At 40.7% G+C, this 82589-nt stretch carries 73 protein-coding genes, 1 tRNA gene and 3 pseudogenes; 23 read left to right on the forward strand and 54 right to left on the reverse strand.

Translation table 11 applies throughout. The annotated features are described in order from the left end of the window. Positions 1 to 101: 101 nt before the first annotated feature. From RE317_RS14575 to RE317_RS14590, 4 genes are all read right to left on the reverse strand, one after another. Positions 102 to 175: transfer RNA gene (locus RE317_RS14575), tRNA-Arg, on the reverse strand. Positions 176 to 263: 88 nt separating this feature from the next. Further along, entirely contained in the window at positions 264 to 2573 is a 2310-nt protein-coding gene (locus RE317_RS14580; protein ID WP_008781541.1) for a patatin-like phospholipase family protein, read from the reverse strand. A gap of 129 nt (positions 2574 to 2702) precedes the next feature. Continuing rightward, entirely contained in the window at positions 2703 to 4748 is a 2046-nt protein-coding gene (htpG, locus tag RE317_RS14585; protein WP_008668996.1) for a molecular chaperone HtpG, read from the reverse strand. A 134-nt stretch (positions 4749 to 4882) separates the two neighbouring features. Then, complete coding sequence (locus RE317_RS14590; RefSeq protein WP_008668998.1) at positions 4883 to 7399, reverse strand: ATP-dependent Clp protease ATP-binding subunit; 2517 nt, start codon at positions 7397 to 7399, stop codon at positions 4883 to 4885. 364 nt (positions 7400 to 7763) lie between these two features. Between RE317_RS14590 and gyrA the strand changes: the two genes are divergently transcribed. Beyond that, positions 7764 to 10331, forward strand: coding sequence for a DNA gyrase subunit A (gene gyrA / locus RE317_RS14595; RefSeq protein WP_005844612.1), 2568 nt, complete (start codon positions 7764 to 7766; stop codon positions 10329 to 10331). A 30-nt stretch (positions 10332 to 10361) separates the two neighbouring features. Further along, positions 10362 to 11579: a hypothetical protein gene (locus RE317_RS14600; RefSeq protein ID WP_005852494.1), complete on the forward strand. Its 1218-nt coding sequence runs from the start codon at positions 10362 to 10364 to the stop codon at positions 11577 to 11579. 197 nt (positions 11580 to 11776) lie between these two features. On the opposite strand, the gene RE317_RS14605 is transcribed toward RE317_RS14600, so the two are convergent. The 21 genes from RE317_RS14605 to map all read right to left on the reverse strand — a co-directional run bounded on the left by RE317_RS14605 (position 11777) and on the right by map (position 30476). Then, positions 11777 to 12904 (reverse strand): universal stress protein, encoded by a 1128-nt coding sequence (locus RE317_RS14605; RefSeq protein WP_005841333.1) that lies wholly within the window; start codon positions 12902 to 12904, stop codon positions 11777 to 11779. A 75-nt stretch (positions 12905 to 12979) separates the two neighbouring features. After that, complete coding sequence (locus RE317_RS14610) at positions 12980 to 13249, reverse strand: hypothetical protein (protein WP_005852491.1); 270 nt, start codon at positions 13247 to 13249, stop codon at positions 12980 to 12982. 129 nt (positions 13250 to 13378) lie between these two features. Next, positions 13379 to 14086 carry a phosphatase PAP2 family protein gene (locus tag RE317_RS14615; RefSeq protein ID WP_005841329.1) on the reverse strand — a complete coding sequence of 236 codons (708 nt, stop codon included), beginning with the start codon at positions 14084 to 14086 and terminating at the stop codon, positions 13379 to 13381. Positions 14087 to 14096: 10 nt separating this feature from the next. Continuing rightward, positions 14097 to 14915 carry a tetratricopeptide repeat protein gene (locus RE317_RS14620; protein WP_005841327.1) on the reverse strand — a complete coding sequence of 273 codons (819 nt, stop codon included), beginning with the start codon at positions 14913 to 14915 and terminating at the stop codon, positions 14097 to 14099. A 19-nt stretch (positions 14916 to 14934) separates the two neighbouring features. Beyond that, on the reverse strand, positions 14935 to 16770 hold the full coding sequence (locus RE317_RS14625; RefSeq protein WP_005852490.1) for a BatD family protein: 1836 nt from the start codon (positions 16768 to 16770) through the stop codon (positions 14935 to 14937). 39 nt (positions 16771 to 16809) lie between these two features. Then, positions 16810 to 17517 (reverse strand): tetratricopeptide repeat protein, encoded by a 708-nt coding sequence (locus RE317_RS14630; protein ID WP_005841323.1) that lies wholly within the window; start codon positions 17515 to 17517, stop codon positions 16810 to 16812. A gap of 9 nt (positions 17518 to 17526) precedes the next feature. Further along, the gene (locus RE317_RS14635) at positions 17527 to 18549 is read right to left on the reverse strand and encodes a VWA domain-containing protein (protein WP_005841321.1); all 1023 of its coding nucleotides are present in this window, start codon (positions 18547 to 18549) and stop codon (positions 17527 to 17529) included. 12 nt (positions 18550 to 18561) lie between these two features. Continuing rightward, entirely contained in the window at positions 18562 to 19560 is a 999-nt protein-coding gene (locus RE317_RS14640) for a VWA domain-containing protein (protein ID WP_012055626.1), read from the reverse strand. Positions 19561 to 19579: 19 nt separating this feature from the next. Beyond that, positions 19580 to 20677: a BatD family protein gene (locus RE317_RS14645; protein ID WP_005841307.1), complete on the reverse strand. Its 1098-nt coding sequence runs from the start codon at positions 20675 to 20677 to the stop codon at positions 19580 to 19582. A gap of 5 nt (positions 20678 to 20682) precedes the next feature. Further along, the gene (locus RE317_RS14650; RefSeq protein ID WP_012055625.1) at positions 20683 to 21552 is read right to left on the reverse strand and encodes a DUF58 domain-containing protein; all 870 of its coding nucleotides are present in this window, start codon (positions 21550 to 21552) and stop codon (positions 20683 to 20685) included. Positions 21553 to 21801: 249 nt separating this feature from the next. Further along, positions 21802 to 22797: a MoxR family ATPase gene (locus RE317_RS14655; protein WP_005841303.1), complete on the reverse strand. Its 996-nt coding sequence runs from the start codon at positions 22795 to 22797 to the stop codon at positions 21802 to 21804. Between the two features lie 283 nt (positions 22798 to 23080). Next, positions 23081 to 24511: an HU family DNA-binding protein gene (locus RE317_RS14660; protein WP_005852487.1), complete on the reverse strand. Its 1431-nt coding sequence runs from the start codon at positions 24509 to 24511 to the stop codon at positions 23081 to 23083. Between the two features lie 25 nt (positions 24512 to 24536). After that, on the reverse strand, positions 24537 to 24809 hold the full coding sequence (locus RE317_RS14665) for an HU family DNA-binding protein (protein WP_005841299.1): 273 nt from the start codon (positions 24807 to 24809) through the stop codon (positions 24537 to 24539). Positions 24810 to 24882: 73 nt separating this feature from the next. After that, positions 24883 to 26181 carry a 30S ribosomal protein S12 methylthiotransferase RimO gene (gene rimO / locus RE317_RS14670; RefSeq protein ID WP_005852485.1) on the reverse strand — a complete coding sequence of 433 codons (1299 nt, stop codon included), beginning with the start codon at positions 26179 to 26181 and terminating at the stop codon, positions 24883 to 24885. Between the two features lie 3 nt (positions 26182 to 26184). Continuing rightward, positions 26185 to 27144, reverse strand: a complete 960-nt coding sequence (ftsY, locus tag RE317_RS14675; protein ID WP_005852483.1) for a signal recognition particle-docking protein FtsY — start codon at positions 27142 to 27144, stop codon at positions 26185 to 26187. Positions 27145 to 27317: 173 nt separating this feature from the next. Next, positions 27318 to 27473, reverse strand: a complete 156-nt coding sequence (locus tag RE317_RS14680) for a DUF4295 domain-containing protein (protein ID WP_005841293.1) — start codon at positions 27471 to 27473, stop codon at positions 27318 to 27320. 9 nt (positions 27474 to 27482) lie between these two features. Then, complete coding sequence (gene rpmG, locus RE317_RS14685; RefSeq protein WP_005841291.1) at positions 27483 to 27671, reverse strand: 50S ribosomal protein L33; 189 nt, start codon at positions 27669 to 27671, stop codon at positions 27483 to 27485. 20 nt (positions 27672 to 27691) lie between these two features. Then, on the reverse strand, positions 27692 to 27952 hold the full coding sequence (gene rpmB, locus RE317_RS14690; protein WP_005841284.1) for a 50S ribosomal protein L28: 261 nt from the start codon (positions 27950 to 27952) through the stop codon (positions 27692 to 27694). Between the two features lie 104 nt (positions 27953 to 28056). Beyond that, complete coding sequence (locus RE317_RS14695) at positions 28057 to 28557, reverse strand: CinA family protein (protein ID WP_005841281.1); 501 nt, start codon at positions 28555 to 28557, stop codon at positions 28057 to 28059. 21 nt (positions 28558 to 28578) lie between these two features. Continuing rightward, positions 28579 to 29598, reverse strand: coding sequence for a tRNA (adenosine(37)-N6)-threonylcarbamoyltransferase complex transferase subunit TsaD (gene tsaD / locus RE317_RS14700; RefSeq protein ID WP_008669016.1), 1020 nt, complete (start codon positions 29596 to 29598; stop codon positions 28579 to 28581). Between the two features lie 23 nt (positions 29599 to 29621). Further along, positions 29622 to 30476, reverse strand: coding sequence for a type I methionyl aminopeptidase (gene map / locus RE317_RS14705; RefSeq protein ID WP_005841266.1), 855 nt, complete (start codon positions 30474 to 30476; stop codon positions 29622 to 29624). Positions 30477 to 30712: 236 nt separating this feature from the next. On the opposite strand from map, the gene RE317_RS14710 reads away from it, so the two are divergent. After that, positions 30713 to 30931, forward strand: a complete 219-nt coding sequence (locus RE317_RS14710; RefSeq protein WP_005841264.1) for a winged helix-turn-helix domain-containing protein — start codon at positions 30713 to 30715, stop codon at positions 30929 to 30931. A gap of 59 nt (positions 30932 to 30990) precedes the next feature. On the opposite strand, the gene RE317_RS14715 is transcribed toward RE317_RS14710, so the two are convergent. The 5 genes from RE317_RS14715 to RE317_RS14735 all read right to left on the reverse strand — a co-directional run bounded on the left by RE317_RS14715 (position 30991) and on the right by RE317_RS14735 (position 35500). Beyond that, a complete protein-coding gene (locus tag RE317_RS14715) occupies positions 30991 to 31542 on the reverse strand; it encodes a sugar O-acetyltransferase (protein ID WP_005841261.1) in 552 nt (183 codons plus the stop codon). 12 nt (positions 31543 to 31554) lie between these two features. Beyond that, positions 31555 to 32463: a DMT family transporter gene (locus RE317_RS14720; protein ID WP_008669018.1), complete on the reverse strand. Its 909-nt coding sequence runs from the start codon at positions 32461 to 32463 to the stop codon at positions 31555 to 31557. Positions 32464 to 32607: 144 nt separating this feature from the next. Further along, positions 32608 to 33450 carry a glycine betaine ABC transporter substrate-binding protein gene (locus RE317_RS14725; RefSeq protein WP_008669020.1) on the reverse strand — a complete coding sequence of 281 codons (843 nt, stop codon included), beginning with the start codon at positions 33448 to 33450 and terminating at the stop codon, positions 32608 to 32610. Between the two features lie 2 nt (positions 33451 to 33452). Next, positions 33453 to 34277: a proline/glycine betaine ABC transporter permease gene (locus tag RE317_RS14730; RefSeq protein ID WP_008669022.1), complete on the reverse strand. Its 825-nt coding sequence runs from the start codon at positions 34275 to 34277 to the stop codon at positions 33453 to 33455. Beyond that, positions 34274 to 35500: a glycine betaine/L-proline ABC transporter ATP-binding protein gene (locus tag RE317_RS14735; protein WP_005841252.1), complete on the reverse strand. Its 1227-nt coding sequence runs from the start codon at positions 35498 to 35500 to the stop codon at positions 34274 to 34276. Before RE317_RS14735 ends, RE317_RS14730 begins: the two co-directional genes overlap by 4 nt. A gap of 301 nt (positions 35501 to 35801) precedes the next feature. Here RE317_RS14735 and RE317_RS14740 point away from each other — a divergent pair, with 301 nt between their 5' ends. After that, positions 35802 to 37139, forward strand: a complete 1338-nt coding sequence (locus RE317_RS14740; protein ID WP_008669024.1) for a sigma-54 dependent transcriptional regulator — start codon at positions 35802 to 35804, stop codon at positions 37137 to 37139. A gap of 389 nt (positions 37140 to 37528) precedes the next feature. Here the strand turns inward: RE317_RS14740 and RE317_RS14745 are convergent, their stop codons facing one another. Continuing rightward, positions 37529 to 38155, reverse strand: a complete 627-nt coding sequence (locus RE317_RS14745; RefSeq protein ID WP_008669026.1) for an O-acetyl-ADP-ribose deacetylase — start codon at positions 38153 to 38155, stop codon at positions 37529 to 37531. A gap of 267 nt (positions 38156 to 38422) precedes the next feature. On the opposite strand from RE317_RS14745, the gene RE317_RS14750 reads away from it, so the two are divergent. The 5 genes from RE317_RS14750 to RE317_RS14770 all read left to right on the forward strand — a co-directional run bounded on the left by RE317_RS14750 (position 38423) and on the right by RE317_RS14770 (position 43861). Then, complete coding sequence (locus RE317_RS14750; protein ID WP_074783379.1) at positions 38423 to 38503, forward strand: potassium-transporting ATPase subunit F; 81 nt, start codon at positions 38423 to 38425, stop codon at positions 38501 to 38503. A 26-nt stretch (positions 38504 to 38529) separates the two neighbouring features. Continuing rightward, complete coding sequence (gene kdpA / locus RE317_RS14755; RefSeq protein WP_005841245.1) at positions 38530 to 40236, forward strand: potassium-transporting ATPase subunit KdpA; 1707 nt, start codon at positions 38530 to 38532, stop codon at positions 40234 to 40236. A 33-nt stretch (positions 40237 to 40269) separates the two neighbouring features. Continuing rightward, complete coding sequence (gene kdpB, locus RE317_RS14760; RefSeq protein ID WP_008669029.1) at positions 40270 to 42303, forward strand: potassium-transporting ATPase subunit KdpB; 2034 nt, start codon at positions 40270 to 40272, stop codon at positions 42301 to 42303. Between the two features lie 13 nt (positions 42304 to 42316). Beyond that, positions 42317 to 42886 (forward strand): K(+)-transporting ATPase subunit C, encoded by a 570-nt coding sequence (locus RE317_RS14765; RefSeq protein ID WP_005841242.1) that lies wholly within the window; start codon positions 42317 to 42319, stop codon positions 42884 to 42886. A 273-nt stretch (positions 42887 to 43159) separates the two neighbouring features. Then, positions 43160 to 43861: a hypothetical protein gene (locus RE317_RS14770; protein WP_008669032.1), complete on the forward strand. Its 702-nt coding sequence runs from the start codon at positions 43160 to 43162 to the stop codon at positions 43859 to 43861. A gap of 258 nt (positions 43862 to 44119) precedes the next feature. On the opposite strand, the gene RE317_RS14775 is transcribed toward RE317_RS14770, so the two are convergent. From RE317_RS14775 to RE317_RS14785, 3 genes are all read right to left on the reverse strand, one after another. Further along, the gene (locus RE317_RS14775) at positions 44120 to 44809 is read right to left on the reverse strand and encodes an HAD family hydrolase (RefSeq protein WP_008669033.1); all 690 of its coding nucleotides are present in this window, start codon (positions 44807 to 44809) and stop codon (positions 44120 to 44122) included. A 36-nt stretch (positions 44810 to 44845) separates the two neighbouring features. Next, positions 44846 to 45481, reverse strand: a complete 636-nt coding sequence (locus RE317_RS14780; RefSeq protein ID WP_005938547.1) for a chloramphenicol acetyltransferase — start codon at positions 45479 to 45481, stop codon at positions 44846 to 44848. A gap of 409 nt (positions 45482 to 45890) precedes the next feature. Further along, entirely contained in the window at positions 45891 to 47237 is a 1347-nt protein-coding gene (locus RE317_RS14785) for an aspartate kinase (RefSeq protein ID WP_008669036.1), read from the reverse strand. A gap of 360 nt (positions 47238 to 47597) precedes the next feature. Between RE317_RS14785 and RE317_RS14790 the strand changes: the two genes are divergently transcribed. The 5 genes from RE317_RS14790 to RE317_RS14810 all read left to right on the forward strand — a co-directional run bounded on the left by RE317_RS14790 (position 47598) and on the right by RE317_RS14810 (position 54245). Further along, on the forward strand, positions 47598 to 49850 hold the full coding sequence (locus tag RE317_RS14790) for a bifunctional alpha,alpha-trehalose-phosphate synthase (UDP-forming)/trehalose-phosphatase (RefSeq protein ID WP_008669037.1): 2253 nt from the start codon (positions 47598 to 47600) through the stop codon (positions 49848 to 49850). 19 nt (positions 49851 to 49869) lie between these two features. Beyond that, positions 49870 to 51657 (forward strand): glycoside hydrolase family 15 protein, encoded by a 1788-nt coding sequence (locus tag RE317_RS14795; protein ID WP_008669039.1) that lies wholly within the window; start codon positions 49870 to 49872, stop codon positions 51655 to 51657. Positions 51658 to 51715: 58 nt separating this feature from the next. Then, positions 51716 to 52675: a class A beta-lactamase, subclass A2 gene (gene bla / locus RE317_RS14800; RefSeq protein ID WP_005852454.1), complete on the forward strand. Its 960-nt coding sequence runs from the start codon at positions 51716 to 51718 to the stop codon at positions 52673 to 52675. A 54-nt stretch (positions 52676 to 52729) separates the two neighbouring features. Further along, complete coding sequence (locus RE317_RS14805; RefSeq protein ID WP_008669040.1) at positions 52730 to 53185, forward strand: GNAT family N-acetyltransferase; 456 nt, start codon at positions 52730 to 52732, stop codon at positions 53183 to 53185. Positions 53186 to 53456: 271 nt separating this feature from the next. After that, positions 53457 to 54245 carry a class I SAM-dependent methyltransferase gene (locus tag RE317_RS14810; protein WP_008669041.1) on the forward strand — a complete coding sequence of 263 codons (789 nt, stop codon included), beginning with the start codon at positions 53457 to 53459 and terminating at the stop codon, positions 54243 to 54245. A 105-nt stretch (positions 54246 to 54350) separates the two neighbouring features. On the opposite strand, the pseudogene RE317_RS14815 reads toward RE317_RS14810, so the two are convergent. After that, positions 54351 to 54419: pseudogene (locus RE317_RS14815) on the reverse strand (methyltransferase); the annotation flags it as partial. A 215-nt stretch (positions 54420 to 54634) separates the two neighbouring features. Between RE317_RS14815 and RE317_RS14820 the strand changes: the two are divergent. Continuing rightward, positions 54635 to 55525, forward strand: a complete 891-nt coding sequence (locus RE317_RS14820; RefSeq protein ID WP_032939432.1) for an AraC family transcriptional regulator — start codon at positions 54635 to 54637, stop codon at positions 55523 to 55525. Positions 55526 to 55616: 91 nt separating this feature from the next. Continuing rightward, a complete protein-coding gene (locus RE317_RS14825; protein WP_005852446.1) occupies positions 55617 to 56036 on the forward strand; it encodes a pyridoxamine 5'-phosphate oxidase family protein in 420 nt (139 codons plus the stop codon). A gap of 387 nt (positions 56037 to 56423) precedes the next feature. Here the strand turns inward: RE317_RS14825 and RE317_RS14830 are convergent, their stop codons facing one another. Then, positions 56424 to 56978 (reverse strand): NUDIX hydrolase, encoded by a 555-nt coding sequence (locus tag RE317_RS14830; protein ID WP_008669043.1) that lies wholly within the window; start codon positions 56976 to 56978, stop codon positions 56424 to 56426. A 205-nt stretch (positions 56979 to 57183) separates the two neighbouring features. Here RE317_RS14830 and RE317_RS14835 point away from each other — a divergent pair, with 205 nt between their 5' ends. From RE317_RS14835 to RE317_RS14845, 3 genes are all read left to right on the forward strand, one after another. Next, positions 57184 to 57951: a DUF5131 family protein gene (locus RE317_RS14835; protein ID WP_016277489.1), complete on the forward strand. Its 768-nt coding sequence runs from the start codon at positions 57184 to 57186 to the stop codon at positions 57949 to 57951. Positions 57952 to 58130: 179 nt separating this feature from the next. After that, the gene (locus RE317_RS14840; RefSeq protein ID WP_008669044.1) at positions 58131 to 59258 is read left to right on the forward strand and encodes a histidine kinase; all 1128 of its coding nucleotides are present in this window, start codon (positions 58131 to 58133) and stop codon (positions 59256 to 59258) included. Positions 59259 to 59270: 12 nt separating this feature from the next. Continuing rightward, complete coding sequence (locus tag RE317_RS14845; RefSeq protein WP_005843553.1) at positions 59271 to 60740, forward strand: sensor histidine kinase; 1470 nt, start codon at positions 59271 to 59273, stop codon at positions 60738 to 60740. A 70-nt stretch (positions 60741 to 60810) separates the two neighbouring features. Here the strand turns inward: RE317_RS14845 and RE317_RS14850 are convergent, their stop codons facing one another. Both RE317_RS14850 and RE317_RS14855 read right to left on the reverse strand, forming a co-directional pair. Then, positions 60811 to 61479, reverse strand: a complete 669-nt coding sequence (locus RE317_RS14850; RefSeq protein ID WP_007835476.1) for an MgtC/SapB family protein — start codon at positions 61477 to 61479, stop codon at positions 60811 to 60813. A 17-nt stretch (positions 61480 to 61496) separates the two neighbouring features. Beyond that, positions 61497 to 62732 carry a DNA recombination protein RmuC gene (locus RE317_RS14855; protein ID WP_005843549.1) on the reverse strand — a complete coding sequence of 412 codons (1236 nt, stop codon included), beginning with the start codon at positions 62730 to 62732 and terminating at the stop codon, positions 61497 to 61499. Between the two features lie 95 nt (positions 62733 to 62827). Between RE317_RS14855 and RE317_RS14860 the strand changes: the two genes are divergently transcribed. After that, complete coding sequence (locus RE317_RS14860; protein WP_303266253.1) at positions 62828 to 63634, forward strand: Cof-type HAD-IIB family hydrolase; 807 nt, start codon at positions 62828 to 62830, stop codon at positions 63632 to 63634. Here RE317_RS14860 and RE317_RS14865 read toward each other — a convergent pair. Next, positions 63624 to 64154, reverse strand: a complete 531-nt coding sequence (locus RE317_RS14865) for a ferredoxin domain-containing protein (protein WP_005843545.1) — start codon at positions 64152 to 64154, stop codon at positions 63624 to 63626. The two genes, RE317_RS14860 and RE317_RS14865, sit on opposite strands and share 11 nt — an antisense overlap. Before the next feature lie 293 nt (positions 64155 to 64447). Between RE317_RS14865 and RE317_RS14870 the strand changes: the two genes are divergently transcribed. Beyond that, a complete protein-coding gene (locus tag RE317_RS14870) occupies positions 64448 to 64693 on the forward strand; it encodes an RNA-binding protein (RefSeq protein ID WP_005843543.1) in 246 nt (81 codons plus the stop codon). A 183-nt stretch (positions 64694 to 64876) separates the two neighbouring features. Here RE317_RS14870 and RE317_RS14875 read toward each other — a convergent pair whose 3' ends face one another. The 13 genes and pseudogenes from RE317_RS14875 to RE317_RS14935 all read right to left on the reverse strand — a co-directional run. Then, positions 64877 to 67198 carry a glycoside hydrolase family 20 protein gene (locus RE317_RS14875; protein ID WP_008781537.1) on the reverse strand — a complete coding sequence of 774 codons (2322 nt, stop codon included), beginning with the start codon at positions 67196 to 67198 and terminating at the stop codon, positions 64877 to 64879. Positions 67199 to 67243: 45 nt separating this feature from the next. Further along, complete coding sequence (locus RE317_RS14880; RefSeq protein WP_005843539.1) at positions 67244 to 68158, reverse strand: DMT family transporter; 915 nt, start codon at positions 68156 to 68158, stop codon at positions 67244 to 67246. A gap of 236 nt (positions 68159 to 68394) precedes the next feature. Further along, positions 68395 to 69642, reverse strand: a complete 1248-nt coding sequence (locus RE317_RS14885) for a DUF1015 domain-containing protein (protein WP_005843534.1) — start codon at positions 69640 to 69642, stop codon at positions 68395 to 68397. 108 nt (positions 69643 to 69750) lie between these two features. Next, the gene (locus RE317_RS14890; RefSeq protein WP_005843532.1) at positions 69751 to 70671 is read right to left on the reverse strand and encodes an NAD(P)-dependent oxidoreductase; all 921 of its coding nucleotides are present in this window, start codon (positions 70669 to 70671) and stop codon (positions 69751 to 69753) included. Between the two features lie 107 nt (positions 70672 to 70778). Continuing rightward, positions 70779 to 71849: a 3-phosphoserine/phosphohydroxythreonine transaminase gene (gene serC / locus RE317_RS14895; RefSeq protein ID WP_005843530.1), complete on the reverse strand. Its 1071-nt coding sequence runs from the start codon at positions 71847 to 71849 to the stop codon at positions 70779 to 70781. A gap of 254 nt (positions 71850 to 72103) precedes the next feature. Beyond that, positions 72104 to 73417 carry a DEAD/DEAH box helicase gene (locus RE317_RS14900; protein WP_016271242.1) on the reverse strand — a complete coding sequence of 438 codons (1314 nt, stop codon included), beginning with the start codon at positions 73415 to 73417 and terminating at the stop codon, positions 72104 to 72106. A 96-nt stretch (positions 73418 to 73513) separates the two neighbouring features. Then, positions 73514 to 74788 (reverse strand): NADH:ubiquinone reductase (Na(+)-transporting) subunit F, encoded by a 1275-nt coding sequence (gene nqrF / locus RE317_RS14905; RefSeq protein WP_005843526.1) that lies wholly within the window; start codon positions 74786 to 74788, stop codon positions 73514 to 73516. 18 nt (positions 74789 to 74806) lie between these two features. Further along, positions 74807 to 75403, reverse strand: a complete 597-nt coding sequence (nqrE, locus tag RE317_RS14910) for an NADH:ubiquinone reductase (Na(+)-transporting) subunit E (protein ID WP_005843524.1) — start codon at positions 75401 to 75403, stop codon at positions 74807 to 74809. Between the two features lie 24 nt (positions 75404 to 75427). Next, entirely contained in the window at positions 75428 to 76066 is a 639-nt protein-coding gene (locus RE317_RS14915) for an NADH:ubiquinone reductase (Na(+)-transporting) subunit D (protein ID WP_005843523.1), read from the reverse strand. Between the two features lie 18 nt (positions 76067 to 76084). After that, a complete protein-coding gene (locus tag RE317_RS14920; protein WP_005843521.1) occupies positions 76085 to 76759 on the reverse strand; it encodes a Na(+)-translocating NADH-quinone reductase subunit C in 675 nt (224 codons plus the stop codon). Positions 76760 to 76772: 13 nt separating this feature from the next. Beyond that, positions 76773 to 77981 carry an NADH:ubiquinone reductase (Na(+)-transporting) subunit B gene (locus RE317_RS14925; protein WP_005843519.1) on the reverse strand — a complete coding sequence of 403 codons (1209 nt, stop codon included), beginning with the start codon at positions 77979 to 77981 and terminating at the stop codon, positions 76773 to 76775. A 28-nt stretch (positions 77982 to 78009) separates the two neighbouring features. Further along, a complete protein-coding gene (locus RE317_RS14930) occupies positions 78010 to 79359 on the reverse strand; it encodes a Na(+)-translocating NADH-quinone reductase subunit A (RefSeq protein WP_005843517.1) in 1350 nt (449 codons plus the stop codon). Positions 79360 to 79603: 244 nt separating this feature from the next. Beyond that, positions 79604 to 80350 (reverse strand): annotated as a pseudogene (locus RE317_RS14935) (hypothetical protein); the annotation flags it as partial. Positions 80351 to 80371: 21 nt separating this feature from the next. On the opposite strand from RE317_RS14935, the gene RE317_RS14940 reads away from it, so the two are divergent. Together RE317_RS14940 and RE317_RS14945 are read left to right on the forward strand one after the other, a co-directional pair. Next, positions 80372 to 80494 (forward strand): hypothetical protein, encoded by a 123-nt coding sequence (locus tag RE317_RS14940; protein ID WP_257220080.1) that lies wholly within the window; start codon positions 80372 to 80374, stop codon positions 80492 to 80494. A 49-nt stretch (positions 80495 to 80543) separates the two neighbouring features. Continuing rightward, the gene (locus RE317_RS14945; RefSeq protein ID WP_008669054.1) at positions 80544 to 80720 is read left to right on the forward strand and encodes a hypothetical protein; all 177 of its coding nucleotides are present in this window, start codon (positions 80544 to 80546) and stop codon (positions 80718 to 80720) included. A 431-nt stretch (positions 80721 to 81151) separates the two neighbouring features. On the opposite strand, the gene RE317_RS14950 is transcribed toward RE317_RS14945, so the two are convergent. Next, positions 81152 to 82228 carry an AAA family ATPase gene (locus RE317_RS14950; protein ID WP_234250538.1) on the reverse strand — a complete coding sequence of 359 codons (1077 nt, stop codon included), beginning with the start codon at positions 82226 to 82228 and terminating at the stop codon, positions 81152 to 81154. Positions 82229 to 82401: 173 nt separating this feature from the next. Next, positions 82402 to 82589, reverse strand: a pseudogene (locus RE317_RS14955) (hypothetical protein); the annotation flags it as partial.

Consider the following 82589-nt stretch of genomic DNA (forward strand, 5'->3'; position numbering starts at 1 on the left):
ACCGCGACAGGATTCAAACCTGTAACCGGCTGATCCGTAGTCAGCTACTCTATTCAGTTGAGCTACGCGGCCATTGTAAAACTAATCGAACTTTTTGGTAGTGACCGCGACAGGATTCAAACCTGTAACCGGCTGATCCGTAGTCAGCTACTCTATTCAGTTGAGCTACGCGGCCATTGTTTATTGTTCTTTCGTTTTAACGGGTGCAAAGATACGGACTTTTTTTGAAAATGCAAGCGTTTTACTAAACTTTTTTCTAAAAATTATTCGACGAAACGGGAATTAAACAGCTGCCAGCCTAGTGTTAAACCTACATTCCAATCGTTAGACGGTGAGCTATAGTGATTTACATAGGCACTGATAGAACCGAACGATAATTGAAAGACTAATGAAATTTCTCCAAGATATTCGAATTTTGTGAAAGCTTTCCCGTAATATGCTTGTCCATATTCATCTTTCTTGATAGGAAAGATGGGTATAAATCCATAAAATTCTCCGCGTAATTGAAAAGACTCGCTTAACTGGTAGATGGGCATGGTGCCGACTCCGGCATATTGATTAGCACGGAAAGCCTCATTATAGGTTACTTTGCTATGGGCTGTCGGAGTGAATTCTCCTGCCTGCATTAATGTAGCCGTATAATTGTTGGAGAAATTTCGGGATGAGTAATATGCCTCCAGATACGCTCCCAAAGTAAACTTAGGGCTTACCTTATGGTATGTTTCGTTCTGATATGAAACTTGAAGCCAGGATTGTACTTTTTTATAAGGCTCCGGTGTGCCTTTAGTCACTTTGGATACACCGGATCTGAAATGTTCTGTGCCGGTGAAAATTTGTGCAGCCATTTTTTCACGACTTCCTTGTGTGGCAAATTGGCGGGCATTCAAGGTACTTCCTTCCAATACGATAGAGCCTCCGAAGATAGAATAAGTGCTTTCATCATGTTTTGTCTCGCTGAAGTCGATGATATTGGTTTGGAAGTACCTGTCCTCCATACGGGCTATACCCACACCGAATTCAGCTTTTTTACGGCTTAGAAACGGTAATGACACCTTCAATTTTACAAACTCTTCCCTTTTCTTGTTGAAAGCCGGATTGTCTTTGTTGGAAAAGAATTTGGCTTCTTTGAAATAATCGAAGGTAGAGATCGAGGCTATGAATTTATAAGATGTAGGCAGTTTGGTTGGAAAATCGATTCGTGCTGCAAGTTGTACATTATTGTAGACCCGGCCTAACTGTCCGTCAAAATTAAATTCTTTTGAATAATAGTTCAAGTTTTGATAAGAAGCACCAAAATAGACTTGATTGGAGCCACTGGAAGACACGTTTCCACCGACACGAACGGAGAGATTGGCCTCCATTTTGACCTGAAGATTCAAGTCGTAGGTTTGGTCTTTCTCATTATAAACGGCATGAGGAATGATTTCGGATATAATATTATCGGACAACAAACGGAAATATGCTCGTTTGACATCCTCCATAGTGAAAACATCGGAGTCGTTTTCATGAAACTCTTTTTGTATATATTGCTTTTGCTGTTCATTGGCACCGGTTATATTAACTCTTTTGAAACGGAAATCCGGTAAATTGCTCTTATAGGCCAGTCGTTTAACTTTCACTTGTTCGGGGGTGATTCTTCGATGAATTCGGCTTTTTATGGAGTCCATCATTTCTATGGCACGTTTATAACCAATGTCATGCAACTCGTCAAAGCGCTGGAAGTCCATTAAATTGACATCATCATATTTAAAAGTCATGAGGATGCCGAGGGAATCGGGTAAAGAGTAATCTGTCTTTTGCATAATCATATTTTCTAGTTGCCCCATAATGTCACCTTCCTTGGGTTTGCCCGGATTGGCGGATACGGCACTTCCTATAATGATATCTGGATGGAAGGTATCACGCATTACATTCACTGGAAAATTATTGTAAATGCCACCGTCGTATGCCAGTATCGAGTCTATTTCGATAGGCTTGAACATGGCAGGAAAACTCATGGAGGCACGTACGGCATCTCCCAGATCTCCTTTTTTCAATATCAGTGGTCTTTTGTTGTACACATCCGAAGCTATACAGCGGAAGGGAATATACAGGCTGTCAAAATTGGCCTTGCTTGCAGCTGTTGCCTGACCGAATAATTGCAGAAATACAATATTCATCTGAATGGGATCTACAATGCTGGTAGGCAAAAACTGAGGTTTGACATTCTTCAGCGAGTCTTTTAAGGAGATACGGATGTTGATAAATTCGGGTGTTGGAGGATTTTTCTTGAAATAATAGATGTATTTCTCTTCCACATTACCTGAATACCAGCGTTTGAAGTCATCGGATTTGAGTAAAGCCTCCATTTCATCGGGAGAATAGCCCATGGCATAAAGTGAACCGACAATGGCTCCCATGGATGTGCCTGCAATATAATCTATGGGGATACCGTTTTCTTCTAATGCGCGGATAATGCCGATATGGGTTAGGCCTTTGGCACCTCCTCCGCTCAGTACCAGTCCCACTTTCTGTGCATGGATGGGAGAAAGTAGTAAAAAGAGAAGAAAAAGTATATATAGATAATGTTTCATGGATGTCGAATCTTTGTATGTGTCGTTCCAAATATAGAAAGAAATCTTCGTTTCCAATCGTTTTTTAGAATAAAAAAGCGCCGGAAATGAACTTCCCGACGCTTTTGATAGCAAAATGTGATAGATTTGTTAAATCAGTTCGATACTGCGTTTTACAAAGTTTGTCAAAGCTTCACCTTTCAACATGTTGTTTTGTAACAGAGCAAGGTCAATCAATTGGCGGATTACTTTGTTACCACCTGCGTATTCACCTAAAACAGCTTCTTTCTTGGTCTTTTCATCGGCCAATTTTTTCTCAACATCACTTAATTCATCTTTTTCTGCTTGAGGTATTTCATCAGCTTTTTTACCTTCCTGTGCTTTGTGAAGTTCGTCGTGACGTTTATTCAGACTGGTCATTTCAGCTTCAATAGGTTCAAGAGCAGCTTTGCAAGAGTTGTCCGCATCATTCAAAACTTGTTTCACCAGTTTGTGGTCGACATTCAGAACCAAGTTAAACATATCCGGCATTTCTCCATAGAAACTCATACCTGCCTGGATATTGGCCATTTCTTTCATACGGCGCATATATTCACTTTGGGTAATCATGATAGGAGTTCCTGTCTCGCCTAAAGATTGTGTTTCCACATTGAATTCCACTTTCTTCATCTGTGGTAACTGACTGCGGAATACGGAAGATAGAATATCGCGTTGGCCAACTTCCAAACTGGCATCTTTGCGCTCTTCTTTAGCAATCAGGTGGTCAATTACATCACTGTCCACACGGGTGAAGCGGCTCTTTTCAAATTTCTGCTCGAGCATACTTACCATGGCTACATCCAGCTGACCATCCATTAACAATACGTTGTAGCCTTTGTTTTTGGCCGCATCAATGTAGCTGTATTGTTCGTCTGCATGGGTAGCATACAGATAAATCAAGTTGCCGTCCTTATCTGTTTGGTTATCTTTGATCAAGCTTTGGTATTCTTCGTAAGTATAATATTTGTCATCTGTGTCTTTCAGCAGAGCAAATTTATTAGCCTTTTCGTAGAAATCTTCTTGAGTCAACATGCCGTAGTTGATGAAAATCTTCAAATCATCCCATTTCTCCTCGAATTCTTTGCAGTCATTCTTAAAAATGGCTTGCAGGCGGTCTGATACTTTCTTAGAAATATAAGTGGAGATTTTCTTCACGTTGGAATCGCTCTGCAAGTAAGAACGGGATACGTTCAACGGGATATCCGGTGAGTCAATCACTCCGTGTAACAGGGTCAGGAAGTCTGGAACAATACCTTCTACCGAGTCGGTGACATAGACCTGGTTGCAGTAAAGTTGGATTTTGTTTTTTTGTAATTCAATGTTGCTCTTCACTTTCGGGAAGTACAGAATACCTGTCAGATTGAACGGATAATCCACATTCAGGTGGATCCAGAACAGAGGTTCGTCTGCCATAGGATATAACTCCCGATAGAATTTCTTATAATCTTCGTCTTTCAGCTCTACCGGTTTGCGTGTCCATAAAGGATAGGTTTCGTTGATTACGTTGTCTTCGTTTGTTTCAACCTGCTTTCCATCTTTCCATTCTTTCTTTTTGCCGAATGCAATGGGGATAGGAAGGAAGCGGCAATATTTAGTCAGCAATGAAGAAATACGTGCTTCTTCCAGAAATTCCTTGCAGTCATCATCTATATAAAGGATAATATCCGATCCGCGGCTTTCTTTTTCAACGTTTTCGATAGTGAACTCAGGGCTTCCGTCGCAAGTCCATTTCACAGCTTGTGCTCCTTCTTGGTGGGATTTTGTGATGATTTCCACTTTTTTGGCTACCATGAAGGCAGAATAGAATCCCAGACCAAAGTGTCCGATGATGGCATTGGCATCATCTTTATATTTTTCAAGGAAGTCGTTAGCACCTGAAAAAGCTATCTGATTGATATATTTGTCGATCTCTTCGGCTGTAAGTCCGATACCCCGGTCGGAAATGGTGATGGTATCTTTTCCTAAGCTTACTTTAATGGTAAGATCTCCCATCTCTCCTTTGAATTCACCTTTAGATGCAAGGGTTTTCAGCTTCTGTGTGGCATCTACTGCATTAGAAACTAATTCACGGAGGAATATTTCATGATCACTGTATAAGAACTTTTTAATGATGGGGAAAATGTTCTCAGTGGTTACCCCAATATTTCCTTTTTGCATACTATTTATGGTTTTAAGTTATTATGTTATATATACGTTTGAATCGTCTTTTTGTTGGATGATGGGCAAAAAAAATGCCAGATACAGTGATATCTGACATTTTGTCTGTTATTTTTTGAATAACTTTGGACTCTTTACTTTTCCACAGTCATGACAATGAGGTCTTTTTCTTTGTCATAGCTTACCTTGATCGTGTCACCAGCTGCCATTTCTGATCCAAGTATCAGCTCGGAGATGCCATCCTCCAAGTTGTTTTGGATGGCACGTTTCAATGGGCGTGCTCCAAACTGTACATCGTAACCTTTGGTGGCTACAAACTTTTTGGCATCTTCGTCAATAACAAGCTTGTAACCAATGTTTTCCACACGACTGTAAAGGCCCTTAAGTTCAATATCAATAATCCGGGTCAGTGCATCCAGATCGAGTTGGTCGAAAGTTATTATTTCGTCCAAACGATTGATGAATTCGGGCGCAAAAGACTTATTCAAAGCTTTTGTAATCACGCTGCGCGAGTATTCTTTGTCATCAGTACGGACCTGGGCGGCAAATCCGATTCCTTTTCCGAATTCTTTCAGTTGGCGGGTTCCAATATTAGATGTCATGATGACTATGGTATTTTTAAAGTCTACAGTTCTGCCATAACTGTCAGTCAACCGACCTTCATCCATCACTTGCAACAATATGTTGAATACATCGGGATGCGCTTTTTCAATTTCATCCAATAAAACGATAGAGTAGGGTTTACGCCTTACTTTCTCCGTCAGCTGCCCACCTTCTTCATAACCTACGTATCCGGGAGGTGCTCCTACCAGACGGGATACGGTGAATTTTTCCATATATTCACTCATGTCAATGCGGATAAGTGCATCTGCTGAACCGAACATTAGTTTCGCTAACTCCTTGGCCAAATGAGTCTTGCCGACACCTGTCGGACCTAGAAACATGAATGTACCAATCGGCTTATTAGGATCTTTCAGGCCTACACGGCTTCTTTGAATAGCTTTTACCAGTGTGGCGATTGCTTTGTCCTGACCGATAACTTTAGAAAGCAGATCGTCTTTCATTCCTAATAATTTCATTCCTTCAGCCTGTGCCATTCTTTGTACAGGTACGCCTGACATCATGGAAACGACTTCAGCTATTTGTTCGTCATCTACCGTTTCCCGGTTTTCCTTCAGACTTTTTTCCCATTCTTCCTTCAGGGTATCAAGCTGATTCGTATATTCTTTCTCTTTGTCACGATAACTGGCGGCCAGTTCGAAATTCTGTAGCCTGACAGCTTCATTTTTAAGAGATTTCATCTCATCAATCAGTTTTTCCTGTTCTTCTATTTCTTTAGGAGCAGTGATATTAGTAAGATGTACGCGCGAGCCGGCTTCATCTAAAGCATCTATCGCTTTATCGGGGAAGTTACGGTCTGTGATATATCGGTCTGTTAGTTTCACACAAGCTTCAAGGGCTGCATCTGTATAGTTCACATTATGATGATCCTCGTATTTATCCTTGATATTTTTCAATATCTGAAGTGTCTCTTCTGCAGTTGTTGGTTCTACAATAACCTTTTGGAACCGACGTTCCAATGCACCGTCTTTTTCAATGTTTTGGCGGTATTCGTCCAACGTCGTCGCTCCGATGCATTGAATCTCGCCTCTGGCCAATGCGGGTTTCAACATATTGGCTGCATCCATTGAGCCCGCTGCAGAACCTGCTCCCACAATAGTGTGGATTTCATCGATGAAAAGAATGATGTTAGGATTCTTCTTCAACTCGTTTAAGATAGAACGAATACGTTCCTCGAATTGTCCACGATATTTAGTGCCTGCGACAACGGCAGTCATATCAAGAGCTATCACTCGTTTGTCAAATAAGATACGTGATACTTTCTTTTCCACAATCCGTAATGCAAGTCCCTCAACAATGGCAGATTTGCCGACTCCCGGTTCGCCAATCAAAATAGGGTTGTTTTTCTTGCGACGGCTCAATATTTGTGCCAGTCGCTCTATTTCCTTCACCCGGCCAACTACAGGATCTAGTTTTCCTTCTTCGGCAGCTTTTGTCATGTCTGTGCCGAAATTGTCGAGTACAGGAGTGTCATTAGCCGGCTTTTTTTGTGCCGGGCGTGCCTGCTGTTGTGCTGCATTTGATTTATTGCCACTTGGACTCTGACGTATATCTTCGTCTTCATCCTCGTCCTCACTGAACCCCAGACCTGCATGGGTGTCTGGTTGTAAAGTGAGTTTGATTTTTTCGTATGTTACGCCATTGCTTTCCAAAACGTGGAAAGCTGCATTATCCTTGACCTTCATAATTGCTAACAAAATATGTTCAGAGTCAGCCGCAATGTTTCTCAATAACTTAGCCTCTAGAATACATAGCTTTAACACTTTGGATGCTTTGTCGTTAAAGCTAATATTCTCGTCATAGGTGGTGTCATTTTCTGCATTGTTTTTCACAATGGCCTCCAACTGATTTTTTATGTCCTGTAAGTTTATTTGCAAATTAAACAAAATCTCGATAGCTTTTCCTTCACCTTCACGTATCAGTCCCAACAACAAGTGTTCGGGACCAATATAGCTATTTCGCAGCCTGTTGGCTTCTTCCTTGCTATACATGATGATATCGGACACTCTTTGTGTAAATTGATTGTTCATAAATTTATCGTCCTCCTAAAGTATAGTATTTATTTCCCAGTGTGCAAAGATACACATAATAACAATGCATACCATTGTTTTCTTATTTATATTAGCATAACAAAATGTATGCCAAGCTTTGACAGGCTAAATGGATTAAACAAAAATAAGGGTTATAGCGAACTATTCACAAAGTAAATGAGAAGTGGGAGTGATAATCACTATATACTATAAAATAAGGTATAGGGATACTTTTTACTTATATAAGTAAAAACATTTAATGGACTTAACTTTTTTATGGGTTTTGTTTCGTATGTCGTATAAAAGTAGTACTTTAGCGTGGTTTTTGGTAAACCAAAAAGATGTATAATTAATATTTGTTTAAATGCTAGAACAAGACAGAATTATAAAGATTAACATCGAAGAGGAAATGAAGTCGTCGTACATTGATTACTCAATGTCAGTAATTGTTGCGCGCGCCCTCCCGGATGTTCGCGATGGCTTTAAACCGGTTCATAGACGTATCTTATATGGTATGATTGAACTGGGAAATACCTCCGATAAAGCTTATAAGAAATCAGCAAGAATTGTAGGTGAAGTTTTGGGTAAATATCACCCGCATGGTGACTCTTCCGTGTATGGAGCTTTGGTCAGAATGGCTCAGGATTGGGCTATGAGATATCCGTTGGTAGATGGTCAGGGTAACTTCGGCTCTGTTGATGGTGACAGCCCTGCTGCCATGCGTTATACGGAAGCAAGATTAAAGAAAATAGGTGAAGAGATGATGCAGGATCTTTATAAGGAAACTGTTGATTTTCAGAATAATTTTGATGACACGTTGCAGGAACCGACTGTCATGCCAACACGGATTCCTAACTTGTTGGTAAATGGAGCATCCGGTATTGCTGTAGGTATGGCAACCAATATGCCTACCCATAATCTTTCTGAAGTAATCGATGCATGTATTGCTTACATTGACAATAATGATATTGATATTGAAGGGCTTATGCAATATGTAAAAGCACCGGATTTCCCTACAGGTGGATATATATATGGTATAAGCGGGGTACGCGATGCTTACGAAACCGGACGTGGTAGAGTAGTGATGCGTGCTAAGGCTGAGATAGAAACTCATACTACACATGACAAGATCATAGTTAATGAAATTCCTTATAATGTAAATAAGAAGGAATTGATTGAAAATATCGCATCTTTAGTCAATGACAAGAAGATTGATGGTATTTCGTATGTAAATGATGAATCCGACCGTGAAGGTATGCGTATTGTTATTGATGTTAAACGTGATGCAAATGCTAGTGTGGTGCTGAACAAATTGTTCAAAATGACAGCTCTGCAAACTTCATTTGGAGTAAATAATATCGCTCTGGTCCATGGTCGCCCCAAAATGTTGAATCTGAAAGATTTAATCAGATATTTTGTAGAACATCGTCATGATGTGGTAATTCGTCGTACTCAGTATGATTTACGGAAGGCACAGGAGCGTGCTCATATTCTTGAAGGATTGATTATAGCTTCTGATAATATTGATGAAGTGATCCGTATTATTCGTGCTGCAAAAACCCCTAATGATGCCATAGCAGGGTTAATAGAGCGTTTTAATCTGAGTGAAATTCAGGCACGTGCTATTGTAGAAATGCGTTTGCGCCAATTAACAGGTTTGATGCAAGATCAGCTTCACGCAGAATATGAAGAGGTGATGAAACAGATTGCTTATTATGAAGAAATTCTTTCAAATGATGAACTTTGTAAAAAAGTAATCAAAGATGAGTTAGTAGAGGTAAAAGAGAAGTATGGGGACGCGCGTCGGTCTGAAATAGTTTATTCTTCAGAAGAATTTAATCCGGAAGATTTTTATGCTGATGATCAGATGGTTATCACGATATCTCATATGGGATATATCAAACGTACTCCTTTATCAGAATTCCGTGCCCAAAATAGGGGTGGAGTTGGATCAAAAGGAAGTGAAACCCGTGATGAAGACTTTGTAGAGCATATTTATCCGGCTACAATGCACAATACTATGATGTTCTTCACTCAGAAAGGTAAGTGCTATTGGTTGAAAGTTTACGAAATTCCCGAAGGAACTAAAAATGCTAAAGGACGCGCTATTCAGAATTTGCTGAATATTGATTCCGATGACGTGGTTACAGCATATCTACGTGTGAAAAACCTTAATGATACCGAGTTCATTAATAGCCATTATGTGCTGTTCTGTACAAAGAATGGCGTCATTAAAAAGACTTTGTTGGAACAATACTCACGGCCTCGCCAGAATGGTGTTAATGCGATAACTATTCGTGAGGATGATAAAGTGATTGAAGTTCGTATGACTAACGGTGATAATGAAATCATTATTGCTAACCGTAACGGGCGTGCAATTCGCTTTCACGAAAGTGCGGTTCGTGTTATGGGACGTACGGCTACAGGGGTGCGTGGTATGACTTTGGATGAAGATGGTGGCGATGAAGTTATCGGTATGATTTGTATAAAAGATCCTGAAGCTGAATCAATTATGGTAGTTTCTGAACAAGGATACGGTAAACGTTCTGATATCGAAGATTATCGTAAGACCAATCGTGGCGGTAAGGGTGTAAAAACGTTGAATATTACAGATAAAACGGGTAAATTGGTAGCTATCAAGTCTGTTACAGATGAGAATGACTTGATGATTATTAATAAATCTGGTATTACAATTCGTTTAAAAGTCGCTGAAGTCCGCATCATGGGACGTGCAACACAAGGTGTGCGATTGATAAATTTGGAGAAACGTAATGACCAAATAGGCTCTGTATGTAAGGTGACATCTGAAGAAGAGGTTACAGATGAAAATTCAAATACAGATCTTGAAAATATAACTGAAGGAGAGAGTGGTGGTACTACTAATTCTGATACTAATTCAGATTTAACTGCCGAAGCAAATAGTGAAGAATAAAATAAATTGTATTATTAAATCCACAAAATCATGAGAAAAGTATTATTTACAGTGGCTTTATTGTTAACAGCTTGCTTTGTGTCTGCACAAGTAAGTGTTGTTAAGGAGGCTAAATCCTTGAAAAGCAAACCTGAAGAAGCTGCAAAAGCTATCGAACCGGCTTTAACTAATCCTGAAACCGCTAATGATCCGGAAACATGGAAATTAGCTGGAGATTTTCAGAAAGCAATTTATGATGAAGAAAACATGAAACTTTATTTACCCGGAGGTCAGGCAGATACAACTAAGCTTTATAACAGCTTAGCTAAGATGTATGACTTCTACTTGAAATGCGATGAAATAGAGCAGGCTAAAGTCCAAAGTGGTGAGTTAAAGAAACCCAAATTCAGAAAGAAGAATGCAGATGCTTTGAAGACTTTGCGTTTAAACCTAGTTAATGGTGGTGGTGATGCTTACAATAAAGGAGATTATGCTGATGCTCTAAAATATTTTGGATTATTTGTTGATGTAGTAAACGAGCCTATGTTTGCTGATGATGATGAGTTGAAGGCTGACACTTTGAATGCATTATATGCTTGTTATGCAACTTTAGCTGCTAATATGCTGAAAGACAATCAAGCTGTCATCAAATATGGCAATATAGGTAAGAATCATAAAGAAGAAGGTTATAGAGCATTAATGTGCTTGGCTGAAACATATGGTCAGAAAGAAGGTGGTGATTCTGCAAAATGGCTTGAAGTAATCAAAGAAGGTACTGAATTGTTTCCTAAGCAAGAATACTTTGTTGGTAATATTATGGATTATTATATTCAAAAAGGTATGGTTGATGAGGGTTTGGCTCAAATTAATAAATTGCTTGCTACGAGTGAAACTCCATACTATCTTTATGTAAAAGGTATCTTATTGTATGAGAAAAAGCAGTATGATGATGCAGTTGCTATATTTAATAAAATTATTTCAAACAACGGAGATTTAGTTGCTGAAGCATATTCAAAGATTGGTGATTGTTATTTTTTCCCAGCCCAGATTATTGTTGAGGAAAATGCAAAGTTAGCTATTGATGATCCCAAATACAATGAAAACGAAAATAAGATTAAAGAGTTGTATGAGAAAGCTAAACCATATTATGAGAAGGCAAAAGAATTAAAGCCTGATAATAAAGCTTTGTGGGGAAATTATTTGCTAAATATTTATTGGAAGTTAAATAGAGCTGAATATGATTCTTTGGAAAAAGAATTAGGATATTAATACGATCTTTCTATTTATTTATGCACAAAGCCCGGACTTTTCCAGTCTGGGCTTTGTTATAAATCCCTTTTTCAAGTCTATTTACGCGAGCCATTTTTGATATATAATCAGTATTATGTTTAATTAAATACTAAGTGAACATTAATATGTTGAAGGGTAACACATTGTGATTTGCTTGTGCTACCCTTCTTGATTCTTTATTTTATTACTAATATAGGTGTATTAGCATGAAATATCATTTTTCTTGCTATGCTAGGATTAAACAATCTAGCAAATATGTTTCGTTTATAATTTGTGATGCAAATCACGTCTATATTTTCTTCTTTTACATAGTTGTCCAAATTGTTCAGTATGTTATCTTCTTTCACTACATTATAATATAGTTCCAATTTAGAGTATTGTTTTTGAAAGTAATCTTTAATACCTGCTAGTTTTATTTCATTCCATGCATCGTTATCTGTACTTAAATGAATGAAGGAAACAGCAAAATGAAACGATTTAAAAGCATTTATCAAGGAGTCAAAAGCTATTAGATCCCTTTGGTCAAAATTGGTCACAAAAGCTACTTTTTTTATATCATTGAATGTTTTTAGTGGTGTATGTTCTGGAATAGCATATACAAAGGATTTGCTTCTTTCTATAACTTCAGCTGTAACGCTACCAATCAAGTCTATATCTTTTTGGCTTCTCCCTCTTGTTCCCATTATAATTATCTGAGGATTATATTCTTTAGCATATCGTAAGATTTCTTCTTCGGGAATACCATCACGCAAAATGCAAGTATATTTTATATTAGGAAACTCTCCCGACTCAACTTTCTTTTTGATTGTATCAGAAAGTTTATTCAACTCGTTGTGCACTGTTTCTATCATACTTTTTACAGATTCTTCTCTTTCGATCTGAAAATTGAAATTATCAGTTCCATAAGGAATTGTAGGCACATAAATAGGACTGAAATAAGCATGTAGAAGCACAACTTCTGAATTAATAGCATTAGCAAAAGAAAAACCAAATTGGCAGGCTTTAAGAGAATAGTTTGAAAAGTCTATCGGGATAAGTACTTTTCTTTTTTCTTTATTTCTTTCTGAGCTGCTCTCCTTACCTTTGATTATATCTTCTGAAAGCCATGCAGAACTTTCTATAATCTGCAAAGCATGAGGCAGGTCGCTTTCTTTAATTCTTAGCCTTACTCCAGAAGATATGACAGGTTGAATAAGATTCACATTGTGAATGTACGCTTCAATTCCTTCATTCTCAAGTACATTCTTTAAAATCTGTGCTTTAGCATAAGTGAGGATTGCTAAGGTTACCAATTTATCTTCCATAATTCTATATTTTAAGTGATTTTCAGGTTAAACAAAAAATCCCAATTGAATGTTGCATTCAACCGGGATTTTATATTACGCTTCTTGCGTTACTTTTTCTTCAGTTTCTCTCAATATTTGAAGGGCTTTTTCAAGAACTGTTGTATCATCTAGCATTACTAGTCCCCCATCTGGTCCCGGTTCCAAATGAATTCCAACACTTTTACCATTCTTGAAATTGTGTCCACCAAAAAAGTTACGTACAGTTTCTACGGTCATATTGAGTTCATCTGCGATTCTGTGCATACTCCCACTAGGTAATGAATCTTTGATTCTGCGCAGTTCATTAAATGTTATTGTTCTCATGATGTATTAAATTTAGTTATAAAAGTGAGTACTTAAATCATGGTATAAACTTAATCAAAAAAATGCATAAAACAAATCTTTTTGTGCTATTTTTGACTATATGTAAATTTATAATGGTTAATTTGCTGATTATAGATTGAGTGTATGAGTCACAATCATACCTGCTATAATAATGAAGAAATAAGTAGAAATGAGAATTATGTAGAATAAATTAATATCACTAATCAAATAACCGCTGGCAGTGTATTGATTAGAAATGCAACGTGGTTTATAAAAGATTTTTTTTTGAATAAATTTATAAAGGAGATAAATCAAATATCCTATGAAACAACCTTCTATAGTACCAAAAAGAATATCTCCCGGATAATGCACTCCTAAGTAGATTCTAGAATAGGAATTGAGTACGGCCCAAAAAAGAAGCATAAAAGTAAGAGATTTCCTTTTAATTAGTAAAGATAAAAAGACAGAAATAGCAAATGTGTTGGCAGCATGACTGGATATGAAGCCAAATCGTCCTCCTCTATATCCGTTTACAATATCAACCATATACATAATATTGGGGTCTTGTGTTGGACGGAAACGTGCGAAAAACGGTTTGCATAAACCAGAAGCTATTTGATCTGCTAAAGTTATGACTAAGGCAATCATAACGATAGTCAATAATGCTTCTTGAATTTTATTATTTTTAATTATGATATATAACAGCATAGCAGCTACAGGTACCCATACAATTGTACTGGTAGCTACCCACATGAATCCGTCCCAAAATAAGGATTGGCTTCCGTTCAAATTCAGTAGTAATTCTTTATCTGCTGCTATGTACTGTTGTATATCCATTGATTATGTTTTAAATGATTTCAATAACATTGGTAGGTACCCATCCCACATTACCGTCTTCCAGTTTAATTTCTTTCCACTCCTTCATCGTATTATCTTTAATTATTACTTTCCTACCTTCATGAAGAATAAATAAGTCTGTTCCACTTTGGTTAGGAGTACTTTTGACTGTAACGCTAGGAGCCATTATAATAGCGTTATCATGATTAATTAATTCAGATTTTTGTTCTGAGGCAAATATATTTGCTAAAATAGTCACTAGAAAGAAAAAGATTGCTGAAATAAATCCTACTTTCTTCAAGACTACTCGTTTTCCGAAAATAAATAAAGACAGTGCCAATATCATCAGAATAAACATGATGATGCCTGTATGTGCCCATGCCTTTTCACTCATTGTATTAATAAGTGATTGAGTCCAGGTAACGAAAAACATTTTACTAGAAGGGATTACCTTGTCTACAGTTTTGCTTCTAGCCAGTTCTAGGTTGAAACGAATATCACTATTTCCTGGGTTTAGCAACAAGGCACGTTCGTAATTGAGGACAGCTTTGGCAATGTTATTCATTTTATAATAGCTGTTACCTAAATTATAATAAATATCGGAAGATTCCCCCTCGTTTTTTAATATATTCTCATACATCTCTACAGAAGCTGCAAAGTCGTTTCTTATATATGCACTATCGGCTTCTGTCTTTGTTGGGAAAGTTTGCACAGCAGCACTTTGTGGCATTTCTGTTTGGGCGGTAACCTGTGCAGAGTCTGATTCATTCTGTGCGTAGACTGTGACAAAACTTATCAGGAATATCAAAATGAAATATATTTTTGTCATTGTTATAATCTCCTTTGATTTAGTGTTTTATACTATTCTCCATTTTGCTGATGACCTCAACAGCCGAAGAATATACTTTATCCATAGCTTCATTCTGATTACCCGGAGCATAGCGGGCGAACTCGCATTCATTCAATGTTCCGATGAAATCTTTAATCAGTTCGGGGGCAACACCATATTTGGTCAATTCGTCCTCGATATTATCTTTAGACAATTGAGAAACCGGGATATTCAACTTATCACTGATGTATCCCCAAAGTGCTTTCAACACCTCATCATAGAATGCTTCTTGTTTGTTTTCAGCTAATAATCTGCCTGCATTTTTCATGCGTTTGGCAGCCACTTTATTCGCTTTTTTAGTACGTACTTTTGCTACATTTGCATTTTCAATAGCTTTTTTACGATAGACAATTACGAAAACAACGAAGAGAACCAATGGAATGATATACCATAGATAATATGTTGTTGAGCCAAAGAAGAAATCTCCCTTACGAGTTAAACTAGTTTCCCCCATTTTGATGTAGCGGATGTCTTGTCCCAATACTTTCAAATCTTCCTTGTTGGTAAAGTCTGCAATAACTTGATCTGCATTTCCTGCACCTTTTTCCACTTTTAGGTTGTAAGCTTCTGTTTTTATTGTTTTATAGCTATTGCTTTTTAAGTCAAAATAGGAAAATTCGACAGGCGGAATAGTGAAATTGCCGGCATGTCTTGGAATTGCTAGATATTCTATCACCTTATTGCCTGACAAACCTTCGCGAGTTAATGTAAATTTATTGTCAATCTTGGGGTCGTATACTTCAAAATCCTTTGGAAAAGCTACTTCCGGAGTATTGACCAATTTCAAATTACCTGTACCAGAAATGACTAACTTAATGGTTACAGCATCATTTGTTTTCAGTTCTTTTGTACTTATAGACGAACTGATAGTAAACTCTCCTACTCCTCCGGAGAAATTAGCCGGTTTGCCATCGGGCAATGCTTTCACATTGATGGTCAGCTTAGGAGTGACAATGTTTTTCTTTACTTCCACATAGTTACTTCCACCATTAAAGAAAGCATCAAAAGGATCGTCTGAGGCAACTTGTTGAGCTATAACCCCTTCAAAGGTAATAGCCGGAATTTCTATTTTTCCCGATTGCTGGGGGAAAAGTACATACTGACTCCACACAGTAGTGTTATAGTTTCTTCCGTTATAATGTTCCAAAGAGAATGTCTTTTGTTGGGGAAGTTCCACTTCTTGTACATAAATGTTGGTTAGTTTAGGCATGTCACCACGCAGCTGGCGCAAGTTTACCAAAGTATAGACCTTGTATGTCAACAAGATGGCTTCCTGTTCATAAACAGTAGTCTTACTTGCTGTTGCGGTAATAAACAAATCTTGATTGGTTATTTTGCTTCCGGCAACCTGACTGCGTGAAGAAGTTCTTCCACCGCTATTGTTTCCACCTCCAACACCATTTGTTTGATCAGGCGGTAATACTTTGATTTGTACGGAATTTGAAGTTTTGTTTTGTCCGTCTGCCACAATAGTAGCACCAGGAATGGTGTAAGTTCCTTCTTTATCAGCCATCAAAATATAAGTAAAAGTAATGGAGCTGGTAGAAGTAACATTACCATTTATAATCTGTGTACTACTCTGCTGTGAACGGCTTGGTCCCATTAAGACATCGAACCCCTTGATATTAGGTGCACGAAAATCCCTGACTTTATGAGTGTTAACCGTATAAGTCAGCCGGAACTGATCCCCGCTTACTACTACATCAGGCGCAGAAGCGGTAAACGTCACATTTCCGTCTGCCCATGCTCCGAGCACCGATGTTATTAATATGAATAAGAGAATTACTTTCCTCATTGCTATCTAATTATTTTTTTATTTGCCAAAATTAAGAAATTACCAGTCTTTATCCAACTTCTTTCCTTGAATTTGCAGTTGTTTTTTAACTTTGTCTTGCACATTCTTTTCATCTTGCATCACAGCATTCAATAATTGTTGGGCATTTTCCTTGGACATTTCATCCTTATTTTGCTGCTGTTGCTGCTGATTTTGATTTTGTTGGTCTTTCTTATCCTGTTCTTGCTGGTTTTTGTTCTGATCCTTTTTGTCGTCTTTCTGATCTTGTTTTTGATCTTGATTCTTATCCTGATTCTGGTCTTGATTTTGCTGTTGGTCTTTCAACAGCTTTTGCGCCAAAGCCAAGTTATAACGAGTTTCATCATCTTTCGGGTTATTCCGTAAAGATTCCTTATAAGCCTCTATACACTGTGGATACTGCTTGGACGACTGAAGGATAACTCCCATGTTATGATAAATCTGTGCCAGTTTATCCTTGTCCTTCTCTACCTTAGAAGCAGATTCAAACTGTTCCATCGCTTCCTTTGCTTTTTGCTGCATCAAGAGCGAGTTTCCCAAATTGAACATGGCATCTGTTGATTTCGGGTTAATTTCCAATGCCTTACGATAATCTACCTCCGCTTTGATAAACAAGCTGTCATTATACAGCTTGTTTCCGCTGCGCAGATAATCTCTTTCTGTTTTTTGGGCGAAGGCACTGCTTGCCACAAGTAAGAATAACAGAGTGATATAGGTTTTTTGTAACATAAGCATTCCTTATTTAAATAGTCTGACATTTTTGAAAAGCGGATTTTTCCGTTCCAAAATAAGCATTTCTACCACCAGCAGGATAAGCACCAGCCATGCCAAAGCCTGGAACTGTTCATCAAATTCAGTATAAACCTGACTTTCTACATCAGCTTTTGACAGTTTGGCGATTTCATTGTTCAATACCTTCTCGGCAGAGTTGGTATTATCCACACGAATATACATTCCATTGCCAGCCTTGGCTATTTCCTGGCACATCTGCTCATTCAAGCGGGTGACGATAACATTTCCATCCTTATCGCGACGGAAATTGTTGCTACCGTCCTCAGCTGGAATTGGAGAACCATCCGGTGAACCTACTCCTAATACAAATACCTGCATACCTTTTTCGGCTGCTTCTTGGGCTGCTTCTACTGCCCCACCTTCATGATTTTCACCATCGGTAATGACAATAATTGCACGTCCCACTCCTTCTTGCGGAGTAAAACTCTTCATTGCCAGGCGGATGGCCGCACCGATATCCGTACCTTGTGTGGTTATCAATGACGGATTAATGGTTTCCAAGAACATTTTGGCGGAAACATAATCGCTTGTGATGGGCAATTGCGTGAAAGCATCACCTGCAAAAACAATCAATCCCACTTTATCATTATTGAACGTATCTACCAGTCTGGAAATCAATTTCTTTGATTTGTCCAAACGACTGGGAGTCACATCTTCTGCCAGCATGGAGTTTGAAATGTCCAAGGCAATGACAGCTTCCACTCCACTTCGTTTCACCGTTTCCATCTTTGAGCCGAACTGTGGGCGGGCCAACATCAGTATAACCAATGTCAACGCAGCAAAAGTCAGCCAAAACTTGATGTCAGGACGATACTTGGAAATAGTCGGCATGAGCCCTTTCAGCAATGCCGGATCACCATATTTGCGAATATTTTGGCGGCGGTGATAATTGGAATACAAATACAGCGCCACCAAAAACGGCAATAGGATGAGTAAATATAAAAAGTTCGGGTCTGCAAATCGAAACATGACTTTCTTTTTTTAAGGTATTTTCTTTAATACTGAGTTACGCAACAAGAGTTCAAGCAAAATGCAGAAGAAAGCAATCCAGGCGAATACCTGATATTCTTCTTCGCGTTTGCTGAATTCCTTCACGTTCAACTTCGTTTTCTCCAGTTTGTCTATCTCCTGATAGACTTCCTTCAACTTGGAATTGCTGGTGGCACGGAAATAATTTCCGTTCGTTGTACCTGCAATCTCGGTCAAAGTCTTTTCGTCTATCTCGACGGGGACATTCACATATTGCGTCCCTGCGTAGGTCTGCATCGGATAAGGAGCAGTTCCGTTTGTACCGACACCGATGGTGTAGATCCTGATTCCGAACTGTTTGGCTATCTCGGCAGCCGTCAGCGGAGAAATATCTCCACGGTTATTGCTACCATCCGTCAGCAGAATAATCACTTTCGATTTCGCCTTGCTGTCCTTCAGACGGGTCACCGCATTAGCAATGCCCATACCGATGGCAGTACCATCTTCAATCAGTCCGCGCTGGGCGATATCGCCTTTGATGCTGTTGAACAGATTCAGCAACACCCCATGGTCTACCGTCAGCGGACATTGGGTAAAACTCTCACCGGCAAAGATGGTCAGACCGATATTATCATTGGGGCGGCCGTTGATAAACTCGGAAGCTACTTGTTTGGCAGCTTCCAGTCGGTTGGGTTTCAAGTCTTCGGCCAGCATACTGGTAGAAACGTCCACTGCCAGCATGATGTCGATTCCTTCTATTTCGGTATTCTGCCAGTTGTCTGTGGTCTGAGGGCGTGCCAAGATCAGGATTACCATGATGATAGCCACCGTACGGAGTACGAACGGAGTATGCAGCAAGTAAATCTTCCAGCTTTTGGGTGCCTTCATATACATGCGTGTGGTAGAAACCTGAAGCGTAGGCTCGGTTTTCTTCCGCTTCATGACGTACCATACTATATAAGGTATGAGCAGAACCAGCAGAAATAGATATTCAATATTTGCAAAAATCATTGTTCCTAGTATTTATTTGTTAAAACCAGAGGTTATATACACCACTCAGCACCTTATACAGAATTACCACAATAGCAATAACAATGATGCTGATGCTGCCCAGCAGAATCATTCTGCCCTGTTTGCTTCGCTTTTCCTCCACGGTGATTTCCGTAGGTTCGGGCTTTGCATTAGGGTCTGGTTCCACTTTTGTATTATTGATGAAGTCTACTGCGTTTACCAGATTCATATCATTTTCGTTCATCAACGGAGAATGTTTGGCGAATTTCACCAAGTCGGCAGTCTGGAACAAATACATCAAATCCTTGATAGATTCTTTGTCGTTGATTTCCTGTAGCTTATCAATAATTTCGGATGAAGTCATCTCCATAGCGTTAAAGCCGAATCGTTCTTCCATATAAGTGCGGAGTACATCCGTCAGCTCGGTATAATAGGTCTTCGGATCGGCTGTACGCAAGGTTTTGTCTCCCTTGATACGCTCTATTTCCTTCAACGCCTGCTGGTGTGGCGGCAACTTCGGTTCAATCTTGATCTTCTTGATGATAGGCTTGTTATCCTTGTAGCGTACAAACAGATAGTAAGCCAGTCCGCCCAAAGCAAGCATCAGCAAGGTAAGCCATACGATGGCCGATACGTCATCCCAGGTGATAGGTACTTCGCGAACGGTCTTCGGTCCGAAGAATTGTTCGGGATGCAGCGTGTCTACCGGAATGGAATATACTTTTACGGCCAATGCTTTGGACCGGTAAGGCTCTCCGTTTACCATCACCTCGAATGGGGGGAGATAGTAAAGTGCCGAGTCAAAAGAGGTTATTGTATATTCCTGTTTTATCAGCATACGTTTTCCATCGTTCAGCATCTGGGTATCAGGCTTGGCTATATCCAATATCTCCACTCCTTTTACCAATGTATCGCGCAGGAACGGAAGTTGCAGTTTTTGCTTGGCATCCATGCTGATTTCCAGCTTCACTTTAGCCTGTTCGCCAATGAGAAGTTGCAGCGAGTCAATGCTGGCGTCTACCGTAACCTGCTGTGCCTGTGCCTGTCCGGCTGTTATCAGCATAATTGCACAAACTCCAGCTTTCAAGAACTTTTTGCTAGTATTCAGTATATTCATATTCTTTAATTTCGTTTAGCAAATAAGTTAAGCAACGATTTCACATAATCCTGATCCGTGCGGATAGATACAGAGTCCACATTACTTTTGGTAAATGTTTCATTCAATACTCCCTGACGCTGTATCCACCAGTCATTATGTGCGCGACGCAAAGCTCGTGACGAGGTGTCAATCCATTGCTCGTGGCCGGTTTCGGCATCGCGTACTTTCATCAGTCCCACATCAGGTAACTCTGCCATGCGGCGGTCGTATACCTGGATAGCTACGATATCATGTTTCCGGTTGGCAATGGTCAAAGCATTGCGGAAGTCGTTTTCATCTATAAAGTCGCTTATCATAAAGGTGGTGCAACGTTTTTTAATTACGTTGGTCAGATATTCCACAGCTATCTTTATATCTGTACGCTTGCTTTCGGGCTTGAAATCAAGCAGTTCACGGATGATATAAAGAATATGTTTACGGCCTTTTTTAGGCGGAATGAATTTCTCAATCCGGTCTGAAAAGAAAATAACTCCGATTTTATCGTTATTTTGAATGGCCGAGAATGCCAATGTAGCGGCAATCTCGGTCACCATATCCTTCTTCAACTGCTTCACCGTACCGAAATCCAAGCTGTTCGAAACATCAATCAAGAGCATAACCGTCAATTCGCGCTCTTCTTCAAACACCTTGACAAAGGGTTTGTTGTAGCGGGCGGTTACGTTCCAGTCAATGTCACGTACGTCGTCACCATACTGATATTCACGTACTTCCGAGAATGACATACCTTTTCCCTTGAATGCAGAGTGATATTGTCCGGCAAAGATATTGTTCGAAAGTCCGCGTGTCTTGATCTCAATCTGGCGAACCCGTTTTAATAAATCACTTGTTTCCATACTGTTCGTACTATGTTGTTTATTTATCCGGTGCATCGGTTTCTGTTTTTTCTCCTATCGAGAATGGTTTTTCAAACGGATGCATTTGGTGTTTCATCTATGTGGGACGGCAGTCCCACATAGATGAAACGGGAGTTCCACATGGGTGGAATGGCGGTCCCACCCATGTGGAACTCTGTACTCAACCTTTTGTTTCCAAGTCTTCTTCCTAACCGTCAAGCAATTAAGAACTGCCTCAGAACACAATCCTTAGGGTACTTCCACTTTATTCAGGATTTTGCTTACAATTTCATCAGAAGACATGTTCATGGCTTCTGCTTCGTAAGTCAAGCCGATACGGTGGCGAAGCACATCGTGAGCAACTGCACGAACATCTTCGGGAATCACGTAACCGCGACGTTTGATGAACGCATAACTGCGTGCTGCCAATGCCAGATTGATAGATGCACGCGGTGAACCACCGAAACCAATCATGTCTTTCAGTTCTTTCAAGTCATATTTTTCAGGGAAACGGGTTGCGAATACGATATCAGCGATGTATTGCTCTATCTTTTCGTCCAGATAGACTTGGCGCACCACTTTACGGGCTTCCATAATATCTGTTGCTTTCAGAATGGGGCGAACTTCGATTTTCTCTCCGGTGATATTTTGGCGGATGATTTTCTTTTCTTCTTCCAGTTTCGGATAGTCAATAATAACTTTCAGCATAAAACGGTCTACCTGGGCTTCGGGAAGCGGATAGGTACCTTCCTGTTCAATCGGGTTCTGAGTAGCCATTACAAGGAAAGGTTCGGGTAGCATAAAGGTTTCCTTGCTCAGTGTGACTTGACGTTCCTGCATGGCTTCCAGCAAAGCACTCTGTACTTTAGCCGGGGCACGGTTAATTTCATCGGCCAATACGAAATTTGCAAAAATCGGACCTTTCTTTGCTATGAATTGTTCGTCTTTCTGACTATAAATCATGGTACCGATAACGTCGGCGGGCAGCAAGTCCGGAGTAAACTGGATTCGGCTGTACTTGGCATCAATCAAAGATGCAAGCGTTTTGATCGCCAGAGTCTTTGCCAGACCCGGAACACCTTCCAACAGGATATGACCATCGGACAGTAAACCGATAAGTAATGATTCTACCAAATGTTTCTGACCTACAATAACCTGGTCCATACCAGTCATTAAGTTGGTTACGAACGCACTTTGTCTTTCAATTCGTTCGTTTAGTTCGCGAATGTCAATTGCTTCAGCCATAATTTTGTTTATTTAGTTATTTCTTTATTGATCTAATAACGGGCTTGTAAATAGCCTTGTTCATTTAACGCAGCCAAAATTACGCTAATTAATTAACAGCGGCAACTAATTTTTATTAAAAAAGTAAAGTGCATCTCTACTTTTTAAAGGTTATTGGGCTAAAGAATTTTAAAATACAAAGATAAGGTTTGTAGAGTGAGAATATCAGTTGAACGCACTTTTTTTTACTTCTTGTATTTTGCCTGCTTTATTTATGCCGAAAGCAGGCAAAATGCAAGAAGGCTTATTTTTTAGGAGTTAGTTCAGGAATACGCAGAGTAGTCCCTATGGGTACTCTGTCGGCATCTTTAATGATGTTTTTATTATGTTTCACGATATAGGGCCATAGCTTTTTTGTACCATAGAATTTCACAGCTAATTTTACCAGGCTCTCTCCTTCTCGTAATGTGTAATTAGTTTTAGTCCCTGTTATGTCATATTCTACAGTATCGGCTAAAGTTTCTTTTGCAACATTTGCGGTTGTCGCAACGCCTGAACTCTTTTCCGTACTAGGAGATACAGTCTGCTGTGATTGACTGATGGTCTCTTTTCCGGCAACATTCGTCCATATGTTTGCGGTATCTTTACCTTGCATCAATGAGTCATTAACCGGAATTGCAGGAATATCCTCTTCCAATTGTTCTTGGGTGTTTTTTATTGTAGCCGGCGATTGTAAATCCGAAGTTTTATCTGATTGCAAATACCAATATATGCCACCTGCAATGCAGGCAATCAAAATGATAGCAAGAATAACTCCCTGGGAAACTCTGTTCTTTTTCTCTTCTGAGATTTCTTGTGTCTCTGTTGTTTCCTCTATCTTCTGTTCTTTTTCAAAATCAGAAGTAACAGGAGTTATTACTGTTTTCTCTGACGGGGTTGCCTCTTCTGACGCTATTGTTTCCAAGGATGTTTTTTCTTCACAAGCTTTACGAGCAGCCAGTATGGCTGCATCGGCGATAGTCATAACTTCTTCTTGAGGTTTGTCTGTTACCTCGTTTCCTTCTATTGTCTCTGCTAAAGGGGAAACCGTTTGGGGAACAGCTGTTTCAGCAACAATATCCTTTTCTGCTTCAGTGACAATATCTTCCGATTCTTTTTCCGGTTCTATAATTTGTATCTCTTCCTCTGTAATTTCAACAGAAGGTGCAGGTTCTTCAATAATTGTTTCCTCAATAACCGGAGTAGTGTCTTCAGCGGCAATGGCATTCTCATTTGGAGAATCTTCTGTATTTTCCGCTTCTATGAACTCAACCTCTTTAGCCGCAATTGTTTGTTTAGGCTTAGGCGCGTTTCCGTCAAAGGTATCTTCCTCCTCTCCTTCTATTTCTGTTTCGGTATCTTCCAGTTTGGTGTTTTCATTTAATATAACCGTTTCAAAATGAGCGAATGGTTTATTTATTAAATCTTTCATACTGGAATCCGGAGTAAAAGATATTTTTGTATGGCCCTGTATTTCAATTCTTTCCCCCGTGTTTACGTTTACACTTTCACGACTCTCCACCTCTGTAAGTTTAAACGTACCTAGTCCTTTAACCTTTACATACTTTTCAGTAACTAAAGCTTCCTCTATCAGTTCAAACATTCCTTTGACAAAGATTTCAGCATCTTTTTTAGTCATGCTGTGTTTCTCAGCCAAAAGTTCGATGATATCTTGTATGGTTACTTTCTCGCTCATGATAATATTATAAATAAGGACTATTTTATTTAAACTTTTCTTTTAAAGTTACACTGGGTTTGTAAGTCAGCACTAACTTGGGGGGAATCAGCATACGTTGTTGAGTAGCCGGGTTAATAGAAATTCTTTCCAGCTTTTTCTTAACCTCAAACGTACCAAATCCCTGGATTGCAATGTTGTTGCCATCTTGCAATTCCTGGGTCATAACACCAATGACTGAGGATACCAATTGTGATGTATCTTTATTCGTATATCCTAGTTTACGTGATAATTCAGATATAAATTCTTTGTTATTCAAAGCTTAAAGTGTTAATTTGGTTGCTATATTAGTAAAAAAACAAACATTATCCAAACTTTATAAGGGAAAAGGTCTATAAAATGCTGGCGTATAGGTCGAAATCATCAGCGGCTGTTATTTTCACTTTATAGAATTCACCTATTTTTAAGTACTCGTCATCAGCTTTTATCAAGACCTCAGGATCTACCTCGGGAGAGTCAAACTGGGTTCTGCCTATGTAGTAATCTCCTTCCTTCCGGTCTATAATGACTTTAAATTCTTTACCTATTTTCGTTTGGCTCAGTTCGCCGGCTATTTCCTGCTGAAGTGCCATTAATTCATCCAAACGCTGTTGTTTCACTTCATGAGAAATGGAATCTTCGTATTCTTTAGCGGCGAATGTTCCTTCTTCTTCCGAGTAAGCGAAGGCTCCCATCCGGTCGAATCGTACTTTTTTGACGAATTCTTTTAATTCTTCAAAATCTTCTTCAGTCTCACCGGGATGTCCTACCATTAATGTTGTACGTAAGTGAATACCGGGTACTTCCCGACGGAATTTTTCGATTAATTCGTAGGTTTCCGCTTTACTTACATGCCGGCGCATTTTATTCAGCATATTGTCACTAATGTGTTGCAGGGCAATATCCATATATTTGCATACATTATCGTGTTCGCGCATAACACGGAATAATTCTTCCGGAAAATGGGCTGGATATGCATAGTGTAAACGTATCCATTCTACACCGGGAACATTGGCGATTCTTTCGATGAGTTCGGGCAATTTCTGACTTTTATATAAATCTACGCCATAGTAAGTCAATTCTTGGGCTATAATTTGGAACTCTTTTACTCCTTCGGATACAAGTAGTTTCACTTCATCAATAATCTCCTCCATCGGCCGTGAAATGTGGCGTCCTGTAATAATAGGAATGGCGCAATAAGAGCATTTACGGTCACAGCCTTCTGATATTTTCAGATAAGCGTAGTGATGGGGTGTGGTTAATGTCCGTTCAATGGCAAATTCCGACTTGTATGCTTTGCCTAAATCTGCCAGCAACTCATTCCAGTTAAACTTACCATAGAATTTATCTACTTGAGGAATTTCCAATGCCAATTCTTTTAGATATCTTTCTGAAAGGCAGCCCATCACATATAGTTTTTTGAGCTTCCCTTCTTCTTTGGCCTGACAAAATTCCAATATCATATTGATCGATTCCTCTTTGGCATCACCGATGAAACCACATGTATTAATAACTGCGATTTCTCCTTGTGGTTTGTCGGAATCGTGAGTTACTTTATAACCGTTTGCTTCCAGCTGACGCATCAGCTTTTCTGAGTCTACTAAGTTTTTAGAACACCCTAAGGTGATGATATCTATTGTGTTACGTTTCATTTATTATTCAGTCTCTCCAAATAGTGAGTCTACAAATTCTTTTTTGCGGAATACCTGCATGTCTTCAATGCCTTCGCCCAATCCAATATATTTTACGGGAATCTTGAACTGCTCTGAGATGCCAATTACAACGCCCCCTTTGGCTGTTCCGTCCAATTTGGTAATTGCCATAGCAGTAACTTCTGTCGCCAAAGTAAACTGTTTGGCTTGTTCAAATGCATTTTGACCGGTAGAACCGTCTAAAACCAATAATACTTCGTGAGGTGCGTCCGCAACAACTTTCTTCATCACATTCTTGATTTTAGTAAGCTCGTTCATCAAACCTACTTTATTGTGAAGACGGCCTGCGGTATCAATGATTACTACATCTGCATTATTAGCTACGGCGGAACTTAAGGTATCAAAAGCTACAGATGCGGGATCTGATCCCATTTTCTGTTTAATAACAGGCACTCCTACTCTTTCTCCCCAAATATCCAATTGTTCTACGGCGGCAGCACGGAATGTATCAGCGGCACCCAAATAGACGGTTTTGCCCGCCTTCTTAAATTGATATGCCAATTTACCAATGGTTGTGGTTTTACCCACACCGTTTACACCTACCACCATGATGACATAGGGCTTCTTACCTTCCGGAACAGTGAAATCATCCGAATCCACCGTGTTATTTTCAGTCAATAATGCCGCTATCTCTTCACGGAGAATCTTGTTCAGTTCCTGAGTGTTTACATATTTATCTTTGGCAACTCTTTCTTCAATGCGTTTGATGATATTCAGAGTTGTTTCAACGCCTACATCCGAAGTGATAAGCACTTCTTCCAGATTATCCAATACTTCATCGTCTACTTTTGATTTACCCGCTACGGCACGGGCAATCTTACTAAATACACTTTCTTTGGTTTTGGACAATCCTTTGTCTAAAGTTTCCTTCTTTTCTTTTGAGAAAAAATTAAAAAATCCCATATTGGAGTCTGATTTATCTGTTTATGCTACAAAGATATAACTAATCTCTTACACGGACAAAAAAAAGTGTCACAATGATTGGTCATAATGTATTATGATGATAACATTGTGGTATAAAAAAAGTTCCTTCCATAATATATGAAAGGAACTTTCCACCAGTCATTCCGACTGAATTATTTCTTGAAAAAGTCTTGAACTTTTTCGTTAGGTACCATTTGCTCATCGAAGATGTAAGCTCCTGTTTTCGGAGATTTAACCATCTTGATAACCTTAGTATAAGAACGTCCTTCTTTACCTGTCTGAAGGGTTGCGACTGTTTTCTTTGCCATGGGTTATAATTATTTAATTTCTTTGTGAACTGTTACTCTTTTCAAAATAGGATTGTACTTCTTAAGTTCCAATCTTTCAGTGGTATTTTTTCTGTTTTTTGTTGTAATGTAACGAGAAGTTCCCGGCATACCACTATCCTTCATTTCTGTGCATTCAAGGATTACCTGTACTCTATTACCTTTAGCCTTCTTTGCCATAGTCTATCTCTCCTTTTTAATTAACCAATAATTTTGATGCTTTTCCAATCACAATAGCCTTTGGTTACCGCTTCATTCAGCGCTGCATCCAGGCCTTTTTTATTAATCACACGTAAGCCGTTAGCGCAGATGTTCAGGCTAATCCAGCAATCTTGTTCTACATAGTAGAATTTCTTAGTAAACAAGTTCACATCAAAAGTTCTTTTGGTTCTTCTCTTAGAGTGTGAAACATTGTTGCCAATCATGGCTTTCTTTCCGGTAATTTGACAAATCTTCGACATTGCTATCTTATTTTTATAGTTTTTTTCAATACTTATTTCAAACGGAGTGCAAAATAAGCACTTTTATTTGTATAAAACAAGAGTTTTTGCAAATAATTCTGCAATTACTGCTCATTTTCTTCGTTTTGGAACAACTTTCGAAGCAGTTGCAGTGCATTTTGGGTTGCATTTGCAATGTTTTTGTTTCTTCCTTCGTCGCCTTCCAATTTCAGTGTAATCACTTTGTCTTTACATCCGGCAGCAATCCAAATGGTACCTACCGGTTTGTCGGGAGTACCTCCTGTGGGTCCTGCGATACCTGAAGTTGCTACAGCACAATCAGAATTCATCGATTTCATCGCTCCTTTTACCATTTCGATAACGGTTTCTTCACTTACAGCTCCGTGAGTTTCTAAAGTTTCGTGGTTTACCCCTAACAGACTTTCCTTTATTTCGTTGGAATAGGCGATAATTCCACCTTTAAAGAATTGTGAACTTCCGGCAACGGCTGTAATAGCGGCCGCCACACTTCCTGCCGTGCAACTCTCGGCAGTAACGAGTGTCAGGCCCTCTCTCCAAAACAAATCGTTAATCTCTTTACTTAAAAATTTACCTTCTACTGACATGTTGAAAACGGTTTTTTAATATTAAATAGTTACCCGTGAATAAGCGGGCTTGTCTATAGTGCAAAAATCATTGTCCAGATACTTGTAATAACCGGTATTTGCGATCATTGCGGCATTATCCGTAGTAAAGCTGAACTTCGGGATATAGATATTCCAACCATATTTCCCGGCATGCTCGCGGAATGAGTTACGAAGCCCGTTGTTGGCTGATACCCCTCCGGCTACTGCCACTTCATTTATCTTGAGATTTTTGGCTGCTTTTCTCAGCTTGTCCATCAGAATATCTACAATGGTCGCTTCCAATGAAGCAGCCAAGTCGTTTTTATGATGTTCGATGAAATCGGGATCTTCTTTCAACCAGTCACGCAAAGAGTATAGGAAAGAAGTCTTTAATCCGCTGAAACTATAGTTATAGTCCGGAATATGTGGTTTACTGAAAGTGAACGCTTTTGGATTGCCTTGACGTGCCAGTTTATCAATGATAGGACCTCCGGGATAACCTAAGCCCATTACTTTAGAACATTTGTCGATAGCTTCTCCTGCTGCATCGTCAATAGTTTGTCCCAAAACTTCCATGTCATTATAGGCCTTTACCAATATTATCTGTGAGTTTCCTCCTGACACCAGCAGGCACAAGAAAGGGAATTTAGGTTGGTTGTTGTCTTCTTCCGATTCTTTAATGAAATGGGCTAACACATGGGCTTGCAGGTGGTTAACATCAATCATTGGTATATTCAATGAACGTGCGAAACCTTTCGCAAAAGATACTCCGACCAGTAATGATCCCATCAAGCCGGGTCCTCGGGTGAATGCAACGGCGCTTAGTTGCTCCTTGGTAACTCCTGCCCTTTTTAAGGCTTCGTGCACCACCGGTACAATGTTTTGTTGATGGGCACGTGACGCCAATTCGGGAACCACCCCTCCGTAAGCTTCGTGAACAGCCTGGCTGGACACTACGTTGGACAACAATACGCCATTCTTGATAACTGCGGCTGATGTGTCGTCACAGGAAGATTCTATACCTAATATAATTGTATCCATATTTCTATACCTTATTATATATATTAATGTGTCAGAATTTCAAGTCCGTTATCTGTCATAACGAAAGTATGTTCCCACTGTGCAGACGGCTGTTCGTCTTCGGTGACTACAGTCCAGCCATCTTCCTCATCAATGAAGACTTCCCATGTTCCCATATTGATCATTGGTTCAATGGTAAAAACCATTCCCGGCACCAATAGCATACCAGTTCCTTTTTTCCCGAAATGTTCTACATCCGGTTCTTCATGGAACTCTATGCCTACTCCGTGTCCGCAGAGATCACGCACTACTGAGAATCCATTTTTTTTAGCATGTTTTTCAATGGCATGTCCTATGTCCCCTACAAAACCAAATGGTTTCGCAGCTTCCATGCCTATCTCCAGACATTCTTTAGCTACTCGTACCAGTTTTTCTTTTTGAGGTGTGGTTTTTCCAATGGTAAACATACGCGATGCATCGGCATAATAACCATCAAGAATGGTAGTACAATCCACATTGATGATATCTCCTTCTTCCAGAATATCGAATTCATTGGGAATACCGTGACAAACAACCTCATTGATAGAGGTGCAGCAACTTTTGGGAAAACCGTCATAACCTAAGGTTGCAGGAATGCCACCGTGATCTTTCGTATATTCATAAACCAGCTTGTCTATTTCCAATGTGCTCATGCCTGCATGGATCTCACGTTCTACAAGGTCTAGCACTCCGGTATTGACAATACCGCTACGGCGTATTCCTTCAATCTGTTCCGGTGTCTTGATCAGTTCACGTGAAGGTACTAAATGACCTCTATCTTGATAATAGAGAACCTTTTTATCTAACTCTGTGAGTTCCATACCTTTGGGAACTCTCCAGTTTATTTTATTTCTTTTCATATCAAAGGATTAATTGACTTACAAAGTTAGAGGAAATATTTGTAAAAATGGCTCATCCGGCAATAAATATCTTCATAAAAAGAGAATTTACATGAAATTTGACAGAAACAAATGTTAAATAATCATGTCTTTTACATGAATTTTATGTAGGAGAGTCTATTTTATTTTAATAAAAGGTTATATTTACCGCAAAAAACTAAGCATTCTATTATTAACTTCTTTAATTGAACATCAAAATGGATAAACATCAAATTGGAGTAAACGCAGGAAAAGTTTGGAAACTGCTGAATGACAATAAACGGTGGAGTTATTGTGATTTAAAAAGAGCTTCAGAATTGTCTGACAGAGATTTGAATGCAGCTATAGGTTGGCTGGCCAGAGAGAATAAAATAGACTTTGAATGTTCTAACGGAGACGATTGCCTGTTTCTGAGCGTCAATGTTTATATTGGCTGAATACGAGAAACAGATAATTATGTGGGGCCAAAACTTTCATAATTATCTGTTTTCTTTTTTTAATCAACTTTTCTAATCACTTTGGCCGGATTACCTACAGCAACGGAATTGTCGGGAATGTCTTTAGTTACGACACTTCCGGCTCCGATAATACAGCGATGACCTATTTTTACTCCGGGACAAAGAATAGCTCCTCCTCCTATCCAGCAATCTTCTCCGATAGTTACGGGATATGCATACTCTTTGGGTTCGCGTCGGGTTATGTAATCTACCGGATGATGTGGAGTATAGATCTGTACATTGGGCCCTATCAATGTATGTGCTCCTATGGTGATATATCCACCATCTAAAAATGTACAGTTGGCATTCACAAAGACATGCTCTCCTAAGCGGATGCCGTGTCCATGATCACAGTAAAATGGTGGACAGATGACAGAAGTGGAAGGGATACCCGGCACTAATTCTTCCAGCACTTCCCTGAAACCATCATCGTATGTACTCATCATCCGTAATTGGGCCACTAGTTTTTTGGCGTGTATGAAACTGGCCTGTATTTCCGGTTTCTCCATATCGGCCAGCTGACTGTTACGCATTTTGTCTATCTCGTTCATAATTAAAGGGCTTTAAGATTTCGCCTCAAATGTAGGATTTGTTTTCCGTTCTGCCAAATATACACCACACAAGATAAGAAAACAGCCGGTAAGGGCTATCCAAGTTATCTTTTCATTAATAATGACCGCTGAAGTAAGAAGAGTTACCAAAGGGACGATATAAATATAGTTTGTACTTTTTACGGCTCCCAATTCCTTGACACAAGCATTCCAGGCTATGAAGCAGAGCATGGAGGCGACAAATCCCAAAAAGAGAAGATTTCCAAACACGATGGGTTGCATCATCAAGACATTGTCCCAATTTAACGGACGGAATAAAAACATGGGCAGAATGGTCAGCACTCCGTAGAAGAATACTTTACGGGTAATGAATACGATAGAATAATGATTATCCAATTGTTTGAGAATAAGGCAATAAAATGCCCACATCAATGCAGCGGTCAGTGAAAGAATATCTCCCAAAGGATTAATTTTCAGAATGAAACTGCCGTTGAAAACAACCAGCCCCACTCCTATCAAAGCCATGATCGATCCGTAAACAAGATGGCGGGTGAAAGGTTCTTTTCTTCTGAACAAATAAGAAAGCAGTGTGGTCAGAACAGGTGATGTGCATACTATCAGAGACACGTTGGAGGCTAATGTGATGCCGAGAGCCGTATTTTCAGTAATGAAATAAATAGTTCCTCCACATAATCCGGCCAATAAAAGTAACAATTCATCTTTTACTCTGTTGGCAAATAGTTTTTTATAAGAAATACACCACATGCAAAGATAGGCCATAGTGAAACGATAAAAGAAGATGTCGGAAGGACTTAATCCATGTTGGATTAGAATCTTAGTAGAAACAAAAGTAGTTCCCCAGATAGCTACAGTGATTATTGCCATTAAGTGATAGACGAACCTTGATTTGATAACATTCATAATTTATATGTGTTTTATTATGTTGCAAAGATAGGTTTTGTTTTCGAGAAACTTATCAAAATATATGGCATAGTTGAGCTGATACAAAGTTCGTTTGTTTTCTCACTTACCTTGGGCGCGGCCCTCAAGGTAAGTGAGATATTTCTATTTCCGGGGAATCCAGGAATCTACCAGCTCCTGATGTTCTTTTACCCATTTTTCCGCTCCTTCTTTTTCATTATATTCATTTTGTGATACATCATCCAGCAGGCTGCTGATTTCTTTGGTGCTCAGATGTATGTTTTCTATCAGTTTTGCCACAAACGGGTGTTGCTCACCAAATCCTTTGCGGGCAATGGCCGTAATTGTTTCCGCTTTACCAAAAATACCTTTCGGGTCCTCCAGAAATTTTAATTTAAAGCGGGTGAACATCCAATGGGGAGTCCATCCCGTCACCACAATCCATTGATGCTCGTCAACGGCTCTTTTTAGCACTGCGGTCATGGCCGGTCCGCTAGACTCCAGCAATTTGTAATCCAGATTGTATTTTTCTATGGCCATATCTGTAGCATGCATAATCCCTGCACCGGCATCAATGCCGATAATCTCGCCTCCGAATTTTTCTTTGTTGGCATTTAATTGCTCAATGGAATGAATGTCCACATAATCGGGGACTACCAGACCGATACGGGCATCCGGATAGATCTTGCCTAAGATTTCCAGATTCTTTCCGTATTGTTTCATATAATCGGCCTGTGTAGCCGGTAACCAAGCATCCATCAGCAAATCTACTTTGCCACGGGCCATTGTTGCATAGATAGGAGCCGGATCGGCATTCTTTAAAACGACATGATAACCTTGTTGTTCAAGAATCACTTCCGTCAAATAGGTCAGGGCGATGCCGTCGTCCCAGTTTATGTATCCAATGCTTATTGTCTTATCATCTTTTTTCCCGCTGCAAGAGGCAAGCAGCAGGAGGAAAGACAAAAAATATAGTATTTTCTTCATGCTTATTTCCCTTTCTTTTGTTTTCCAAGTCCTTGTGTTATTCTATCCAGAATGATGGCCAGGATGACTACTGCGATACCGCCTTCGAAACCTAAACCTATTTTCATCTGCGTGATACCTTTCAGTACGATTTCCCCTAACCCTCCGGCTGCAATCATAGCGGCAATGACCACCATGGAGAGCGACATCAGGATTGTCTGGTTTATACCGGTCATGATAGTGGGCAATGCCAGCGGTAATTGTACCTTGAATAATAATTGCATAGGTGTCGCACCAAAAGAGCGCGAAGCTTCTACAACATTCTTCGGTACTTGCTTGATACCCAGGCTGGTCAGACGCACTACGGGAGGCATGGCAAAAATAATGGTGGCAAAGGCTCCCGGAACGGTTCCCAGCCCGAAAAAGAGTACGGCAGGAATCAGATAGACGAAAGCAGGCATCGTTTGCATCAGGTCGAGGATAGGATGCAGAATTTTATCACATCGTTTGCTGTTTGCGCTCCATATTCCCAAGGGAAGTCCCACGATAAGAGCGATGATGGTAGACGAAAGCACCAATGCTAAAGTCTGCATGGTTTCGTTCCAAAATCCCATTCCCCAAATCAGCAATAATCCTAAAATGGTAAAAATGCTGACTCCTTTTCCCGATTTATACCAAGCCAGGATGGCCAGCAATGCTATTGTTACATAAAAAGGTATCCACATCAATATGTTTTGGAACCCATCTATGAACCCGCCTATTCCAACATTGATGGCGTCGAAAAGAGGGGCAAAGTTTTCTGTGAGCCAGTTGATGGCTGTTTCTATATATTTTCCTATGTTTATCATAATTCGATAGCGTTTTGAATAAGTTCATTAATTTCTTCTTTATCTTTTCCGGTCATCTCTACTACGATGGACGATAGAGGAACCAAACCTTTCAGTTCGCGTTCTTCATTTACCACATAAATGGGAGAATTGGTTTTCGTGATTAAGGGAAGCAGATCCTCAATCTTTGTGTCCTCCGTAACGGAATGTACTTCACTTTGTACGGCTTCCCGGATTGATTTTATACCTTTACGCCGAAGAATGGCGGCACTTTCCAATGTAATCTCTCCTATCAGCTTGTCATTTTCATCTATCACAGGAAGCACGGTAATATCTCTTTCTTTCATCTTTCTGATCAGAACCTCGGGACCTTCTTTACGCAGACGGGCTACGGCGGGACGGGTTATCATAATACTTCCTGCCGTTATGATTTTGCTCCGGTCCACATTTTCTACAAATCTTGCCACATAGTCATTGGCCGGTTCAGTTAAAATTTCTTCTGAAGTTCCGACTTGTACCACTTCTCCATCTCTCATAATGGCAATGCGGTCACCCAGTTTAATTGCTTCGCTCAAATCATGCGTGATAAAGACGATGGTCTTTTTCATTTTGGATTGCAGTGCCAGCATTTCATCTTGCATTTGTACGCGGATCAATGGGTCCAGAGCGGAAAAGGCTTCATCCATCAGTAATATTTCCGGATCATTTGCCAAAGCGCGTGCCAATCCCACACGTTGCTGCATTCCGCCGGAAAGTTGTCCGACCATCTGATTCTGATATCCTTTCAGCCCGACTATTTCCATACTCTTCATGGCTTTTTTCTCACGTTCCTGTTTGGGAACTCCTTGGAGTTCGAGCCCGAATGCAATATTGCTTAAAACACTGCGATGAGGTAACAAACCAAAATTTTGGAACACCATAGCTATTTCCCGGCGACGCATTTCCAGCAATTCCTTATCGGATGCGGCAGTAATGTCTGTTCCATTAATCAGTACTTGTCCTTTTGTGGGTTTGATTAACCGGTTTATGCAGCGCAATAAAGTTGATTTGCCACTGCCCGACAGTCCCATGATTACGAAGAACTCTCCTTCTTTGATTGTCAGATTGGCGTTTTTAACTGCTACAGTACAATTAGTCGCCTTTAAAATTTCATTTTTGCTTTTTCTTTCTTTCAACATCCGGAACGCTTTCTGCTTTTCCGGACCGAAAACAAGATACAAGTCTTTTATTTCTATTTTGTTCATAGTCTATAATAGTTTAAATTAATTAAGAATAGGGAGGAATTGACGGAAGTAAATTGAGATGTCATCCGGTATATTTAACGAAACAAAATATAAAAAGGTTCATTATAAGATGAGTTTTATTGATCAGTAAATATGTTTTTTTACAGCTTGTTATTGTTTACTCCCTACGGGAGTGGTTCAGAAAGTCCGAGATTAAAAAAAGCTAATCAGAAAGCGTTTTCTATAAAACAGAAATTAAGTATTATCCTTTTGTCGAGCGTTCATTTTATTCTATCTTTGTCACGCAAAACAGAATAAATATATGGATAGTATTTTAATTATTGATGATGAACCGCAAATACGCAAACTTCTTTCGCGTATGATGGAATTGGAAGGTTACGAAGTATTCCAGGCAGCCGATTGCCAGTCTACATTGAAACAACTTAAGTTACATAATCCCCAAGTGGTGTTGTGTGATGTGTTTTTGCCGGACGGCAATGGAGTGGATATGGTTACAACCATCAAAAAACTCTATCCAGAATTGGAGATGATACTTTTGACCGCCCACGGTAACATTCCGGATGGTGTGCAGGCAATCAAGAATGGAGCCTTTGATTATATCACCAAAGGGGATGATAATAATAAAATTATTCCGTTAATCAGCCGGGCTATGGCTCAGGCTAAAAAGAATGTAGGGGAAAAAGTGAAAACAGAAGAGACCCAAAGTTTCTCTTTTGACGCTATAAAAGGGAAGTCGGAGGGTATGCAACAAGCCGTAGCATTGGCCCGAAAGGTTTCGGCAACGGATGTTACAGTCTTGCTGACCGGAGAAACAGGCACGGGGAAAGAGGTCTTTGCACAAGCCATCCATCGCAACAGTCTTCGCAAAGAGAATGCTTTTGTGGCTGTAAACTGTTCTGCTTTTAGCAAAGATCTGCTTGAAAGCGAGATATTCGGTCATAAAGCCGGTTCGTTTACCGGAGCGATGAAAGATAAGAAGGGGCTGTTCGAAGTGGCCGATAACGGAACCATCTTTTTGGATGAAATAGGTGAAATGGCTTTCGAGCTGCAAGCCAAATTGCTTCGTGTGCTCGAAGCGGGAGAGTACATCAAGATAGGCGACACGAAACCGACGAAAGTGAATGTCCGCGTTATCTCCGCCACCAATCGGGACCTGAAAAAAGAAATAGAACAAGGTAATTTCCGTGAAGATCTTTATTATCGTCTTTCTGTTTTTCAGATACACCTCCCTCCTCTTCGTGAGCGCAAAGAAGACATCGAACTTTTGGCGGAAAGCTTTATCCAACTCTTTTCAAAGAAACTGGGGAAACAGGTGGAAGGGATGGCTCCGGAGTTCTTGAAAGCTTTGAAAGCTGCCGACTGGAGAGGAAATATCCGTGAATTGCGAAACGTGATAGAACGCAGCATGATTGTCTGCGACAAACAGCTCACCTTACAAGATCTTCCCATTGAAATACAGAATGCCCGGCAGGAAGATTATTCCGGCAAGAATTATTCGGAGTTTGAACTGGCCGCTATGGAAAAACGTCATATCGCTAAAGTTCTGCAACATACTAAAGGAAACAAGACCGAGGCTTCACGTTTATTGAAAATAGGTTTGACTACTTTATATAGAAAGATAGAGGAATACGGCATTTAGTTGTTGCAGGTCATTGATCAACCCTTTCCTGCCCTATGGTTAAGTCTTTTTATACGGATGTATTCTATCTCCATAGCCTTTGGAGTTATCTCCATAAGCTTTGGAGTTGACTCCCAAGGTTATGGAGTTAACTCCAAAGACTTGTGGAGATAAAACAAACAAGAAGAAAACCCTTAACCATAGGGCAGGAAAGGGTTAGGGATACGGATAAAACCTTTTAATGACGAATCCGGTTCCCAAGTCTTTTATGTATTCCTTACGGATAAACAGCCCCACTCAAATTCTACTGCTTCACGAAAGACCATAGGCAGCATTATTGCAAGATGGTTTCAGCAAAGATGGCTACGGAATCAATACATTCCGGATATAGAAATGATCCGTGACTTTCCTCAGCAAGACAAGAGCTTTCGATATACTTCGGCATCTTCCTCCGAGAAACAGCATACAATCACTTCTCCTTCATAGCCATGTGCCATTTCTTCCCCGATGGCATTCAATGCGATACGTGCCGCTTCTTCCTTGGGATAATGATATACGCCGGTACTGATACAGGGGAATGCAATGCTTTGGATGCCGTTCTCTCTCGCTAGTATGAAACTGGTATGATAGCATGATGCAAGTTTTTCGGCTTCTCCATGCGTTCCCCCATGCCATACGGGTCCTACGGTATGAATCACTTTCCTGCATGGCAGGTTGTATGCATCGGTTATCTTGCTTTCCCCCGTCGGACAACCGCCCAATGTTTTACATTCCGCTAACAACGCCGGGCCTGCAGCCCGATGGATAGCTCCATCTACACCACCGCCACCCAGCAACGAGCAGTTGGCTGCATTTACAATGGCGTCGACTTTTAAAGTAGTGATATCGGCTACGGTAACATTTATCTCCTTCATTTTTCCTTTCTGTTTTTCTGTATTAAAACCTTTATACAAAGCTATATAATAAATTGGGGAATTATGCAGTTTGGCAGCAAATAAATCAATTATTCTCCTGTTTTGATATTCTTCCCTTTTCATTTTGAAAAGATCTTCTTTTGCTCCCTCTTTTTTCTTGTTGTTATATCTGTATATAAATCAATTACTTATCTCCTGTTTGCCGGTAATGGCACACTATTGGCATATAGCGTGGCAGTTAACAATAGTATTAATTAAAAAAAGGAATTATGGATTTATTTTCAATCGGATTTGTGGTTTGTACCTTGAGCGGTATAGCTTGCTTTTGGCTTTTCTTTAAATGCATAGACTGGTTCGAGAAGATCTAAAAAAAGAAAGGAGAAACAAGTTATGTACACAGCATTATTTGTAGTTAGTTTGATTATGTTCGGCTATATGATGTATGTTCTCATCAAGCCGGAGAAGTTTTAAAAAAGTAAGTTAAGAAATAAAGAGTTATGAATACTGAAGTTTTAGGTGTTATAGCGCAAATTGTCTTAATGGTAGTGCTCAGCTATCCTTTGGGCAAATATATCGCTAAAGTTTATAAAGGTGAAAAGACTTGGTCGGATTTTATGAAGCCCGTTGAACGGGTTATGTTCAAACTGAGTGGCATCAATCCCAATGAGGAGATGAACTGGAAACAGTTTTTGAGAGCCTTGCTGGTGGTAAATCTATTTTGGTTCCTTTGGGGGATGGTACTGTTGGTTACACAAGGTGTGCTGCCGCTTAACCCGGATGGAAATGTCGGTCAGACTGCGCATCAGGCATTCAATACTTGTATCAGTTTCATGGTGAACTGCAACTTGCAACATTATAGCGGTGAAAGTGGGCTGACTTATTTTACTCAGCTATTCGTCATCATGCTCTTTCAGTTTATTACTGCCGCTACCGGTATGGCTGCCATGGCAGGTATAATGAAAGCGCTGGCTGCAAAGACTACTCAGACTATTGGCAATTTCTGGAACTATTTGGTATTAAGTTGTACCCGTGTCCTGTTGCCTCTTTCATTGGTCGTAGGCTTTATCCTGATTGTGCAAGGAACTCCGATGGGCTTTGACGGAAAAATGAAAGTGACCACCATGGAAGGAGCTACACAATATGTATCACAAGGCCCTACGGCGGCTATTGTCCCTATCAAACAATTGGGTACTAATGGTGGTGGTTATTTTGGTGTAAACTCTTCTCATCCATTGGAGAACCCTACCTATTTTGCCAATATGGTGGAATGTTGGTCTATCCTTATCATACCTATGGCGATGGCATTTGCATTCGGTTTCTATCTGAAACGTAAAAAATTGGGTTATAGTATATATGGTGTCATGCTGTTTGCTTATCTGGTAGGAGTTTGTATCAATGTGAGTCAGGAGATGGGTGGTAATCCACGTATTGATGAAATGGGGATAGCGCAGGATAATGGCGCGATGGAAGGTAAAGAAATACGTTTGGGCTCGGCCGCCACTGCTTTGTGGAGTATTACTACTACGGTTACTTCCAATGGTTCTGTCAATGGTATGCACGATTCAACAATGCCGCTTTCGGGTATGATGGAAATGCTGAACATGCAGATCAACACATGGTTTGGCGGTGTAGGTGTGGGATGGATGAACTACTTTACATTTATTATTATCGCCGTGTTCATCAGTGGGTTGATGGTAGGCCGTACACCGGAGTTCCTTGGTCATAAAGTAGAAGCACGTGAAATGAAGATTGCTTCCATTGTGGCACTACTTCATCCGTTTATCATTTTAGTTGGTACGGCATTGGCTGCTTATCTGTTTGTTCATGCGCCTGCATTTGTGGAAAGTGAAGGTGGCTGGCTGAACAATCCCGGATATCATGGTCTGAGTGAAATGCTTTATGAATACACCTCGTGTGCCGCCAATAATGGTTCCGGTTTTGAAGGACTGGGTGATAACACATGGTTTTGGAACTACTCTTGTGGTATTGTGCTGATATTAGGACGTTTTGTCCCGATTGTAGGTCAAGTGGCCATAGCAGGTATTCTGGCTAAGAAAAAATTTATTCCCGAAAGCGCCGGCACATTGCAAACCGATACAGTGACATTCGGTGTGATGACATTTGCGGTTATTTTTATTGTTGCCGCACTATCATTCTTCCCGGTACATGCATTAAGCACTATTGCCGAGCACTTGAGTTTATAATTCTGATAACAGACAACGATATTAATAGAAGATATGAAAGATAATAAATCAGCTTCTTTATTTCAGAAGGAGCAAGTCATTGACAGCATAAAACAATCATTCGTGAAGTTGAATCCGCGAGTGATGATTAAGAATCCGATTATGTTCACGGTAGAGGTTTGTACAGCTATTATGTTCTTGGTGATGCTCTACTCTATCGTTAATGATTCACAAGACTCATTTATTTATAATTTATGGGTTTTCGTAATCCTGTTCATCACCTTGTTATTTGCTAATTTTGCTGAAGCTATTGCCGAAGCGCGCGGAAAAGCACAAGCCGATAGCCTGAGGAAGACTCGTGAGGAAACCCCTGCCAAATTGATTGTGAACGGGACTTTGAAAACTGTCAGTAGTTCCCGGTTAAAGAAAGGTGATATTTTTGTATGCGAGGCAGGAGATGTAATTCCTGCCGATGGCGAGATCATCGAAGGACTGGCGTCTATTGACGAAAGTGCCATCACAGGCGAATCCGCTCCTGTAATCCGTGAAGCAGGCGGTGACAAGAGTTCAGTAACAGGAGGTACAAAAGTATTGTCCGATCAGATAAAAGTAATGGTAAGCACCCAGCCGGGTGAAAGTTTCCTGGATAAGATGATTGCATTGGTGGAAGGCGCATCCCGCCAGAAAACACCGAATGAAATTGCATTGACTATCCTGTTGGCAGCATTTACATTGGTCTTTGTCATTGTGTGTATCACCCTTAAACCGTTTGCCGATTATACGGGAACTGTCATTACCATTGCTTCTTTTCTGTCCTTGTTTGTCTGCCTCATTCCTACCACTATCGGAGGATTGCTTTCGGCTATCGGTATCGCCGGGATGGATCGTGCTTTGCGTGCCAATGTCATAACCAAATCGGGTAAAGCAGTGGAAACAGCCGGAGACATAGATACGTTGCTTCTTGATAAAACAGGAACAATAACTATAGGAAACCGTAAAGCTACCCGTTTTTATCCGGCTCAGGGAGTGGATGAACATGCTTTCATCGAAGCCTGCCTGCTCTCATCTGTATCTGATGATACTCCGGAAGGCAAATCTATTATTGAACTGGGACGTGAATCGGGTTTACGGATGCGTAATTTGAATACCGATGGTGCTCATATGATAAAATTTACCGCCGAAACCAAATGCTCGGGTATTAACTTGAAGGATGGAACAGAAATCCGTAAAGGTGCATTTGATGCGATCCGCAAGATAGCTTTGTCTGCCGGAAACCCTTTCCCAAAAGAAACGGAAGATATCATTCAAACCATTACAAGTAATGGAGGTACTCCATTGGTGGTAAGTGTCAATAAGAAAATTGCCGGAGTAATAGAATTGCAGGATATCATAAAACCGGGTATTCAGGAACGTTTTGAACGTTTACGCAAGATGGGGGTAAAAACAGTCATGGTGACGGGAGATAACCCATTGACCGCCAAATATATTGCAGAGAAAGCCGGAGTAGACGACTTCATAGCCGAAGCTAAACCGGAGGATAAGATGGAGTATATCAAGAAAGAGCAGGCTGCCGGCAAACTGGTTGCCATGATGGGTGACGGAACAAATGATGCTCCTGCCCTTGCCCAAGCTAATGTGGGGGTTGCCATGAATAGCGGTACACAGGCTGCCAAGGAAGCAGGGAATATGGTGGATTTGGATAATGATCCTACCAAGCTGATAGAAATTGTTGAGATAGGTAAACAATTGCTGATGACACGTGGTACACTGACCACTTTCTCCATAGCCAATGATGTGGCCAAATATTTTGCCATTGTTCCTGCATTGTTCATGCTTTCCATTCCAGAACTGGCTGCATTGAATATTATGGGGTTGCATAGCCCTGAGAGTGCTATCTTATCTGCAGTTATATTCAATGCCATCATTATTCCTATTCTGATTCCGCTGGCATTGAAAGGAGTTCAATACAAACCGATAGGAGCTTCCGCCTTGCTTCGTCGTAATCTTTTGATATATGGCATAGGTGGTGTTATTGCTCCTTTTGTGGGTATTAAATTAATAGATTTAGTAGTAGGATTATTCTTTTAACAAGTAAATAACAATGAAAAATTTTATAAAGTCATTCAGACTTACTTTAGTCTTTTGTGTGTTTTTCTCAGTATGCTATATACTAGTCTTATGGATTTTCGCTCAATTTGCCGGACCTAATTCCGGCAATGCCGAGGTTGTGGAACTTAACGGAAAAGTGGTAGGTGCCGCCAATGTGGGACAATCATTTACGGAAGATATCTATTTCTGGGGACGTCCTTCATGTGCCGGAGATGGTTATGATGCAACCAGTTCGGCCGGTAGCAATAAAGGCCCTACCAATGCAGAATACTTGGCTGAAGTAGAAGCGCGGATTGATACATTTTTAAAGCATCATCCTTACTTGAGCCGTAAGGAAGTACCTGCCGAAATGGTCACAGCCAGCGGTTCCGGGCTGGATCCTGACATCACTCCGGCCTGCGCATACGTGCAGGTACAACGTGTGGCTAAAGCTCGCGGAATGAGTGAGGAAACTGTAAAAGCTATTGTAGATAAAGCTGTGGAAAAACCGTTTATGGGCATATTCGGTACAGAGAAGGTGAATGTATTAAAACTGAATGCTGCTTTAGAAAAGGCAAAATAATAAAAAATATATAGTCATTAAATTAGGAAGATGTGCGTCATGAAAAAGAGAAGTTTCCTGGATACCGAGAGTCTGTCGGCTCTAGAAGCTGTGGCTATCATTGTATTGTTCTTTGCTTTGATAACATGGATTCTTGATCTTTGACGTGCATCACCCTATTGAATGATGCATCTTGATTCAGAAAAACTCAAAATGGATATTTCCTTTCAGACAATAAGAAGGAAATAGTAGAAATATGTAAAACACGAATATTGATTAGTTTAATTTTTTAAGATGAAAAAGAATTTGAAAAAAGTGGTCTTGGTGCTGGCTCTACTGTTGCCTGGAGTGATAAAAGCACAAGAATTTAGCGTAACGGCTAAGGCGGATTTTGTAAGTGATTACATTTGGCGTGGCGCTTACCAGAATTCAGGATTTTCTGTACAGCCTACATTAGGATTATCTTACGGCAATCTTTCTTTGTCTGCTTGGGGGAGTCAGAGCCTGACCAAGACAGACGGTGCACAAGAGTTTGACATCAATTTGAGTTATACCATTGGCGGTTTAGGTATTACAGTGACCGACTATTGGTGGAATGGCATCACCATGCCCTACGGGGATTATAAACATGATCATCATTTTGAAGGAACATTAGCTTATAATTTCGGCGAGAACTTTCCTCTGACCTTGAGCTGGTCTACCATGTTTGCTGGAGGAGACGATAACAAAGACGGTGATCGTGCTTATTCCACTTATATCAATGCTTCTTATAATATTGCTTGCCCGGCAGAAATTACGCTCACTCCTTCCGTTGGTTTCACTCCCTGGAAAGGAATGTATGATGCTGATGGTGCTGCTTTTACAGATATTGCTTTAAAAGCTTCCAAGAACATTAATATTACAGATCATTTTTCTTTGCCTTTGTTTGTACAGGCTATTGTTTCGCCCTCATTTGACAAAACTTATCTGATAGCCGGATTAAGTATTGGGTTTTAAATGTGTATAAAAGGAAGTGTCAAAACGAAACCGGACTATCCAATCGTCAACTGTAGGGGCAGGGTTTGCCTGCCCGAAGACACAAAGCAAACTGTTTTCGGGCGAGCGAACCTCGCCCCTACGAACGAAACGACAGCATTATCCACGTTTTGACAACCCTTTTTTGTTGTATAGAGTGACTTATCCTTTTTTGAGTCTTGCCGGACGTGGTATTTTTGTTCAAAGAGTTACCACGTGGAGAATGGAGTATGGCAAAAACTAAAGATAGTTTTGTATCTCTTTAATGTTATTCAACTTAATAAAGTGGGAGTGCGTTACTTCTCCTTCATACTGTTCGTGTGCCCAAGTGACATGATGAGGTACATAGGCTGCATAACCTCCGAGTTCCAATATGGGAATAATATCCGACTTTATCGAGTTACCTATCATCAGTAAATTTTCTGCCTTACATCCTAAATTATCAAGCAATCTTTTATAATCCGCATTTTTCTTGTCGCTCATTATTTCTATGTGGTAAAAGTATTCTTGTAGTCCGGACGCAGAAATCTTTCTTTTTTGATCGAACAAATCACCTTTGGTGGCCAATACTAATTTATAATTTTCGTGCAAGGCTGATATGACTTCTTGCACACCGTCCAATAATGTGATTGGTCTTTGCAGAAGTTCCTGACCTGATCGGAGGATTTCTTTTACGAGATTGAGGTCTCCTTCTCCATTAGTAACTTTGCAAATGGTTTCAATCATGCAAAGCAGCATTCCTTTCAGTCCATAACCATAGATATGCAGATTTTTTATTTCTGTCTTGAACAATTCTTCTGATACGGAAGGAGCCGGTGAATATTTCCTCAGAAGATGACAAAATTTGTGTTCCAACTCTTGAAAATAAAGTTCATTTTCCCAAAGAGTGTCATCGGCATCAAAAGCGATAAATTCTATTTTATTTTTCATGTTTTATTATTAGAATAGGAAGAGAGAGCAATCATATCATAATGTATTGTTTTGTCCGTCTTTTACGTTCTGTATAAATTCGGCAACATTTCGTCCATCCACCAAGCCATGGTGGACACTGATGGATATAGGGAGCAAAAGTTTCTTTTTTTCTTGTATCAGCTTACCTGTAGAAATTTTGGGTATAGAATCTCCTGTTTGAATTGAACCGGCATGTTTCATCTCGGAAAAGGCAAACCAAGGCAGAGCCGAATAACGGATGACATCCGCTCTTGCTGTGTCCTTGGAAAAAGAAAGTCCGGTACTGTTTTTTACTCTATGTATTTCCTTTTCTGCATTTTCAATAAATAAGGAAAGATCTGTGTCATACTCAAAAAATCCAAAGCCAAAAGTTCCGTCCTCTCTTCCGATAGTGGGCGAAATATTGATTTTATCATATTCTACTACTTCTCCGTTTTCTATACGTAATTTGAATGCAGTAGTCGCATTGATACATTTCAATAGGAAGTGCACAGAATAAAGAAAAAAAGAAACTTCCATATTTTTACTTTGTTGATATATGCTTGTGAAATCAACAGTCGTGGTAATTCCCCAAAAAGGGTCATCGAGAGCCGAGAAGAATTTAAAATGCTCTTTTCTATTCCAATTGTCCAAGTTAATAACTCGCTTCATTTTCTATTTACTCTGTTTTTCTTTTATGTGTATTATTTCTGTTACAACTATTTTAACGATAAAACGTATTGTTGCAAATATACAAAAAGTATTTTAACAGAGATGTTCTTTGTTTGCTTTAAATCCATTTTATTATCTCCTGTTCTGTGTTAAAGTTAAGAATGGATAACAGCAACTATTTTAAAAGGTTATTCAGGACTGGTAATCAACTATATGTCTATTTTTGTTTATAAGGGAAAGAATTCTATTAAATTCATAAGTCAGTTTTTTGTGTGGATAACAATGTAGGTGATGGAATTGGCAATAAAGTATAAATCGCTATAAGGATAAAATAATATTTTATTTAATCAAAAACAAAAGCAACAAATACCTGTCGGGCAAATTTGTTGCTTCTGTTTATTCAGGAAGGTCACATGACAAAAGAGTCTTGTAATTGAGTTTGTTTTATTACATCAAATTTTTCTGATGGAATATCCAGAAAGGCTTTGCACAGTGTCATTAATGCCTTTTCTCTATCTTGTTCCCGTACCAGCACTGAAAGATTGTGAGTACTGCTGCCATATGAAATCATACATACCGGCATCTCTTTCAGCGTTTCTATAATTCTGGCTTCCAACCCTGTATGCTTTTCCCAATTTAGATCGCCAATAACGCTGACCACAGACATTTCTGTTTCCATTCCTATTTCCGCATACTTATGTAATTCACGATATATCAGGCGTAATGTGTCGTTGCTACATTTCACAGCCAATGAAACACTCACATTAGAGGAAGTCGCTAAATAGACAGGAACCTTATATTTCTCGAACACATCAAATACTTTGCCAATAAATAGATAAGAAGTAAGAACCCCCAACGAACGAAGTTTGACAAAGACCACACCTCTGCGTGAAACAGCAGCTTTTACTTTTGTTCCTGTTTTTTCTGATGATATCCGTAATGTATCTTCCGGTGTTTTTATCAATACAATGGCCATACCGGCAGTGCGCGCCAGCGGAATACATTCCGGATGAAGCAATGCAATGCCGCTATCAATAAAATTCTCGGCTTCACCGTATGTAAGAGTCCGAGTATGTTCCATACCTCGGAAACAAATTTCATCAGAACGTAAGGATGTTATAATTTCATCCGCATGGAATACAGCCCCGATAACAGTGGCATAATACTCATTTCCTATTTGTGGGAATAAATCCACTTCATCATATGCATTTTTACACAAACGGCTTTGGGTAATAAGAATGGGGACATCGGGACAGGCTTTCATCAGTTCTTCTACATTTTTTTTCACATACTTTATATCCGGTTTCCGATCAAGCCCTAGCCGCATGAAATGACATGAGTTCAAGATGAAGTTCTTTTTCGTACATTCTTCTAAATAATATGACAGAATAAGAGAGGATATCATTGCTCCGTGAGCCATAATCTCATGATCGTCAATGATGTTCGGATTTTCATTACATAAACGGGAAATTTGATCGATGTGTACTTTTATTTCTTTGGCAGCTTCTGCTTTCTGCATTTCGGAGGAAAGAAGATTGTCCAGCCAATTTCCACAATCATTCTCGAAATCCTGCAATTGATTCATAACCTTTTCGATATCGAGATGGAATAAAGAAATAGAAACAGCTTGCAGCTTTTGGGCAATGCCGGTAAAAGTGTCGAGCACTATAATAGAACGTTCGTTCATGCTAATTACTTCAGTCCGATGTTTCAGTTCGGTGGCAGATTTAATATTTTCTAAATTATATACTTTCATTTTTGTATTGCATTTTATTCTTTTGGAGTTTCTTTTTCATTTTAACAGGCAAATTTCCATATTGGAAAGCTATATTCTTACTAGTTTCATCTTTATTCGTTTGTTAATCAGTTGTTTCTTATTGTTTGCTCGCTACCTTTTCTATAAGTTGATAGCGTTATACTCTGTATAAATCAAAATCGATGCCATTGCAAAAATTGCACTTTTATCTTTCGGCTATTTCATTTCCCATTTTAGAAAAAAGGCTTTCATATTGAAAAAGTATAAACTAATTGACAAGTATATACCATATTGATAATAAGACATTTAAGTTGATGGTATGACTTTTGTCATCTAACTGAAAAAAAGAATTATATAAAAATGAAATTGTATATCATATCAAACAGACTGCCCGTGAAGGCTGTCGCAGAACAAGATACCTTTGTTTTCTCACGTAGTGAAGGAGGTCTGACAACGGGCCTAAATTCCCTACAAGGCAATTACGAGAAACATTGGGTGGGGTGGCCCGGAATCTGTACAGACAAAGAGGAAGAAAAACAGGATATCTGTCACCGGTTGGAGGAAATGAATCTCCATCCCATATTTTTATCCCATGAGCAATATAAGAACTATTATGAGGGATACAGTAACAGTACCCTGTGGCCTTTATGTCACTATTTCTTTGCCTATACATTATATAGAAAGAGTTTCTGGCAATCTTACCAAGAGGTTAACACTTTGTTTTGTCGGGAAATCATCCGCCTTGTGGAACCGGATGATTGGGTCTGGGTACAAGATTATCAGTTGATGTTACTTCCGGAAATGCTCCGCCAAGAGCTTCCCCGGTTGCATATCGGCTATTTTCATCACATTCCGTTTCCATCTTATGAGTTATTCCGAATTCTGCCTGAACGTGCCGAAATACTGAAAGGATTGTTAGGAGCCGATTTTATCGCATTTCATACACATGACTATATGCGTCATTTCATCAGCGCGGCCGAACGGGTACTCCATATGGATTTCAGTTTGGATGAAACCCGGATAGGCAGTCGCATTGTGCGCGTTGATGCACTTCCGATGGGGATAAATTATGACCTTTACCACAATGTGTCACAACAAAAAAATGTTTGGAAAGCTATAGAACGAACCCGTCTCTTGTTTGGCAAACATAAACTTATCCTATCGGTAGACCGTTTGGATTATAGTAAAGGTATTTTGCACCGTCTTTATGGATTTGCCTCTTTTTTGGAACACCATCCCGAATATCATGGCAAGGTAACACTGGCTATGGTCATAGTTCCTTCACGTGATCATGTAGGCAGTTATGCCGAATTGAAAACCCGGATTGACGAGGAAATAGGTTCTATCAACGGACGATATTCTACAATGAACTGGACTCCGGTCTGCTATTTTTATCATGGTTTCTCATTCGAAGAATTGGCTGCCATGTATTTTATAGCTGATATTGCATTAGTCACTCCTTTGCGTGACGGAATGAACCTGGTTGCCAAAGAGTATGTTGCTGTCAAGCAAGACAATCCCGGTGTATTGGTCTTAAGTGAAATGGCCGGTGCCGCTGTGGAACTGACCGACGCCTTGCTGGTTAATCCCAATGATACGGAGCAGATAGAAAATGCCATTTGCCGGGCATTGGAAATGCCGTTTGAAGAACAGAAAGAACGAATGCACCGTATGCAGTCTATTGTATCCGTACAGACTGTCAATAAATGGGCTGCCGATTTTGTAAATGAATGGCAGGAAGTGGCACACAAAAACAAAACCATGCTTCTTAAGAAGATAGGATCACAGAATATGCAGGAAATTCAGCATCAATACTTACATGCTAAAAAGCGTTTGATTTTATTGGATTATGACGGGACGCTGGTTCCTTTTCAGAAAAGGCCGGAAGATGCCTCTCCTACTCCGCAATTGCTGGATACATTGCAGAAACTGACTGCCGACCCCTTGAATCATGTGGTAATAAACAGCGGACGTGACCATTTTACTTTAGAGAAATGGTTGGGTGCACTACCTATTTCCTTTGCAGCCGAACATGGGGCCTTTTATAAAGAGAATGGTGTATGGCACAAGAATGTACACGCGCAGGAATGGAGCCCCGGATTACTTTCTATATTAAAATTATTTGTCAGCAAGACTCCTCGCTCCCATCTTGAAGTCAAAGAAACGGCACTTGCCTGGCATTATCGTGAGACCGATGCATGGTTGGGCAGATTACGTGCGCAACAGTTGGTCAATTCCTTGATATCTATTTGCTTGAAACAGAATTTGCAAATCATGCAAGGTAATAAGGTGATAGAAATAAAATCTCCCGAATTTACCAAAGGTTCAGAAGTAAACAGGCTTTTGCTTGCCACCCGATATGATTTTATCCTGGCAATGGGAGATGATACCACGGATGATGATATGTTTAAAGCCCTGCCTGTTACTGCTGTGACTGTAAAGATTGGTACAGCATCCGAGAGTGCACGTTACAATCTGCCCGTACAGACAGATACCTTGCCGTTTTTACAACGGATGACAGATAAAAGCGTGGTGAAAGCAGCCTTGAAAAGTTGTTTGAAAGGGCAGCTATCATCGGCTATAGATTTTTTAAAACGGATAATAAACCACTAACATTACAAAAAAAATAACCATGGACAATTTAAATTACGGTGTAATCGGTAATTGCTGCACAGCCGCACTGATTTCCGAAAAAGGAAGTATTGAATGGCTATGTTTTCCAAATTTTGATTCACCTTCTATTTTTGCAGCTCTTCTGGATCGTGAAAAAGGCGGGACTTTTGGTTTTGAAGTTTCAGAAGACTATCACACCATCCAATCGTATGTTCCCCATACCAATATTCTTTCCACTACTTTTGTGTCAGAGCAAGACGAATTTGCGGTAGTCGACTTTATGCCTTGTTATGAGTTATATGATAATAAGGAATATTATCGTCCGGCTGAGGTCTATCGTTATATTCACTGGATTAAAGGTCGTCCCCGCATTAAAGTCAATTACCATCCGGCTCCCGACTATGCTCGTGGAAAAGCATTTTTTAATGTAACTTCCCGGTATATTGAAACCTATTCTTCTTCTAACAACAAGGACAGACAATATCTGTATTCCTCTTTGCCGTTGCAAGGTATTGTAGACCATCAGGAATTTATATTAGAGCAAGATGAATTTTTTCTTCTGTCATACAATGAAAAGGTGATTCCTGTTGATATAGAGCGTGAGAAACTGGAGTATTGCCGCACGTTGGTTTATTGGTTGAACTGGACGGATCGTACAAGAAAGTTCACTATTTACAACGATATAATAGAGCGTAGCTTACTCACCCTGAAGATGATGTCCTTTTATAATGGCGCGGTATTAGCTTCTCTTACTACCAGCCTGCCCGAAGCTGTGGGAGAAGTACGCAATTGGGATTATCGTTTTTGTTGGTTGCGGGATGCCTCCATGTCCATAGAGACTCTTTTCAAGATAGGTCATGCCGATGCAGCCCGCAAATTCATGAAATTCATACAATCTACTTTTGTTGCCGAGCATGACACTTATCAAATAATGTATGGCATTCGTGGGGAAAGGAAATTGACTGAAGTTATACTCGACCATCTTTCAGGATATAAAAACTCCCAACCGGTGCGTATCGGCAATGATGCTTATCATCAAAGGCAGAATGATTCATTCGGCTATCTGATGGACTTGATTTACCAATATTACCGGTTGATGCCAGGTACATTGGATGAAATAGAAGATATGTGGGAAATGGTGAAAAGTATTATGACGACTGTGATGGAAGATTGGAGAAAGCCTGATAAAGGAATTTGGGAGATACGGGGCGAAGGACAGCATTTCGTTTCGTCCAAAGTGATGTGTTGGGTTGCTTTGGACAGAGGAGCCCGCATAGCCCGTATTCTGAATAAATATGAGAATAGCCGACGTTGGGAAGAAGAAGCTGATGCAATTAAAGCGGATGTTATGAGAAACGGATGGAAGGAAGAAATACAAAGTTTTTCACAAGCATACGGCAATCTGGATTTGGACTCTTCTTTACTGTTAATGGAACCTTATGGATTTATAGATGCTGATGATATTCGTTATCATAAAACAGTGAAAGCCGTCAAGCAATCCTTATTACACAAAGGATTGATGTACCGCTATAATACTCATGATGATTTTGGCTGTCCTTCTTCGGCCTTTACCATCTGTACATTTTGGCTGATTCGTGCACTTTATGTCATCGGGGAAAAAGACGAAGCACGCTGTCTGTTCGATGAAATTTTGCAATATTCAAACCATTTGGGTCTGTTCAGTGAAGATATTGATTTCGAAACAAAAGAACAATTGGGTAATTTCCCACAAGCTTATTCTCATCTGGCACTGGTAAATACTGCTGTGTTATTTGCGGAAGAAGATAAAAGGCTAATCTTTAAATAAGGAAAAATTTGGAGAAGGACTGATAATCCGGTATCTTCGTACAATTAAAATCAGGAAAATGCGTATAACAAAAAAACGGAGCCCAAGGTTAATCTTGCAGTCTTTAGTAAAAAACGGATGTCCATATATTATTATATGTATATGGTGTGTGTTGTCTGGCGGATGTGTTCAGAATAAATCCCAAGATTCATTGAAAACATTAAAAACAGAAATTCGACATATTATTAAAGATAAGAAAGCAACTATAGGAGTGGCTTTGATACTGGATGGAGAAGATACGCTGGCCATAAATAATGCCGAAAAATATCCCATGATGAGCGTTTATAAGTTTCATCAGGCATTGGCTGTATGTGATTACCTGCAAAAACGGCATATTCCACTTTCCACTTCCCTATATCTTGATAAAAAATATTTCAAACCGGATACATATAGCCCTTTGCGTGATAAATATCCCCAAGGCAATTTAGAACTTCCGATTAGTGAACTTTTAGTTTATACAATGCAGTCAAGTGACAATGTAGCCTGTGATATCTTATTCGATTATATAGGTGGTGTAAACGTGGTGGATGAATACATTCATTCATTGGGAATAAACGATGTTTCCATAACTGCTACCGAAGATGAGATGCATCAAGACATGGATGATTGTTACAAAAACTGGACAACACCAATGGAAGCAGCCAATCTATTGGAACTTTTTATGACTCAAGATTTCATGAGAAATGAATATACAGATTTTCTAAAGCATATTATGATAGAGTGTGGGACAGGCAAAGACAGACTGCCTGCTCCCCTTCCCGAAAGTGAAGTCAAGATAGGACATAAGACAGGAACTTCCGATAAGAATGACCGGGGAGAATACATTGGCATCAATGACATTGGCTTTGTAATTCTACCTGATGGAAGCCGATACGTAGTAGCTGTATTTGTCAAAGACTCAAAAGAAAATATGGAAACGAATGCTAAAATAATCTCTGATATTTCGGCTGCTGTTTACCGATATGCCGGGAATCGTTAAAATAGTGCTGTTTTGCACTATCTATAAAGACAAGAATGTTATAAATATAATATTATGGATTATCACATCATTAAAATATCTAGAAATAAAAAGCAATATCTGGACTTATTATTGCTTGGGGATGAACAGGAAACAATGATAGACCGGTATCTGGAGCGTGGTGACTTGTTTGTATTGGAAGATAATGGGATAAAAGCCGTGGGCGTTGTAACAAAAGAAGGTCCGGAAATTTGTGAATTGAAGAATATAGCGGTTACCCCTATTGCCCAGCGACAAGGATATGGTAGAAAACTAATAAACTACCTGATAAACCATTATTCAAAAGAATATACTCAGATGATAGTGGGAACAGGAGACGTTCCCGGTGTTCTTGCATTTTATAAAAGTTGCGGCTTTGAATATTCTCATTGTATAAAAGGTTTTTTCACGGAGAACTACGATCATCCCATTATTGACAATGGGATTTTACTAAAAGATATGATTTATTTGAAACGTAAAATAGGTTTTTAAAAGAGTGGAAAAAGATCAAATACTGAAATATCTCCTAAATTTAAACATTGTTTTCTATCGTTTTTCAATGAAATAGGTGTATCTTTGCACTATGTTAAAAACTCGTATATCGGATTTGGTGTCGTAAACAATCTGTTCTCATAAATAGATTGTTTATTCGTGTATTCTCGGGATATTTTTTCGAGAGCAATTTCATATTACTATAATTTTATTTTTTAATTACACAGGGAGTATGGCTATGCTTTCAGTGTATGTTTAATATATTACGATAATGAATAATGACAACAATACAATTCTAGGATTCGATGTAAATTTGATTTGTGATTTTTTCTTAAATACGGAGCGACAAGGACCCGGAAGTCCCGAAGTAACTCTTAAAGCATTAAGCTTTATAGATAATCTTACCGACAAATCCCTTATTGCCGATCTCGGCTGTGGAACAGGGGGGCAGACAATGATCTTGGCACAACATGCGCCGGGGAAGATTACAGGCATCGACTTTTTCCCGGGATTCATTGAACGTTTCAACAAGAATGCCGAGAAACTGAATCTCCAGAATAGGGTGAAAGGCATAGTCGGTTCGATGGATGACCTTTCTTTTGAAAAGGACTCTTTGGACTTGATCTGGTCGGAAGGAGCCATTTATAATATTGGTTTTGAACGAGGCTTGAAAGAGTGGCGCAACTATTTGAAACCGGGAGGATACCTTGCCGTTTCTGAAAGTGTCTGGTTTACCGATCAACGCCCGGCAGAAATTCATGATTTCTGGATGAGTGCTTATACGGAAATAGATACGGTTCCCAACAAAGTAGCCCAGATACAAAAAGCAGGATATATTCCGGTTGCGACATTCATTCTTCCGGAGAATTGCTGGATAGAACATTATTTTGCTCCTCAAGCTAAAGCCGAGGAAATATTCAGAAGAAAACATGCAGGAAGCAGAATCGTAGAAGAATTGATAACATCCAATCATCATGAGGCTGAGCTATATAGTAAGTATAAAGCATATTATGGCTATGCATTCTTTATCGCAAAAAAGATTCATCCTTTTCAAAGTTAGTGGATGAAGTAAAGAAGCATAAAGCGAATTTCTAAAATATTTTTCAAGCAGTGCAGGTGTTTGTTCAAGGGGGCATCTGCACTGCTTATTCTTTGAATGACCTATTTTATTTTTCGGAAGCCATTTCTTGTAAAAATACAAATCAGATAGGAAGGTGTTTAATCCATCATACATGTTTGCGTCATAAATCAAATGGCAACTGCAATAAAGATAGGTAATTTTGCCGGAACATGCATAAGAAGGCTGTTTTTTTGCTTCATCAATTCACAACTACAAACTTTTTATCTTTCCTGTAATAGAAGTCGAAGAGTTTTTTATAGTTTTGCATCAGAACATGAATGTTTCTAAAAGAAAAGATAAAAAGAATACTGAATAGGCAGCCCGAAATGATGAAATCTTCCACCCCCCTCTATACCTTTTATAAAAACAAATATGGCAGTGAATTGCTGATAGACATCGTGGCACTGAAAGATATAAAGAAATATCTGGCCGGGAAAGCAGTTCATACGCTGACTTATTATGATATTACTTTTATAACAGAGGGAGAAGGACGTTTTGTTATCGGTCATCAGACTTACAATGCAGTCTCCCGTGATGTCTTTTTTTCGCGGCCGGGAGAAATCCGCAGTTGGGAGATTAATTGTATAAAGAATGGTTATGCTTTGATTTTTGAAGATGAATTTCTTTCATCGTTCTTTAAAGATACGCAGTTTGTGCAACACCTCTCCTATTTTCATCCCGGAGAAACTTCGCTGAAACTACAGTTGCCCGAAGAACTTTATATCCGTATGCTCCAACTTTTACAGCATATCAAAAAAGAAATTGATACCTATCAGCCTGGCAATGTGCACATGCTGAGGGCACTTCTGTATGAAGCCCTTATGTTATTGGATCGTTGCTATCAAAAAACTCTTTCTGCCATCGGAAACGAAACCCTAACCGGTTCCAAAGAAAACAACAGTCCTTACATCGAGCGGTTTATAAAACTGGTGGAAGAGAACTTGAAAGAGCAGCATTCCGTGCAATTTTATGCCGACTGCCTTTGCATTACTCCCAATTATCTGAATGAACTGGTTCACTCTGTCCTGTATACCAGTGCCAAGCAATACATCCGTAACAAAGTGATGAACGAAGCCCGTAAACTGTTGGCATACACAGATATTCCCGTTTCGGAAATAGCACTCAGCCTTCATTTTTCCACTGTTTCTTACTTCATCCGCAGCTTCCGGCAACATACCGGAAAGACTCCTTTTAATTATCGTCGTGAGCAACAACCATGAAAAGTGATATTTCTCCCATGAAATGTATGGCATCCTTTTTCCGGTTTTTACCTATCTTTACATCTTCATAATCAATTAAATAATCAAGAACATGAAAGATGCAGAAAAGACAATCGGTAACATGATTGACAAACAAACCGTTTCATTTATCGCTTCCATAGATGAGGACGGATTTCCTAACATGAAGGCGATGTTGCAACCACGTAAGCGTGAAGGTATCAAGATCATTTATTTTACTACAAACACTTCTTCCATGCGTGTGGTACAATACAGGAAGAACGACCACGCATCTGTTTATTTTTGTGACAGGCGTTTTTTTCGTGGTGTCATGCTGCGTGGCACGATGGAAGTTCTGACTGATAGCGCCAGCAAGGAAATGATTTGGCGTGAGGGGGATACAATGTATTATCCGGAAGGGGTAACGGACCCGGATTATTGTGTATTGAAATTTACAGCTTTCTCTGGAAGGTTTTACAGTGAATTCAAATCGGAAGATTTCTTGGTGGAATAAGAAACAGGCTTTTTCCTATACATCGGTTTGCAACATCCCATCAGGAAATGAACGTCCGTTTTCGGAAAACGAGCGTCTGTTTTCCTGAAATGAATGTCCGTTTTATAAAAACGGATGCCTGTTTTTCCGGGTTCACCTGTAAAAGTATCGGGTTACCCTTTCATGGGGCGAGAAGTTTTTCAGTCCGCAAGCGGGTAAAACAGACAAGTTCATCTTTTAAAAAGGTCTTTAGCTTTTTAAAAGATGAACTTGTCTGTTTCCAACCTGACGGCATAGTCCCGGAAAGTTAATGCCCTAGTTTAAAGGAATTCCAAAGCTGCTTTGGAAAAGTAAGTTAAATTACTTTTGAAGAGAGATTTGTACCTTCCTCACGGCTATATAATGATATTATGAATGAGAATATAAAGCAAAATACTTCCAAAGCGGTGCAGCCATCAATGATTGTTTCACCTCATCATTCAATAACAACGCTTTTACTTCTTCTTCATCCAGCAAATGCACTGTCAGATCTTCAGTTTCTTCCAAATGCTGGGTAGAGATTCGTTCTACCTCCGTAGCCAGATAACAATGAGTGATATTTGTCATGGTGCTGGCATTTGCTGAAATGGTCATAAGTTTTGTCCAATTTCCATTGCCATACCCTGTTTCTTCGTACAATTCGCGTTGGGCAGAAAGCAAAGGTTCTTCTCCGGTTTCACAAACTCCGGCGCAAATTTCATAACGTGTTTCTTTTATTCCGTGACGGTATTGGCGTACTAATACGAATTTACCCTCTTTGGTGATAGCAATTACATTTACCCAATCAGGATATTCCAAAATATAATATTCAGGAATTTCAACTCCTGTAGGTAGTTTAACCCGGTCACGGCGTGCGGTCAGCCAAGGGCGGCGGATAAGATATTCACTTTCAATAATCTCCCATTTTCTATCGTCTGTGCTCATATAATAAGTTTTTTGTTTTATATTCTACATTATAAAATTTATTCTTGCCAGTGGCTTAACTGATTATACCGGCAAAGGTACATTAATCCATTTGCATTAACTATAACACTCCCATTCTTTTTGAAGAAATTCAGGAATGAATTATGTAAATGATGAAAAGACTTTAGCTAACTTTGCAGACAATGATAAATTTTATTCAGACAGAATGGAAAATAGAATAAGTCCGGAGTCTTCTCTATGGAATCCTTGGCATGGCTGCCATAAGCTAAGTACAGGTTGCCGGCATTGTTATGTATATCGCGGAGATAGTAAACATGGGAAAGACAGTTCCATAATAACCAAAACCGGACAATTCAATCTGCCCGTGCGACGGAAAAAGGATAAGACTTACAAGATCCCTTCCGGCAATCTTGTCTATACTTGTTTTACCTCCGATTTTCTGATAGAAGAAGCCGATGAATGGCGTATAGAAGCATGGAAAATGATGCGGGAACGATACGATCTTCATTTCTTGTTTATAACTAAACGCATAGACCGGCTCGGCCAATGTCTGCCTCCGGATTGGGGGGACGGGTATGATAATGTTACCATTTGTTGCACCATGGAAAATCAAGACAGAGTGGATTACCGTCTTCCTCTTTATAAAGCAGCTCCTGTAAAGCATAAAATCATTATCTGTGAACCGTTGTTGTCCGCTATAAACTTCAAGGGAGAACTCGGTACATGGGTAGAACAGATTGTGGTAGGTGGAGAATCGGGCAAAGAAGCGCGTATATGTAATTATGACTGGGTATTGGACATTCGTCGGCAATGTATAGAAAATAATATAAGCTTTTGGTTTAAACAAACCGGATACAGATTACTAAAAGGAGAACGTGAATATAAAATAGCCCGTCAATTTCAACATACACAAGCTAGAAAAGCAGGAATAAACTATTCTGGGAGATCTAACGGCAATAATTATAGTGATTAAGAAAGTGTTTCATTTTGAAAGAGCCCCCTTTTCATTTTGGTAAGCTTTAGTCTTTGATGACACGCTTATGGCATTGTAGCTAAGCCGTTTGTTTTATTGGTATATTCTTTGCCTGTTATAAAAGGACTGATATTAAATATGCGGAAAATTGTTATATTGCCAATATGATAAAGTAACAAATGGAAGACAGAGAAGAAAGTGTACAGCATTTTTTAGATTTGATTAAACGTTCACGGCGTGGAAAGTTTAAAATCTATATCGGAATGATAGCCGGTGTAGGGAAAAGTTATCGTATGCTGCAAGAAGCTCACGAAATGTTGGAGAACGGTGTAGATGTACAGATAGGTTATATTGAAACGCACGGACGTGCAGGAACCGTTGCTATGTTGGAAGGATTGCCTGTTATCTCTCGGAAAAAGATATTTTACAAAGGTAAGGAAGTGGAAGAAATGGATCTTGATGCCATTCTTCAGTTACATCCCGAACTGGTTATAGTAGATGAATTGGCACATACCAACATCGAGGGCAGCCGGAATGAGAAACGTTGGCAAGATGTAATGGAATTGTTGGATGCCGGTATAAACGTAATTTCTGCAGTTAATATCCAGCATATAGAAAGTTTGAATGAAGACGTAAAAGGCATAGCAGGTATAGAGGTTAAGGAACGGATTCCGGACAAGGTGTTGCAGGATGCGGATGAAGTGGTAAATATAGACCTTACTGCCGAAGAACTGATAAACCGGTTGAAAGCCGGGAAAATCTATCGCCCTGAAAAGATTCAGTTGGCACTGAATAACTTTTTTAAGACAGAGAATATTCTTCAGTTACGTGAACTGGCACTAAAAGAAGTGGCCTTTCGAGTCGAGAAAAAAGTTGAAAATGAAATTGTTACAGGCGAAAAGGGCATCCGGCACGAGAAGTTTTTGGCATGTATCAGCAGTAATGAACGGACTCCCCGACATATCATCCGTAAAGCGGCACGGCTTGCTTCCCGGTACAATACGGTCTTTTTTGCCCTTTATGTACAAACGCCTGCCGAAAGTACGGAACGTATTCCATTGGCAACACAGCGGCATTTACTTAATCATTTTAAACTGGTTACCGAGTTGGGCGGTGAAGTTATCCAAGTTTCATCTTCCGATATTATGGGAGAAATAATTAAGACTTGTCGTCAACGTGGAATTACAACTGTCTGTATGGGGCATCCTGCTTTCAAAATGCCCGGTGCATTATTCAGTCTTTCCAAATATCGAAAATTTCTACACTCTTTAGCAGAAATGGACATAGATTTGATTATACTTGCATAAAAAATAAAAGTTATGAATATAAAGTCGAAACTAACCCTCGCCATAGGGATATTGGTGGCAATGATTGTACTGTTGGTTGTACTTTCTGTTGTGAATTTGCAAATACTGACTGCCACGGAGCCTGACAGTCCGGCAGCAGGTCCCGGCTTACAGCGGGCTTTATTGTGGATATATGTTGTTGGTGCCGCATGTATATGTATTGGTATTGGTATGTGGTTGCGTCTTCCCGCATCAATTGATAATCCTATTAAAGAGCTGACCAACGCTATACAGGAAATTGCAAACCATAATTATGAGAAACGTTTGGAATTGAACAGCAGCGAAGAATTTTCAGAAGTATCTAAAAATTTCAACCGCATGGCCAAACGTCTGGAAGATTATCATGCAAGTACTTTATCCGATATGATGGCATCTAAAAAATATATGGAGACTATCATCAACAGTATCAACGAGCCTATTATCGGTTTAAATAATGATATGGAAATCCTGTTCATCAATGATGAAGCATTGAATGTGATCAACCTGAAGCGTGAAGAAGTTATTAAACATTCTGCACAGGATATTTCCCTGCGCAATGATTTGTTGCGCCGCCTGATTCGTGAATTGGTGGAAATTCCTGGGGAACCAGTCAAAGACAAGGAAAAAGAAAAGAAAGAACCTCTGAAGATTTATGCGGACAATAAAGAGAGTTTTTTCCAAGTAAAATACATGAGTATTTCCCAACCGGGGAAAGATGGGGTTACTATGGAGAAAAAAGGATATGTCATTATGTTGAAGAATATAACAGAATTTAAGGAACTGGATTCGGCCAAGACCACATTTATCTCTACAATCTCACATGAATTGAAGACTCCTATCTCGGCTATTATGATGAGTCTGCAATTATTAGAAGACCAGCGTATCGGAGCTTTAAATGAAGAACAGGAAGATTTGGCAAACAGTATCAAGGAAAATAGTGAACGGCTGCTTAATATCACCGGCGAATTGCTGAATATGACGCAGGTAGAATCAGGAAAACTACAGTTGAAGCCTAAGATAACCAAACCTATAGAGTTGATAGAATATGCAATAAAGGCAAACCGTGTGCAAGCCGAGAAGTTCAACATTCAAATAGAAGTGGAGTACCCTGAAGACAAAATAGGTAAACTGTTTGTCGACAGTGAGAAGATAGCTTGGGTGCTGACCAACCTTCTTTCCAATGCCATCCGGTATTCACCGGAAAACGGTCGTGTAGTAATAGGGGCACGTCAGACAGATGATGGATTCATTGAGATGTTTGTACGGGATTTCGGGAAAGGGATTGATCCACGTTATCATAAAAGCATCTTTGACCATTATTTCCGGGTTCCCGGAACTAAAGTACAAGGAAGCGGCTTAGGTCTGTCTATTTCCCGGGATTTTGTCGAGGCCCATAATGGTACGCTTACAGTAGACAGTAAGCTGGGAGAAGGAAGTACGTTTGTTATGCGGTTAAAAGCATGATCACAGCACAGGGGAGAGAATCTTTCAATAAGCGCTCTCCCCTGCTGCTTTTGAACCAAGCCGGAAAAGCTTACTCCAGCCTATGAACGGTAATATCGCTAAAATCCTGTAATAATGTCAGTAACATACCTTCATCATTGTATTTCTTGGATTTTATAACCATTGTAACATAATAGGTCGTTACTTCTCCCAACCTCTTTTCGTCCAATTGATAGGAAACAATATTGTACTCCTTGGAATTGAATTTCTTGGCCATACGGTTCAGTGTTTCTTTATTGTCTGTAGAGAACTCCACCATGGAACTTTTCATACCTATACTTTTAAAAAGATAGCTAAGTGCCTCAAGACCAATCAGCGTAAGGATTGTTGCTGAGATTCCCAGCCAGTACATACCGGCTCCAATAGCCAGACCGATGCCCGAAGTAGCCCAAATTCCGGCAGCGGTAGTAAGCCCGCGCACGATTTGTTTCTGAAAAATAATAGTACCCGCTCCAATAAAACCGATACCGCTGACAACCTGTGCGGCCACACGACTCGGGTCCAGGTCTATTCCCTCCATCTTCACTACTTCCATAAAACCATATTGTGACACAATCATAATGAGAGCACTTCCCAGTGATACTAGAAAATGGGTACGGTAACCGGCTTCTTTGGCACGATATTCCCTATCCAGACCAATAACAGTACCCAAAGCGCCTGCCACAAACAATCTTAAAATAAAATCCCACGTCATGCTCATCTTTAAGTCCTCCTTGTTTATTCATCGTCCTCATCATCTGTCAGTTCGGGCAAACTCAACATTCGTTGGCTGTCTTCTGCCGGAAGGGCTTCTACCTGGCGTAGTTTACGCTCTATGGCACGAGTACGTTTTCCCATAACTTCCTCTAACTGGTCTCCTGCATTCTGTAGATTTTTCTGTACCTTTTCCAGCAATCCTCCAAACTTTCCGAATTCGGTCTTTACTGCCCCTAACACATTCCATACTTCGCTTGTTCGTTTTTGAATGGCCAGCGTACGGAATCCCATTTGCAAACTATTCAGGATAGCTCCCAGGGTGGTAGGACCTGTAACCACTATCTTCCAGTCTTTTTGCAACATTTCCACCAATGCAGTCCGGCGGATCACTTCTGCATAGATATTTTCGAATGGCAGAAACATAATGGCAAAATCTGTTGTAAAAGGTGGGTCTACATATTTATCGTGAATGTCCTTTGCCATTTTTTTGATTGTGATTTCCAGTTGGCGGGATGAAGTTTCAATCAATGCGGCATCTCCGGCTTCGTATGCATCCTGATATTGCTCATATACATCTTTGGGAAATTTGGCATCCACAGGTAAATATACAGTATCATTACTATTTTCCTTTCCCGGAAGTTTAATGGCGAATTCCACAAATTCCGTTGCATTCTTCTTGGTTTTGACATTCGCCGCATATTGTTCCGGACTCAGCATCTGGTCCAATAAAGCCCCTAATTGTACTTCTCCGAATGTACCCCGTGTCTTCACATTGCTTAAAACTTTTTTCAATCCTCCTACATCCTGTGCCAGACTCTTCATCTCTCCCAATCCTTTCTGTACATTCTCCAGCTGCGAACGTACTATTTCAAAGGATTGTCCTATACGTTCATTCAATGTTTTCTGTAATTTTTCTTCTACCATTTGCCGCATGTCATCCAATCGTTTTTCCGTACTTTTCACCAAGGCTTCCTGTTGCTTGCCCATTGCTTCAAATTTTTCCCGTTGCATTTCATTACCGGTCAGCAGGTTTTTATGCAAAGTATCCTGCATATTGCGGATAGAATAGTTCAAGGTTTGATTCAGTTCATTACGCAGTTCGCGGATATTTCTTCCCAGCTCGTCCCGGTTTTCTTTCATTTCTTCGCGTAGCAATCCTTCCAGACGTTCGGTTTGCAGACGATTGTTTTTAGTAAGTGCGATTACAATATTAATTATCAGCAGGATAATAATTACGGTTAATAAAATTTCTGTCATGATTCTTGTTTATTTTGAGCAAATGTAGCAAAAAGCCATGAATTTAATCGTTATATTTGCAGCGAATTTGGCAAAAGCACTCCATTAAATAGTATATGAAGTATAAATTATTAGTTTTAGACCTAGACGGAACGTTGACCAATCAAAAGAAAGAGGTAACGGAACACACACGTCGTACACTTATCGAAGCGCAAGAGCGCGGAGTAAAAATTGTTTTGGCATCGGGGCGTCCCACATACGGTGTGGCTCCACTGGCCGAGATCTTAGAGTTGCAGAAATACGAAGGTTATATACTTTCGTATAACGGAGGTGAGATCATAGACTGGAAAACCGGTGAGATGATGTACGAGAATGTGCTCGATCCGGATATATTGCCTTACCTGTATAAATGTGCCACCGACAATCATTTTGCTATCGTCACTTACGATGGAAAATATGTATTGACTGAATATCCGGAAGATGAATATGTATTGAAAGAAGCTATTCTGAATGTGATGACTCCCAAGAAAGTGGATCATTTTCTGGAGGCAATAAAATTTCCTATTGCCAAATGTCTGATTGTAGGTGAACCTACGCGGCTTGCAGTGCTTGAAAAAGAAATGTACGAACACTTGAAAGACCGTATGGGCGTATTCCGTTCCGAACCTTATTTTTGGGAATTGGTTCCTAAAGGTATTGATAAAGCACAATCACTGGCCGTATTGCTAAAAGAAATCGGTATGACAAAAGAAGAAATGATTGCCGTTGGTGATGGTTTTAACGATCTTTCTATGATACAATATGCCGGATTGGGGGTAGCAATGGCCAATGCTCAAGAAATAGTCCGTCAAAACGCCGACTACATCACCCTTTCTAACGAAGAAGATGGTGTAGCCGCGGTAGTAGAGAAATTTATTCTTTAGGTTTCCGGTCAAAGAAAGGATTTTTAGAGGATGCACTGACAGGGATGGCATAAACCTGGGTGCATCCTTCCAGCCAGTTCAGACGCTGCGCTGCTAGTCCGGCCGAGAACATGACCCGTGTGTCCACCCTGTTGTCTGCTGCCGTGGCACAAGCTGATCCGATGGCAATGCCCACATCGACACTATTGAGAGCACACGGCACTCCTTCTTTGCGAGACACGCAGGTGGCATATCCACAATGACCACAATTCAATCCTTGCGCCTGTTCGTGGGTACCTATTAACAGGACACATTCCGCATTCAGAATATTTTCCGCATCGCGCAGAAAGAATTTCATTCCATGCTCCGCAACCATTTTCACCATCATTTCCGATAAAATATTGATATCACCATCCGTCACCATGGCTATTTCAATAATGTCAACACCTTTTCCTTTGGGAGCAGTGCGCGCTGCCGTCATCATTTGTCGGGCCACATGCAACACATGCTCATGGCGGCTTTCTCTTTCATTCAATATCATATAAATCTTAGTTATAAGTTAGCTGTTGATACAAAATTAGTGAATATGAATGATATAAGGCTCCTGCTTTAAGCCTAAAAAGTATAAAAAGAGTCACCGGCTAAAAAAATATCAAAATAAAAAGAGAAATATAGTGGATAATCCAATTATTTATCGTTCCTTTGACAACGGAATATAAAAAGATAGTTTTTTCGATTGACTCAATTCATCTCACACTTGAACCGTTTCTATTCTTCTAACTAAATTTTTAAATTCAAAGTTTACTTAATTATTTATTTATCAATTTTTATTTTATGAATTTGTATATTGGAAACCTTAACTATAATGTTAGGGAAGGTGATTTGAGAGGTGTAATGGAAGAGTATGGAACAGTAGCTTCAGTAAAACTTATTACTGACCGTGAAACACGTCGTTCTAAAGGCTTTGCTTTTGTAGAAATGCCTAATGACGACGAAGCCAAAGAAGCTATCAAGCAATTGAACGGTGCAGAATATGTAAACCGTACTATGGTTGTAAAAGAAGCACTTCCTAAAGCATAAGGAATTAGACATTCCACATCACATAATGGCGACAGAGTGAATCTCTATCGCCATTTTTTCTTGAACAGCTTTTGAAAATACATGAAAGGCTTATGAATAAGGAAACGGACATCTGTTTTTGTCAGAATGTCCGTTTCTTGTTTGGTATTTGTTCTTTAGAAAGCCATTGCTCCGAAGGCGGATTTACTCCACTCCTATTTCGTCAACAAACAAAAACGCTTTTTCGCCAGGCATGGAATGCCATGCGGGAAGTTTCGGAGTAACTTCTGCTATGATTTTAATATAGCGGGCTTTTACTTTGTCAAAAGAGACAGAGTCTTTGCGGCTCTGCATTTTAGTTCCTTTTTCCACAACGGGAAAATCTTCGGAGGCTACCCTGCGGAAATTTTTCCCGTCCTCAGAAACTTCCACCTTCAGACCTGTTGTACCAAAGATAGCATCGCCTGTGTTCAACATTGTGTTTACGAAAACTGAAGACACCTCCTTAGGCTCAAGTAAATCAAGGGTCACATTCATATCTGTCCCGTAGAAACCAATCCAACGCCCTGAGCGATAATTCATATCCCCATATAATCCGTCTATCAAGGTACTTCCTCCTTTAAAAGTATATGATTTATGAGGAATGGTATTCAAGGTAACCGGTTTCATTGTGGCTGCATTAAAATGTATTTCCTCCTTACTTATCTGACTGGCACCCTGCGGACGAACTGCAATGGCTTGTATGATAACATCTTTATCCACTTGTATAGTGTCGGTATACAATGGGGATTGCACATCGGGAACGCTGCCGTCCAATGTATAATGTATTTCCGCGTCATCAAACGTCTGAAAAGCAATCCGGGCTTTTCCTTCATTGGGAGCCGGAACAATATCAATGTTCACATCATAAATGTCCTGGCGAAAATCATAACCTCTATCCCGGTAGATAGCCAGCAGAGCCGGTAAACGTTTCAAGAAACTGTCGAAATTTTTATGTGACGGTTCCGTCCATTGAATCTCGGACAAGGCAGCCATACGGGGAAGAATTTGCCATTCCATCTTCAAACTGTCACGCGTCCATTCTGTCCATATGCATCCTTGGGTACCGATGATATATTTTCGTTCATCCTCTGCCAATTCATTAGAAACAGGTTCAAATGTATAGACACGTCCAAGGCTTTTAGTCCCTTTTATCCGGTTGTAAGTAGGATTGCTGAAATAAAGATACTGAATAGGAGTCATAATCGCATCATGGTGCAGACGGGCGGCTTCGATACCACCTTTGACACCGGTCCATGACATCACTGTGGCACCTGGAGCCAATCCTCCCTCCAACATCTCATCCCAGCCCAGCATTTTACGCCCTCTGTCATTGATAACTTTGCCTACCTCGGACATGAAATAGGTCTGTAATTGGTTCTCCTTGCTATGTTTTGGTGTATCTTTCAAACCCAGTTCCCGAATTTTAGCTTGACATACAGGGCATTTTTCCCAACGTACTTTCGGACATTCATCCCCACCAATATGGATATAAGGAGATGGAAAGATATCCATTATTTCATTCAATACATCTTTGGCGAACTGTAAAGTCCGGTCGTTTCCTCCACACAGCACATCAGGGAATACCCCCCATTTACAAGGAATCTCGTATGGACCCCCCGTACAACCTAATTCCGGATAGGAAACCAAAGCTCCCATCATATGTCCCGGAAGGTCAACTTCGGGGATTACAGTAATAAAACGGTCAGCGGCATACTTGACAATGTCTTTTGCTTCTTCCTGTGTATAAAAACCGCTATGAGGAGTTTCATCGTAAGTCTGGGTTTCACGGTCAATCAATGTACGCGGACGCATCGAACCTATTTCCGTAAGTTTGGGATATTTCTTGATTTCAATTCTCCAGCCTTGGTCTTCGGTCAGATGCCAATGAAAATAATTGATATTGTGCAGTGCCAGCATATCAATGATTTGTTTCAGATAAGAAACCGGAAAATAATGGCGGCCCACGTCTACCATGAAACCACGATAACCGAAACGAGGATAGTCATTAACAGTTCCCACTGGGATGGCAGCGGATACCTGTTTGTTTTTGGTCAACGGCAAAGCCTTGTAGAGCGTTTGTATTCCATAAAATACTCCCGACTCACTTCCTCCATTCAAATGGATGTTTTCAGAAGTTACCTCCAGTTGATACCCCTCTTTGTTGGTAATGGAACCGTCAACCGCCAAAATGATGGAGTTCTTCCTTGCGGCTTCAGTTGTTGTCCGGACAGTAATTCCCGTTGCCTCTTTAATATAGGAAGCTAAAAATTCTGCCGTCCGTTGCAACTTTTCATTGCCTTCCGGATAAACAATACCGGTTTGCGGATTAATAACAAAAGGGTGGGCTTGAATGTCTTGACTTACTTCTTGGGGCTGCGGAATGACATTCAGATTTCCGATTTCTGTTTTTGTAGGGGAACATGCGGACAGCCCCAATACCATCCACATTCCCACTCCTGCCCATTGCATCAGTTGTTTTTTCATAGTGGAAAATTTATAATTGCAAGGGCAAAGATACAAAATCCGACTTTATCTGCCAGTATGCCTTAACCGAATCTTGCTTTTTTTCAGCAATGTTTTTCCTCCTATAATCAGAGTTACGGCAGTAATCACCATCAAAATGCCCAGAATAATGCGCGGTGTCAGCTGCTCTCCAAAAATCAGTACTCCGAAGAATAAAGCTGTAACAGGCTCCAAAGCACCCAGAATAGCAGTGGGGGTGGAACCAATGTAGTGTATGGCCTTTGTCATGGTCACCAACGAAATAACAGTAGGAAAAACAGCCAGTGAAACTGCGTTCACCCATAACAAGGGTGTAGGGATAGGCTGCAATCCTGTACAGAACTTCAATCGCACCACATAAACAGACAGGCCGAAAAGCAGGACATAGAAAGTAAGCTTGGCTATAGGCATATCCTTCAGGGAAGAACGGTTTACGCCAACTATATAGATAGCATAAGACAAGGATGATAAAAAGACAAAAGTAATCCCGACCAGGCTGAGTGTCTGTCCTCCCGGACTTTTACAGAGCAAGGAAATTCCCACAAAGGCCAGCGCTATGGAAAACATAGTGACCGGCGATACTTTTTCCTTAAATACTACAGCCATAATAATAGCTACCAGTACCGGGTAGACAAACAGTATGGTGGATGCGATACCGGCATCCATGTAGTTATAACTCATAAAGAGAAACAGGGAAGAGAAAGAGAACAGCAGTCCCATGATGCAAAGTGGCAGCACATCCGCTTTCTTAATGGCAAAAGATTGCTTTTGCATCTTCATCATGATACCTAGTACAACTATAGCCAGTGCATAGCGATAAAATAATACCGAGTCTACGCTCATTCCTGCACTATAAAGAGGAAGGGTGAACAGTGGGTTCATGCCGTAGCTGGCTGCTGCGATTGCCCCAAGGAGAAATCCTTTAGTCTTGTTGTTAGTCATCGTTTTTATTACACGCTTTAAAATCGGCGCGAAATTAGATATTTGTCAGCAATAAACAAAGGAAAAATGCTTTATTCTTTCACTCTGACATCTATTTATTTTAATTATACCTAATCAACAAATATAAAAGAATTTATATCACCTGTAGCAGCTGAAAAATTATATGAAATGATTGAACGGACACGGACAGAAAGGGAAATGCAGGTTTGTTCTTTCTGTCCGTGTTCCACTATGGATCAGCTCAGTTTATGAATAACCAATCCCGAACGAAGTTTCGGTTCAAACCAAGTTGTTTTGGGCGGCATGATATTGCCGGTATCGGCAATATCCATTAATTGTTTCATAGAAACAGGGTAAAGGGCCAAAGCCACTTTCATTTCACCGCTGTCCACACGCTTCTTTAATTCCTCCAAGCCACGGATACCACCTACAAAGTCAATCCGTTTGTCGGAACGAAGATCCTTGATTCCCAATATTTCATCCAATATCAAGTTGGAAGAAATAGTCACGTCCAATACTCCGATAGGATCATTGTCATCGTATGTGCCCGGTTTTGCTGTCAAGCTGTACCATTTACCGTCCAGATAGAGAGAGAAATTGTGAAGAGCCTGTGGTCTATAGACCTCAGTTCCTTTCTCTTCTACCACAAAATTCTTGCTGACAGCGGTCAGGAATTGTTCCGGAGACAGCCCGTTCAAGTCTTTTACAACACGGTTGTAATCAATAATAGTCAGCTGGTTGGCCGGGAAACATACAGCCATAAAGTAATTGTACTCCTCATTTCCCTGATGGTTTGCATTTTGCTGCGCTTTTTCGGCGCCTACCAAGGCTGCGGCAGCCGAGCGATGATGACCATCGGCAATATAAAGAGCCGGCATGGCTTCGAAAGCTTTTGTGATAGCTTTTATATCTTCTTCTTTGTCGATCACCCAGAATGAATGTCCGAAGCCGTCACCCGGAGCGATAAAATCATATTCCGGCCGTTGTGAAGTATATTTCTTAACGATAGCATCCAATTCCGCATTATCCGGGTAAGCAAAGAATACCGGTTCTATATTGGCATTATTTACGCGGACATGTTTCATGCGGTCTTCCTCCTTGTCACGACGGGTCAGTTCATGTTTTTTGATGACCCCGTTCATATAATCGGGAACATACGCTCCTACCACCAGTCCATATTGGGTCTTGCCATTCATGGTTTGTGCATATACATAATAATTTTCTTTTTCATCTTGCACCAACCAGCCCTTGTCCTGAAACATCTGGAAATTTTCGGCAGCCTTCTCATATACTTTAGGATCATGTTCGTCTGTTCCGGCAGGGAAATCAATTTCCGGTTTTATAATATGATAAAGTGACTTTTCATTACCTTTCGCTTCCTCGCGTGCTTCTTCAGAATTCAGTACGTCGTATGGACGTGAAGCTACTTGTTCTACCAATTCTTTCGGAGGGCGGATGCCTTTGAAGGGTTTTATTATTGCCATAAAATAAAGGTATTAGATTTTACTTGCAGGGGCGAATTGCATTCGCCCGAAAACATAAGCTATATGCATCCGGTCGGATTCAATCCGCCCCTGCGGTTATTGGATTACTTATTTATTTACTCTGAATTTTTCACAACCATCTTTCAGGAAGCCTACTATTTGTCTGGCAGCAGCGATACCTGCGTTGATATTTGCTTCAGCCGTCTGGGCCCCCATCTTTTTCGGTGTAGCGAAATAACGGCCGGCAAATTTTTCCGAGAACTCTGCATGGGCAACCGGCATGATATCAGTAACATACTTTAAGTCGGTGCGTTCTTCCATCAGTTTGATTAATTCCGCTTCATTGATCACTTCCTTACGGGCAGTATTTACCAATACTCCTCCTTTAGGCATCTTGTTGACCAATTCATAGTTGATGGAATTTTTAGTTTCAGCCGTAGCAGGAATATGCAGGGACACTATATTACAAGCAGCATACAGTTCCTCAGCAGAAGAAACAGCTTTCACACCATCTTTTTCGATCACTTCTTTCGGGCAGAAAGCGTCAAAAGCATAAATATCCATGCCAAAACCTTTAGCGATACGAGCCACATTGCGACCTACATTGCCGTATGCATGGATACCTAACTTCTTGCCCATCAGTTCAGTACCCGAAGTCCCGTTATAGAAATTGCGGACAGCCATCACCATCATGCCAAAAGCCAGTTCGGCTACTGCATTGGAGTTCTGTCCCGGAGTATTCATAACACACACATTGTGTGCCGTAGCAGCCGCCAAATCCACGTTATCATAACCTGCTCCTGCACGTACTACGATTTTCAGTTCTTTTGCCGCATCCAATACTTCGGCATCAATAATATCACTGCGGATAATGATTGCGTTAACGTCCTTTACAGCTTCCAGTAGTTTAGCTTTTTCACCATATTTTTCCAGCAATACCAGTTCATAACCTGCTGCTTCTATTTCTTTACGGATACCGTCTACTGCAACTTTTGCAAACGGCTTGTCTGTTGCTACTAATACTTTCATGGTCTTATTGTATTAAAAAGGTTCACCACAGATTATCACGGATTATCACAGATTCCATTTATTGTTCCTATCTGTGCAATTCGTATAATCTGTGGTGAACATAATTATTAATGAAGTTTCTCAAATTCCTGCATGCAGTCAATCAAAGCCTGAACGCTTTCCTTCGGCATAGCGTTGTAGCAAGATGCACGGAAACCGCCTACAGAACGGTGTCCCTTAATACCCACCATACCTTTTTCTGTGGCAAATTTCAAGAAATCGGCTTCCAGGTCTTTGTATTCGTCATTCATTACAAAGCAAATGTTCATATAAGAGCGGTCGGCTTTATCCGTTACTGTGCCACGGAACATTTTGTTACGGTCTATTTCAGCATACAGCATGTCTGCCTTCTCTTTAGCACGTTTCTGCATTTCTGCTACACCACCGTTGGCTTTTATCCAGCGTAAAGTCTGCAAAGCGGCATAAATAGGAAGTACAGGAGGTGTGTTGAACATAGAGCCGCCGTCAATGTGAGTCTGATAATTCAGCATAGTAGGAATATAGCGTGATACCTTGCCCACAGCATCGTTCTTTACAATAACGAAAGTGACACCGGCCGGAGCCAAATTCTTCTGCGCACCGCCATAGATACAAATATATTTAGAAACGTCGATAGGACGAGAGAAAATATCAGATGACATATCAGCAATCATAGGAACCGGAGAATCCAGATCTTCATGAAGTTCTGTTCCATAGATTGTGTTATTCGTTGTGACGTGGAAATAATCTGCATCGGCGGGAACCGTATAATCTTTGGGAATATAGGTATAGGTCGCTTCAGCGGAAGATGCCACTTCTACTACCTCGCCGAAAGCCTTGGCTTCTTTCATCGCTTTCTTAGCCCATACGCCTGTGTTCAGGTAAGCAGCTTTTTTTTCGAGGAAGTTGAAAGGTATCATACAGAATTCCAAGCTGGCTCCACCTCCCAAGAATAGTACCGAGTACCCTTCCGGGATGTTCAACAGTTCCTTAAACAAAGCAACAGCTTCGTCTACTACAGGCTGAAAATCTTTAGCACGGTGACTGATTTCCATGATGGAAAGGCCTGACCCATTAAAATCAAGAACGGCTTGTGCTGTCTTCTCAATTACCTCGCGAGGCAAGATAGATGGTCCCGCATTGAAATTATGCTTTTTCATTTGACGTTTGTTTTGGTTATACAATTTGTTTATATCTTACATTGGGCGAAATTACACATTATTTTCAGTTTTCCAAAAAAATCGCTAATAAATTTACGAATTTCCGCATAATTTTCTTTCAAATTAGTTAAATCTGATTTTTTATGCTTTCATTTTGTAACTACATCCCTAGTAAACAATGATCTAAAGCATAAAAAAGATATCTTTTTGAATTATTCTTTAATCATTTTATTTCGAGAATTGACAAATTGTCATTATTTAGCTTCTTCAATAAGTGTTTTTATGCCCTTTATCTTCTCATTTCGTATTAAATTCAAAGTTTGTTTTATCTTTTTGCGAGATACGGCTGCAAAAGAATAGTGGTCTTTTACATCAATCCGTCCTATTTCGTCTTTATTAAGGTTTCCTTTTTTAAAGAGAAATCCCACAATATCTATCTTATTGATTTTATCTTTCTTGCCTTTTCCTATATATAATGTCACATATTCGGGCAAAGAAGGTTTGGGGGTGACTTCGGGTAAAATGAACTCCTCCGGCTCATCGGTTATATATGCGGGCACTGTTTCTTCGGCATGAAGGATAACATAAGAATTACCTTCGGCTTCCCAGCGGGCGGTACGTCCGTTGCGGTGAATGTATCCGTCTTCATTGGCAGGCAGATGATAATGTACTACATTCTCTATTTCGGGGATATCCAGTCCGCGAGCGGCCAGATCGGTAGAAATAAGCACATGGCAACTTCCGTTGCGGAATTTATATAGGGAGCGTTCGCGGTCATCCTGTTCCATGCCGCCATGAAAAATGCCACATTGAAACTTCTGGGATTGAAGATACTTCCCTACCCGTTCCACACTTTCACGGTGATTACAGAAAACCAATGTCGATTGGCTTCCCAAGGTACAAAGCAATTTATATAAGGTTTCAAGTTTGTCTTTTTCCGGAGACAGTACCTTATATAAGTGCAGACGGTGGGTAAGCTGCTCTTCCGGATTTAAAAAATTCAATTTAATGGTCTTGTCCAGCCCCGTAAACTGCGGAATCTCTTCCGCATCGGTAGCCGACAACAGAAAACGGCGTTGCAAGTTGGGCAACTGTCCTATGACAGTCGCCATCTCTTCCTGGAAGCCAAACTCCAGGCATTTGTCAAATTCATCGATTACCAGAGTTGTGACTGTATCTGCATCAAAATTCTGTTTGGAAAGATGATCATTCATACGGCCCGGAGTACCGATGATGACTGATGGCTGCACCCCTTTGATGGTACGGTGCTCTTCCATGGCCGGTCGTCCTCCATAACAACTTACAGCCTTGAAGGGTGTGTTCATGGATTTAAATACCTGGTCTATTTGTAAAGCCAGTTCCCGGGAAGGAACCAGCACTATAGCCTGTACGCCTGTTATACCAGGCTTCAAACTCTGCACCAAAGGCAACAGATAAGCTAACGTCTTGCCGGATCCCGTAGGAGACAATAATATTAGGTCTTTTCCCTCTTTCCAAGCATTGATGGACGCCTCTTGCATCGGGTTCAGCCGCTCAATTTTCAAATTGGCTAGTATGTTCTCTATCATATTCATTTTCGTTTTATACAAAAGTAAAGAAAAAGCCCGATAAAAGTTCACTTTTACCGGGCTTATTTTCATTATTAATAAAAGGAGATCCTGATATTATCCTCCGAAGTTGTCGTACATGATAGAAGAAGGCTCAACACCCAGACTATCCAGCATCTTAACGACTGCATTAGACATCGGGCCGGGGCCACACATGTAGTATTCAATATCTTCGGGAGCTTCATGATCCTTCAGATAAGTTTCATACATCACATTGTGAACGAAACCTGCGGTATACTTCACGCCTGCTGCATCGGCTGCGGGATCCGGACGGTCCAAAGCCAGATGGAAGTGGAAGTTCGGGAAGTCTTTTTCCAATTGTTGGAAATCTTGCAGATAGAATACTTCGTTCAATGCACGCGCACCATAGAAATAGTGAAGTTCACGGTCGGTAGTGTGCAGTGTCTTGGTCATGTGCATAATCTGCGCACGCAACGGAGCCATACCGGCACCACCACCTACCCAAATCATTTCCTTCTTAGAATCGAAGATCGGGTGGAAGTCTCCGTAAGGACCACTCATCGTTACCTTGTCACCCGGTTTCAGCGTGAAAATGTAAGATGAAGCGATACCCGGATTCACATCCATAAAGCCGGGACCCTGATCTTTCGGTTTGAACGGAGGAGTAGCAATACGCACTGTCAGCATGATACGGTCACCCTCGGCAGGATAGTTGGCCATAGAGTAAGCACGGATGGTTTCTTCCGTATTCTTACATTTCAAGCCGAACAGACCGAATTTTTCCCATGCGGGCAGATACTCCGGACCGATAAGGTCTTTATCGATATCCTTGTTGTAGTCCATTTCAAATTTAGGAATCTTAATCTGAGCGTATGAACCCGGAACGAAGTCCATGTGTTCACCTTTCGGCAAAGCCACAATAAACTCTTTGATGAAAGTGGCAACGTTCTTGTTGCTGATTACTTCGCATTCCCATTCCTTAACACCCAGTACAGATTCATCAATCTTGATGCCCAGGTCACCTTTTACTTTCACCTGGCAACCCAGACGCCAATGATCCTGTTGTTGTTTACGGCTGAAATGTCCCTTTTCAGAAGGAAGAATCTCACCACCGCCTTCTACAACCTGGCATTTACATTGACCGCAAGAACCTTTACCACCACAAGCCGATGACAGGTAGATGCCATTGACAGACAGGGTGTTCAGCAAAGTTGAACCTTGTTCTACTTCCAGTTCTTTCTCTCCATTGATAGTTATCTTTACTTTGCCGCTCGGAGTAAGATACTGCTTAGCTACCAGCAAAATAACAACGAGCAGAAGGATAATTCCAAGGAATACTCCAATACTAGCTAATATTAAATTCATATCCATTGTCTTATTCCTTTCCTTTTAGATTTTCAAACCAGAGAAACACATAAATGCCATTGCCATCAAACCTACAGTGATGAAAGTGATACCCAGACCTTTCAAAGGAGCGGGAACATCAGAGTAAGCCATTTTTTCACGGATGGCAGCCAAGCCGATAATAGCCAGTGCCCAACCGATACCTGAGCCCAAAGCGTAAGTGGTTGCCTCGCCAATGTTGATGAAATGACGTTGCTGCATAAACAATGAAGCACCCATGATGGCACAGTTTACAGCAATCAGCGGAAGGAAGATACCCAATGAAGCATAGAGCGACGGGCTGAAACGTTCAACCGCCATTTCCACCAACTGAACGATACCGGCAATAACGGCAATAAACAGGATAAAGCTCAAGAAGCTGAGGTCTACTCCATCAATCAGCGCATTAGGTGCCAGTACGTAATTTTCCAGCAAATAGTTCACCGGCAGAGTTACAATCAACACGAAAGTAACGGCTGCACCCAGACCTACGGCTGTCTTTACGTTTTTCGATACTGCCAGGTAAGAACACATCCCCAGGAAGTATGCGAAAATCATATTGTCCACAAAGATGGACTTTACAAACAAACTTAAATATTCCATATTCTTTTCGTTTTATAACGGGGATTAATTATTACTTTCCTGCAATTCTTTGTGTTTTGCACGTTGGTACCAAATGATACAAGCACAGATAATCAACGCCATAGGAGGCATCAGCATCAAGCCGTTGTTCAGGTAGCCCAAGTCATAAACAGCCTGCGGGATAACCTGGAAGCCAAACAATGTACCGGCACCCAGCAGTTCACGGAAGAATGCCACGATAATCAGGATTTTGGCATAACCCAATCCGTTACCGATACCATCCAGGAATGATTCCCAAGGACCGTTCATCATAGCAAACGCTTCCAGACGTCCCATCAGGATACAGTTTGTAATAATCAAACCTACATATACAGAAAGCTGCACACTTACATCGTATGCGAACGCTTTCAAAATTTCACTAACGATAGTTACCAATGCGGCAACAACCACCAACTGAACAATGATACGGATACGGTTGGGAATGGTGTTACGCAACAAGGAGATAACGAAGTTCGAGAAGGCTGTAATAATGGTTACGGAAAGACCCATCACGATAGCCGGTTCCAGCTGAGCCGTTACAGCCAGTGCAGAACAGATACCGAGCACCTGTACGGTGACAGGGTTATTCAAACCCAGCGGAGTTAAAAGAACTTCTCTATTCTTTTTAGAAAATAATGCGCTCATATTCTATTTACCCTCCTCTTATTTATTAGTTAAAAATGAATTGTACATGCTCAGGCAATCCTTAATCATCGCATCTACACCCTTAGAAGTGATAGTACCACCTGAGATACCGTCTACCTGATAATCGGGTTTTGCCACCTTGCCGTGTTTTTCAACACCCAAAGCTACAGTACCGTTTTCCATTACATGTTTGCCCAAGAACTGATCCTGGAACTTAGTAGTGGTGATTTCTGCACCCAGACCCGGAGTTTCTCCTTGATGAGAGAAGTAAACGCCATATACAGTGTCTTTGTCATCATTCAATGCGATGTATCCCCAGATAGGTCCCCAAAGACCGGCACCATAAATAGGCAGCACATATTTGGTCTGACCATCCACGTCGCAAACGAATACATGAAGACGTCCGTTAGCGATTTCACCTTTATAAGAAGTCTGGAAAGCAGCATCGTTCTTTACCAAAGAACCGTCTGCCTGCATCAAATCGTCTTCTTTCACATATTTATCATATTCTGCATTCACATCTTTTACGTCATAAACGTTCAAAGCTGCCAGAATTTGTTTCTTTGTGTCCTGTTCTACATTCTGGTACTGTTTTTCTTTCAGAGAAGAAGACACGAATGCCAACAGGAATGCTACGATAACAACCATTATCGAAGCATAGATGATAGTATAACTATTACTATTAGTATTCATAATGTCCGATATTTTAGTTGTTAGTTGATTTTAATCTGTTTTCGCGGGCTGTGATGTTCTTCTGTACGATACAGTAGTCAATCAGCGGAGCGAAGATGTTCATCAGCAGGATGGCAAGCATCATACCTTCGGGATAACCCGGATTCAACACACGGATAACGATAGCCATCACACCGATCAGGAAGCCGTAGATGAACTTACCCTTTTCCGTACGTGCGGAAGTCACAGGGTCGGTAGCCATGAACACGGCGCCGAAGCAGAAACCGCCCAATACGATGTGTTCGTACCAAGGCAACTGAGCCATCATGTTATCTGTAGAGCCGAATACATTGAAGATCAATCCCATCACGATACCACCGGCAAAGACAGAGAACATGGTCTTCCAACTTGCCACGCCTGTCCACAACAGGATGATGGCACCCAGTGCGATAGCGATAACGCTGGTTTCACCGATAGAACCCGGAATCAAACCTACAACCATATCCCACATGGTAGCGGGAGTACCGTTCACATTAATCAGTTCGCTTGCACCCGGAGCGGCTGTAGCAGCCTGTCCCAACATCGTAGCGCCGGTAAAACCGTCCACTACCTGTCCGCCACCGATACCGAAAATGCTGTCAGTGCTTACCCAAACGGCATCACCGGACATTTTGGTAGGATAAGCGAAGAACAAGAAAGCACGGGTAATCAATGCAGGGTTGAAGATATTCATACCTGTACCGCCGAATACTTCCTTAGCGAAGATAACAGAGAATGCTGTAGCGACAGCCAGAATCCACAACGGACATTCCACAGGAACGATCATCGGGATCAACAGACCGGATACCAGGAAACCTTCCTGAATTTCTTCGTTCTTCCATTGTGCCACCACAAATTCGATTCCCAGACCGACTACGTATGATACGATAATCTTAGGCAGAACAGCCAGGAAACCATAAATGAACTTTTCAAAGAAACCTGCCTCCTGGCCTACAGCCAAGAAGTGCTGGTAACCTACGTTGTACATACCGAACAACAGGGCCGGTATCAACGCAATAACCACCATTGACATGATACGCTTGCTGTCAATCGCATCATGAATGTGAACTCCTGTTTTCGAAGTGCTGTTGGGTACGAACAAGAATGTTTCGAAACCGTCGAACACCGAACGAAACGCGTGGAGTTTGCCGCCCTCTTCAAAGTTTGGCTTTATCTTGTCGAGATAATTTCTTAACGCTTTCATTAACTTTTAATTCTTAGTTTTTAATTATTTAGCACATTTCCTTGCGAAGCATGTCCAAGCCCTGACGCACGATGCGTTGCAATTCCAATTTGGAAGAGTCAACGAATTCACATACAGCGAAGTCTTCGGGAGCCACTTCGTAAATACCAAGTGCTTCCATGCGGTCAATATCGCCGGCAATGATAGCTTTAATTAAATATTCGGGGAAAATGCTCATCGGGAATACTTTGTCATACTCGCCGGACATGATCATGTGGCGTTCGCCACCTTTGATACGGGCATCCAGTGTGTATTCCTTGTTACCGCACAACCAGCTGAAATAACTGCGGTTGGCACTGTACTGATCGGTACGCGGCATGATAAAGCCCAGGAATTCGTGCCGGTCATCCCCTTCGGGAATCACAGTAAGACTTGTAGCGTGCGCACCCAGGAATCCGTTTGGTTTCACCAAAGTTCCGGTCAGCACGTTACCGTTAATGTAGCGTAAGTTTTTACCTCCGTTCACACGTCCTGCAAAAATATCTGTCAGCAAGGCTCCTACTTTCAGCTTGCAATAAGCCGGTTTCTTCACTTCCGAACCGGTCAGGGCGATAGTACGGGTAAGGTCTACGCGACCTGTGTTGAACAGGCGTCCGATGAAGATCACTTCTTCCGCACGGAGCGTCCAAACAGTTTCGCCTTTGTTGATAGGACTGATGTGGTTAATCTGAACGCCTACATTTCCGGCGGGGTTAGGACCGTCGAAGGCAGTTACAGTTACATTTTTGGCGTTGGTCAGTGCAGGGCTCTTCTGCTCTACGCTGATATTCAGATACGTCTTTGCCATCTTTGCCAGTGCGTCCAGACCAGTCTGGAAATCTTTTTCCTGGCCTTTCAGAACAAATTCGAAATCAGCAGCCAATGGGTTAGTGTCAAATGCAGAAACGAAGATGCCTTTCGGCTTGGCATTCGGATCAGCCACCACGATGTAGGGGCGCTGGATAATGAATGAAAAAAGTCCGGCTTCCAGCAGGGCGGCTTTTACCTGCTCGCCTGTCAGAGTCGAAACATCCTTCTTTCCAAACTCTTCGTAGTCTTGCTCCTTTGCAGCTGCAATGGAGATGCTTAAGACTTTACGACGTTCGCCTCTCTCCACGCTGGTAACGACACCGCTTACCGGAGATACGAACTTCACTTCGGGGTGGTTCTTGTCAACAAACAATGTTCCCCCGGCCGTCACATATTCCTGTTCCTTGACCACGACTTTAGGAGTCACGCCATGAAAATCATCGGGCACTATCGCATAGATGTCCGGCTGCTTCACGTCAAAGAACTCCTGAGCAGGTTTCCCTTTCAGGTTGATGTTCAAGCCTTTGTGTAATTTAATCACATTTGCCATATTGGGTTATAAAAAATGGTTTTTAAATTTGAGCGCAAAAGTACAGAAAAAAAATGTGAAAAAAGAAAGAAATGGTGCTTATTATGGAAAAAATTCTGTAATAATAGAAACCTTTCTGAATGTATGTGCAAACTCAGGCAGATGCTCACTTTTTTTTTAGAACACAAATGACGCGAATGGCATAAATTTATCTTGATTTTTAATTTATGTCATTCGCGTCATTTGTGTTTCATTCCGGAAACACTTACAGTTTGACGGTCTTCACTTTGCCGGGAATGACGGTCAGGTGTACCGTGCCGTTGTTTTCTATATCCACCTCCTGGTAGCGGGCTTCCACCATCACTTTCCCGTCCAGTGCCATCACCCCCCACCGGCAGGCACTCTCTTCAAAAGCACAATAAACGCCCACAGGAGGAAGAATCTTTCTGTATTTGGGAGGAACGATGATACATTCCCCCAGTTTCAAGCCCCATTTCATGCCCATACGGTACGGAAGGGCATCTCTTATCTCCTCCAGCCTCTTCCGCCTTTTCGCTTCCTCGTTCCTTCTCTTCTGCCGGTCCGTTTCCTCCGCCCGCTGTCCGGCTTCCTCTTTCAGCTTCTTTACAGCCGTGTCGAAGTCCTGCTCACCGGGTTCGGGAAGGTTAGCGGCAATGTACCGCTTCCTCTTTCCTTTTACCACATGGTAATACCTTCCTGCCCCGTCCATCACCACGATGCTCCGGTCGGCCAGACGGCCGCAGCACCAATAAACTTCCTCGTCATCCCCTGCCAACAAGCAGGCGAACACATCAAACACCGTGGACCATACGGAATCCACCAGCTTGCAGGACTTCGGTACGCGATAATCCGGTATCTTCAAGTAATATTCATAAAAGCAGATGCTGTCTTTATGCAGCCCGTTCATGGAAGCGTATGCTTTTTTTGTACGGCTATGGAAAGTCTCCCCTACCCTCAGCAATTCCACACCGCCATAGGAAAACACCACCGGCAATAAAATCCCCATGGGGCGATGAACTACGTACAAGCGGTCTATGGTTTCCACAGCAACAGTGCGGATAATAAGAAAAATCATCCCGGCAAAGGCGTGGAACGTTCCGGCAAGGAGCCGGTACGAGCTTGTTTCCTCTCGTAGGACGAGGAAAGGTTGATACGGAGGGAGATTAAAAATTGAGAATTTAAAGATGGCAGTTCATACCGGCTCTCCCAAGCAGGGACAGTGGGGACAGCAGGGACAGACCCCAATTTCTCACACACGCACGCGCGATATAATTAGGTGGGAAAATCATCTTTCCCCTGCCTTCCCACAGGATTATGTCCGGCTGGAACTTCTGAAAAAAAACGCACGACAGGGAGAGTAACCGAAAGCACCGTCCTCATCAGACTCAAACGTTTCACCAAATAAGAAGTATCGGTAAGTGTGGACGGTAAGGGAATATATCACCCCACTTATCCTCCCTTTATAGGTACACGCATGCGTGTGTGAGGAAAAAAGGGGGTGTCCCCACTGTCCCCGTGTCCCCGTAAACTCCCTGCAATCCGCCAAGGGGTCAGAAGAGATCACACCGCACGGACGTGAAGTTATCTTTACAATGTTCAAAGGAACTAGCCGTCACCCGCCACAAGATTACAAAAACTTTGGTACAAGATTCCGCGGATCTTGTACCAAGTTTCACCGGATATTGCAGCAGTGTGCACCTCTTTTCTTCGGACTCTGTTTCCTTTCTACATTTCATTCTTCTACTATTCACTTTTCGATATTGCGGGTTTCAGCACTGAAGTTCACCCCTATTTAAAAGAGCTTCCGTCCGTCCGAAGCAAAGGGAAGCGCGTAATGCTTGTCATGAATCTGTTGCAAAGCCTCCTCGGCCGTGCCGTCCAGCTTGAATTCCATCACATAGATAAGCTTGTCAGCCTGCAGGACAAGGTCAATGCGTCCTTTACTCGTATGATATTCCACTTGGGTATAGAAGCCGACAAGCTTGAATACGATGAAAAGCACATTCTCGTAATGCAGTTCCTGTTCGCGGATCACTTCGTAGGTAGTATTCGCAAAGAAACTTTGCAGACGGCGGAAGAAGGAGTCATAATCACCGAAACGCACCTCACGGACAAATTTCTGAATCTCAAAGGGAGATTCCACCTTATTTACGTTCGCGTAAAAAGGGAGCAGGAAACGTACAAACCCCTCTTCCACTTCCCGGTTCGGAAAACCTAAACGGTACATTCCAAATTCTTCATCATATCCCTTTATAGTGAGGTATCCGCTCTGATAGAGCACCGGAATGGGATTGGTGGATTCCGAATCTATACTGTTCAGCACCTGGGAGTCCGTTTCCTCGTGGGCCATCCGTTCCAAGTCGTAATGATGCTTCTTCAGCAGTTTCACCAGATAGGTAGGAGTACCCGTCTCGAACCAATAACTGCCGAATTCCTTATATTTGAACGTATTGAGCAAACTAAACGGATTGTACATGCCGATAGAATGATGTGTAAAGTGATAGCCGTCATAATATGCTTTCAAATCGTCACAAAGCTTGTCGTATGACACTCCTCTCGCTTCAGCAAACTCATGCAGTTCGGCATCCAGATTATCATGCAAAATCTTATCCAGACTCTCCGGAGTATCATACTTCTCGATGTTCAGATCCAGATGCAGAACAGGATATCTGATCCAGTCCTTTTCCAGCTTCTCCATCGCCAGACCTTCAAACAACTCCTTCTTACCTTGAAAGTAAGCTTCCAAGGTAGAGATGAGCAGGCTCTTTCCGAAACGTCGCGGACGGCTCAGGAAGTAGTAACTTCCGGTCTTTACCATCTGGTACACCCAGGCCGTTTTATCAATATAGAAATAACCGTCCTGACGGATTTTCTCGAAATTCTAGATTCCGATGGGATATATTTTATTGCTCATACATTTTTCAATGCTTTATCATGATACTTATATCACTTCACCATTCATTATCATTTTTTGCTGTAGCATTCTGAAAAAAGTCTTTTTCCCGAATGAGCACTGCTTTATAAAGAAATTCGTACACGCCGTTACAGCTTATCAATTTCTTCTGGCGAAAGTCCGGCAATCCGGACAATATCCGCAATGGAAAAACCGTTCTCTTTCAGTTTACGGGCGATCTCCAAACGTCCCTCCAAACGTCCTTCCGCGACAGCCTGTTCACGGATATCATTTTCCACAATACGGCTCACGTTATAACGGTCCACCGCCTTATCAT

Origin of the sequence: Phocaeicola sp. GP0067 (assembly GCF_031119655.1) — a bacterium.
Classification (GTDB): Bacteria; Bacteroidota; Bacteroidia; order Bacteroidales; family Bacteroidaceae; genus Phocaeicola; species Phocaeicola vulgatus.

What these genes read in the sequence shown, in the direction of transcription:
- RE317_RS14580 (WP_008781541.1), bottom strand. Translation starts at nt 2,573, where the DNA reads ATGAAACATTATCTATATATACTTTTTCTTCTCTTTTTACTACTTTCT.
- htpG (WP_008668996.1), bottom strand. Translation starts at nt 4,748, where the DNA reads ATGCAAAAAGGAAATATTGGGGTAACCACTGAGAACATTTTCCCCATC.
- RE317_RS14590 (WP_008668998.1), bottom strand. Translation starts at nt 7,399, where the DNA reads ATGAACAATCAATTTACACAAAGAGTGTCCGATATCATCATGTATAGC.
- gyrA (WP_005844612.1), top strand. Translation starts at nt 7,764, where the DNA reads ATGCTAGAACAAGACAGAATTATAAAGATTAACATCGAAGAGGAAATG.
- RE317_RS14600 (WP_005852494.1), top strand. Translation starts at nt 10,362, where the DNA reads ATGAGAAAAGTATTATTTACAGTGGCTTTATTGTTAACAGCTTGCTTT.
- RE317_RS14605 (WP_005841333.1), bottom strand. Translation starts at nt 12,904, where the DNA reads ATGGAAGATAAATTGGTAACCTTAGCAATCCTCACTTATGCTAAAGCA.
- RE317_RS14610 (WP_005852491.1), bottom strand. Translation starts at nt 13,249, where the DNA reads ATGAGAACAATAACATTTAATGAACTGCGCAGAATCAAAGATTCATTA.
- RE317_RS14615 (WP_005841329.1), bottom strand. Translation starts at nt 14,086, where the DNA reads ATGGATATACAACAGTACATAGCAGCAGATAAAGAATTACTACTGAAT.
- RE317_RS14620 (WP_005841327.1), bottom strand. Translation starts at nt 14,915, where the DNA reads ATGACAAAAATATATTTCATTTTGATATTCCTGATAAGTTTTGTCACA.
- RE317_RS14625 (WP_005852490.1), bottom strand. Translation starts at nt 16,770, where the DNA reads ATGAGGAAAGTAATTCTCTTATTCATATTAATAACATCGGTGCTCGGA.
- RE317_RS14630 (WP_005841323.1), bottom strand. Translation starts at nt 17,517, where the DNA reads ATGTTACAAAAAACCTATATCACTCTGTTATTCTTACTTGTGGCAAGC.
- RE317_RS14635 (WP_005841321.1), bottom strand. Translation starts at nt 18,549, where the DNA reads ATGTTTCGATTTGCAGACCCGAACTTTTTATATTTACTCATCCTATTG.
- RE317_RS14640 (WP_012055626.1), bottom strand. Translation starts at nt 19,560, where the DNA reads ATGATTTTTGCAAATATTGAATATCTATTTCTGCTGGTTCTGCTCATA.
- RE317_RS14645 (WP_005841307.1), bottom strand. Translation starts at nt 20,677, where the DNA reads ATGAATATACTGAATACTAGCAAAAAGTTCTTGAAAGCTGGAGTTTGT.
- RE317_RS14650 (WP_012055625.1), bottom strand. Translation starts at nt 21,552, where the DNA reads ATGGAAACAAGTGATTTATTAAAACGGGTTCGCCAGATTGAGATCAAG.
- RE317_RS14655 (WP_005841303.1), bottom strand. Translation starts at nt 22,797, where the DNA reads ATGGCTGAAGCAATTGACATTCGCGAACTAAACGAACGAATTGAAAGA.
- RE317_RS14660 (WP_005852487.1), bottom strand. Translation starts at nt 24,511, where the DNA reads ATGAGCGAGAAAGTAACCATACAAGATATCATCGAACTTTTGGCTGAG.
- rimO (WP_005852485.1), bottom strand. Translation starts at nt 26,181, where the DNA reads ATGAAACGTAACACAATAGATATCATCACCTTAGGGTGTTCTAAAAAC.
- ftsY (WP_005852483.1), bottom strand. Translation starts at nt 27,144, where the DNA reads ATGGGATTTTTTAATTTTTTCTCAAAAGAAAAGAAGGAAACTTTAGAC.
- RE317_RS14680 (WP_005841293.1), bottom strand. Translation starts at nt 27,473, where the DNA reads ATGGCAAAGAAAACAGTCGCAACCCTTCAGACAGGTAAAGAAGGACGT.
- rpmG (WP_005841291.1), bottom strand. Translation starts at nt 27,671, where the DNA reads ATGGCAAAGAAGGCTAAAGGTAATAGAGTACAGGTAATCCTTGAATGC.
- rpmB (WP_005841284.1), bottom strand. Translation starts at nt 27,952, where the DNA reads ATGTCGAAGATTTGTCAAATTACCGGAAAGAAAGCCATGATTGGCAAC.
- RE317_RS14695 (WP_005841281.1), bottom strand. Translation starts at nt 28,557, where the DNA reads ATGTCAGTAGAAGGTAAATTTTTAAGTAAAGAGATTAACGATTTGTTT.
- tsaD (WP_008669016.1), bottom strand. Translation starts at nt 29,598, where the DNA reads ATGGATACAATTATATTAGGTATAGAATCTTCCTGTGACGACACATCA.
- map (WP_005841266.1), bottom strand. Translation starts at nt 30,476, where the DNA reads ATGAAAAGAAATAAAATAAACTGGAGAGTTCCCAAAGGTATGGAACTC.
- RE317_RS14710 (WP_005841264.1), top strand. Translation starts at nt 30,713, where the DNA reads ATGGATAAACATCAAATTGGAGTAAACGCAGGAAAAGTTTGGAAACTG.
- RE317_RS14715 (WP_005841261.1), bottom strand. Translation starts at nt 31,542, where the DNA reads ATGAACGAGATAGACAAAATGCGTAACAGTCAGCTGGCCGATATGGAG.
- RE317_RS14720 (WP_008669018.1), bottom strand. Translation starts at nt 32,463, where the DNA reads ATGAATGTTATCAAATCAAGGTTCGTCTATCACTTAATGGCAATAATC.
- RE317_RS14725 (WP_008669020.1), bottom strand. Translation starts at nt 33,450, where the DNA reads ATGAAGAAAATACTATATTTTTTGTCTTTCCTCCTGCTGCTTGCCTCT.
- RE317_RS14730 (WP_008669022.1), bottom strand. Translation starts at nt 34,277, where the DNA reads ATGATAAACATAGGAAAATATATAGAAACAGCCATCAACTGGCTCACA.
- RE317_RS14735 (WP_005841252.1), bottom strand. Translation starts at nt 35,500, where the DNA reads ATGAACAAAATAGAAATAAAAGACTTGTATCTTGTTTTCGGTCCGGAA.
- RE317_RS14740 (WP_008669024.1), top strand. Translation starts at nt 35,802, where the DNA reads ATGGATAGTATTTTAATTATTGATGATGAACCGCAAATACGCAAACTT.
- RE317_RS14745 (WP_008669026.1), bottom strand. Translation starts at nt 38,155, where the DNA reads ATGAAAAGGGAAGAATATCAAAACAGGAGAATAATTGATTTATTTGCT.
- RE317_RS14750 (WP_074783379.1), top strand. Translation starts at nt 38,423, where the DNA reads ATGTACACAGCATTATTTGTAGTTAGTTTGATTATGTTCGGCTATATG.
- kdpA (WP_005841245.1), top strand. Translation starts at nt 38,530, where the DNA reads ATGAATACTGAAGTTTTAGGTGTTATAGCGCAAATTGTCTTAATGGTA.
- kdpB (WP_008669029.1), top strand. Translation starts at nt 40,270, where the DNA reads ATGAAAGATAATAAATCAGCTTCTTTATTTCAGAAGGAGCAAGTCATT.
- RE317_RS14765 (WP_005841242.1), top strand. Translation starts at nt 42,317, where the DNA reads ATGAAAAATTTTATAAAGTCATTCAGACTTACTTTAGTCTTTTGTGTG.
- RE317_RS14770 (WP_008669032.1), top strand. Translation starts at nt 43,160, where the DNA reads ATGAAAAAGAATTTGAAAAAAGTGGTCTTGGTGCTGGCTCTACTGTTG.
- RE317_RS14775 (WP_008669033.1), bottom strand. Translation starts at nt 44,809, where the DNA reads ATGAAAAATAAAATAGAATTTATCGCTTTTGATGCCGATGACACTCTT.
- RE317_RS14780 (WP_005938547.1), bottom strand. Translation starts at nt 45,481, where the DNA reads ATGAAGCGAGTTATTAACTTGGACAATTGGAATAGAAAAGAGCATTTT.
- RE317_RS14785 (WP_008669036.1), bottom strand. Translation starts at nt 47,237, where the DNA reads ATGAAAGTATATAATTTAGAAAATATTAAATCTGCCACCGAACTGAAA.
- RE317_RS14790 (WP_008669037.1), top strand. Translation starts at nt 47,598, where the DNA reads ATGAAATTGTATATCATATCAAACAGACTGCCCGTGAAGGCTGTCGCA.
- RE317_RS14795 (WP_008669039.1), top strand. Translation starts at nt 49,870, where the DNA reads ATGGACAATTTAAATTACGGTGTAATCGGTAATTGCTGCACAGCCGCA.
- bla (WP_005852454.1), top strand. Translation starts at nt 51,716, where the DNA reads ATGCGTATAACAAAAAAACGGAGCCCAAGGTTAATCTTGCAGTCTTTA.
- RE317_RS14805 (WP_008669040.1), top strand. Translation starts at nt 52,730, where the DNA reads ATGGATTATCACATCATTAAAATATCTAGAAATAAAAAGCAATATCTG.
- RE317_RS14810 (WP_008669041.1), top strand. Translation starts at nt 53,457, where the DNA reads ATGAATAATGACAACAATACAATTCTAGGATTCGATGTAAATTTGATT.
- RE317_RS14820 (WP_032939432.1), top strand. Translation starts at nt 54,635, where the DNA reads ATGAAATCTTCCACCCCCCTCTATACCTTTTATAAAAACAAATATGGC.
- RE317_RS14825 (WP_005852446.1), top strand. Translation starts at nt 55,617, where the DNA reads ATGAAAGATGCAGAAAAGACAATCGGTAACATGATTGACAAACAAACC.
- RE317_RS14830 (WP_008669043.1), bottom strand. Translation starts at nt 56,978, where the DNA reads ATGAGCACAGACGATAGAAAATGGGAGATTATTGAAAGTGAATATCTT.
- RE317_RS14835 (WP_016277489.1), top strand. Translation starts at nt 57,184, where the DNA reads ATGGAAAATAGAATAAGTCCGGAGTCTTCTCTATGGAATCCTTGGCAT.
- RE317_RS14840 (WP_008669044.1), top strand. Translation starts at nt 58,131, where the DNA reads ATGGAAGACAGAGAAGAAAGTGTACAGCATTTTTTAGATTTGATTAAA.
- RE317_RS14845 (WP_005843553.1), top strand. Translation starts at nt 59,271, where the DNA reads ATGAATATAAAGTCGAAACTAACCCTCGCCATAGGGATATTGGTGGCA.
- RE317_RS14850 (WP_007835476.1), bottom strand. Translation starts at nt 61,479, where the DNA reads ATGAGCATGACGTGGGATTTTATTTTAAGATTGTTTGTGGCAGGCGCT.
- RE317_RS14855 (WP_005843549.1), bottom strand. Translation starts at nt 62,732, where the DNA reads ATGACAGAAATTTTATTAACCGTAATTATTATCCTGCTGATAATTAAT.
- RE317_RS14860 (WP_303266253.1), top strand. Translation starts at nt 62,828, where the DNA reads ATGAAGTATAAATTATTAGTTTTAGACCTAGACGGAACGTTGACCAAT.
- RE317_RS14865 (WP_005843545.1), bottom strand. Translation starts at nt 64,154, where the DNA reads ATGATATTGAATGAAAGAGAAAGCCGCCATGAGCATGTGTTGCATGTG.
- RE317_RS14870 (WP_005843543.1), top strand. Translation starts at nt 64,448, where the DNA reads ATGAATTTGTATATTGGAAACCTTAACTATAATGTTAGGGAAGGTGAT.
- RE317_RS14875 (WP_008781537.1), bottom strand. Translation starts at nt 67,198, where the DNA reads ATGAAAAAACAACTGATGCAATGGGCAGGAGTGGGAATGTGGATGGTA.
- RE317_RS14880 (WP_005843539.1), bottom strand. Translation starts at nt 68,158, where the DNA reads ATGACTAACAACAAGACTAAAGGATTTCTCCTTGGGGCAATCGCAGCA.
- RE317_RS14885 (WP_005843534.1), bottom strand. Translation starts at nt 69,642, where the DNA reads ATGGCAATAATAAAACCCTTCAAAGGCATCCGCCCTCCGAAAGAATTG.
- RE317_RS14890 (WP_005843532.1), bottom strand. Translation starts at nt 70,671, where the DNA reads ATGAAAGTATTAGTAGCAACAGACAAGCCGTTTGCAAAAGTTGCAGTA.
- serC (WP_005843530.1), bottom strand. Translation starts at nt 71,849, where the DNA reads ATGAAAAAGCATAATTTCAATGCGGGACCATCTATCTTGCCTCGCGAG.
- RE317_RS14900 (WP_016271242.1), bottom strand. Translation starts at nt 73,417, where the DNA reads ATGATAGAGAACATACTAGCCAATTTGAAAATTGAGCGGCTGAACCCG.
- nqrF (WP_005843526.1), bottom strand. Translation starts at nt 74,788, where the DNA reads ATGGATATGAATTTAATATTAGCTAGTATTGGAGTATTCCTTGGAATT.
- nqrE (WP_005843524.1), bottom strand. Translation starts at nt 75,403, where the DNA reads ATGGAATATTTAAGTTTGTTTGTAAAGTCCATCTTTGTGGACAATATG.
- RE317_RS14915 (WP_005843523.1), bottom strand. Translation starts at nt 76,066, where the DNA reads ATGAGCGCATTATTTTCTAAAAAGAATAGAGAAGTTCTTTTAACTCCG.
- RE317_RS14920 (WP_005843521.1), bottom strand. Translation starts at nt 76,759, where the DNA reads ATGAATACTAATAGTAATAGTTATACTATCATCTATGCTTCGATAATG.
- RE317_RS14925 (WP_005843519.1), bottom strand. Translation starts at nt 77,981, where the DNA reads ATGAAAGCGTTAAGAAATTATCTCGACAAGATAAAGCCAAACTTTGAA.
- RE317_RS14930 (WP_005843517.1), bottom strand. Translation starts at nt 79,359, where the DNA reads ATGGCAAATGTGATTAAATTACACAAAGGCTTGAACATCAACCTGAAA.
- RE317_RS14940 (WP_257220080.1), top strand. Translation starts at nt 80,372, where the DNA reads ATGAACTACGTACAAGCGGTCTATGGTTTCCACAGCAACAGTGCGGAT.
- RE317_RS14945 (WP_008669054.1), top strand. Translation starts at nt 80,544, where the DNA reads ATGGCAGTTCATACCGGCTCTCCCAAGCAGGGACAGTGGGGACAGCAG.